The sequence below is a fragment of the Pseudomonas sp. MAFF 730105 genome (assembly GCF_055380705.1).
The window spans coordinates 5,642,276-5,757,221 of sequence record NZ_AP018438.1; the positions used below are offsets into that span (position 1 = coordinate 5,642,276).

Below are 114,946 nucleotides of genomic sequence, written 5' to 3' on the forward strand. Positions count from 1 at the left end.
CGCTACCTGCATGTGCCGTTGATCACCCAACCGGACGGACACAAGCTGGGCAAGTCCTACCGTTCGCCACCGCTGGCGGCCGACCAGGCCACGCCGTTGCTGCGCAGGGCCTTGCGCGCACTGGGTCAGGAATCCGGCGTCGAACTGGCCGACGCCAGCCCTCGGGAGCTGCTGGCCTGGGGCGTTCGCCACTGGGATGCGGCACGGATCCCGCGCACAATGACCCTGCCCGAGGCGCAAATACGTTGACGGCCCTTGCAGCTTGGCGCCCATCCGTTACCATCGCCGCACGTTTTCGGGCACGCGCTTAAAAAGAGAGGCCGGGATGTACATCTATCGCTTGGTCCTGCTCCTGGTAGTGGGGATTTATCTGTTCTCCCCGGCCATCATGGATTGGTGGATCGATGCCACGGGTGCCTGGTATCGGCCATATCTGCTCTGGCTGATCCTGATCGTCGTGACCTTCATCCTGCAGAGCCAAAAAGATGCCGATGAGCTTTAGCCTGACCCAGATGATCCTGATCAGTGCGGCCTACCTGGCGGTACTGTTCGGCGTGGCCTGGATCAGTGAACGGGGCATGATCCCCCGGGCGATCATCCGCCATCCGCTGACCTACACCCTGTCGCTGGGGGTCTACGCCAGTGCGTGGGCGTTCTACGGTACGGTCGGGCTGGCCTACCAGTATGGCTATGGCTTCCTGTCCAGTTACCTGGGTGTGTCGGGAGCCTTCCTGCTGGCGCCAGTGTTGCTGTACCCGATCCTGAAAATCACCCGCACCTACCAGTTGTCGTCCCTGGCTGACCTGTTCGCCTTTCGTTTCCGCAGCACCTGGGCCGGTGCGCTGACCACGATCTTCATGCTCGTGGGCGTGTTGCCGTTGCTGGCCCTGCAGATGCAGGCCGTGGCCGACTCCATCAGCATCCTGACCCACGAGCCGGTGCAGCACCGGGTGGCGCTGAGCTTCTGCGTCCTGATCATCCTGTTCACCATTTTCTTCGGTTCCCGGCACATCGCCACCCGGGAAAAACACGAAGGCCTGGTGTTCGCCATCGCCTTCGAGTCGGTGATCAAGCTGATCGCCATCGGTGGCGTCGGCCTCTACGCGCTGTACGGTGTGTTCAACGGCCCGCAACAGCTTGAACTGTGGCTGCTGCAGAACCAGACCGCCCTCGCCGCCCTGCACACACCGTTGCAGGAAGGCCCGTGGCGTACGCTGTTGCTGGTGTTCTTCGCGTCAGCGATCGTGATGCCGCACATGTACCACATGACCTTCACCGAAAACCTCAACCCACGCTCGCTGGTGAGCGCGAGCTGGGGTCTGCCGCTGTTCCTGCTGCTGATGAGCCTGGCGGTGCCGCTGATCCTGTGGGCCGGGTTGAAGCTGGGGGCCAGTACCAATCCGGAATACTTCACCCTCGGCATCGGCATCGCCGCCAACAATCACGCCTTGGCCCTGCTGGCCTATATCGGCGGCCTGTCGGCGGCCAGCGGCCTGATCATCGTGACCACCCTGGCGCTGTCGGGCATGGCCCTCAACCACCTGGTGCTGCCGCTCTACCAACCACCGGCCGAGGGCAATATCTACCGCTGGCTGAAATGGACCCGGCGGGCACTGATCGTCGCGATCATCATGGCCGGCTACGGCTTCTACCTGATGCTGGGAGATGGCCAGGACCTGGCCAACCTGGGCATTGTCGCCTTCGTTGCCACCTTGCAGTTCCTGCCGGGCGTGTTGTCGGTGCTGTACTGGCCGACTGCCAACCGCCGCGGCTTTATCGCCGGCTTGCTGGCGGGCATCCTGGTCTGGCTGGTTGCCATGCTGTTGCCGCTGCTGGGCAACCTGCAAGGCTTCTATATCCCGTTGCTGAACATGATCTATGTGCTCGACGACACCAGTTGGCACATGGCGGCCATCGCCTCGCTGGCGGCGAACGTGCTGATGTTCACCCTGATCTCGCTGTTCACCAACGCCAGCAGCGAAGAAGCCAGCGCCGCCGAAGCCTGCGCCGTGGACAACGTTCGCCGCCCGCAACGCCGTGAACTGCACGCGGCCTCGCCCCAGGAGTTCGCCACGCAATTGGCCAAACCCCTGGGTGCAAAGGCCGCGCAAAAGGAAGTCGAACAGGCCCTGCGGGACCTTTACCTGCCTTTCGACGAGCGTCGCCCCTATGCCTTGCGTCGCCTGCGGGACCGGATCGAAGCCAACCTGTCCGGCCTGATGGGTCCCAGCGTGGCCCAGGACATGGTCGAGACGTTCCTGCCCTACAAGGCCGGCGGCGAAAACTACGTCACCGAGGACATCCATTTCATCGAAAGCCGCCTCGAGGACTACCACTCGCGCCTCACCGGCCTTGCCGCCGAGCTGGATGCCCTGCGCCGTTATCACCGCCAGACCTTGCAGGAACTGCCGATGGGCGTGTGCTCCCTGGCCAAGGACCAGGAAATCCTGATGTGGAACAAGGCCATGGAAGAACTGACCGGAATCGCCGCCCAGCGTGTGGTGGGTTCACGCCTGAGCACCCTGGGCGAGCCATGGAAAGGTTTGTTGCAAGGCTTCATCGACTTGCCGGACGAGCACTTGCACAAACAGCACCTGGCCCTCGACGGCCAGACCCGCTGGCTGAACCTGCACAAGGCGGCCATCGACGAGCCGCTGGCGCCGGGCAACAGTGGCCTGGTGTTGCTGGTGGAAGACCTGACCGACACCCAGATGCTCGAAGACAAGCTGGTCCACTCCGAACGCCTGGCGAGCATCGGCCGGCTGGCAGCCGGGGTGGCCCACGAAATTGGCAACCCGATCACCGGCATCGCCTGCCTGGCGCAAAACCTGCGTGAAGAGCGCGAGGAGGATGGCGAACTGACGGAAATCAGCAGCCAGATACTTGAGCAGACCCGACGCGTGTCGCGTATCGTGCAGTCGCTGATGAGTTTCGCCCACGCCGGCGGGCACCAGCACAACGACGAGCCTGTCTGCCTGGCCGAAGTGGCCCAGGATGCCATTGGCCTGCTGGCCCTCAACCGGCGCAATTTCGAAGTGCAATTCTTCAACCTGTGCGACCCGGATCATTGGGTCGACGGCGATCCCCAGCGGCTCGCCCAGGTCCTGATCAACCTGCTGTCCAACGCCCGCGACGCCTCACCGGCCGGCAGCGCCGTGCGGGTCAAGAGCGAAGCCAGCGAACACACGATCGATCTGATCGTCGAAGACGAAGGCAGCGGTATTCCACAGAACATCATGGATCGATTGTTCGAACCCTTCTTCACCACCAAGGATCCTGGCGAAGGCACCGGACTGGGCCTTGCACTGGTCTATTCCATCGTTGAAGAGCATTATGGACAAATCACCATCGACAGCCCGGCCGATGTACAAGGCCAACGCGGCACCCGTATACGGGTGACCTTGCCGCGTCATGTCGAAGCGACGTCCGCTGTGAACTGAGACCGTCGAGAGAATCGAATCAATGCCGCACATTTTGATCGTCGAAGACGAAACAATTATCCGCTCCGCCTTGCGTCGCCTGCTGGAACGCAACCAATACCAGGTCAGCGAAGCCGGTTCCGTGCAGGAAGCACAAGAGCGATTCAGCATCCCAACGTTTGACCTCATCGTCAGCGACCTGCGCCTGCCCGGAGCCCCCGGTACCGAGCTGATCAAGCTCGGCCAGGGCACGCCGGTGCTGATCATGACCAGCTACGCCAGCCTGCGCTCGGCCGTCGACTCCATGAAAATGGGCGCGGTGGACTACATCGCCAAGCCGTTCGATCACGACGAGATGCTCCAGGCCGTGGCCCGTATCCTGCGTGACCGACAGACGGCGACCGGCAACCCACCGGAGCCGACGAACGGTAAGGCTGCCACCACCAAAGGTGTCGTTGGCAACAGTAATGGCGAAATCGGCATCATCGGCTCCTGTCCGCCCATGCAGGATCTGTACGTCAAAATCCGCAAGGTCGCGCCAACCGACTCCAACGTGCTGATCCAGGGCGAGTCCGGGACCGGCAAGGAACTGGTGGCCCGTGCCCTGCATAACCTGTCGCGCCGAGCCAAGGCGCCGATGATCTCGGTGAACTGCGCGGCGATTCCGGAAAGTCTGATCGAGTCCGAGCTGTTCGGTCATGAAAAAGGCGCCTTCACCGGGGCCAGCGCCGGGCGCGCCGGGCTGGTAGAAGCGGCGGACGGTGGCACGCTGTTCCTCGACGAAATCGGTGAATTGCCGCTGGAGGCCCAGGCACGGCTGCTGCGGGTCCTTCAAGAAGGCGAAATCCGTCGGGTCGGGTCGGTGCAGTCGCAAAAAGTCGATGTGCGCCTGATCGCCGCAACCCACCGTGACCTCAAGAGCCTGGCGAAAATCGGCCAGTTCCGTGAAGACCTGTATTACCGCCTGCACGTCATTGCGCTGAAACTGCCTGCCCTGCGCGAACGGGGCGCGGACGTCAACGAAATCGCCAATGCCTTCCTCGCCCGCCAGAGCGCGCGGGTCAACCGCACCGACCTGAAGTTTGCCCCCGACGCAGAACAGGCCATTCGTCATTACGCCTGGCCGGGTAACGTCCGGGAGCTGGAAAACGCAGTGGAGCGGGCAGTGATCCTGTGCGAAAGCCCGGAAATCTCCGCCGACCTGCTGGGTATCGACGTCGAGCTCAGCGATCTCGACGATGAAGAGTTCATCGGCCTGGCTCCACAACAGGGGGGCGCTGCCAACAACACCAGCCACGAGCCTACCGAGGACCTGTCCCTGGAAGACTACTTCCAGCATTTCGTCCTGGAACATCAGGACCACATGACCGAGACCGAACTGGCACGCAAGCTGGGGGTGAGTCGCAAGTGCCTGTGGGAACGTCGCCAGCGCCTGGGGATTCCGCGTCGCAAGACCGGAGTGGCCAGCGAAAGCTGAGATCAAGGGTGGGAGCGAGCCTGCTCGCGATAGCGGTGTATCAGCCTGCACTCAGGGCGACTGGCACAGCGCTATCGCGAGCAGGCTCGCTCCCACAGAGGTAGACGGTTACAACGCCGTGAATGTGAAAAAACTGTTACCTCAGCTTTTTCACGTAACAGAAGCCGGGGTTTACGGTAACGAAACCCCGGCTTTTTTTCGCCCCAAAAAAAGCGGCATAACCTTAGAACCCCCGGTTTCGCTGGGTCTCGCAAAAGTTGGCACGCACCCTGCTATAGCTTTGGTACAAGAACAATAACAAGCAATGCACAAGACAATAAAAATAAGACGAATCGACTCACGCACAATAAAAACAAGACGGCGAGAGGCGCAGCTAACTGATTCTTTTGGAGAGGCGTTGTATTTGGGGCTTGCCCCACAACCAGGCCGAGAACAATAAAAACTGTCTCAAGACAGGTGCCTGAACTGGTTGGATCGATGGATCACTGCAACACAGCGACCAAAGCAATCCGTTTGCTCTTGGCTCCCGATTGGGAGGGTCACGCAGGGAAAACCTCGTGACGCGGGCACTCAACAAAAACAAGAAGCCCGAAACCAATAATAAAAACAGAGCACGCAACTAATTCTGGGGGAGCTTCGGCTCCCCTTGTGGTTTCCGACGTTCCGCCACCGCGAAGCCTACAAGGCTTGCCGCTTAAAGCTTGCAGCTCAAATCTGCTGCGTCCTACACGATCCCCAGACTAAATGCTAGAATCCCCGCCCATCATGCGGTCATTCTTCGTTTTGGCCGAACATTCCTTCAAACAGTGCATCCCATGCTGAAGAAGCTGTTCCAGTCACTCCGTTCTCCCTTGCGTCGTACGCAACACATCCGCAGCACGCCTGAAGTGCTCAACAGCGGCCAGCACTCATTGCAGAAGGCCCAGTTCAGCCGTTATGCGGTGAACATCGTCGAACGCCTGCAGAACGCCGGCTACCAGGCTTACCTGGTCGGTGGATGCGTGCGCGACATGCTGCTCAACATCACCCCCAAGGATTTCGACGTAGCCACCAGCGCCACGCCGGAACAGGTCCGGGCCGAGTTCCGCAACGCACGTATCATTGGCCGGCGCTTCAAGCTCGTCCACATCCACTTCGGCCGCGAAATCATCGAAGTGGCGACGTTCCGTGCCAACCACCCGCAAAATGACGAAGAAGAAGACAGCAACCAGTCTTCTCGCAACGAGAGCGGGCGCATCCTGCGGGATAACGTCTACGGCACGCTGGAAGAAGACGCGCAACGCCGCGACTTCACCATCAACGCCCTGTATTACGATCCGGTCAGCGAACGCATCCTCGATTACGCCAACGGCGTACACGACATCCGCAATCATCTGATCCGTCTGATCGGCGATCCCAAGCAGCGCTACCAGGAAGACCCGGTACGGATGCTGCGGGCCGTGCGTTTCGCCGCCAAGCTGAACTTCGGCATCGAAAAACACAGCGCCGCGCCGATTCGCGACCTGGCACCGATGCTGCGGGAAATCCCTTCGGCCCGGCTGTTCGAGGAAGTGCTGAAGCTGTTCCTGTCGGGCAACGCGGCGGACACCTTCGAAATGCTGGTGGACCTGCAACTGTTCGACCCGCTGTTCCCGGCCAGTGCCGAGGCGCTGGAACACAACCCGACCTACACCCACACCCTGATCAGCGAAGCGCTGATCAACACCGACCTGCGTATCAAGCAGAACAAGCCGGTGACCCCGGCCTTCCTGTTTGCCGCCCTGCTCTGGCCGGCGCTACCGGCCCGGGTATTGCGCCTGCAGGACCGTGGCATGCCGCCGATACCGGCCATGCAGGAAGCCGCCCACGAGCTGATCGCCGAACAGTGCCAGCGCATCGCGATTCCGAAGCGCTTCACGATGCCGATCCGCGAAATCTGGGATATGCAGGAACGCCTGCCCCGTCGCAGCGGCAAGCGTGCCGACCTGCTGCTGGACAACCCGCGCTTCCGCGCCGGCTACGACTTCCTGCTGCTGCGTGAAAGCGCCGGCGAACAGACCGATGGCCTGGGCGAATGGTGGACCGATTACCAGGATGCCAATGACAGCGAGCGCCGCGAGATGATTCGCGAACTCAGCGGCAAGGAAGACGGCGCCAGCGGCCCACGCAAACGTCGTCGCAGCAGCGGCGCCAAGCGTAAGCGTGCCGGTGTGCCGAGCGCGTCGGGCGAGTAATCGATGGAACGCATCTACATCGGCATGGGTAGCAACCTGGCGGAACCCGAGGCACAACTGCGCAGCGCCCTCCAGGCACTGGCAAGCCTGCCTGATAGCCGATTCGTTGACGTCTCGGCGTTCTATCAAAGCGATTCACTGTTGCCAGGCCAGCCACGCTACACCAATGCCGTGGCCGCGCTGGACAGCCAACTGGCGCCACTGGACCTGCTCGACGCACTGCAAGCCATCGAAACCGGTCAGGGCCGCGAACGCCTGGAGCGCTGGGGCCCGCGCACCCTGGACCTGGACATTCTGTTGTTCGGTGATCGGCTGATCGACGAGCCTCGGCTCAAGGTTCCCCACTACCACATGCACGCCCGGGCGTTTGTGCTGTACCCGCTTGCGGAACTGGCCCCCGTCGACCTGCGCCTGGCCGACGGGCGCCTGCTCCAGGACCTGCTGGCCGCGTGTCCATTCGTCGGCCTGGAGCGCATGCCGCCTATCTGACAAAGACCATCCCCTACTCGCGATAGCGGTGTATCAGTCGACATTCATATTGACTGGCCTACCGCTATCGCGAGCAGGCTCGCTCCCACAGGGTCCAGTACCGGACGGTCATGTTTCAGACGCCCCCCACGGCTGAAACGCATCAGTAACCTCGGTAACACCCGCCGGTAACACATCCAATTGACTTCCCCCGTGCTCCTCACGACTATAGGCGTCCCGTTGCCGCCAACGCGGCATTGAAGGGCGCAATCCAGGCCTTACAAGCACCACGCATAGAGGGTGCGCCTGTATAAATGACGAATCATGCGCGTTACTCGCAGTAGTTCACGAGCGCCTAATGAGGACTTTTTCATGCCAGCTATTACCCTGACCACGCTGCAAGGTCTCAAGCAGAAAGGCGAAAAGATCGCCATGCTGACCTGCTATGACGCAACCTTCGCCCACGCCTGCAACGAGGCCGGTGTCGAAGTGCTGCTGGTGGGCGATTCCCTCGGCATGGTGTTGCAGGGCCACGACAGCACGCTGCCGGCGACCACTGCTGAGATGGCCTACCACGTGGCCTGCGTCAAACGCGGTAACACCGACGCACTGATCCTCGCCGATCTGCCATTCATGGCCTACGCCACCCTCGAACAGACCATGACCAACAGCGCCCTGCTAATGCAGGCCGGCGCCAACATGGTCAAAGTCGAAGGAGCATTGTGGCTGGCCGAGTCGATCCGATTGCTGGCCGAACGCGGTATCCCGGTGTGCGCGCACATGGGCCTGACACCGCAGGCGGTCAACGTGCTCGGTGGCTACAAGGTCCAGGGCCGCAATGAAAACCAGGCGCGACAGATGCGCGCCGATGCCATCGCGCTGGAGCAGGCCGGGGCGGCAATGCTGTTGCTCGAATGCGTGCCCAGCGAGCTGGCCGAAGAAATCACCCAGGCGGTGAAGATTCCGGTCATCGGGATTGGCGCTGGCAATGGCACCGATGGGCAGGTACTGGTGCTGCACGACATGCTGGGGCTGTCGCTCACGGGTCGCGCGCCGAAGTTCGTGAAGAACTTCATGACCGGGCAACCCGACATCCAGTCCGCCCTGAGCGCTTACGTGGCGGAGGTCAAAGCGGCCACCTTCCCTGGCGCCGAACACGGATTCTCTGCATGAACACCGTCAAGACCGTACGTGAACTGCGGGCCGCCGTGGCCCGTGCCCGCAGCGAAGGCAAACGCATCGCCTTCGTGCCGACCATGGGCAACCTGCACAGCGGCCACGTGGCGCTGGTCACCAAAGCGGCGCAGCGAGCCGACTTCGTGGTGACAAGCATTTTCGTCAACCCGCTGCAGTTTGGCGCTGGCGAAGACCTCGACAAATACCCGCGCACCCTCGCCGCCGACCAGGAAAAACTGCTCCAGGCCGGCTGCCATCTGCTGTTCGCCCCGTCCGTCGAAGAGATGTACCCCGACGGCATGACCGGGCAAACCCGGGTCAGCGTGCCACAATTGTCCGAAGGCCTCTGCGGTGCCAGCCGCCCCGGGCACTTCGAGGGCGTGGCGACGGTGGTCAGCAAGCTGTTCAACATGGTCCAGCCCGACCTGGCGGTGTTCGGCCAGAAGGACTTCCAGCAGCTGGCTGTGATCCGTGCACTGGTCCACGACCTGAACATGCCGATCCAGATCATTGGCGAACCGACCGTCCGCGCCGAGGACGGCCTGGCGTTGTCGTCGCGCAATGGTTTCCTCAGCCCTGAACAACGCGCCGTGGCGCCTGAGGTCTACCGCAGCCTCAGCCGCATTGCCGAAGCGATCCGACAAGGGCGACGGGACTTCCCGGCCCTGATTGCCGAGCAGCTCAAGCAACTCGAAGCCGCGGGCATGCGTCCCGATTACCTGGAGATCCGCGAGGCCCGGACCTTGCGCCCGGCCACGCCTGAAGATCGCGACTTGGTGATTCTGGTCGCCGCGTTCCTCGGCACAACGCGGCTGATCGACAACCTGCACCTGGATCTGGACGCCGCCTGACACCATCCCCTCTGTGGAGCAAACTGTGGGAGCAAGGCTCGCCCGCGATGAAGTTAACGCGGTCGGCCCTGGAACCGAGGTGACTGTATCGCGGGCAAGCCTTGCTCCCACGGGCTCATCCACAGGGGATGGTGGAGCCATTGCCGCCCTGGCGGCCTTCGGGCAAACTGCCCGCCGTTCGGACCCGACCAGAGGAGAAAACCATGCACGCCATCATGCTCAAGGCCAAGCTGCACCGCGCCGAAGTCACTCACGCCGTGCTCGACTACGAAGGCTCCTGTGCCATCGATGGTGAGTGGCTGGACCTGTCGGGAATCCGTGAATACGAGCAGATCCAGATCTACAACGTCGACAACGGCGAGCGCTTCACCACCTACGCCATCCGTGGCGAAGAAGGTTCGCGGATGATCTCGGTCAACGGCGCCGCAGCCCATAAGGCCAAGGTGGGTGACCGCGTCATTATCTGCGCCTACGCCCACTACAGCGAAGCCGAGCTGGTCAACTTCAAGCCCCGCATGCTGTACATGGCGCCGGGCAATGAGCTGAGCCACACCAGCAATGCCATTCCGGTGCAGGTCGCCTGATCGCCCCCGCACATCCCCCCTGTGGGAGCGAGCCTGCTCGCGATTGCGGTTTGTCAGTCGCCATCAACGTCAACTGAACTACCGTCATCGCGAGCAGGCTCGCTCCCACAGTGAGTAATTCTTGTCCAGAAGAGTGCTTCGTCCTCCCGTCTGTCGGCCCTTTCCCGCACCCGTTGTATAAAAAAGTACCGGGAACCGGTCTGACAAAGCCAAGACAGATCGCAACGCGAGGTTTACTGTAGTCGCCCTGCGCCCGCAGATCGTGTCGACGCAGGTGTCCGGACGCCCAGCGCGGGCCAGGCCGGAATTTTTAGTGTACAAAAGGTCGTTCAAGTAAAAGGAAACCCGCAGCGATGGCGTACTACCGAAACCCTCATGACGTGACCGCTCTGCCCGCCTGGCAGGCGCTGAATGACCACCGCAAGGCCATGCAGGATTTCAGCATGCGCGAAGCGTTCAATGCCGATCCGCAGCGTTTCAACCAATTCACCCTGTCGAGCTGCGGCCTGTTTCTCGATTATTCAAAAAACCTGATTACCGCCCAGACCCGCGACCTGCTGGTGGGCCTGGCCAATGAAGTCGACCTCAAAGGCGCGATCAAGGCGCTGTTCGAAGGCGAAATCATCAACGCTTCCGAAAACCGCCCGGCCCTGCACACCGCCCTGCGTCGGCCGGTGGGCGACCGGTTGCTGGTGAATGGCGTCAACGTGATGCCGGATGTGCACAAGGTGCTGAACCAGATCACCGACCTGGTGGGCCGAATTCACGATGGCCTGTGGCGCGGCTACACCGAGAAGCCGATCACCGACGTGGTGAACATCGGTATCGGTGGCTCGTTCCTCGGCCCGGAACTGGTGTCCGAAGCCCTGCTGTCCTACGCGCAAAAAGGCGTTCGCTGCCACTATCTGGCGAACATCGACGGCAGCGAGTTCCACGAACTGACCATGAAGCTGCGCGCCGAGACCACGTTGTTCATCGTCTCGTCGAAATCCTTCAACACCCTCGAAACCCTGAAGAACGCCCAGGCCGCCCGCGCCTGGTACCTCGCCCAGGGCGGCTCCGAAGCGGAGCTGTATCGCCACTTCATCGCAGTATCAAGCAACAACGCAGCGGCCGTGGCCTTCGGCATCCGCGAAGAAAACATCTTCCCGATGTGGGACTGGGTCGGCGGGCGTTACTCGCTGTGGTCGGCCATCGGCCTGCCGATCGCCCTCGCAATCGGCATGTCGAACTTCAAGGAACTGCTGTCCGGCGCCTATTCCATGGACCAGCATTTCCAGAGTGCGCCATTCGAACAGAACATGCCGGTGCTGCTGGCCTTGCTGGGCGTGTGGTACGGCAACTTCTGGGGCGCGCAAAGCCACGCGATCCTGCCGTACGACCACTACCTGCGCAACATCACCAAGCACTTGCAGCAACTGGACATGGAGTCCAATGGCAAGAGTGTGCGCCAGGACGGCACACCGGTGTCCACCGACACCGGCCCGGTGATCTGGGGTGGCGTCGGCTGCAACGGCCAGCATGCCTACCACCAGTTGCTGCACCAGGGCACCCAATTGATCCCGGCCGACTTCATCGTGCCGGTCGTCAGCTTCAACCCGGTTTCCGATCATCACCAATGGCTGTACGCCAACTGCCTGTCACAAAGCCAGGCCCTGATGCTCGGCAAGACCCGCGCCGAGGCCGAAGCCGAGCTGCGGGACAAAGGCGCCAGTGAAGAAGACGTGCAGAAACTGGCCGCCCACAAGGTCATCCCGGGCAACCGCCCAAGCAACACCCTGGTGGTCGAACGCATCAGCCCACGGCGTCTTGGCGCACTGGTGGCGCTGTATGAGCATAAAGTGTTCGTACAAAGCGTGGTCTGGGGTATCAACGCCTTCGACCAGTGGGGCGTGGAGCTGGGCAAGGAACTGGGCAAGGGTGTCTACAACCGCCTGGTGGGCAGCGAAGAAAGCGCGGCCGAAGACGCTTCGACCCAAGGTCTGATCAGCTACTTCCGTGGACGCCATCGCGGCTGATCCAAACGGCGCACTCCCCCTGTGGGAGCGAGCCTGCTCGCGATAGCGGTGGATAAGTTGACATCAATGTCGACTGACACGCCGCCATCGCGAGCAGGCTCGCTCCCACAGTCGTTTGTGCAGGCTTGAACCCTCCGGCTACTCGGCGCATCTTTATGACTTGTCGCAAAAACAAGAATAAGGAACCGTCATGTTCGATATCAGCCAGTACCCCCAAGCCGATGCCGTCCGCCGGGCTGCGCAACTGAGTCAGGACGAATACCAGCGGCTCTACAAAGAATCCATAGAACACCCCAGTACTTTCTGGGCTGAACAGGCCACCCGGTTTCTCGACTGGATGACGCCCTGGCAAACGGTCCAGCGCTATGACCTCAAGAACGGCGACGCCACCTGGTTTGCGGGCGGCAAGCTGAACGTCAGCGCCAACTGCATCGACCGTCATCTGGAAAAACGCGGCGACCAGACGGCAATCATCTGGGAAGGCGACGACCCCGCCGAATCGGCGGAAATCACCTATCGAAAACTCCACAAGCATGTGTGCCGCCTGGCCAACGTGCTGAAAAGCCGTGGCGTGAAGAAAGGTGACCGGGTCTGCATCTACATGCCGATGATCCCGGAAGCGGCCTACGCCATGCTCGCCTGCACCCGCATCGGCGCGGTGCATTCGGTGGTGTTCGGTGGGTTTTCGCCGGACTCGCTGCGTGACCGGATTCTCGACGCCGATTGCCGCACCGTGATCACCGCCGACGAAGGCGTGCGCGGCGGGCGCTTCGTCCCGCTCAAACGCAACGTCGACAAAGCCCTGGAAAGCTGCCCGAACGTCAGCACGGTTCTGGTGGTCGAGCGCACCCAGGCCGAAGTGAGCTGGGCCGAAGGTCGCGACCTCTGGTATCACCAGGCCATGCATGACGCCAGCGACGACTGCCCGCCCGAACCGATGGACGCCGAAGATCCCCTGTTCATCCTTTACACCTCCGGCAGCACAGGCAAACCCAAGGGCGTGCTGCACACCACTGGCGGCTATCTGCTGCAGGCGGCCATGACATTCAAGTACGTGCTGGACTATCGCGACAACGAAGTGTTCTGGTGCACCGCCGATGTCGGCTGGGTCACCGGCCACAGCTACATCGTCTACGGCCCGCTGGCCAACGGCGCCACCACGTTGATCTTCGAAGGCGTTCCCAGCCATCCCGACAGCTCACGTTTCTGGCGGGTGATCGACAAGCACCAGGTCAACATCTTCTACACCGCTCCCACCGCCCTGCGCGCGCTGATGCGTGAAGGTGCCGGGCCCTTGCAGGCCACCTCGCGCAAAAGCCTGCGATTGCTCGGCAGCGTCGGAGAGCCGATCAATCCGGAAGCCTGGGAATGGTATTTCAACGCCGTGGGCGAGCAGCGCTGCCCGATTGTCGATACCTGGTGGCAGACCGAAACCGGCGGCATCATGCTCAGCCCACTGGTGAGCGTCCAGCGACTCAAGCCAGGCTGCGCCACCCGCCCCATGTTCGGCGTGCAGCCGGTCCTGCTGGATGAGACGGGCAAGGAAATCACCGGACCCGGCAGCGGCGTACTGGCGATCAAGTCCAGCTGGCCGGGACAGATCCGCAGTGTCTATGGCGATCATCAACGCATGGTCGACACCTACTTCAAGCCCTACCCCGGCTATTACTTCACCGGCGACGGCGCCCGCCGTGACGAGGACGGCGATTACTGGATTACCGGGCGCATCGATGACGTGATCAATGTCTCCGGCCACCGCATCGGCACCGCCGAGGTGGAAAGCGCCCTGGTGTTGCACGACAGCATCGCCGAAGCGGCGGTCGTCGGTTATCCCCATGACCTCAAGGGACAGGGCATCTATGCGTTTGTCACGCCGATGAACGGGGTCGAGGCCAATGATGAATTGAAGAAAGAATTGCTGGCCCACGTCAGCAAGGAAATCGGCAGCTTCGCCAAGCCGGAACTGATCCAGTGGGCGCCGGCGCTGCCCAAGACCCGCTCGGGCAAGATCATGCGGCGCATCCTGCGCAAGATCGCCTGCAACGAACTCGACAGCCTCGGCGATACCTCGACCCTGGCCGACCCGAGCGTGGTGGAGGGGTTGATCGACAAGCGCCTGAATCGCTAGCGGACATGACGTTCCGCTGACTGATCGTTCCCACGCTCTGTGGGAGCGATCCCTCACGAAGCTGTTAAACTCCCGCGCCTCATTTCCTTAAGGCGCGCTTGGCATGTCTTCCTTGAATCAGGCGCTGCGCGCCGCCCTCGACCAACGTCAGGACCTGCTCAGCCAGTTGCATCAACAAGGCACCGATTGCTATCGCCTGTTCCATGGCAGCCAGGAAGGCGCACCCGGCCTGACCGTCGACCGCTACGGCCCGCAATTGCTGGTGCAGAGTTTCCATCAGTCGCTGGAACGCGAGGCCTTGTTGCAGTTGCATGGCATCGTCAACGAAGCCTTGGGCCTCGACACCCTGCTGGTCTACAACGACCGCGCCCGCGGCAACTCGCGAATCGATCGCCAGGACACGGTCTACCAAGCCGAAGAGGCCGCCCTGCAAGACCTGGTCGGCCACGAATGGGGCCTGAATTATCGCGTTCGTGGACGCCATGCCGGGCAGGATCCGCTGCTGTTTCTCGATCTGCGCAATGCTCGCGGCTGGGTCAAGGCGCACAGTCGCGACAAAAGCGTGCTGAACCTGTTTGCCTACACCTGTGGCGTTGGCCTGAGCGCCGCGGCCGGTGGCGCGCGGGAGGTGTGTAACCTGGACTTTGCCGAAGGCAACCTGGCGGTGGGTCGCGAAAACGGCCTGCTCAACCCCACGTTACCGTCCATGGAGTTCGTGCAGTCGGACTACTTCCCGGCGATCCGCCAACTGGCAGGCCTGCCCATCAGCCAACGGCGCGGACAGAAGCTGCCTAGTTATGTGCGCCTGGAACAACGCCAATACGACCTGGTGCTGCTCGACCCGCCGGCCTGGGCCAAGAGCGCCTTCGGCACCGTCGACCTGCTGCGGGACTACCAGAGCCTGCTCAAGCCGGCGCTGCTCGCCACCGCCGACAATGGCGTGCTGATCTGCTGCAACAATCTGGCAAAGGTGTCCATGGACGACTGGCGCGAACAGGTGTTGCGTTGTGCGGAAAAAGCCGGCCGACCAGTGCGCGAATGGAGCGTGCTGACGCCCGGCGAGGACTTCCCTTCCATGGACCGTAATCCTCCGCTCAAGACACTGATCCTGCAGTTCTGAGCCAACCTCAGGACTCCTACGGAAAAAACGGACAATTCTCATAAATCCCAGTGGCTTCGGAACCGTAAACGCGTGCCATACTCCAAGGCACTCCGATTCCACCAGATGAAGCCACACATGCTCAAAGGATTGCTGCGCGCCCTCGGCGCCCTGTTCACCGCACTGGCCCTCTATAGCCTGCTGGGTTTTCTGATACTGCCAGGCATCGCCTTGCGAATCGCCAATCAGCAACTGGCCAACCATGCCACGGTACCTGCTCAGATCCAGCGCATCGAACTCAATCCTTTCAGTCTTGAAGTCACCGTCTGGGGCCTGAATATCGGCGAACCGGGCAAGGAACAGGTGGGCTTCGAACGGCTGTACGCCAACCTGCAGATCGACAGCCTGTGGTCCGGTGCCCTGCACCTGGCCGACATCGAACTGGACAAGCCCCGGACCGAGGTGCTGTTCGCCAAGGACGGCCAGTTGAACCTCCTGGGCTTGTTCAAGCTGCCACCCAGCGAGCCGACCCCAGCCAACCCCGAGGCCAAGCCGTTTCCCCTGCGGGTCGACCGGATCAAGTTGGCCACCGGTTATGTCCATTTCCAGGACCTGCGCCCCAGCGAGCCCATCGAATTTCTCTACGACGCCCTTGATTTCGAGCTGAAGAACCTCAGCACCCTGCCCGACGACAGCGCCGACATGACCCTGGTAGCCGCCGGTCCCGAAGGCGGGAAGATCGACTGGACCGGTAACGTCAGCCTTTCGCCAATCGCATCCGAGGGCAAGCTCAAGGTCACCGATGGCCAGATGAAGTTCTGGTGGCCTTACGTACGCGACGCGGTACCGCTGGTGCTGGAGAACGGCATCCTCAACCTGAGCACCGACTACAAGCTCAACCTGGCCAAGGGCACCGAGTTGCAGCTCAACAACGTGGCCGTCAGTGTCGCGCCTTTCGCCATCAAGGCCCCCGATGGCCGTCCACTGGTGAAACTCGAACGCCTGGATGTCAGCGAGACTACGGTGGACCTGACTAAACAACAGGTCGTCGTGGGCAAGGTCCGCAGCCAGAAGCTCGAAACCTGGGCGGCACGCGAGGCCGATGGCCAGTTGGACTGGCAGAAACTCTTCGCCAGCCAGCCGGCCAAGCCGCAGGTCAAGGTAGAACCTGCATCGGCCCCGGCAGCCGCCGACTCCCCCAAACCCGAGCCCAAGGCACCCGGCAAGCCGTGGCAGGTACTGTTGAAGGATGTGCAACTGCGCGATTACCGGGTACATCTGGCCGACCGCCAGGCGCAACCCGCCGTGGCACTGGACGTCGGCCCGCTTAACCTCGACCTGCAGAACTACGACACCCTCAACGGCTCGCCTTTTACCCTCAAGCTTGATACCGGTGTGGGTAAACAGGGCAAGCTCCTGGCCGACGGCGAAGTCAACCTGAACCCGATTACCGCCAGGCTCAAGGTCAAGACCCAGGACATCGATCTGCGGGTCGCCCAGGCCTATATCACCCCGTTCATTCGCCTGGAGCTGCGCTCAGGGATGCTCGGCAGCGACCTGATGGTCGATCTCAAGAACACTGCACCGCTGGCCTTCGCCGTCACCGGCCGCGCCCAGGTCGACCAACTGCACACCCTCGACACCCTCAAGACCCGCGATTTCGTCAAATGGCAGAGCCTGGTGCTTGAAGGCCTCAATTATCAGCACGGTGACAGCCTGTCCATCGACAAGGTCAACCTGTTCCAGCCTTATGCCCGCTTCATGATCAACGACGACCGCACCACCAACGTCGACGACTTGCTGATCCCACAGCCGCCGGACAGCGGCACGAAGAACGCTGCAGCAAAACCGGCGTCCCAGGAAAAACCACTGGGTATCCACATCGGCGCGATTGCCATCAACGACGGCTCGGCCAACTTTGCCGACTTCAGCCTGACGCCGAATTTCGCCACGGCCATCCAGCAGCTCAACGGTCAGATCGGCACCATCGACAGCCGCCAGGCCAAACCGGCCAGCGTGGACGTCAATGGCAAGGTCGACCGCTACGCCCCGGTAACGATCAAGGGCGCTCTCAACCCGTTCGACCCGATGGCCAGCCTCGATATCGCCACCAGTTTCAAACGGGTCGAGCTGACGACGCTGACGCCCTACTCCGGCAAATTCGCCGGCTATCGCATTCGCAAGGGCCGACTCAATCTCGACCTGCATTACCGGATCACCAAGGGTCAGCTCCAGGCCGAAAACAAGGTGGTGGTCGAGCAACTGCAACTGGGGGAAAAGGTCGACAGCCCGGACGCCGTGAGCCTGCCGCTGAAACTGGCCGTCGCACTGTTGAAGGATTCGCAGGGCAGGATCTCCATCGAGCTGCCGGTGTCCGGCAACCTCAACGACCCGCAATTCAGTGTGATGCCGATTGTCTGGCAAACCCTGCGCAACCTGGTGGTGCGAGCGGCCCAGGCGCCGTTCAAACTCATCGGCGGACTGGTGGCCGGCGGTGGCTCGGAAGACCTGGGCAATGTCGCCTTCGCACCTGGCTCCAGCGACCTGAGCCAGGAAAGCGAAGGTGTGCTGCTCAAGCTCTCCGAGGCACTGGCCAAGCGTCCGGAACTGCGCCTGGAAATCGAAGGCACTGCCGCCGAAAGCAGCGACGGGCCGCTACTCGCCGGCCAGCGCCTGGAACGCGAATACCAGTACAACTACTACAAGATGCTGCAACGCCGGGGCGACAAGGTTCCGGCCAAGGCGGCGCTGCTGCAGGTGCCGGAGGACGAAAAGGCACCGCTGCTGGAAGGCATCTATCGAACCCGTCTCAAGGCCCAGCCGCCGGCCGAATGGACACAACTGGATAAAAAGGCCCGCATCGAGAAACTGCGTGAAGGCGTTATCAAATTCTGGAGCGGCAGTGACGTATTGCTGCGCGAGTTGGGCCAGGAGCGGGCCAGCAGCATCAAGGACTTCCTGGTGGACAAGGGCCAACTGGCCGATGACCGGGTCTATTTCATCGACGCCAGCCTCGGCCAGGCCGAAAGCGACGGGCGTGTGATCACCCCCCTGCATCTGGATGCCGAATAGGATGAAGCGTCTCTACTGGCTCGGCCTGGGCTTGATGCTCACCACTGCTCACGCATCGGCTGCCGACACATTGCGTTGCGGCAGCCAGTTGATCAGCGTTGGCGACCGATCGAGCGAAGTGTTGCAAAAGTGCGGACAACCGGTGGCGCGGGACGATCTGGGCTACAAACGCAGCGTCAATCGCCGGGAGGAATACCCGGTGGAAGAATGGACCTATGGCCCCAACAGCGGCATGTACCAGTTCCTGCGCTTCGAGGGTAATCGACTGGTGCAGATCACCAGTCGGCGTGGGCACTGAGGTTGGCAATGACACCGCTATCGCGAGCAGGCTCGCTCCCACAGGGGATCGGTGCCGGTCCCTGGATTTTGAGAACACCCCAGCCCCATGTGGGAGCGAGCCTGCTCGCGATGGCGGTGGATCAGCCAATACAATCGTCGACTGACTTCCATCCAAAATAAAACAGGCCCCCGGCAAACGCCGAGGGCCTGTGGCGGCCACGTCCCTGTGGCCTTTCGCATGAACTCCAAAGCAACGGCAAACGTATGACACAGCCCGTTTGCCGCGCCCTCTCCCAGTCCAGGCGAGAAGTCTTGGCCTTATTCGGCCTTCAGGCCATCAGCCGATACGGCTTTGACGCCTTTGATTTTCTTGGCGATCGCCACGGCGGTGGTTTTCTGAGCTTCGGTGACAGCAACAGTCGAAGACAGGGATACGACGCCTTTGTTGGTTTCAACCTTGATGTCGGAGCCTGGGATACCCTTTTCGGTGACCAGGTCAGCTTTGACTTTGGTGGTGATCCAGGTGTCCTTGGTTTCTTCCTTGGCTTTAGTCACTTCACCAGCAGCCAACATCATCGGAGCCTGGGTCGCTTGAGCAGTCTCGGCAAATGCGTTAGCCATGGTCAAGGTCAGTGCGGCAGCAGTAGCGGCAGTGATAGCGAACTTCTTCATACGAGTAACTCCTGTTTTTCTCAGAAACTGCCGGAGGTGATTCCCGGCAGGGTTATCAGGAGTAGTGCGAAGGGTGTGCCAGCTTTGACGAATAAAATAATTACTTATAAATCAGACACTTAAGCGAAGCGCCGATTTACTTGATCATGCAAAATGCATGAGCGACTGATTCTGTACATGCAAGTTGCGGTTTTTTTCCGCTTCTTAAACAGCTGAATTAACGAGCTTTTTTGTTTCACTGGCAAGAGGACGTAAAAAACCCCGCAATTAAAGCGGGGTTCTTCGCAAGGCCATGCCCTCAACTACCGGCAGCGGCACCGGTGCATCCAGCCGGCAGGTATTCCTGGGCTGCCGTCGAAGCACAGGTCCAGACACCTGCTGCCGAGCGCGACAGTGTAATGGTCTTGCCGAGTACCGGAGCGGGCGCATTCAACAAGGCGCACGCTATAGTGCCCGTACCATCTGAGGCAGTACCTGAGGCGGTCAACGTACAATTACTGGTGGGCGAGGTTCCACCAATGTTGGCCAACGTGGGGTTGGTCCCCTGGTTCATGATGTCCTCAAAGGGCACTTTCAATGCAGACACTTCCGCCAACCCGGCCGTTGCCTTCGCCCGCGCCTGATACTTGGAATATTGCGGCAACGCAAACGTCGCCAGAATGCCGATAATCGCCACGACGATCAGCAGCTCGATCAACGTGAAACCATTCTGCTTGCTCATAGACATCTCCATTAACATGAGGCGAAATCTCATGCTTGGAGGGTGTACTGCACGGCACATGCCAATCCCCGCGACCCTGCCAGCAAGAGCTTCCAGCCCAAGGAAGCCCAACGTCCTACCCCAACATCCGCACTATCTGACGTTTTTTGTCACCCGCCCCGGCTGGTTTGGCGTCGAGGCTTGACTAGGCTATAAGTCATGAACTGTCAGCAGTCGGGATCCCCATGAATGACATCGCCCTCAGCGGCCTGACCAAGCAACTGGTGCTGGCCGAGCTGATCACCGAGCAAAGCGCGCAGCAGGCGCAGCAGCAAGCCCAACGCAACCGCATGCCCCTGGTCAGCTATCTGGTGCAGAACAAACTGGTCCAGAGTCGCCAGGTTGCGGAAATCGCCTCGGAGCATTTCGGCGTCGCCCTGCTGGACCTCAACAGCCTGGACAAGGAAAGCCAGCCCACCGGCCTTGTCAGTGAAAAACTGGTTCGGCAACACCATGCCCTGCCGCTGTGGCGGCGCGGCAACAAGCTGTTCGTGGGGATCTCCGATCCCACCAACCACCAGGCCATCAACGACATCCAGTTCAGTACCGGCCTGACCACCGAAGCCATCCTGGTGGAAGACGACAAACTCAGCGATGCCATCGAGAGGTTTTTCGAATCCGGCACCACGGGCCTGGAAGGCATGGGTGATGTCGACCTCGATGGCCTGGACATCGAGTCGGACGACGATCGCAAGCAGGACGCCATCGCCGGTCAGGACGCCGATGACGCGCCAGTGGTGCGGTTCGTCAACAAGATGCTGCTGGACGCGATCAAGGGCGGCTCTTCCGACCTGCACTTCGAACCTTATGAGAAATCCTACCGGGTGCGGGTGCGCACCGATGGCATGCTGCGAGAAGTGGCCAGGCCGCCGACCCAACTGGCCAGCCGCATCGCCGCGCGCCTGAAGGTCATGGCCAGCCTGGATATTTCCGAGCGGCGCAAACCCCAGGACGGTCGGTTGAAAATGCGCCTGTCGAAAACCAAATCCATCGACTTCCGGGTCAATACCCTGCCCACGCTCTGGGGCGAAAAAGTGGTGATCCGGATTCTCGACCCTTCCAGCGCGCAGATGGGCATCGATGCCCTGGGCTACGAACCGGATCAGAAAGAGCTCTACCTCGCGGCCCTCAAACAACCCCAAGGGCTGATCCTGGTCACCGGGCCGACCGGCTCGGGCAAGACTGTCTCGCTCTACACCGGCCTGAATATCCTCAATACCGTGGATATCAATATTTCCACCGCCGAAGACCCGGTGGAAATCAATATGGAAGGCATCAACCAGGTCAACGTGAACCCACGCCAAGGGCTGGACTTTGCCCAGGCCCTGCGCTCCTTCCTGCGTCAGGACCCGGACGTGATCATGGTGGGTGAGATCCGCGACCTGGAAACGGCCGAAATCGCCATCAAGGCCGCCCAGACCGGGCACATGGTGCTCTCCACCCTGCACACCAACAGCGCCGCCGAAACCCTGATCCGCTTGCAGAACATGGGCATCCCCGGCTTCAACATCGCCACGGCGGTCCATCTGATCATCGCCCAGCGCCTGGCGCGGAAACTATGCAGCCACTGCAAGAAAGCCACGGAGATTCCCGAGGAAACCCTGCTCAAGGAGGGCTTCCCCAAGGAACGCATCGGCTCATTCACGATCTATGAGCCGGTCGGTTGCGAACAGTGCAACAACGGCTACAAAGGACGCGTGGGGGTTTACGAAGTGGTAAAAAATACGCCTGAACTGCAACGGCTGATCATGGCCGAAGGCAATTCCCTGGAAATCGACCTGCAAATGCGCAAGGACGGGTTCAACGATCTGCGTACTTCGGGGCTGCTCAAGGTGATGCAAGGGGTGACCAGCCTCGAAGAAATCAACCGGGTCACCAAGGACTGAACATGGCGGTCAAGGCAGTAAAAACCGACACCTACACCTGGGAAGGCAAAGACCGCAAAGGCACGAAGATGTCCGGTGAGCTGACCGGCCAGAGCCCGGCCCTGGTCAAGGCGCAACTGCGCAAACAAGGCATCAACCCGGAAAAGGTACGCAAGAAATCCAAGTCGATATTCGGCAAGGGCAAACGCATCAAACCGCTGGACATCGCCCTCTTCACCCGCCAGATGGCGACGATGCTCAAGGCCGGTGTGCCCCTGCTGCAAGCCTTCGACATCATTGGCGAAGGCTTCGACAATGCCAACATGCGCAAGCTGGTGGAGGAGGTGAAACAGGAAGTCGCCGCCGGTAACAGTTTTGCCGCGTCGTTGCGCAAATGCCCGCAGTACTTCGACGAGTTGTATTGCAACCTGGTGGACGCCGGTGAGCAGGCCGGCGCCCTGGACACCTTGCTGGACCGTGTGGCGACCTACAAGGAAAAGAGCGAGGCCCTCAAGGCCAAGATCAAGAAAGCCATGACCTATCCGGCGGCCGTTGTGCTTGTCGCAGCAGTGGTCACCGGCATTCTGTTGGTCAAGGTGGTGCCGCAGTTCGAATCGGTGTTCTCCGGGTTCGGCGCGAAACTACCTGCCTTTACCCTGATGGTCATCGGCCTGTCGGAGTTCATGCAAGAGTCATGGTGGCTGCTGCTGGGCGGGGCGGTGGGCGCGTTTTTTGGCGTGAAGTATGCCCTCAAGCGCTCCCAGGGCTTTCGTGACTGGCGCGACAAATGGTTGCTCAAGCTGCCACTGGTAGGCGCCCTGATGTACAAGTCGGCGGTAGCCCGCTACGCCCGGACGCTCTCCACCACCTTCGCCGCCGGCGTGCCACTGGTGGAGGCCCTGGACTCGGTCTCCGGCGCCACCGGCAACGTGGTGTTCAAACGTGCGGTACAGCGTATCCGCCAAGACGTCTCGACCGGCATGCAGTTGAATTTTTCCATGCGCGCCTCAGGCATATTCCCAAACCTGGCGATCCAGATGACCGCCATCGGCGAGGAATCCGGGGCACTGGACGATATGCTCGACAAGGTGGCGGGTTTCTATGAGGCCGAGGTCGACAATCTGGTGGACAACCTCACCAGCCTGATGGAACCCTTCATCATGGTGGTCCTGGGGGTGGTCGTCGGCGGTCTGGTGGTCGCCATGTACCTGCCCATCTTTCAACTCGGCTCTGCGATCTGACATGCCCCTGAGCGAATTCTTCGTGCTTTATCCCATGGCCTTTGTGCTGGCGGCGCTATTGCTCGGGCTGATTGTCGGCAGCTTTCTCAATGTGCTGGTGTGGCGCCTGCCCAAGATGCTCACCCGCGAATGGCGGCTGCAAGCCCACGACCTGCTGGGCCTGCCTGCCGAAACGCCCGGCCCGGCCTACAACCTGATGCTGCCTCACTCCCAATGCCCTCACTGCGGCCACCGCATCCGGGCCTGGGAAAATATCCCGTTGCTCAGCTACCTCGCACTGCGTGGCCGCTGTTCCAGTTGCGCCACCCCCATTGGGCGCCGCTATCCCCTGACCGAGCTGGCCTGCGGCGCGCTGTCGGCGTTCGTCGCCTGGCATTTCGGCTTCGGCTGGCAGGCCGCGCTGGTGATGGTCTTGAGCTGGGGCCTGCTGGGCATGAGCCTGATCGATGCCGAGCATCAGCTGCTGCCCGACACGCTGGTGCTGCCCTTGTTGTGGCTGGGGCTGATCGTCAACAGCTTCGGATTGTTCGTTTCGCTGAACCAGGCAGTGTGGGGAGCGGTGGCCGGTTATCTGGCGCTGTGGTCGGTGTTCTGGGTTTTCAAGCTGCTCACCGGCAAGGAAGGCATGGGCTACGGCGACTTCAAGCTGCTGGCGATGCTCGGGGCCTGGGGCGGCTGGCAGATCCTGCCGCTGACGCTGCTGCTGTCGTCGCTGGTGGGTGCCGTGGTCGGGGTCGTCATGTTGCGCATGCGCAATGCTCCGGCGTCGACACAGATCCCCTTTGGGCCTTATTTAGCCATTGCCGGCTGGATTGCCTTGCTCTGGGGTGGTCAAATAACCGACTTCTATTGGCACTCTGTCGGTTTCTAACGATTTCCTTATGAACAATCCCGTGGAAAAACCCTGGATTCTCGGCCTGACCGGCGGTATCGGCAGCGGCAAAAGTGCTGCGGCCCAGCACTTCATCGACTTGGGCGTGCATGTGGTCGACGCCGATCATGCGGCGCGCTGGGTGGTCGAACCGGGGCGTCCGGCACTGGCGAAAATCGCCGAACACTTCGGCCCGGACGTGCTCCAGGCCGACGGTACGCTGGATCGCGCGGCCTTGCGCAAATTGATTTTCGAGAATGCCGACGAGCGTCGCTGGCTTGAGGCACTGCTGCATCCGTTGATCGCCGACGAAATTGCCCATCACCTGGCCCAAGCCCGATCGCCCTATGCAATCCTCGTATCACCGCTGCTGATCGAGTCAGGGCAGTACGCCATGACCCAACGGATCCTGGTGATCGACGCACCTGAACAACTCCAGATCGAACGGACCTTGCAACGCGACCAGATCAGCGAGCAACAGGCCCAGGCGATCCTCAAGGCACAATCCAGCCGCCAGGATCGCCTGAGCCATGCCGACGATGTGGTGGTCAACGACCGCGACCTCGCCTGGCTGCACAGCGAGGTCGAACGCCTGCATCATTCCTACCTTACATTGCGTGGAGGCCAATCATGAGCCAGACCCCGACCGTTGATTGCCCGACCTGTGGCGCCCCTGTCGAATGGAGCCCGGAGAGCAAGTTCCGGCCATTCTGTTCCGATCGCTGCAAACTCATCGACCTGGGCGCCTGGGCGTCGGAAGAACACAAGATCCCCGTCAGCCCCGATGCCGAGGACGAACTGTTCAGCGAAGACTTCAACCCCCGCTCACACCACTAGTGGCCTGTGTGGCTAAGGCCGCATGAAACCGTAGTCCTGTTTGTCGTCGAGATTTTCCGCCAGGAAGCTCAACTCATCGGCCAGGTCCTCGGCGCTGCGCACTGTCTTGCTCTGTTGCACGATCGCACTGAGCAAGGCACGCAGGCTCAGGCCCGGATCGAAACCGATTTCCATCGCGGCATCGTGACTACGCCTGATCTCTTGTCTCGCCCACTCGTAAACACTCATCGTTGTGCTCCTGGAAGTTTTCCAGAGCATGAGCTGCACCTGCCTGCAAGGCCTTGATATGCATCAAGACTTGTCGTCATCCTTCCAGGGTGCCGACAGATAGCGCGTGCGGTTGAAGGTTTCCAGCCATTCAGGACTGAATACCACCAGTGCACTGATCACCATGCCGTTGATGAACGCTTCGGGAAAAATGATCAACCAGAGGTAGCCAACGAAATCGCTTAGCCAGTAAGGCATGGCGAACACCCCGTCGTACCACAACAGCCCCAGCCCCAGCAGCAGGCACAGCAACGCCGACAGGGCGGCGGCGAGGAACCCCGAGCAGAAGATATACACGAATAGATTGCGTGGCTGGGCTCGCTCCACCAGGATCGCGCAGCTTTCGGTGACCAGCACCGGCAGCAGGACCAACAGCACTCCGTTGACGCCCAGCGCCACCATGTCCTGGCGCCCCAACAGCACCAGCGCAAGCTGGGCAATGAGACCGCCGAGGATCGCCAGCGGCCAATCCAGCAACAGCGTCACGGCGGTCATGCCGATGAAGTGATAGGACACACCGGTGTCGAAATCCCGTCGCACCAGCCACAACATGAACAGCGCCAGCACCGTGCCGAACAGCAGGTGCTGGCGACGGCTGTCGGTAAACAGTTCCACCCATGGCGCTCGCCACACCGCCCAGGCCAGCACCGGGACATAGATCAACCAGCCAACCGCAAGTGTCTGGGGTGAGAGCAGTTCGGCTCCGATCATGGGGACTACACCTTTCGCTTGTTTTTCCAGCAGCCGGCACAGTGCATTCCCGTCGGACTGCGTAGGAGCTGTCGAGCGAAGCGAGGCTGCGATCTTTTCCCAGACACTTGAGTTCCAAGTGAAAGATTAAAAGATCGCAGGCTTCGCCAACTCCTACAACCTCAGACTCTTTTGGGCGCGCTACGCACGCCCGCGGGGATAAATCCCCTCGCCACAAAAATTGTGCACAGCTTTATGTCTCTATCGACACGCAGAGTCTACACCCCACTCATAAGAGTCATTCATCAACGCAACGCTTCCAGCTTGTCGCAATTGAACGCTAAGCTTGAGTTCATGGATGATTCCGATTATTTACGCCTGCTGACCATCGCGGCCGAGCAAGCCAACGCCTTTCTCTCCAATGCCCGCAAATGGGAGCGTGAGCGTTGGGTCTGCCAGCGACTGCTGCAAGGGCTGAACGTGCCCTACCGCGCCGACGAGTTCGCTCCCGCCGGAGATCCACCGGACGTGTTGTTCCGTGATGCCAACTTCGAGGTGTTCTTCGTCCTCGACGAGGGCCGTCGGCTCAATGACGAATGGCGTGACGAGCTGCAACGCCGCCGCAGTGCATTCTCCCTGAGCCAACTGGTGCGCCGCGAAGCCAAGCCCAGGCGGATCCCGGCCAACGAATTCCTGCTGAGGCTGGCACCGACCCTGCGCAAGAAAGCCCACAACTACACCGAACGCGGCATGGACCTGGGAGAGCTGGATATCATCGCCTTCGCCAGTCTTAAACGGGAAGTACTGGACCTCAACAGCCATTTCCCTCCGCCCACCGAATACCTGCGCCAGGGCTGGCGTTCGCTGTCGCTGGTGGGGCCGAGCTTCGCCCGGGTCTTGTTCGCCCACCCCGATGCGCCGGATTTCCTGCGGGGCAACCTGGGGCGAAGCATCGTGTTCGATGTGGGGATCAGCCTGTGAATCATCACCGCGTCCACTGAACGACTATGCTGTTCGCAGCCGCAAGCAATCCCCTGTAACGTACGCACACTTCGCAACGTCTACCTGACGAGGCCTTTATGACCAGCCGCCTGAACCCTGACGACCAGAAGCATGTCGAAGAGTACCTGCAACTGTCCCAACACCGAGTCGAGCGCCGGCCTTTCCGGCCGTGGATGCTCCTGGTGGTGGTACTGGCCGTGACGATCGGCCTGGGCCTGTTGAGCCGACTGATCAGTTACCTGACGCTATGAGCTGCCTGTTATCGAGGGATACGATACTGGCGCTCGCGAGGGTAACGGCACCGATTTCCTTTAGCCTTGCGAGATATCCCCATGACTCATCGTATTGTCATCGTTGGCGGCGGCGCCGGCGGCCTGGAGTTGGCTACCCGTCTGGGTAAGACCCTGGGCAAACGTGGCACGGCCAGCGTGATGCTGGTCGACGCGAACCTGACCCACATCTGGAAACCCCTGCTGCACGAAGTGGCGGCCGGCTCCCTGAACTCGTCCGAAGACGAACTCAACTACGTCGCCCAGGCGAAATGGAACCACTTCGAGTTCCAGCTCGGGCGCATGAGCGGCCTGGACCGCGAACGCAAGAGTATCCAACTGGCCGCCACCTATGACGAAGCCGGCGTGGAATTGCTACCCGCCCGGGTGCTGGGCTACGACACCCTGGTGATTGCCGTCGGCAGCACCACCAACGACTTCGGCACCGAGGGTGCGGCGCAACATTGCCTGTTTCTCGATACCCGCAAACAGGCCGAGCGCTTCCATCAGCAATTGCTCAACCATTACCTGCGCGCCCATGCCGGCCAGACCGATGCCGAGGAGCGGATCAGCGTCGCCATCGTCGGGGCCGGTGCCACCGGCGTCGAACTGGCGGCCGAGCTGCATAACGCCGCCCATGAGCTGGCGGCCTATGGCCTGGACCGGATCAAGCCGGAAAACATGCACATCACCCTGATCGAAGCCGGGCCACGGGTGCTGCCGGCATTACCGGAGCGTATCGGTGGGCCCGTGCACAAGACCCTGGAAAAGCTCGGGGTCAATGTCATGACCAACGCCGCGGTCGGCCAGGTGACAGCCGACAGCCTGATCACCGTCGACGGCAAGGTGATCGACGCCAGCCTGAAAGTCTGGGCCGCCGGGATTCGCGCACCGGAATTCCTCAAGGACATCGACGGGCTGGAAACCAACCGGATCAACCAGTTGCACGTACTGCCGACACTGCAGACCACTCGCGACGAGAATATCTTCGCCTTCGGCGACTGCGCCGCCTGCCCGCAACCGGACAGCGACCGCAACGTACCGCCCCGCGCCCAGGCGGCGCACCAGCAGGCATCGCTGCTGGCCAAGTCCTTGAAGCTGCGGATCGAAGGCAAGGCGTTGCCGCATTACAAGTACACCGACTACGGCTCGCTGATCTCGCTGTCGAGGTTCTCGGCGGTGGGCAACCTGATGGGTAATCTCACCGGCAGCGTGATGCTCGAAGGCTGGCTGGCGCGGATGTTCTATGTGTCGCTGTACCGCATGCACCAGATGGCGTTGTATGGAATGTTCCGTACGGCCATGTTGATGCTGGGCAGCAAGATTGGACGTGGGACCGAGCCGCGGCTCAAGTTGCACTGAAAATAGCAGTGGCCTGACACAGCGCTTTCGCGAGCAGGCTCGCTCCCACAGGGTCTGGTGGCGTATGCGGATACCGCATACACCCAGACCCAATGCGGGAGCGGGCAAGCGCTAGTGCAGTCAGTTAAGCCACAAACCTGTGGGAGCAAAGCTTGCTCGCGATTGCGCTAAGTCAGTCAGTAACAATATTGACTGGCCCATCGCTATCGCGAGCAAGCTTCGCTCCCACAGGGTTTGATGATGTATACAAATGCTGCATCCACCCCGAATCCCATGTGGGAGCGTGGCTTGCCCGCGAAGACGGCGGTGCAGTCGACGCAAGTCTCCTCCTGCACTCAAACCTGAAACCGCTGCACCATCGTGCGCAACGAGTTCGCCAGTTGCGACAGTTCATGGCTGGACGCGCTGGTCTGGTCTGCGCCAGTGGCCGAGCGCACCGACAGATCACGGATATTCACCAGGTTGCGATCAACCTCGCGGGCCACCTGTGCCTGCTCTTCGGCCGCGCTGGCGATCACCAGGTTGCGCTCGTGGATTTCGCTGACCGACGCGGTGATGGTCTGCAATGCCTCCCCCGCCCGTTCCGCCATCGCCAAAGTGCTGGCAGCGCGGGTCGAGCTGGCCTGCATGGAATCCAGGGCCTGGGTGGCGCCGCTGCGCATGCCCTGGACCATCTGTTCGATTTCCTGGGTCGATTGCTGAGTGCGATAAGCCAGCGCTCGCACTTCATCAGCCACCACCGCAAACCCTCGACCGCTTTCGCCGGCCCGGGCCGCTTCAATGGCCGCGTTGAGGGCCAGCAAATTGGTCTGCTCGGCAATGGCCCGGATCACGTCCAGGACCTTGCCGATATCCTGCGACTGGTTGGCCAAGGATTGCACCAACCCACCCGTCACCTGCACGTCACTGGCGAGGGCGCCAATCGCGTCAACCGTGTCGCTGACCCGCTGCTGTCCGAGGGATGCCGACTCACTGGAGTGACGCGTGGCATCGGAGGTGGAAACGGCGTTGCGCGCCACTTCCTCTACGGCAGTGGTCATTTCGGTGACAGCCGTGGCGGCCTGTTCAATTTCGTTGTTCTGCTGTTGCAGGCTCTGTGTGCTGTCGAGAGTGACGGCGTTCAGCTCATCGGCTGCCGTTGCCAACTGCGCCGCCGAACCACTGATGCTCTGCAGCGTATCGCGCAGGTTTTTCTGCATGGTCGCCAAGGCCTTGAGCAAGCGGCTCACTTCGTCGTTGCCATGGGTCTCGATCGGCCGGGTCAGGTCACCTTCAGCCACGCTTTCCGCGGCGCTTAGCGCTTCACCCAGGGGCTTGACGATGCTGCGCGTCAACAACATCGCCAGGGCGACGGTAGCCAGGGCGGCCAAGACGATGAAAAGGATGACGATCATGCGTGAATTGGCGTAGTGCTCCTGGGACTTCTGACTCTCGATGGACACCTGTTTGGAAAACAGCTCCGCCAGGTCGTTGAGTTGCCTGCCGGAGCCGTCCACGACGGTTTTCATGTCCACCAGCAGCAGTTTAATCAGCTCGTCGCGGCGCCCCTGCTCTGCGAGGATGAAGGATTGCGCGATACCCGCACGGTAGGCAGCAAAAGTCTGCTTGAACTGGTCGTAGAGCGCTCTGCCTTCAGGGGTCACGACGAGCTTTTCGTAGCTGGCGATTTTTTCGCTCAGTTCCTTGTCACGGACGTCCATTTGCCCACGGTAGACCGAGGTGTTCTTAGGGTCCTGGTCCAGGGCCATGCGCAGGGAGATGGTGCGAATGCGCAGCATCCATTCGCGAATCTCGTCACCGCCGCGAATGCTCGGTAGCCACTGGGTTTCCACCGCCACCTCACTGTCACGGATACTCGACATCTGCCCCAGCGCAAACATCCCGAGCAGTGCCACCAGCACGGCGATCAAGGCAAAACCCAGCGCCGCGCGAGGGGCGATATTCAGTTGACGAAGAAACATAACGGGCGCCCTTTTTTGTTATTGGCCGGGAATGGGGACGTGCCCCTGTCGGTGATCTATCGGCAAGTTGTACGATAACTTAAGACTTCCCGGTTTTTTTTTCGCAGGCAAAAAAAATCCCCGTATCTTTCGATACGAGGATTTTCAATATGGTCGGGGTAAGGGGATTCGAACTCCTGACATCCTGCTCCCAAAGCAGGCGCGCTACCGGACTGCGCTATACCCCGGTAATAAAAAGGCGACCCTTTCAAGTCGCCTTCCTCGATCAGCGCTTTTGGCCTCTGATCTTAAGATTCGATTCCAGCGAACTGGTCTCAAAAATGGTGGGTCGTGTGGGATTCGAACCTACGACCAATTGGTTAAAAGCCAACTGCTCTACCAACTGAGCTAACGACCCAAATATGGTCGGGGTAAGGGGATTCGAACTCCTGACATCCTGCTCCCAAAGCAGGCGCGCTACCGGACTGCGCTATACCCCGATTGAAATGGCTCCGTGACCAGGACTCGAACCTGGGACCCAATGATTAACAGTCATTTGCTCTACCGACTGAGCTATCACGGAACTGATATTTCAAGTTGCAACCTTGAAGCTTGATTGAAGCCAGCTTCAACCTCTTCTACCCGTCTGCATCGCTGCGTTCGTGTGTCTGAGGCGCGCTATTCTACAATCTTAAAAACCTCTGTCAACCCCTTAAATTGCTTTCAAGACAATGATTTGCAACTTATTTCGGATTCCTTCTCAGGGAGAAGTAACCCTTGGGGGTGACTGACTGCGGGGCGCACTTTACAAGCCTTTTCCTTTGAGTTCAACGGCCTGATGAAAAAAATGGCCTCGCAATGCGAGGCCATTCGGTCAACAGCGGTGCAGCCGGTCAGTTGAAGACGATTTCGTCGTTTTCCACCGTTCCGGTTACGGTTTCGCCCGGCATGAAGCGACCCGACAGGATCAACTGTGCCAACGGGTTTTCGATCCAGCGCTGGATGGCCCGTTTCAATGGTCGTGCCCCATAGACCGGGTCGTAACCCACGGCAATCAACTTATCCAGGGCCTCGTCACTCAGTTGCAGCTTCAGCTCGCGCTCGGTGAGGCGGCTGCGCAGGCGGCCCAGCTGGATTTCGGTGATGCCGGCAATCTGATCACGGGCCAGTGGTTCGAAAATCACTACCTCGTCGACCCGGTTGATGAACTCCGGCCGGAAGTGGGTAGAAATCGCGTCCATCACCGCCGCCCGTTGCGCCTCGCGATCCCCCACCAGTTCCTGGATCTGCGCCGACCCCAGGTTGGAGGTCATCACGATCACCGTGTTGCGGAAATCCACCGTGCGCCCGTGGCTGTCGGTCAGACGACCGTCCTCCAGCACTTGCAGCAGAATGTTGAACACATCCGGATGGGCTTTCTCGACCTCATCGAGCAGGATCACCGAGTACGGCTTGCGTCGCACGGCTTCGGTCAGGTAACCGCCCTCTTCATAGCCGACATAACCCGGCGGTGCGCCGATCAGCCGGGCCACGGAGTGTTTCTCCATGAATTCGGACATGTCGATGCGCACCATCGCCTCCTCGGTATCGAAGAGGAACTCGGCCAACGCCTTGCACAGCTCGGTTTTACCGACACCGGTCGGGCCGAGGAACATGAACGAACCACTTGGCCGGTTCGGGTCCGACAACCCGGCACGGGACCGCCGCACGGCATTGGCGACCGCGACGACCGCTTCGTCCTGGCCGATCACGCGCTGGTGCAGCAGGCTTTCCATCTTCAGCAGCTTGTCGCGCTCGCCTTCGAGCATCTTCGACACTGGAATACCGGTCCACTTGGAGACCACCTCGGCGATTTCTTCCTCGGTGACCTTGCTGCGCAGCAACTGGTTTTCACTTTTGCCGTGCTGGTCGACCATCTGCAGGCTGCGCTCCAGATCCGGGATGACCCCGTATTGCAGCTCGGCCATGCGGTTGAGGTCGCCCTTGCGACGGGCCGCTTCCAGTTCCTGGCGGGACTGTTCGATTTTCTGTTGGATCTGCGCCGAACCCTGGACTTCGGCCTTTTCCGAATTCCAGATTTCCTCGAGATCGGAATACTCGCGCTCGTGGCGAACGATTTCTTCCTGCAATCTCTCCAGGCGTTTCTTCGCCGCTTCGTCGCTTTCTTTCTTCAGGGCCTGGGATTCGACCTTGAGCTGGATCAGGCGCCGCTCCAGGCGATCCAGCACTTCCGGCTTGGAGTCGATCTCCATGCGGATACGGCTGGCAGCCTCGTCGATCAAGTCGATGGCCTTGTCCGGCAACTGGCGGTCAGTGATGTAGCGGTGGCTGAGCTTGGCCGCCGCGATGATCGCGCCATCGGTGATCGCCACTTTGTGGTGAACTTCATAGCGCTCCTTGAGACCACGCAGGATAGCGATGGTGTCCTCTTCGCTCGGCTCGTCCACCAGCACTTTCTGGAAGCGCCGTTCAAGGGCCGCGTCCTTCTCTATGTACTGGCGGTACTCGTTGAGCGTGGTCGCGCCGACACAATGCAACTCGCCACGGGCCAGCGCGGGCTTGAGCATGTTGCCGGCGTCCATCGAGCCTTCGCCCTTGCCGGCGCCGACCATGGTGTGCAACTCGTCGATGAACAGAATGATCTGCCCTTCCTGCTTCGACAGCTCATTGAGCAGGGCCTTGAGCCGCTCTTCGAACTCGCCACGGTACTTGGCACCGGCGATCAGCGCCCCCATGTCCAGGGACAGCAGGCGCTTGCCCTTGAGGCCGTCCGGTACTTCACCATTGATGATCCGTTGGGCCAGGCCCTCGGCAATGGCGGTCTTGCCCACGCCTGGCTCACCGATCAGCACCGGGTTGTTCTTGGTGCGGCGTTGCAGCACCTGGATCGTGCGCCGGATCTCGTCATCGCGGCCTATCACCGGGTCAAGCTTGCCTTCCTCGGCACGTTTGGTCAGGTCAACGGTGTATTTGTCCAGTGCCTGACGGGACTCCTCGTGGTTGGCGTCGTTGACGGCTTCGCCCCCACGCAGGTTATTGATGGCATTTTCCAGGGCCTTCTTGCTCACGCCCTGGCCGAGCAGCAATTTACCCAGCTTGCTGTTCTCGTCCATGGCGGCGAGTAGCACCAGCTCGCTGGAAATGAACTGGTCGCCCTTCTGCTGGGCCAGGCGATCGGCCTGGTTGAGCAGCCGCGCCAGGTCCTGGGACATGTTCACGTCACCGGTCGGATTCTGGATCTTGGGCAACTGGTCGAGTTCTTTCGCCAGCTCTTTTCGCAGGCTGTTGACGTCAAAGCCTACCTGCATCAGCAGGGGCTTGATCGAGCCACCCTGCTGCTCGAGCATGGCCTGCATCAGATGCGCCGGTTCGATGGCAGGATGGTCCAGGCCGACGGCCAGGGACTGGGCATCGGACAGCGCCAATTGCAATTTGCTGGTTAAACGGTCAATACGCATAAGGTCACCTTCCTTTTGAGCAGGCCGGACCGAAAAACATCCTGAATGAAGAAACCTGCCAGATACCGTTATAGATGTGGACGATTCTGGAAGATTCAAGCAGTGCGCTATTGATGCAGATCAGACAAGTCTAGCGTTCGATCCAGACGAGGGAGGCGAAGCGACCGGTGCGCGGGCTGCGACGGTAGGAAAAGAAGCGTGGATCGGTCACGGTGCACAGCCCGCCGCCGTAGACCGCCGAGACACCCCGCGCGGCCAGCCGCAGGCGCGCCAGCGCATAGATGTCGGCCAGGAACTTGCCGGCGTTGTGGCTCGGCACAAAGGCTTGTACCGCCTGGGGCAGTTGCGCGATGAACGCCTCACGCACTTCCGGTCCGACTTCAAAGGCTTGCGGGCCAATGGCCGGGCCGAGCCAGGCGAGAATCTCATCCGCTGGCGTTGCCAGGCTGTCCAGGGTGGCTTCCAGTACGCCGTTCGCCAACCCGCGCCAACCGGCATGGGCGGCCGCGACGCGCGTACCGGCGCGGTTACAGAACAGCACGGGCAGGCAGTCCGCGGTCATCGCCGTGCAGGCGATACCCGGCGTGGCGGTCCAGCTGGCATCGGCGGTCGCGACCTGGGTCGGATCGGCCTCGACCACGGCAATCCCATGGACCTGCTGCAACCAGGCCGGACGGATGGCGAATTGGTCGGTGAGCCGTCGACGGTTCTCAGTGACGGCCGTTGGGTCATCATCGACATGGTCGCCGAGGTTGAGGCTGTCGAACGGCGCCACGCTGACGCCGCCCGCACGGGTGGTGACACAGGCCTTGACCCAGGCTGGCGCGGGCCAGTCGGGTATCAGCCAGTCATTCATCCGACGAATGCCTCGCGGTCCTGCTTGAGCAACGTCAGCAGCCAGACGAAGTCATCCGGCAACGGCGATTCCCAGCTCATGCGCTTACCGGTGGTCGGATGATCCAGTTCCAGGAAACGCGCATGCAGCGCCTGACGCGGGAAGTGCTTCAGGGACTCGACCATGGTCACGCTGGCGGCCGGCGGGATGCGGAAGCGGCCGCCATAAGCCGGATCGCCCACCAACGGGAAGTTGATGTGGGCCATGTGCACGCGGATCTGGTGGGTACGACCGGTTTCCAGCTTGACCCGCACGTGGGTGTGGGAGCGGAAGCGTTCAAGCACGCGGTAGTGACTGACCGCCGGCTTGCCGCCCTCCATCACCGCCATGCGCTGGCGCTGCTGACCGTGACGACCGATGGGAGCGTTGATCTTGCCGCCAGCGGTCACTACGCCGATCACGATGCATTCATAGATGCGGCTGACACTGCGGCTTTGCAGTTGTGCGACCAACTGGGTCTGCGCCTGGATGGTCTTGGCCACCACCATCAGACCGGTGGTGTCCTTGTCGAGACGATGCACGATACCGGCCCGGGGCACATTGACGATATCCGGCACGTGGTGCAGCAAGGCATTGAGCAGGGTGCCGTCGGCGTGACCGGCGGCCGGATGCACCACCAGGCCCGCAGGCTTGTTGATCACCAGGATGTCGTCATCTTCATAGACGATGTCCAGGGCAATGTCCTGGGCTACCCATTCGCCCTGGGCTTCCTGCTCTGCCGTCAGCTCGAGGATGGCACCGCCATGGACGATGTCGCGCGGGCGGATGACCGCCCCATCCACCGTCAGGCGGCCGTCCTTGATCCAGGCGGAAAGGCGCGAGCGCGAATGCTCGGTGAAGAGTTGGGCGGCGACTTGATCGAGGCGTTGGCCGCCCAATTCGGACGGCACCTCTGCGCGAAGTTCTATTTTATCGGACATGCTCGGACTGGGCGTCGGCACAGCCTTTGGTTTCGGCTGCGCGCTTGTGGTTAAATACGGCGTCTTTTGCCCCGAGGCTTTCAACGGGGCGCTCATCATAACAGGACGGCCCCGCCCAAGACAGCGGCCGTCATAGGGACGCAAGCCGCCATGCAAGTGAAACACCTGCTGCTGATCGCCATCCTCGCATTGACTGCTGCTTGCTCGTCGAAGGAAGTCGTAGACGAAAACCTGAGCGAAGTCGAACTGTACCAACAGGCGCAGAAGGACTTGGACAACAACAGCTACACCAGCGCCACCGCCAAGCTCAAGGCCCTGGAGTCGCGGTATCCGTTCGGTCGTTACGCCGATCAGGCCCAGTTGGAGCTGATCTACGCCAACTACAAGAACGCCGAGCCCGAAGCTGCCAAATCTGCCGCCGAACGCTTCATTCGCCTGCATCCACAGCACCCGAACGTCGATTACGCCTATTACCTCAAGGGCCTGACGTCTTTCGACCAGGACGTCGGCCTGCTGGCGCGCTTCCTGCCGCTGGACATGACCAAGCGTGACCCGGGCGCCGCACGCGACTCGTACAACGAGTTCGCCCAACTGACCAGCCGCTTCCCCAACAGCCGCTACTCGCCGGATGCCAAGCAGCGCATGATCTACCTGCGCAACCTGCTGGCTTCCTACGAAATCCACGTGGCCGACTACTACCTGACCCGTCAGGCCTACGTCGCCGCCGCCAACCGTGGTCGCTACGTGGTGGAAAACTTCCAGGAAACCCCTTCGGTCGGCGACGGCCTGGCGGTGATGACCGAGGCGTACCAACGCCTGCACCTGGACGAACTGGCAGCCAGCAGCCTGGAAACCCTGAAACTGAATTACCCGGACCACCCTTCCCTGGTCGATGGCCAGTTCACCCCCCGCGTTGCAGAAGCCGACAACCGTTCATGGCTGAGCAAGGCGACCCTGGGCCTGATCGAATCCCGTCCGCCACTGCCACCGGGCGAAACCCGCGCCAACCAGGACGTACAGCGTCAGTTCCAGGATGCCAAGGAAGCCATTCCGAACGAGCTCAAGCCAAAGGATGAAAATGGCGATGTGATTGAAGAACCGGAGGCTGAGAACAACTCCAGCGACCGCTCCTGGTTCAGCTACATGACCTTCGGCCTGTTCGACTGAGCACAGGGCATTCACAAAAGGGAGACCCGACGGTCTCCCTTTTTTATGCCTGGATCCTATTGAACTGTGCGCCGCCCCAGTCCTTGGCTAAACTGCCTCATCTCTCGCCAGAAAGCCGCCCATCATGCTTCGTCTAATCATCTTGTTCGCCGTCGTTGCCTCCGCCATATGGATCTTTCGCAACGTGAAGCCCAAGGCGTCCGCGACGCGATCATCCCGGGAACAGGATGCCCCGCCCATGGTTCGCTGCGCCCACTGTGGCGTGCACCTGCCGCGTGACCGGGCACTCCCTCTCCAACAACAGTGGTACTGCAGCCAGGCTCACCTCGAGCAAGGCCCGGGCCCTCGTGATCGCTGAGGCTTCCCCTCGCGTCAGACAGACGCAGCGCCTGCTGCGTCTCTATCACCTGTACCGCTTGAGCATCGGCATCACCCTGGTGCTGCTGATCTCCAGCAACATGGACAACCGCCTGCTGGAGTTCGCCAACGACGACCTGCTGCGCAGTGGCAGCTGGTTGTACCTGGTGCTGAACATCCTGCTGGTGGTGTTCCTTGAAAACACCCGAAGCCCCGCCCGGCTGTTTGGCCTGGCCCTGACCGATGTGTTGCTGCTGTCATGGCTGTTCTTCGCGGCAGGCGGTGCTCCCAGCGCCATAGGCAATCTGCTCATTGTTTCGGTGGCCATTGGCAACACGCTGCTGCGCGGCCGAGTCGGCCTGTTGATCGCTGCCGTCGCCACGATCGGCATAGTGGGGTCGAGTTTCTTCCTTGGCCTGCACGACTCGAATTCTCCCGGCAGTTATTTGCAGGCCGGTACCCTGGGAGCGCTATGCTTCGCCGCTGCGCTGCTGGTACAAGGCCTGACCCGGCGACTGGAAGCCAGCGAAACCCTGGCCGAGCAGCGGGCCAGCGAGGTGACCAGCCTCGAAACCCTCAATGCCTTGATCCTGCAGCGCATGCGCACCGGCATCCTGGTGCTCGATCGTCAACGCCGGGTGCAACTGGCCAACGAAAGCGCCTTGAACCTGTTGGGCATGCACGACCTGGTCGGCCAGCCAATCGATGACTACTCCGCCGCCCTCGTCGACAGCTTGAAAGTGTGGCTGAACAATCCCAGCCTGCGCCCACCAACCCTGGCCATCACCGGCACGGGCCTGACCCTGCAACCGAGCTTCATCGCCCTGGGGCACAACGAACAGCATCAGATCCTGGTGTTTCTCGAAGACCTGGCCCAGGTGGCCCAGCACGCCCAGCAACTGAAACTCGCCTCACTCGGGCGCCTCACCGCCGGCATCGCCCATGAAATCCGCAATCCCCTGGGGGCCATCAGCCATGCGGCGCAATTACTGCGCGAGTCCGAGGAACTGAACGACTCGGATCGACGTCTGACACAGATTATTCAAGATCACTCCCAACGAATGAACCGCGTCATCGAAAACGTCCTGCAGTTGTCCCGTCGCCAGCAAACCACGCCCCAGCGCCTGGACCTGCGCACCTGGCTCGACCAGTTCGTCCAACAGGCCCGCGAAAGCATGGCCGCGCACCAGCAATTGCATCTGAGCATCGCCCCGGGCGACTACACCACGCTCATGGACCCCGATCAATTGACCCAGGTGCTCGACAACCTACTGCGCAACGCCTGGCGCCACAGTGCCCAGGCCCATGAACGGGCCGAGGCCTGGCTGGAACTGTTCGTCGATCCCCATAGCCATCTTCCCACGCTGGACATCATCGACAACGGCCCCGGCGTGACACCGGACCAGCAGGCGCACCTGTTCGAACCCTTTTTCACCACCAGCAGCCAGGGCACCGGCCTTGGGCTCTATCTGTCCCGTGAGCTGTGCGAAAGCAATCAGGCCCGCCTAGACTTCAAACCACGCCAAGGCGGCGGCTGCTTTCGCATCACTTTTGCTCACGGACGGAAACAGATTTGAATACACGCTCACGGCAACGGATCCTGATCGTCGACGACGAACCGGACATCCGCGAACTCCTGGACATCACCCTGGGCAGGATGAAACTCGACACCCGCAGCGCCAGGAATCTTGCCGAGGCCCAATCCCTGCTGGCGGACGAAGCCTTCGACCTGTGCCTGACCGACATGCGCCTGCCCGACGGTACCGGCCTGGAACTGGTGCAGCACATCCAACAGCGCTTCCCGCAACTGCCGGTGGCGATGATCACCGCCTACGGCAGCCTGGAAACCGCCATCGACGCCCTCAAGGCCGGGGCTTTTGACTTTCTGACCAAACCGGTCGACCTGGGTCGGCTACGAGAACTGGTCACCAGCGCCCTGCGCCTGCCACCGGCCACCGCCCCGACCACCATCGAACGCTGCCTGCTGGGCGACTCCCCGCCAATGCGCAGCGTGCGCAAACAGATCGAAAAGCTGGCCCGCAGCCAGGCGCCGGTGTACATCAGCGGGGAGTCGGGCTGTGGCAAGGAACTGGTGGCACGGCTGATCCACGAACAAGGCCCCCGTTCCAGTCGGGGTTTTGTGCCGGTCAACTGCGGGGCCATCCCGACAGAGCTGATGGAAAGTGAGTTTTTCGGCCATCGAAAAGGCAGCTTCAGCGGTGCCATCGAGGACAAGCCCGGTCTGTTCCAGGCCGCCCACGGTGGCACCCTGTTCCTCGATGAAGTGGCTGACCTGCCCCTGGCGATGCAGGTCAAGCTGCTGCGAGCGATCCAGGAAAAGGCCGTGCGCGCCGTTGGTGGTCAGCAGGAGGAAGTGGTGGATGTCCGCATCCTCTGCGCCACCCATAAGGACCTGGACGCCGAAGTGGCCGCCGGGCGCTTTCGCCAGGACCTGTACTACCGCCTGAACGTCATCGAACTCCGCGTCCCGCCCCTTCGCGAGCGCCGCGAAGACATCGAGCCGCTGGCCATCCACATGCTCCAGCGCCTGGCGGCCAGCACCGGCAACCCCGCCGCCAGACTCCATCCCCAAGCCCTCGAGGCCCTTCGAAACTACCGCTTCCCCGGCAACGTACGAGAGCTGGAAAACATGCTGGAACGGGCCTACACCCTCTGCGAACACCAACAGATCGAAGCCGACGACCTGCGCCTGGCCGAAGGCAATGGCATCACCGACACCGCCAACCCCGATTTGATGCGAGTCGACAACCTGGAAGACTATCTGGAAGACGTCGAACGCAAGGTCATCCTCCAGGCCTTGGAAGAAACCCGCTGGAACCGCACCGCCGCAGCGCAGCGATTGAAGCTGTCGTTTCGGTCAATGCGGTATCGGTTGAAGAAATTGGGGTTGGATTGAGGGAGCCACCACCAATGGCTCGGCTCAGACCGTCCCTGTGGCGAGGGGATTCATCCCCGCTGGGCTGCGTAGCGGCCCTAAGACAGTCGATACAATCTGCCTGATACACCGAGGTGTAAGGATTCAGGGCTGCTACGCAGCCCAGCGGGGATAAATCCCCTCGCCACAACCGCTAGTTCTATTGATCAGTTCCTAATCCGCCGTCACCGGCACCCGCTCATCCAACACCCGATTGGCCAGCAATTCGCTCAGCTCGATCAGCTGCTGCACACCCAAAGCGACATGCCGACGCGAACCATCAAGCTCGAAGGCCAGGTCGCTGAGCGTTGCGTTGGCTGATGCCAGGGTTTCGCTCAGGTTGGCGAGGAGACATTCGGCGTCTATGCCTTCCATGACGGTGAATAACTGGCTTGAGGCTGGTTTCTTTTTGACTTCAGGTGGAGGGGCTAGGTAATAGTCGAGGGCGCGCTTGGCGGCTTCATCGAGCTTTTGAGGATCGAGCCCGCCATGGGCTGATGAGGAATCTGTTTCAGGGGGATTGGGTGTGACTTTGATCATCGTGCATCTCCAAGTTGTTGGAGCTGCCACCGATCGCCGCGACGCGATTGGAGGTGGCAGCTGTACGCAGGTTCGCGGACCGAGAACTTAGAAACCCGGCATACCCTAGGGTATCCCGCGCACAGCCAGCCATGACAAAACGACAAGTACCAAAGCACAGTCGAGGGCTGGAATTATGCACTAAGTTAACGGGCCGCGACGCCCGGACGCTGAATTGGCAGCGACCGGGAAAGGTTAGCGATAAGCCTTCCCACCCGACAACCGCCAAAGCTCGTCGGAAAAATCAGCTTCAGCTTGGATGTTGTCCGACCATTCCCACAAATCTCGAACGGCTGTCAGCTCGCTCACAACAACTCTGCGGCAACTTGTTCCTTCTCACCCAACACCAATCCCCGTGGGAGCGAGCCTGCTCGCGATGGCGGTGGGTCAGTTTGAAAAGTGCTGCATGAACCGACGCCATCGCGAGCAGGCTCGCTCCCACAGGGGGCACCGGAGCCAGCCTCAAGACCAGACCCGCTCGCTTTTTTGCTTTTGCTTTTGCTTTTGATCTTCGGGCCCCATTAACCACGCTGGCCGAACGCAGGCATTGCGTAGTGGGCAACCCGGCATGGATGCCGGGTTAGCCGCGCCGGGCCATGGATGGCCCTTCGCGGCGGGCCCACGGAGCAATGCCGGAGTGAGGGCACACCGAGCCTAGGCGAGGTGCCGAGTGGTGGGGCCAAGCCTTTTTTGCTTACTTTTTTTGGCGTCTGAAAAAAAGTAAGCCGCCGTAAGGGCGGAACCCTAAGTGGCCGTTACCGCAGCAATGGATATGTACTCGACCAAAAACACTGACCAACCGCTAGACCGCCATCGCGAGCAGGCTCGCTCCCACATAGGACAAGAGTACAGCCGCAAGCCCCTACATCCGCCCCGCCGGCGAATACGGCGCAGGATCAATCACCGGCTCACGTCCCAACATCACATCCGTAAACAACCGACACGACGCCGGCGCCAACACCAACCCATTGCGATAATGCCCACAGTTCAACCAAAGCCCCGCAAACCCCGGCACCTCGCCGATATAAGGCACCCCCGCCGGCGATCCAGGCCGCAATCCGGCCCAATGCCCGACCACCTCAGCCTCGGCCAGCGCCGGAATCAACTGCTGCGCCGAAGCCTTCAGAGTCTCCAGCGCCGCTTCCGTCGGGGTCTTGTCGAAGCCTTCGCGCTCCAGGGTACTGCCCACCAGGATATGCCCGTCACGCCGCGGAATCGCATAACGGCCCTTGGCCAGGACCATGCTCGACAGGAAGTCGGACGCGCACTTGTACAAGATCATCTGGCCCTTGACCGGCTCCACCGGCAAGTTCAGACCCAGGGTCTTGAGCAATTCCCCACTCCAGGCCCCAGCAGCCAGCACCACCTGATCGCCACGAATCGCCCCGGCCGAACTGTTCACCCCCACAACCCGTCCGCCGTCGCGGATGAAGCCACTGACCTCGCATTGCTCATGCAGCGTGACCTCGGGCAGCGCCAGCAGCGCTGCCCTGAGGGATTTCACCAACCGGGGATTGCGCACGTTCGCCACGTCAGCCATGTGGATCGCCCGGGAGAACCCGGTACCCAGTACCGGCACCGCATCGTGGACAGCCGAGATATCCACGGACCGCAACGGTCGCCCTTCCCGCGCGGCCCAGGCGAGCGCTTCGTCCTGATCGTCCAGGTCCAGCCAATAGAGCCCGGTGACATGCACTTGCGGATCAATGCCGGTGGCCGCAAACAAACGCTGGCCCAACTGTGGGTAAAAATCCTGTGACCAGTGCGCCAGCGCCGTGACCGCCGGGCTGTAGCGCCACGGGTACAACGGCGAAACGATGCCGCCACCGGCCCAGGACGACTCCTGGCCGACACTGGAACGCTCCAGCAGCACGACACGTTGCCCTTCGGACGCCAGATTGAACGCTGTCAGCAGGCCAATGACTCCGCCGCCGACAATCACCACTTGCTGTTGCCTGGTCATGTTCTGATTCGACTCGTAAGACTGTAGGGCGCGACGCCGCGTCCTAAAAAAATAAAGCTCAGCGACCCCAGCAATCCTTGGTGGTCAGCCCGGACGCGGCGTTGAGCATGCTGCGCACGCCGGTGTTGTTGATGGTGAAGTCACCGCACTTGTCCGTCGCCATGGATGAGCCACTTCTGCGTACTGCGGTCAGGGTAAAGCTCTGCTCCGCCAGCGTCCGGTTAATGGTATAGAAATCATTCCCGCTGCTCAGCCCGGTTGCGTCCTTATAGGAGCTGTTCTTCGAATAGTAGCGTTCGAGGATCTGCGCCTGTTCCGACAACAGCCCGGCAATTTCAGTACGCCGGCCTTTTTTCATGTATTCGGTCAGGCTCGGGTAGCCGACGGTGATCACGATACCGATGATCGCGATCACGATCATGATTTCGATCAAGGTGAAACCCCGGTTGGTTTTGTGCATTCCCTTACCCCTCACTGTATTTGTCGCCACATGACGCGACGGCTGCCGCCAACGGATTTGCTCAGCAGATCGGTGATACCGCCGCCGGAATCGTTCACGACCATGTTGGTGGCTCCATTGGCACTGACGACGGCACTCAAGGTCGGGATACCACCGGTGAACACCACCCCGGCGGAGATCGTATCGAGGCTGCTGAGCTTGCCGTCGCCATTGGTGTCGAGCACCGCATAGTTGAGCATCTTACCGCTGAACGCATCCACTTCGATCAGCTTGCCGGTGCCGAAGCTGGCGCAGGGGTCGGTGGTGTCCACGGCGGCCGTGGTAAAGACCACGCGCCCAAGCACCAGATTGGCCGGGTTGATCACCCGCTCCCCGGTCAGCGCGTTGTTATACACCAGGGGCAGGTACCAGCCTTTTTTCGCCGGGTAAGTCACGTCGGTCTGGCTGGTGGTCACGAACTGCCCCGTGCTGCCCGAGAATACGCCGGTAATCGATTGAGCCTGCAGGCTCGACACCGTAATCTGCCCAGCACCACCGACGGCGTCCCAGATCGAATAGAACCCCTGCAGATCCTTGTTGAGCTTGTCAGTCGCCTCGTTGAACTTACCGGTACCGAAAAAGACCTGGACCCCACCCTGGGGGTTGTCCGCCAGCAACGGTTGAACGGTGATGGGCTGGGTCGCTCCACCGGACGCCGTGAACAAGGGCTGGCCGGCAAACGCCAGGCCCCAGGTGGTCGGGGACGTGCCACTGAGGTCGAATTTCCACATCCGTCCTTTCAAGTCACCACCGTAGGCAGCCTGCACCACATTCTGGGAGTTGACCCGAAGCTTGACCGAGGACAAGCCGTTATCGGTCTCGCTGCTGTTGATGACGATCTTGCGGATCAGCGAACCGTCGCGGATATCCACCACATACAACGCCGCCACGCCGCTGTTGCTGCCGTAGCCGTTGGAAATGAACGCCGCCCAGCGACCGTCCGCCAGCCGGGCGACTTCCGGGCGGGCATAGGCGTAGCCCAGGTCGTTGAAGGTATTGGCGGTGTTGGCCACGGCCGGCGCGCTGATTTCCCACAGCGCCCGAAGCGTATTGCCGGCTGCCGCATCGAACAGTTGCACCGCAAAGAAAGTCCTGCCACCGGCCCCGGTCCCGCCCACGGCTACCGTTTTCCAGGCACTGCCCGATTGCGTATCGAATACACCAATCTGACCATCCACCAGGAATTTGTGGCTCACCCCGTTGATGTAATTGGTACTCGCGATGTCATCCAGCCCTGGCAATACGCTCGAAGGCATGTAGGCGTAACGTCGCGTGCCGTTGGCAGCGTTGATGACGCTGAAGAAGCCGTCATTGGCGTTCACCACGAGGCTGGTGTTCATGGCCCCCGCCTTGGTCGCCAGGTACGTACTGTAGCTGGTGTCGTTCAGCAGGTCCGCAGCGGTCTGGTCATTGGGCGAGGCCAGCACCAGCGGTGAGTTGATGATGTCCCCCAGCAACGCACTGCGCACCTTCAAGCCGGTTTTGTTGGTGCCCTTGCTCCATTCCACCAGGTCGTTGCCAGTGATCCCTGTGGGCAGGTTCTGGCTGAGGGTGGTTTGCTGGGCCGCTGAAAAGTTGCTGTAGGCCAGGGTCACCGGCGCATTGGTCGTGGTGTTCCACGATTGATAAAGCGGTGCCGTGGCGCCGGGGACAATGGCGGTGTCAGTGGTCCATTGCACCGCGGCCCTGTTGACCGTGCCTGCCGAGGTGAAACCGAACGCCCGGATCGTGCCACGCCAATCCTTGGGGTCATAGGTGGTCTGGTAGAAGCTGGACGTGGTGGATAACGTCGCACCGTTGGTGGTGCCGCCGCCCCCCGACCCGGCCTTGGAGGTGATATCACTCAGGGCCGATGTCAGCGCCGAGTTCAGGCCTTCGCTGTCGGTCGCCTGGTAATACCTGCCTGCACCGTAGCGAGCGGCGTCGGACAGCATCTGGTTGGTTGCGGTGAAACCGACCGTATAGGTGTTGAGGTACTGCCGGGGGAAATCCGCAGTGTCCCAGCTCTTGCCGGTGGCATCGGTACCGGTGGAGCGCATGTCGATGTCGAAGGCGAACTTGGCGATGTCGTCCAGGTACAGCGTGTCACCTTCGCCGTCGCCATTGGGATCGGCGCCGTCATTGCTGATACCGTCCCAATTTGGCAGGCGGGGGCCTCCCGTCGCGACGGCCTGCGGGTCGTTGGTCGGAAACGTCCGGTCATAGGTGGGCAAGCCGTCGGTAATCACCACGCCGAAGTTTTTCTGGCAACGGTACTGGATCGGGCTGGTATAGGTGCTGGGCGTGCCGTTGTAGTACGGCGCCATTCCCCGGAAATAGCGGGTGACCTCGTAATAGCTCTCGGCCAGCGGTGTATTGGCGACCGCGCCCAGGCCGTTGATGGCATTTATCAAGGAGGTGTAGTTGGCATTGGCCTGGGTCTGGGTAACGCTGCCGGTCACGGGCGACAGGTCGCTGACAGAACGGGCGATAAAGCCTCCCGGGCCGGAGTTGCTGCTGTTGGGTGGGTTGAAGGTGGCAAGGCCGATGCGCAAGGCACGGTTGCTGGTGACCAGGTCATTGGAGACATCCCGGGCCACGTTGATTCGGTAATCATTGGGGATCGTGCCGGTGGTGAAGTCGCGACTCGAACTGTTGGCCAATGTCAGCAGATAGGACAGGTAGTTGGCTGTGTAGCGGGTATTACCATTGCCCACCGGATCTGGCAGCTTCAGACAGACCCTACCTATGCTACTTCGATAAAAACCGTACCAACCGCTCGAGCACCCGCCACGAAACAGGCTCGCCAGCAAAACGTTGCCGTCGTCCGGGTCCAGGCCGGCAATGCTGTTACAGCTCGTACTGGACTGACAGGTGTAGACAGTCGGCCGGGAGATCGTCGGATCAAACCCCGCCGCCCAGATGATGTTGTTCATACTCCCCGAATCATCGATCAACAGCATCACGTTCGGCGTCACCGCAGCCGCACTCAACAACGGCGAATCCGAAGGCGTGAACCCATAGACCGGGGCATTCAGATAAAGGCTGAGCAGTACACCCCACAGCATCTGCCGCCAGCCATGGCGAGCCTCAATACTTCGCATAGATGCTCTCCACCACGCTGCGCTGGTTATTCCCCACCACCGCCACCGCCGTGATCCGATACAGCGTCGCCGACGTCCCGTTGGGTACATTGACCGCCGCAAGCGTGGTGCCGATGTTCTGCACCCCATAAAACCCTCCGGCGGCGGCGACCCAGGTGACCCCCGACGCTGAGGAGTACCCTGCCCCCGTAAGCGTGGCGGACTCCGCCGGTGGCGCACATTGGGTCGTCGTGTTGCAGACCGCCAGCGAGTAGGTTTCGACCTGCACGGCGTTCTCGCCCATCCTCAGCGCCGCCTCGGCCATCTGGAACGACTGGTTGCGCAGCATGACGCTGCTGGTCATCTTTTCCTGGAGGGTGGCGCTTTGCATCGACGACAGGCCGATCAGCGTGAGGAGCAGCAGGAAAACCAGGCTGACCAACAATGCCATGCCGTGCTGACGCTGCCCGAAGGATCTCGATCTCATCAATCGCCCCCTCACAAGAGCCGGTTGCGCAAGGCGGCAACCACGTTGAAGGTCTGGTCGCGCACGTTATTCTTCGGATCGAAGAGCGTCAGGGTCAGGCGCACGCTGCGGATCAATGCCGGATCCGGCGGGTTGCTGCTGTAGCTCGAGGCCGCGATGTCCGTCGAGCTGCCGGCCACGCCGAAGGTCACGTTGAACGTGCGGACGTTGTCCACCAGCACCGCCAGGGTCGGATTGCCGGCGCCGGTGCCCATCGACAACTGATTGTTGCTGAAGCTGTAGACCAACCGTCGTACCGGAAACGCCAACTGTCCGGCTGCGGGAGCCCGCGCGCCAGTGTAGGCCGTGGCCGTGGTGCGGCAGTCGGACAGGACGGTCCAGGTCGGTACACCTCCGCTGTTGCCCACATCCGTCGTCACCAAGGTCATTTTCAGGTTGGCATTGTCCCAGCGGATCGGCGTGATCTGGCTGGCATTGAAGTCCCCTGCCGAGGACGCATCGGTGATGGTGCCCAGGCAACCGAACATCCCCACCATGCGAATTTCCTGGACCATCTTGCTCAGGGCAAAGCGAGCATCCTCCTGCATCACCGCCGCCGCACTCTGGCTGATGTAGGTGTTCTTCGCGGCGATGAAGATCTGCACCACCCCCAGGACCACGATAAGACTGATGACCAGCGCGATCATCAACTCGATCAGGCCAAAGCCCCGGCAGCGCTTGTTCATGGCGTCCCCACCGGATCGACGGCAGCGCGGCTGGTCAGCACGAAACTGCGCCGTGCATCGGCCGCATTGGAGGTGTTGGCGGCCCGGGCATCGTCCCAGGAAATGGTGATGGTGTAGACCCGCTGGTTCAGCGTGATGGTCCCGGTAGCCGTGGCGCCGCCGAAGCTGGTGATGTTGGTCTTGAAATCGTAGAGGTCCTGGTCCCGGGTCACATTGAGGTTGGGTGAGCTGGGTGGCGTCACGGTGTAGTCGGCGCCGGAGTTGGCACGAATGCGGTCCAGCATGTCGTAGGCGATGAAGCTGGCCTGGCTGGTCATGCGCGAGCTGTCGGTGTACTTCAGGGCATTGAGCTGGATCATCGCCGCCCCCAGCAGACCTACGCCAAGAATCAGCACGGCCACCAGCACTTCGATCAGTGTCATGCCCTCCTGTGGGCTTTTACTGCAACCCTTCATCCGCAACTTCCACCCAATACGATTCGTCCATTGAGGCAAACGCTCAGCGTCCTGCTCTGCGTGCCCCGCACATAATTGAAGCTCACCGGTGTGGCCGGTGCCGACAACCCACCCAGGTTGTTGAAATCAATGTTGGTCACATCTGAGGTTAGCGTCAGAGTCGCACCACTGCTCATCGCGGGAACAACCCGCAATACATTGGCCGGATTGCCAGTACTGTCGTACACCGTCAGCTCGCCGCTCCAGACGCTGCCCTGGGCGGAGGGACGAATGCGCGTGGTGATACCCCGGTCGATCGCTTCCATGCGGGCAAAGTTCAAGGCCCGACGCAGGTCGCCAATCTCGGTATCCGCCTTGGTACTCTGCATCGAACCGGTGAACGCCGGCACTGCCATGGTGATGAGGATCAGCAGTACGCCAAGGGCCACCAACACCTCGATCAGCGTGAAACCTTTTGTACGAAGATCCATCGATGCCCTCCGTTGCCGTCGGCTATACCTGCTTGTGTAACGCTAGAACAAACCATTGGCGCGTGCTTGATGCAGTTCATTCAGGGCAGTGCCCCCTGTGGCGAGGGGATTTAGCGAAACGTCGCACCGCCCCGCTGGGGTGCGCAGCAGCCCTAAATCCTGATACCTCGGTGTGTCGGACAGATTGTGTTGACTGTTTTTGGGGCTGCTTCGCAGCCCAGCGGGGATAAATCCCCTCGCCACAATGAGGCCGCCAAGTCCTCAAGGACCGCTCCACACTCTCCAGGGAGGAGACACCATGCCCCAACAAGGTTTCAGCCTGATCGAACTGCTCATGGGACTGGCGATTGCCGCAATTGTTCTGCCGTGGGCCAGTTCAAGTTTCAAAGCGCTTGTGGAATCCACTGAACGCAACGACACCGCACAACGGTTGGCCAGCGGCTTGCGCAGTGCCCGCAGCGAAGCCATCACCCGCAACCGGGCAGTGACCATTCAAGGGATAGACAACGATTGGAGCCAGGGGTGGCAAATCAGATTGGACGACGATGACCGGACACTGCTGGAGCAGCGCAGCAATCGCGCCCGGGTGGTGGGTAACTGGCCGGTGAAGCATCGGGTCACGTTCGCCGGCCATGGTGCAGCCCTGTTGCCCAGTGGTGCCTTTCAGGCGGGCACTTTGCACGTGTGCGCCCGGCACCAGCCGGTCAGTCATCATCAAGTGGTGCTGTCACCCACCGGCCGCGTCAGCCTGCGCAGCGAGGAAAGCGTGCAGGCCCTGTGCGAAAAGAACTTAAAGCAGAGAACGAACGCGTAGTTCCTTGGGCATGGAGAACGTGATGTTTTCTTCCCGGCCGGCCAGTTCATCGGCCCCGATGGCACCCCAGGCCTGCAATTGCTGGATCACACCGCGCACCAGGACTTCCGGCGCAGAAGCACCCGCGGTAATGCCGATGTGCTCGATGCCGTCGAACCAGCTGCGCTGCATGTCCTCGGCACCGTCGATCAGGTAGGCCGGCGTTCCCATGCGTTCGGCCAACTCGCGCAGGCGATTGGAGTTGGAGCTGTTCGGACTGCCGACCACCAGCACGACGTCGCACTCGTCAGCCAGTTGCTTGACTGCGTCCTGGCGATTCTGGGTGGCATAGCAGATGTCGTCCTTGCGCGGTCCGCCAATGGCCGGGAAGCGCGAGCGCAACGCATCGATCACCCGGCTGGTATCGTCCATGGACAAGGTGGTCTGGGTGACGAAGGCGAGTTTTTCCGGATTACGCACCTGCAGGGCAGCCACGTCTTCCTCGTCCTCCACCAGGTAGATCGCGCCGCCATTGCTGGCGTCGTACTGACCCATGGTGCCTTCGACTTCCGGATGCCCTTCGTGGCCGATCAGGATGCACTCACGACCGTCACGGCTGTAGCGCGCCACTTCGATGTGCACCTTGGTCACCAAAGGGCAGGTCGCGTCGAACACCTTCAAGCCACGACCCGCCGCTTCGGTACGCACCGCCTGGGAAACCCCATGGGCACTAAAAATCACGATGACGTCGTCCGGCACCTGGTCCAGTTCCTCGACGAAAATGGCCCCACGGCTACGCAGGTCTTCGACGACGAATTTGTTGTGGACCACTTCGTGGCGCACATAGATCGGCGGCCCGAACACTTCCAGGGCGCGGTTGACGATTTCGATCGCCCGGTCCACGCCGGCGCAGAAGCCACGGGGGTTGGCGAGTTTGATTTGCATACTGTGCCTCGTGTCTGTGGGAGCGAGCCTGCTCGCGATGCGGTGGATCAGTCACCTCGGTAGCGATAGTGACTCAGCTATCGCGAGCAGGCTCGCTCCCACAGGTAGTGTGAGAGCAGTGATTGCCCGTTAAACCTTAAACCGCCTTGACCTCGAGGATTTCCACTTCGAAATTCAAGGTCTTGCCCGCCAAGGGGTGGTTGAAGTCCACGGTCACCTGGACGTCGTCAAAAGCCTTCACCACACCCGGCAACTCGGTATTGGCCGCATCGTTGAAGATCACCAGCAAGCCCTCGGACAGTTCCATGTCCTGGAACTGCGAGCGTGGCATGGTCTGCACGTTTTGCGGGTTGGGCTGACCAAAGGCGTTTTCCGGTGTCACGACCACGGTGCGCTTGTCGCCTGCCTTGAAACCGAAGATCGCCGCCTCGAAGCCTGGCAACAGGTTACCGTCGCCCACCTTGAACACGGCCGGGGCCTTGTCGAAGGTGCTGTCGACGGTGTCGCCGTTTTCCAGGTGCAAGGCGAAGTGAAGCTTCACTTCGGTGTTTTGAGCGATACGCTGCTCAGTCATGGACGGCTTCTCCGGTTTTCTTGCTCTTGAACATGTCCAGGGCGAGCATGATGGCGCCCACGGTGATGGCGCTGTCAGCGAAGTTGAACGCCGGGAAATACCAGCGGTTCTGCCAATGCACCAGGATGAAATCGATCACGTGGCCCAGGGCAATGCGGTCATAGAGATTGCCCAGCGCGCCGCCGAGCACCAGCGCCAGCGCCACGGCCAGCCAGGTTTCGCCGCGGCCCAGGCGCTTGAGCCAGACCACCAGCACCGCGCTGACCACAACGGCGATCAGGGCGAACAGCCAGCGCTGCCAGCCCGAACCGTCGGCCAGGAAACTGAATGCCGCGCCGGTGTTGTAGGCCAGGGTCCAGCTGAAGTAGTCGGGGATGACTACGATCTGCTGGTACATGGTCAACGAGCCTTCGAAGTAGAACTTGCTGGCCTGGTCGATGACCAGGACCAGCACGCTCAACCAGAGCCAGCCCAGCCGTCCGAAACGACCCGCTGCGTTAGGCATAGTGACGAACCTCACCGGCGCCGCTGATGTTGTCGACACAACGCCCGCAGATTTCCGGATGTTCCGGGTTCACGCCGACGTCTTCGCGGCAGTGCCAGCAACGGGCGCACTTGACGAAGCCCGACTTGACCACCTTGAGCTTCAGCCCGGCCACTTCGGTCACTACGGCATCAGCCGGAGCCTGCACCAACGGCGCGACACTGGCGGTGGAGGTGATCAGCACGAAGCGCAGTTCGTTGCCCAGCTTGGCCAGGTCGCCGCTCAGGGCTTCTTCGGCGTAGAGGGTCACTTCGGCTTGCAGGTTGCCACCGACGGCCTTGGCCGCGCGCTGGATTTCCATTTCCTTGTTGACCGCGGCCTTGACCGCCATGATCCGGTCCCAGTAGGCACGGTCCAGCTCGAAGCCTTGCGGCAATTCGCTCAGGCCTTCGTACCAGGTGTTGAGCATCACCGATTCGTTGCGCTCGCCTGGCAGGTATTCCCACAGCTCGTCGGCGGTGAACGCCAGGATCGGCGCGATCCAGCGCACCAGCGCCTCGCTGATGTGGAACAGCGCGGTCTGGCACGAGCGGCGTGCCTTGCTGTTGGCGCCGGTGGTGTACTGGCGGTCCTTGATGATATCGAGGTAGAAACCACCCAGCTCCTGCACGCAGAAGTTGTGGATCTTCGAGTAGACGTTCCAGAAACGGTATTCACCGTAGTGTTCCTGCAACTCGCGTTGCAGCAGCAGGGTACGGTCCACGGCCCAGCGGTCCAGGGCCAGCATGTCTTCGGCCGGCAGCAGGTCGGTGGCAGGGTCGAAACCGGTCAGGTTCGACAGCAGAAAGCGCGCGGTATTACGGATGCGCCGGTAGGCGTCCGCGCTGCGCTGCAGGATCTGCTCGGAAACCGCCATCTCGCCGGAGTAGTCGGTGGAGGCGACCCACAGGCGCATAATGTCGGCGCCCAGGGTGTCGTTGACCTTCTGCGGCGCGATCACGTTGCCCAGGGACTTGGACATCTTGCGGCCGGCCTCGTCGACGGTGAAACCGTGGGTCAGCAGCTCGCGGTACGGCGCGTGGTTGTCGATGGCGCAACCAGTCAGCAGCGACGAGTGGAACCAGCCGCGGTGCTGGTCCGAACCTTCCAGGTACAGGTCGGCACGCGGGCCGCTCTCATGGCCCATCGGGTGCGAACCGCGCAGCACGTGCCAGTGGGTGGTGCCGGAGTCGAACCAGACGTCCAGGGTGTCGCTGATCTTGTCGTACAGCGGCGCTTCGTCGCCCAACAGCTCGGCGGCATCCATCTTGAACCAGGCTTCGATGCCTTCGACTTCGACGCGCTTGGCAACGGCCTCCATCAGCTCGACGGTGCGTGGGTGCAGCTCGCCGCTTTCCTTGTTCAGGAAGAACGGGATCGGCACGCCCCAGTTGCGCTGGCGGGAGATGCACCAGTCCGGACGGTTGGCGATCATCGAGTGCAGGCGCGCCTGGCCCCAGGCCGGGACGAACTGGGTGTCCTCGATGGCCTTGAGCGAGCGCTGGCGCAGGGTGTCGCCGCTGGTTGGCTGCTTGTCCATGCCGATGAACCACTGCGCGGTGGCGCGGTAGATCAGCGGGGTCTTGTGGCGCCAGCAGTGCATGTAGCTGTGTTCGATGACAGTGGTGTGCAGCAGCGCGCCGACTTCGGTCAGCTTGTCGACGATGGCCGGGTTGGCTTTCCAGATGAACTGGCCGCCAAAGAACTCCAGGGACGGCACGTATACGCCATTGCTCTGGACCGGGTTGAGGATGTCATCGTTGACCATGCCGTATTTCTTGCAGGTCACGAAGTCGTCGACGCCATAGGCTGGCGCGGAGTGAACCACACCCGTGCCTGCGCCCAGCTCCACGTAGTCGGCCAGGTACACCGGCGACAGGCGGTCATAGAACGGGTGACGGAAGTTGATCAGTTCCAGCGCCGAGCCCGGCGCAGTCGCCAGCACCGAGCCTTCGAGGCCGTAACGGGACAGGCAGGATTCGACCAGCTCTTCGGCCAGCACCAGCAGCTTGTCGCCAACATCGACCAGGGCGTAGTTGAACTCCGGGTGGACGTTCAGCGCCTGGTTGGCCGGGATGGTCCACGGGGTGGTGGTCCAGATCACGATGGCGGCCGGCTTGGCCAGCTTGCCCAGGCCGAAAGCGGCGGCGAGCTTGTCTTCATCGGCAATCGGGAACGCCACGTCGATGGTCGACGACTTCTTGTTCTCGTACTCGACTTCCGCCTCGGCCAGGGCCGAACCGCAATCGAAGCACCAGTTCACCGGCTTGAGGCCCTTGAACACGAAGCCACCCTCGACGATTTTCGCCAGGGCCCGGATTTCGCCGGCTTCGTTCTTGAAATCCATGGTCTTGTAGGGGTTGGCGAAGTCACCCAGCACGCCGAGGCGGATGAATTCGGACTTCTGCCCTTCGATCTGCTCGGTGGCGTAGGCACGGCACAGCTCGCGGGTCTTGTCCGCGCCCAGGTTCTTGCCGTGGGTCACTTCCACCTTGTGCTCGATCGGCAGGCCATGGCAGTCCCAGCCCGGTACATACGGCGCGTCAAAACCTGACAGGGTCTTGGAGCGGATGATCATGTCCTTGAGAATCTTGTTCAGCGCGTGACCGATGTGAATGGTGCCGTTGGCGTAGGGAGGACCGTCGTGCAGGACGAACTTCGGACGATCCTTGCCAATTTCGCGCAACTTTCCGTACAGGCCAATGCTGTCCCAACGCTGCAGAATCTGTGGTTCGCGCTGAGGCAGGCCGGCCTTCATAGGGAAGGCGGTGTCCGGAAGGTTTAGCGTGGCTTTATAGTCGGTCATTTAAGGCTCTTCATTAGCGATTGGCGCTGGTTGCGACAAGGGCACGGGCGGCGGCGATATCTGCATGGATCGCCGTCTTGAGCGCCTCCAGGGAGGCAAAACGCTGCTCTTCACGCAGCTTCTGGTGGAAAACCACCGTCAAACGCCGGTCATACAGATCGCCGGCAAAATCCAGAACATGTACTTCGAGATGGGCCTTGCCATCTCCCTGGACCGTGGGGCGTACGCCGATATTGGCGACGCCGGGCCAGGCCTTGCCGTCGATCTCGACACTCACCAGGAACACCCCGGTCAGCGGCACACGACGACGCTTGAGTTGCACGTTGGCGGTCGGCGTACCCAATTGGCGCGCCAGCTTCTGTCCGTGCAGGATCCGCCCGGCAATCCGGTACGGGCGGCCGAGCAAGCGCTCGGCCAATTCGAAGTCGGCAGCGGCCAGGGCATTGCGGACCTGGGTGCTGCTGACACGCAAGCCATCCATCTCGACGGTCTGCGCCGCCTCAACGGTAAAGCCACGGGCGAGGCCGGCCTGCTGCAGGTAGGCGAAATCCCCTGCCCTGTCGCAACCGAAACGGAAATCGTCGCCGACCTCCAGATGCTTCACGTCGAGACCGTCCACCAGGATGGTCTCGACGAATTCAGCGGCGCTGAGCTTGCTCAGGCGCTCGTTGAAAGCCAGGCACAGGACCCGATCGACGCCTTCGGCGGCCAGCAGTTGCAGTTTGTCCCGCAAGCGGGCCAGACGGGCCGGCGCGGTGTCCGGGGCAAAAAACTCCCGGGGTTGCGGCTCGAAGATGACCACGCAACTGGGCAGGCCCAACTCCAGCGCACGCTCGCGCAGCCGCGCCAGGATAGCCTGGTGGCCACGGTGAACACCGTCGAAGTTGCCAATGGTGGCGACACAGCCCCGATGCCGGGGACGCAGGTTGTGGAGGCCTCGAACCAGCTGCATAACGCGCTTCTTGCTCATAAAGTGGCCGATTATAACCACACCCGGCGGCCAACGACAGGCAACACCGTAACCCAAAGTGATCGAACCGACAAAACCACTGCCCGCCCCGCCCTCATCGAGGGCAATCCCTCAGCGCAAGGCCTTGCGATTGAAGTCACGCAGACGGAACCCCATCAGCAGCAACATACCGAAATAGGCCACCACGCCCGCGACGACCAGCACGCCGAGGCGCAGGAAACGCTCGAGCATCTGCCCTTCGCCCCAGGCCGGCATGAAATGCATCGCCCCCAGCAACACCGCCGCCATCACTACCACGGCCACCAGCAGCTTGAGGCCGAACACGCCCCATCCCGGCTGCGCTTGATACATCTTCTGCTTGCGCAGTTGGTAGAACAGCAGCCCGGCGTTGAGGCAGGCGCCAATACTGATCGCCAGGGCCAGGCCGGCGTGAGCCAAGGGGCCGATCAGCAAGAGGTTGAACAATTGCGTCATCACCAGGGTGAAAATGGCGATCTTCACCGGCGTGCGGATGTTCTGCTGGGCATAGAACCCTGGCGCCAGCACCTTGATCAGGATAATCCCCAGCAATCCCACCGAGTAAGCAATCAGGGCCCGCTGGGTCATCAGGGCATCGAACGCCTTGAACTGGCCGTACTGGAACAACGAGACAGTCAGGGGTTCCGCCAGGATCCCCAGGGCCACCGCACATGGCAGCACCAGTACGAAGCACAGGCGCAGGCCCCAGTCGAGAATACGCGAGTACTCCTGGCGGTCCCGGCTGGCATAGGTCTTGGCCAGGGTCGGCAACAGGATCGTGCCCAACGCCACGCCCAGCACGCCGGACGGCAACTCCATCAGACGGTCGGCGTAGTACATCCACGATACCGAGCCGGCCACCAGGAACGAGGCGAAAATGGTGTTGATGATCAGGGAAATCTGGCTCACCGACACCCCGAGGATCGCTGGCAGCATCTGCTTCAGCACCCGCCAGACGCCGCTGTCGCGCAGGTTCAGGCGCGGCAGTACCAGCATGCCGATCTTCTTCAGGTAGGGCAGTTGATACAGCAGTTGCGCCAGGCCGCCCACCAGTACTGCCCAGCCGAGGGCCATCACCGGAGGGTTGAAATACGGCGTCAGGAACACCGCGAACACGATCATGCTGACATTGAGCAGCGTCGGCACGAAGGCCGGCACCGAAAACCGGTTCCAGGTATTGAGGATCGCTCCGGCCAGGGACGACAGGGAAATCAGCAATATATAAGGAAACGTCACCCGCAAAAGATCGGTGGTGAGCTGGTATTTTTCCGGGGTATCGGTAAAGCCTGGCGCCGTGGCCCAGATCACCCAGGGCGCGGCGAGCATGCCAGCCGTCGTGACGAGCGCCAGCACCAGCGTCAGCAAACCGGTGACATAGGCAATGAAGGTGCGGGTCGCCTCATCGCCCTTCTGGCTTTTATATTCCGCCAGGATCGGTACGAAGGCCTGGGAAAACGCCCCTTCGGCGAAGATCCGGCGCAGCAGATTGGGCAGTTTGAAGGCGATGAAGAAGGCGTCGGTGGCCATTCCGGCGCCGAATATCCGTGCGATGAGCGTGTCGCGAACAAATCCCAGGACGCGGGAAAGCATCGTGATAGAGCTGACGGCAGCCAACGATTTGAGCAGATTCATGAAAAGAGTTTCAGCCTGTCGATAAACAGCAGGCGAACAACGCGCCCACTTGTGCGATACTCCGCGCCGCTAAACAGCACAGCGCCAAAGCCCGCGAGTTTACAGGTCACACGCCGGAAAGAAATCACCCGGTGCGTTGTACCTGCCATTCAGCGGAACGCGTCACCCGCCCTTGACAAGACCTCAACTCATCGGCATGATTCGCGGCCTATTTTGTTTGCTATTTCCCAAAAAGTCTTTCGAGGAGCTCGACGGTGGCCAACTCACCTTCCGCCAAAAAACGTGCAAAACAGGCTGAGAAGCGTCGCAGCCACAACGCCAGCCTGCGTTCCATGGTTCGTACCTACATCAAAAACGTAGTTAAGGCCATCGACGCAAAAGACGCTGAAAAAGCTCAAGCTGCTTACGTTCTGGCTGTGCCTGTTATCGACCGTATGGCCGATAAAGGCATCATCCACAAGAACAAGGCTGCTCGTCATAAGAGCCGCCTGAATGGCCACGTAAAGGCCCTGAACGTTGCCGCTGCTGCCTAAGCGACGCGCTCGTTAAAAAACCGACCTCCGGGTCGGTTTTTTATTGCCTGCGATTTTATACACCACAAAAATTTATGTGGGAGTAAGGCTTCTGTGGGGAGCAGAAGCCTCTCCCCCCACAGGGGCTGTGTATCGATTATTGCGCGTGCGCCCACGGCAGGATCGGAATCGCCGTCACCGCATTCTGCGGACTGCCCTCGATCACGCGATCGCTGTAGACCAGGTACACCAGCGTATTGCGCTTCTTGTCGAGGAACCGCACCACCTGCATGGTCTTGAATACCAGCGAGGTGCGCTCACGAAATACTTCCTCGCCATCCTTGAGCTCACCCTTGAAGCTGATCGGCCCCACCTGCCGACAGGCGATGGACGCCTCGGCGCGATCCTCAGCCAGACCCAGACCACCTTTTACGCCACCGGTCTTGGCCCGGGACAGGTAACAAGTCACACCATCCACCTTGGGATCGTCGAACGCCTCGACCACGATCCGGTCGTTCGGCCCGACAAACTTGAATACCGTCGACACCTGGCCAATTTCCTCGGCCGAGACCAGCAGCGGCATCGCCAACAGCAGGCCGATCAATCCTTTTACCAAACCCATGTGATTTCCTTAGACAAGAATCAGGTTGTCGCGGTGAACCAACTCAGGCTCAGCCATGTAACCCAACAGGCCGACGATCGCATCAGACGACTGGCCGATGATTTTCTGTGCTTCCAGCGCGCTGTAGTTAGCCAGGCCACGGGCGATCTCGCGACCGTCAGCCGCCACGCACACCACCATCTCGCCACGCCGAAAGCTGCCCTGGACCAGCTTCACACCCACCGGCAGCAGACTTTTGTTGCCCTGGGACAGCGCCGTCACGGCCCCCGCATCCAGCACCAACGTGCCGCGGGTTTGCAGATGGCCGGCCAGCCATTGCTTGCGCGCCGCCAACATGCCGCGCTCAGGCGAGAGCAACGTACCGATGTGCTCGCCCGCTTTCAGGCGATCCAACACCCGCTCCAGCCGACCACCGATGATGATGGTGTGAGCACCGGAGCGCGCCGCCAGGCGTGCGGCACGCAGCTTGGTTTGCATGCCGCCACGCCCCAGCGCGCCGCCGGTGCCGCCCGCGACCGCGTCCAGGGCCGGATCATCGGCACGGGCTTCGTAGATCAGCTTGGCGTCGGGATTGGTGCGCGGATCGGCGTCGAACATGCCGTCGCGGTCCGTGAGAATCACCAGCAGATCGGCCTCCACCAGGTTCGCCACCAGCGCGGCCAAGGTGTCGTTGTCGCCGAAACGGATCTCATCGGTGACTACGGTATCGTTCTCGTTGATCACCGGGATGACTTTCAGCTCTACCAGCGCGCGCAAGGTACTGCGAGCATTGAGGTAACGCTTGCGGTCGGAAAGGTCATCGTGAGTCAGCAGAATCTGCGCTGTATGACGACCATGCTCGGCGAAGCTGGATTCCCAGGCCTGTACAAGGCCCATCTGGCCAATGGCGGCGGCCGCCTGCAATTCGTGCATCGCGCTGGGTCGCGACGTCCAGCCCAGACGGCTCATGCCGGCCGCCACCGCCCCCGAAGAGACCAGCACCAGCTCGACGCCAGCCTCATGCAAGGCCACCATCTGCTCGACCCACACCGCCATCGCCTTGCGATCCAGGCCCTTGCCATCCGCCGTCAGCAGTGCACTGCCGATCTTCACGACCCAGCGCCGCGCACCCGTCACCTTGCTCCGCATCATCTTCAACCTTTGCCAGCGGACGGCGCGACCCAGCGCCGTCCATGGGATTATTCGTATTTGCGTTTTGCAGACACCAAAACGCCGCTCGAATGAGCGGCGCCCTGGAAACCGGCTGGCAGCGATGATAACACCGCGTCCCGGCAGATGAAGCATCACTGGCGGCACCGACACCGGTCAGCTGGAGACAAATCCATGTGGGAGCGGGCTTGCTCGCGAAAGCAGTGTGCCAGCCAGCATCAATATTGCTGACCGACCGCATTCGCGAGCAAGCCCGCTCCCACAAGAGCCAAGCTCGCCGCGTGATCAGTCGCGAACGTAGATGATCTCCGGACCATCTTCGTCATCCACATCTTCTTCATCCCAGTCATCTTCACCGATGTCATGGACCGACTTCACACCACTGCGACGCAGGGCACGCTGGTCATCCAACGCCTGCAGCTGCGCACGGGCTTCATCTTCGATGCGCTGATCGAGCTCGGCCAGCTCTTCCTTGTAGACCGGGTCATTGGCCAGGCGATCGGCGCGATCTTCCAGGTAGCGCATGATGTCGTGACACAGGCGCTCGGTGCCTTCTTTGGCAATGGCGGAGATCACGTAGACCGGACCTTCCCACTCCAGGCGGTCGACGATTTCCTTGACCCGCTCCTCGTGCTCTTCTTCGAGGATCTGATCGCACTTGTTCAGCACCAGCCAGCGATCACGCTCGGCCAGAGCCGGACTGAACTTGGTCAGCTCGCTGACAATGACTTCGGCAGCATCGGCAGCATTGCTCTCATCCAGCGGCGCCATGTCCACGAGATGCAGCAGCAGACGGGTACGAGACAAGTGCTTGAGGAAGCGAATCCCCAGGCCAGCGCCATCGGAAGCCCCCTCGATCAGCCCCGGAATGTCCGCAACCACGAAACTCTTCCAGCGATCGACACTGACCACGCCCAGGTTCGGCACCAGGGTGGTGAATGGGTAGTCCGCCACTTTCGGCTTGGCGGCCGACACCGAGCGAATGAATGTACTTTTACCGGCGTTCGGCAAGCCCAGCAGGCCCACGTCGGCCAGCACCTTCATCTCCAGCTTCAGGTCACGCTGCTCGCCCGGCTTGCCCGGGGTGGTCTGGCGCGGCGCGCGGTTGGTACTGGACTTGAAGCGGGTGTTGCCCAGGCCGTGCCAACCACCATGAGCCACCAGCAGACGCTGGCCCGGCTTGGTCAGGTCGCCAATGACTTCCTGGGTCGCGGAGTCGATCACCGTGGTACCGACCGGAACGCGCAGGACCAGGTCCTCGCCCTTCTTGCCGGTGCAGTCGGTGCTGCCGCCGTTGGAGCCACGCTCGGCATCGAAGTGCCGGGTGTAACGGTAGTCCACCAGAGTGTTGAGGTTTTCGTCGGCGAGCATGAAGATCGAGCCGCCGTCGCCGCCGTCACCACCGTTCGGACCGCCGTTTTCAATGAACTTTTCCCGACGGAAACTCATGCAACCATTGCCGCCGTCGCCGGCCTTTACTCGAATCGATACTTCATCAACAAACTTCATGACACACGCCTCTCGCCATACGGACGAGTCGAAAAAAACAAGACATAAGACTCTTGCAAAAATGAACGCAGCGACCAGATCAAGCGCCCGATAACAGCGCCGGCAGCCCATACAAACAGCTTTGCAAGAGACTCACCCCACAAACGAAAAAGCCCCGTCGCAAGACAGGGCTTCTCCAGCATTCTCGCGATTAAGCCGCGACAACGCTCACGTAACGGCGGTTGAACGCGCCCTTTACTTCGAACTTGATCACGCCTTCGATTTTAGCGAAGAGGGTGTGATCCTTACCCATGCCTACACCGTAACCGGCGTGGAATTGGGTGCCGCGCTGACGCACGATGATGTTGCCCGGAATGATTTTCTGGCCGCCATACATCTTCACGCCAAGGCGTTTGGCTTCTGAGTCGCGACCGTTACGGGTACTACCACCAGCTTTTTTGTGTGCCATGAGTTCAATTCTCCTAGTGAGGAATTAGGCTGAAATTAAGCCTGAATACCGGTGATTTTGATCTCGGTGTACCACTGGCGGTGGCCCATACGCTTCATGTGGTGCTTACGACGACGGAACTTGATGATGCGGACTTTATCGTGACGACCTTGGGAGATCACTTCAGCCACAACGGTCGCGCCAGCAACAACTGGAGCACCGATATTCACGTCATCGCCATTGGCGACCAACAGAACGCGATCAAAAGTCACGGATTCGCCGGTAGCGACTTCCAGTTTTTCGATCTTCAGGTATTCACCTGGGGCGACCTTGTATTGCTTGCCACCAGTAACGATTACTGCATAAGACATGGTATTTCTCCGATAATCCTGCTCACCCAGCGCTTTAGAAGAAGAGGTATTGGCTGGCATGGCTGCATGGGCTGGAAGGCCCGGATGCAATTGCGTAAGGCAGGTGCTGCCCAGGAAGTTCAGGGTGCGCGATTGTACGCAAGCTGTCCTGGCGATGCAAGTAGCCGTCCATCGTGCCTTGACAGCCCCGGACGTGGGTCCTAGCATGCCGCGCAACCCTTCTGGAGCGCCTGTCGCTGATGCAACCCCAAGCTTTCTACCGCGCAGTGGCGGACGATTTTAGTGCCGTCGACGGCATCATCAAGAAGCAGCTGACTTCCCGAGTGCCGCTGGTGTCGAAAATCGGCGACTACATCACCTCGGCTGGCGGCAAGCGCCTACGACCTTTATTGGTGCTCCTGTGTGGCAAGGCCCTGGGCCGCGAAGGCGACGACCTGCGTCTGCTGGCTGCCACCATCGAATTCCTGCATACCGCCACTTTGCTGCATGACGACGTGGTCGACATGTCCGGCATGCGCCGTGGCCGCTCGACCGCCAATGCCATGTGGGGCAACGCCCCGAGCGTACTGGTGGGCGACTTCCTGTATTCGCGCTCGTTCGAAATGATGGTCGAACTGGGCTCGATGCCGGTGATGAAGATCCTGTCCCAGGCCACTCGCATCATCGCTGAAGGCGAAGTACTGCAGTTGTCCAAGGTGCGTGACGCCAGCACCACCGAGGAAACCTACATGGAGGTCATCCGCGGCAAGACTGCGATGCTCTTCGAAGCCTCGACCCACAGCGCCGCCGCGCTGGCCGGCGCGACCGCCGAGCAGAGCGAAGCGCTGCGCACCTTCGGCGATCACCTGGGCGTGGCCTTCCAGTTGGTGGACGACCTGCTGGACTACAAGGGCGACGCCGAAACCCTGGGCAAGAACGTCGGTGACGACCTCGCCGAGGGCAAGCCGACCTTGCCGCTGATCTACACCATGCGCGAAGGTACGCCAGAACAGGCGGCCCTGGTACGCCAGGCCATCCAGAAAGGCGGGATCGAAGACCTGGAAAGCATTCGCGCAGCGGTCGAAGCCTCCGGCTCGCTGGACTACACCGCGAAACTGGCCCGGGACTATGTCGCCCGCGCAATCAAATGCCTCGATGCCCTGCCGGCCAGCGAATACCGCGATGCCCTGGTGGAATTGAGCGAGTTTGCGGTCGCCCGTACCCATTGATCCAAGGCTTTTGTGGCGAGGGGATTTATCCCCGCTGGGGCGCGAAGCGGCCCCAAGGATGCTTGAGCCGATGGACCAATGACGGTGGGGCATAATTTTTGGGGCTGCTTCGCAGCCCAACGGGGATAAATCCCCTCGCCACAATGCCTTCGCAGCACCACCCGCCTCGCCAAAAACCCTATATAATGTGCGCCCTTTTGCCCTCCTGATACCCAAGGAACCTTAGTGAGCACGTTGCCACCCTGCCCGAAATGCAATTCCGAATACACTTACGAAGACGGTACCCAACTGGTCTGCCCGGAGTGTGCCCACGAATGGTCTGCCAGCGGCGAAGTCGAAGCGGCGTCCGATGACACCGTGAAGAAAGACTCGGTCGGCAACGTCCTGCAGGACGGCGACACCATTACCGTGATCAAGGACCTCAAGGTCAAGGGCACGTCGCTGGTGGTCAAGGTGGGCACCAAGGTCAAGAACATCCGCCTGTGCGACGGCGATCATGACATCGACTGCAAGATCGATGGCATCGGCCCGATGAAACTCAAATCCGAGTTTGTCAGAAAAGTCTGAGCCTTCTGTATACCATCCCACGCCTCGCGTGGGATGGTGCCTCGCCCTCCCCGCCTCAGCCCCGCTCTGCACATGCCAGCCAAACGCCAGTCGCCGTGAGCTGCGACAACCCATCGTCAGAAAACAAACCGGAATACAAATAGAGCCTTGCTATTTCGATAATAAGAATTATTCTCATCAAACCCATCAAGGAGATGAGAACCATGACTTATTTGATCGATGCCTGGCTGGACCGCCCACATCCCTACCTCAGGATCCTGCATCGGGAAACCGGGGAAGTCTGTGCGGTGCTTGAAGAAGAAGCCTTGAGCGAACTACAGGATCAGGGAGATCTGGACATCAACAGCCTGAACTCCAGCGAACCGCTGGTGCTCAAGGAGCTGGTGCGAAACCTGTTCCTGTTCTGCTATGCCCGGGCATTGCGCCCGACGAGTGATTTCAATGGCAAGTTTCACGGATGAGCACACAAGCCCTGTGGGAGCGAGCCCGCTCGCGATGACGGCGTGTCAGTCAACATTAACTCGACTGACTGACCGCCATCGCGAGCAAACCCGCTCCCACAAAGGCCTGCTATTGCCTTACAGAACGTCCAGCAGTTCGACGTCGAACACCAGAACGCTGTGCGGCGGAATGCTGCCAACGCCCTGGGCGCCGTAAGCCAGTTCGCTCGGCACGTACAGGCGCCATTTGCTGCCGGCATTCATCAGTTGCAGCGCCTCGGTCCAGCCTGGGATCACGCCGCCCACCGGGAATTCGGCTGGCTGGCCACGATCGTAGGAGCTGTCGAACACAGTGCCATCGATCAGGGTGCCGTGGTAGTGGGTACGCACCTGGTCTTCACGGGTCGGCTTGGCGCCTTCACCCTGGGTCAGCACTTCGAATTGCAGGCCCGAAGCCAGGGTGGTGATGCCGTCGCGCTTGGCATTTTCAGCCAGGAACGCACGACCTTCGCCCGCAGCGGCTTCGGCTTTGGCGGCCGCTTCGGCCTGCATGATTTCGCGGATGACCTTGAAGCTGGCGGACATTTCTTCCTGGCCCACACGGCTTGGCTTGCCGGCGAAGGCGTCGGTCAGGCCGGCCAGGATCGCATCCAGGCTGACGCCCGGTGGCGGGTTGTCGCGCAACTGGTCGCCCAGTTGACGGCCAATGCCGTAGCTGACGCGGGTTTCGTCGGTGGACAGGTTAACTTCGGACATGCTGCTGCTCCGCTGTGCGGACGGCTCGGGAATGGCCGTGCGTGACACAGCGCCTCCCGGAGCGCCCGGAACCAAAAGGGCGAGCAGACTAGCACAGATGCCATGACGGATGACGAGCGCCCACGTCAAAGTGACTCGCCGGAAACGACAACGCCCGTCTGCCTCTCGACAGACGGGCGCTGTGCCAATGGGGGTCTAGTGGCCTGTGTGGCTAATTCGTTTACTCAACTTCGGCGCCAGGACTTGCCAGGCTGCGTTGCCATTCCTTGCCGTAGCGGGGCTACGACTCGTCATGGCGCCTTGCCTGGCAAGCCCTGGCACTCGAATTTGAGTACTCGAATTAGCCGTACAGGCCACTAGTGCTTGGTCAGCTTGTCCAGGTAACCCATGGCGAACGCCGACACCACGAAGGTCATGTGGATGATCACGTACCACTTCAGGTGTTCGGGATCGACGTTCTTGGCGTCCATGAAAATGCGCAGCAGGTGGATGGAGGAAATGGCCACGATGGAGGCGGCGACTTTCATCTTCAGGGATGAAGAGTCCATGGTGCCCAGCCAGTTGAGCTTTTCCTTGTCGGAATCGATGTCCAGTTGCGAGACGAAGTTCTCGTAGCCGGAAATCATCACCATCACCAACAGGCCGCCCACCAGCGCCATGTCGATCAGCGACAGCAGCACCAGGATCAGGTCGGACTCGGCCATGGAAAACACGTTGGGGATGACGTGAAAGACTTCCTGGAAGAATTTCAACGCCAGGGCCAACAGTCCCAGGGACAGCCCGAAGTAGATCGGCGCCAGCAGCCAACGGGAGGCGTACATTGCATTTTCGATAAAGCGTTCCATTGAATCTCACACCAGGGACAGAAAATGGCGGCGAGTATATCAGCCACGACGGGCCCCACAAACGCCAGGGCCGTCCCTGGCCGCTGTCTCTGGTGTCAGGTTCCGAGTGCCGGAATCCGCTCCTCAATGGGGCGGACGGAATTCGAAGCCGCCGGCACTGCGGCAACGACCGCCATTGATCTCGCGTAGCTGGGCTTGCATGTGCAGGCACCAGATCTGTGGGTCGTTGGCCAGCTCATAACCATGCAAGGTCAGCGCCTGGACGATGGTGTCGAGGATGGATTCGGCGGCATTCGGGCCGGGAAACGGGCCTTGGGCCTTGAGGGCGGAAGGTTGTTCACCGGCCATTCCGGCGGCGAACAACAGGGTCCACATGCCGGTATCTCCCGCCAGCGGACGAATGGCGCATTCGATACGCGTGACAAGACCCAGGCATTGACGGGTGAGGCAAAGGTTGCGCGACATGGCGGCGCCCCTCAGTGATACGGTATTCAGCCCCGGGGGAGGCTGTTTCGATCCGATGATGACTCTCGTTATCCTTGAACTGAGGATAGAAGAAAAGTTCCGCTTGCAAGCCAAGCGAGACCAGAAGGCGCCGAATGGTCATAGTGTGAATATTGACGCCAAGAGCGTGGCATTTTCCACAAGAAATGACCGCAAAACCTATTGTGGGAGCGGGTTTGCTCGCGAAGACGGAATACCAGTCGACATGACCGTGACTGACATACCGCCTTCGCGAGCAAGCCCGCTCCCACATGGATCGCCTATTCGATGAGCATCAAGCCGGCTTGGTCTCCGCCAAGGCTTCTTGCGCCAGTTCCTTTTCCGCCTCCTTGATGTCGTCTTCGCTGATCATCTCGGCGATCACCCTCAGCCGCTCCACCACGCGGGCGTTGACGCTGCCCTCCGGGAACTCGCCGTTCTCATCCGGCTCACCCGCGGGCTCACCCACCAGCAGGCTCAGGGCCTCGTCGGCCTGGCGCACGGCATACACATGGAACTGCCCCGCCCGGACGGCGGCCAGCACCTTCTCATCGAGCATCAGGGTAGCGACGTTGGCCTGGGGAATGATTGCCCCCTGCTCGCCGGTCAGCCCACGGGCTTCACAGAGACGGAAGAAGCCTTCGATCTTCTCGTTGACCCCACCCACCGCCTGCACTTCCCCGAACTGGTTGATCGAGCCGGTGATAGCGAAGCACTGCTTCAACGGTGTCTTCGACAACGCGGAAATCAGCGTGCAAGCCTCGCCCAGGGAGGCGCTGTCGCCGTCGACATACCCGTAGGACTGCTCCAGGGCGATACTGGCCGAAATCGCCAACGGGAATTCCTGGGCGTAGCGGCTGCCCAGGTAACCGGTCAGGATCATCACGCCCTTGGAGTGAATCGGCTGGCCGAGGTTGACCTCACGCTCGATGTCGACGATACCGCTGCCGCCCGGGTACACCGTGGCGGAGATCCGCGCCGGCACACCGAACGCCGAGTCGCCCACCTCCAGCACCGTCAACCCGTTGCATTTGCCGACGGCCGCACCGTCGGTGTCGATCAGGATGATCCCCGCCAGCATGTCGTCGAGGATCCGCGCCGAAACCCGCCCGGTGCGGGTGGCCTTGGCCTTGAGGGCGCGCTCGATGTGGCCGGCGTCGGTCATCTCGTCACCGGCCAGTTGACGGATGAAATCCGCCTCGCTGACCAGTTGGAACAGATCGCCGATACGGGCCGACAAGCGTCCCTGGTGTTCGGCCAGGCGGGCACTGTAGGTGGCCAGGCGCGCCACCGCATCGGCGGTCAGCGGCGCCATGCCTTCTTCCGAGGTGCGGGTCTTGAGCAACTGGGCGAACTGCTCCAGGCTTTCGTCGCCCATCGGGATGTCTTCGTCGAAGTCCACCAGCACGCGAAACATTTCCTGGAAGTCCGAATCCAGGTCCTGCAAGGCGTAGTAGAGCTGGCGAGCGCCGATGATCACGACCTTGACCTGCAACGGGATGTGCTGCGGCGTGAGGGTCACCGTGGCCAACCGGCCCAGCTCGCCCAGGGGTGACTCCATTTTCAGCTTGCGCGATTGCAGGGCACGCTTGAGCGCGTCCCACACGAACGGCTCGCCGAGCATTTTTTCCGCTTCGAGGATCAGGAAGCCACCGTTGGCCCGATGCAAGGCACCGGGACGCAGCTGCCGATACGTGGTGTAGAGCGCGCCTTGGTCGGTGCTGTACTCGATGCGCCCGAACAGGTTGTCGTAGGTCGGGTGCGGTTCGAACACCACCGGTGCGCCGCCGCTCGCCGGATGCCCCACTACCAGGCTCGGCGCATATTGCTCCTCCAGCATTTTGCGAGCGATGGCGTCGGTCTTGCTGTCGTCCACCAGTTGCTCGACCACCGTGCGGAGCAGGTTGACCTGCATCGCCTGCAGGTAACCACAGACTGCCGCGTTCTCCGCGTATTTTTCCGACAGCGGCGCCAACAGGGGTTGCAGCGCCAGGGTGATGGTTTCTTCGTTGAGCTGGCGCAACTGGTTGCTGGATTCACGCTTCCATTGCGGCAGGCTGGCGAGTTCTTCGTTCAGACGCTCTTCCAGGCCGGAGATGTCTTCATGGAAACGCTCGCGCTCGGACTCAGGCAACTGGGCGAATTCCGCTTCATCCAGGGCCTTGCCGTCGCTCATCGGGGTGAAAGCGATATTGCTGCTGTCACGGTACAGCGCGACATCCTTCTCCAGGGCCAGGCGCTCGATGACATCCAGGGCGCGGTCGTAGCGCTGGTTGAATGCCCGGTCGATGGCGCTTTTTTTCTGTTGGTAGGACGGGTGCTCGAAGACCGCCGGAAAGGTCGACAGCAGGTTGTCGATCAGGCCGTTGATGTCGCTGATGAACGCACCGGCGGTGCCCGAAGGCAGCTCCAGGGCCCGGGGTTCGCGAGGCTCATCGAAGTTGTTGACGTAGACCCAGTCCGCCGGCGTCTGCAGGCGCTTGCCTTCGGCCTTGAGATAGCGTTTTACGAATGAAAACCGGCCGGTGCCGGGTTCGCCCATGACAAATACGTTGTAACCGGGGCGTGGCATGGCCACGCCGAACTGCAATGCTTCGACCGCACGCTCCTGGCCAAGCACACCGCGAAAGGGCTCCAGATCATTGGTGGTAGAGAAGCTGAACTGTTCAGCGGAAAACGGACGGGTCAGCGCTTCGGGCGCTAGACGCAAGCTGGCAGCAACAGGATCAGGCATCGGGCTTCCTTACATCAGGCGGGGCAGATAACGGCATTCTGGCGCCGCCCGTACCTGACTGGCAAGGAGCGCCTCAGGTCAAAGCATAGTCAACCGGCCAGGCCCTCACCGAAGTCGAGCCCCGTAACCTCATGACTTGCAGGATAGTTTTTGCAAAATGTCACGGAACCCTCGGATCGTGCCTAAACTCCAAACTGCGCGGCTGGAACAATAACCGGCCCACTGGCACGAGTGGTTGAGGCCACGAAGGCGCCAGACCCTGTCCATTGGTATGCACATAAAGAGAACATAGCTATGAAACGGATTCTTCTCGGTACTCTCTTCACCGCTGTATCCCTCAACGCCATGGCTCAGGCGCCGGGCGGGCCGGATTGCGGCTGGGGCAACATGCTGTTCGAAGGTCAGCGTGGCACCCCGGCTCACTTCCTCGCTTCCACCACCAACGGCACCTCCGGCAACGCCACCTTTGGTATGACCTCCGGCACCAACGGCTGCTCGACCAACGCGGCACTGACCTACGGCGGCAAGTCCTGGCTGTCCATGAATGGAATGATGAACGAGCTGTCCGAAGACATGGCCAAGGGTCAGGGCGAAGCGCTGACCACCTATGCCGTGGTACTGGGTGTGGCGCCAGAAGATCGCGCCCACTTCTCCGCTGTCACCCACGAGCACTTCCAGCAGATCTTCAGCAAGGCTGACGTGACCGCAGAAGACGTGCATACCAATACCCTGGCCGTGCTGAAAAACGATCCTCGCCTGGCCAAGTACGCCACTCAAGCTTAAGCTCGACTCCACTCGCTCCCTTCGGGGAGCGGGTTTTCTTTTTTTGGGGCCCCATCCGGTCTTTATTTTTCGACTTCCAAGTAGCCGACTATGCTCAAACGCCTTGCCTGGCTGGCGCTCTGTGTGTGCGCCCCATTGTCCGCCGCACCTCATGTCGACCCTCAACGTTTGCAGCAATTGGCCAATGACCGCTTCTGGATTTCCCTGGGCCACTACGAAACCGCCAAGCTCGGTGGCTGGCGCAGCTATGTCAGCGACAAGAAATTCTTCCTCGCACCCGACGGCAACGAACATCCCGATCATGAACTGACCGCCACGCTGCAGGCCCTTTACGGCCCGGCCAGCGCCGGCCAGCAACATGCCCAGTGCGTGTACCCGGCGCGCACGCGCTGGCTCAAGGCACAGCTCAACCTGACCGATCTGCCGGTGGTCGACTGCAGCGAGTTCAGCCAATGGTTCAAGGACGTCTCCCCCCACAGCGCGGTGATGATTTTCCCGGCCGCCTACCTGAACAGCCCGTCGTCGATGTTCGGCCATACCCTGTTGCGCATCGACCAGGCCGACGTGGAACGGGACAAGACCGCCCTGCTGAGCTACGCGATCAATTTCGGCGCCTACATCGAAGGGTCGGACAACAGCATCATCTACGCCTGGAAAGGTTTGATGGGTGGCTATCCCGGCCTGTTCGCCCTGGTGCCCTACCAGGAGAAACTGTCCGAGTACCGTAGCCTGGAGAACCGCGACCTGTGGGAGTACCGCCTCAACCTGAGCCCGGAGGAAACCGAGCGCATGGTCGAGCACGTCTGGGAACTCAAGCAGATCCAGTTCGACTATTTTTTCTTCGATGAAAACTGCTCATACCGCCTGCTCGAACTGCTGCAAGTGGCCCGTCCAAGCCTGCGCCTGACCGAACAGTTCCCGCTGACGGCGATCCCCACCGACACCGTCAAGGCCGTGAAGGAAGCCGGGTTGGTGGAGAGTGTCGAATATCGGCCGTCCCGCGAGCGAGAGCTGCTCAGCCGCGCCGAGCCGCTCACCGATGATGAACAACAATGGGTGCTGAAGGTCAGCGCCGACCAAAAGCAATTGCAAGCCCCCGAATTCAAGGCGCTGCCCCGCGAACGCCAGGCATTGATCGTTGATGCGGCCTATCGCCTGGAGCGTTACCGCGCCAACGGCCAGGAGCGCGACCCGCAACGCGCCCAGCGCAGTTTCGAACTGTTGCGGGCGATCAACCAGAACCCTGCCCCGGAGCTCGATATTCCTCAACCGGGCCTGCCCGAGAACGGTCATGAATCGCGCACCTGGCAGGCCGGCCTCGGCACCCGAGGTGACCGGGCGTTCGGCGAATATGGCTTGCGCATGGCTTACCACGACCTCAATGACAATGGCGACAGCTTCCCCCTGGGGGCGCAGATTGAAATCCTGCAATTGAAGCTGCGCCAGTACGAAGGCAACGACTGGCAGGTGCAGCGCCTGGACCTGGCGACCATCCGCTCCCTGACGCCACGCAATGAGTTGCTGCAACCGCTGTCCTGGCAGGTCACCGGGGGCCTGGAACGGGTGCCGGGCAAGCACGACGATGAAACCCTGGTCAGCCACGTCAATGGTGGTGCCGGCGGCACCTGGGCCCTAGGCGAGGATGTGCTGGGGTTTGCCCTGGGCACGGTGCGGGTGGAACACAACAACGACTTCGCCCAATTCATCGCCCCGGCCACCGGGTTCAACAGCGGCGTGTTGTGGAAAAACCCGCTGGGCAATCTGAGCCTGGAGGCCAAGGGGGACTATTTCTTCAACGGCGAGGTGCGCCGCAGCCTGAGCCTGAATCAACAGTGGGAACTGTCCCGCAACCTCGGCCTGCGCCTGAGCGCCCAGCGGGAATTCAGCCACCTGGCCTCGCCGGAGAACGAGGTGATGCTGGAGGTGAAGTGGTATCACTATTGATCAGGCAAGGCCCAATGCCAGTCAATTAATCACAATACTTGTGGGAGCCGAGCTTGCTCGCGATGAGGGCGCGTCAATCGCCAACGATGCTGACGGGTCCACCGCTATCGCGAGAAAACTCGGCTCCCACAGGTGGTACGGCGCCTGGTCTTTATGGATTGGCATCCGATTAAACCCACCGGCAACATAACGAACAGATTAATCACAGCGGTTTCACATCGACCTGACGAATCCGCTTCTAGACTTCCTGTATATGGGCATGCGGCAGGAAGGCAGGAAATGAGGCGCGCGGTAGCGGTACTGGCAGTATTGATGTTGCTTGGCGGCTGTGAGACCACCCATGAGGACCTGATCGCCCGAGGTTATCCGCCGGCGTTCGCCGACGGCTTCGATGACGGCTGCAGCAGTGGCCGGCAAGCCGCCGGCGCGATCACCGGCCAGTTCCGCAAAGACGTCCCGCGCTACCTCAAGGATCCTCGCTACGCCGAAGGCTGGAGCGACGGCTTCCGACAATGCCAGGCCATGCGGGAAAGTGAAGACCGTGACACCTACCGCGACCGTCACTGGGATGAACGCGAGCGCGCCTGGCAACAGGAAAAGGACCGCGACGCCGCCCGGGCCTATCGTTCGCAGTGAGTCGCGCATAGATATCCGTCGAAACCAAAAGCCTGCGACCATGGCCCAAACTCCAAGAGAGGAGAACAGCATGAGTCGTGCCTTCGTCAACGAAGACAGCGCCGCGGCCCAGGCCGATCAACCGGTCGAACGCCAGGTCAGCGCGCAACCCAACTACGTCACGCCCGCCGGGTTCGCCCAACTGCAGGCCCGGGTTGCCGAGCTACAGACGCTGCACAGCCAACAGGCAGCCCGCAAAGACCTGGCGGACAAACAGCGCCTCGCGGACCTGGAACGGGATCTGCGCTATTTCAATCAACGCCTGCAAAGCGCACAAGTCATTACGACAACCTCAACGGATCAGGTGCGGATCGGACACTGGGTGACCTTTGTCGACGAGCATGACCATGAGCAGCGCGTGCAACTGGTGGGCGAAGACCAGGCCGATGCGGCCACAGGGCTGATCAATTGGGGCTCGCCGCTGGGGCGGGCGTTGCTGGGGAGCAAGGTTGGGGATGAAGTGGTCTGGAAGCGGCCGATGGGGGATATGGCGATTGAGGTGGTGGCGATAGAGCCGGGGTGATTCTGCTGGCCTTATCGCCAGCCAGCACACAATGGGTGCCCTGCCAAGAAACCACTGTGGGAGCGAGCCCTGCTCGCGATCGCGGTGGGTCAGGCAACATGAATGTTGATTGAACCGACGCTATCGCGAGCAGGGCTCGCTCCCACAGGTTTTGTGGCTTACCGGCTGATGGAATCAGGCCAGCTTCTTGTGCCGTACCCGATGTGGCTGGGCAGCGGCTTCGCCGAGGCGCTTCTTGCGATCGGCTTCGTACTCGGTGTAGTTGCCCTCGAAGAACACCGCTTGGGAGTCGTCTTCATACGCCAGGATGTGGGTTGCCACGCGGTCGAGGAACCACCGATCGTGGGAGATCACAATGGCGGCGCCCGGGAAGTCCAGCAAGGCTTCTTCCAGGGAACGCAGGGTTTCGACGTCGAGGTCGTTGGACGGTTCGTCGAGCAGCAGGACGTTGCCACCCTCCTTCAAGGTCAACGCCAGGTGCAGACGACCGCGCTCACCACCGGACAGGTCCTTGACGAACTTCTGTTGGTCGCCGCCCTTGAAGTTGAAGCGGCCCACGTAGGTGCGCGACGGGATTTCGTAGTTGCCGATGCGGATCTGGTCGGAACCGTCGGAGATCTGCTGGAACACCGTCTTGCTGCCGTCCAGGTCTTCGCGGCTCTGGTCGACGCAAGCGAGCTGCACGGTTTCGCCGACTTCGATGGTGCCCGAGTCCGGTGTTTCCTTGCCCATCAGCATGCGGAACAACGTGGATTTACCCGCGCCGTTACCACCGATCACACCGACGATGGCGCCTTTGGGCATGGAGAACGACAGGTTGTCGATCAACACGCGATCGCCGTAGCCCTTGGTGACGTTCTTGAATTCGATGACCTTGTCACCCAGGCGCGGACCGGCCGGGATGTAGATCTCGTTGGTTTCGCTGCGCTTCTGGAATTCCTGGGACTGCATTTCCTCGAAGCGTTGCAGACGAGCCTTGGATTTGGACTGGCGGGCTTTGGCGCCTTTGCGCACCCACTCCAGTTCTTCCTTCATGGCCTTTTCATGGGCCGACTGCTGCTTGGATTCCTGGGCCAGACGATCGGACTTGGCTTCCAGCCAGCCCGAATAGTTGCCCTCGTACGGAATGCCCGCGCCGCGGTCGAGTTCCAGGATCCAGCCGGCGACGTTGTCCAGGAAGTAACGGTCGTGGGTAATCGCCACCACGGTGCCCGGGAAGTCGTGCAGGAAGTGTTCGAGCCAGGCGACGGAGTCGGCGTCCAGGTGGTTGGTCGGTTCGTCGAGCAGCAGCATGTCCGGGGCGGACAGCAACAGGCGGCACAGGGCCACACGGCGCTTTTCACCGCCGGACAGGTGTTCGACCTTCGCTTCCCAGGCCGGCAGGCGCAGGGCATCGGCGGCGACTTCCAGCTGGCGCTCCAGGTTATGGCCATCGCTGGCCTGCAGAATCGCTTCGAGCTTGGCCTGTTCGGCGGCCAGCTTGTCGAAGTCGGCATCCGGGTCAGCGTAGGCGGCATAGACCTCGTCCAGGCGCGCCTGAGCGTCCTTGATCACGCTGACCGCTTCCTCGACCACTTCACGCACGGTCTTGGTCGGGTCCAGCTGAGGTTCCTGAGGCAGGTAGCCGATGTTCAGGTCCGGCATCGGACGGGCTTCGCCGTCGAATTCGGTATCGACGCCAGCCATGATCTTCAGCAGCGTGGACTTACCCGAACCGTTGAGGCCCAGCACGCCGATCTTGGCGCCGGGGAAGAATGAGAGCGAAATATTTTTCAGGATTTCCCGCTTCGGCGGAACAACTTTGCTCAGCCGATGCATGGTGAAGACGTATTGAGCCATGGTGAACCTAGCGTCTGTGACAGGTGAAAAGAACGAACCAGGCCATGCACGGCGCTGGCAGTTGACGGTCATCAATGCCAGCGGGGCAGATAAAGCCTGGGGATCTGGAGCTGGAACGCTCTTGTTTGACCGGCAAAGCTACCTCAACCGTCCGTCAAGGTCCAGCCACCAGGGACTGGCACTTTGCCACAACTCAAGGCATGCTAGCCGCCCTTCGGGCGTCCGGCTTATAGTGCGTGTCGCGCCAGTCCAGCAAACCGCAGGATTACAGCTTGTCCAACGTCACGCCGACCCTGTCCCCACGCGCACCGGATACCGTGCCCGGCTCGCCCCTGCGCGGGACATTGAAGGGCGCGCTGGCCACCCTGGTGCTGCTGTTGCTCGGATTGCTCTTCTGGCAGTTGCTCGATCAACTGCGCGTCACCCAGCAGCAACAGCGCCAATACACCATCGACTACACCGCCGACCTGGCCGCGCAAGTCAGCCTGAATATGGCCCTGAACGCGCAAATCGCCCTCAACCTGCTACCGATCGTCGAACAACCGCAGACAGCCGACGAACAGCAGGTGCTGTTGCACAAGCTCCAGCAGTCACTGCCCCAACTGCGCAGCCTGGCATTGCTGAGCCCTTCCGGCATGGTACTCAGCGACACCGACCCCGACAGCCACGATGCCGGCTACCTCAGCGAGCTGGTGCACCGCAGTCGTGACCAGGCGCACTACTTCAGTAACACCGACGACGGCTCCGTGGTGCATCTCCTGTTGCACCAGTCCACAGGCAACACCCGCGGTTACTGGGCCCTGCGCCTGACCCCGAGTTTTTTCTCCACGCTCATCAAACAGGTCGATACGGGTTTGCGCCCGCTATGGCTGGTGGAAAACCGCCTCAACCAGCAAATCGTCAGCCGTGACGAAAGCCTGCCGTCGATCAGCCCCTCGCACCTGTCGCCGGACGATCTGACCAATACCGTGCTCACCGTGCCCCTGAGCAGCAGCGACTGGCAATTACGGGGGTTGTTCGACCGTCGCCAGGTGCTTGAACAACTGCTGCCAGCCTTCATCGGCAAGTGTCTGCTGGGCCTGGCGTTTTCGATGCTGCCGTTGATCGCGCTGCTGAGCATGCGTCGGCGCCAGCGGCAACTGCACGAAGGTCGCCGGCGTTACCAGGACATTTTCGAAGGCACCGGCGTGGCCCTGTGTGTACTCGACCTCTCCAGTCTCAAGTCATTCTTTACCCGCGCAGGCCTGCACAATGGCGATCAATTGCGGGCGTGGATGACCGTCCCGCACCAGCTCGAGCAACTGCAACAGGAAGTGCGCATTACCGAAGTCAACCAGATGGCGTTGCAGTTGCTCAACGTCGACTCCTGTGAACAGGCCTGGCAGTTGCTGGTGGGCAAGGGGCCGCAGGACAACAACCCCGTTGGCCCGCAACTGCTCGAAACGCTGCTTGACCAGCACAAGCAGCTGGAACTGGAGATCAAGCTCCAGGATGCCCACGGCCGTGACCAGCATCTCTGGCTGGTACTGCGCCTGCCGGAAAAACAGGACGACTACAACGCCGTTATCCTGAGCATCAACGACATCACCAGCCGCAAGCTGATCGAACTCTCGCTGCTCGAGCGCGAAGGCTTCTGGTCCGACGTGGTGCGCACCGTGCCGGATCATCTCTACGTGCAGGACGTCATCAGCCAGCGGATGATCTTCAGCAACCACCACCTGGGCCAGACCCTGGGGTACGACCGCAACGAACTGCACCAGATGGGCGAATACTTCTGGGAAATCCTGCTGCACAGCGACGACGCCGATCACTACCACACGCTGCGTCAGGAACAACGGCGAGGCGGTTATGCGCACCTGTTGCAATGCCAGCTGCGCTTCCGCCATCGCGATGGCAAATGGCGACGCTTCGACATCCGTGAACAGGCCCTGGCCCGGGACCGGCACGATCAGGTGACGCGGATCATCGGTGTGGCGAAGGATATCACCGAGCAGATCGAGGCCAGCGAGTCTCTGCGTGACAGCGAACAGCGCTACCGAATGCTCGCCGAGAGCATCAGCGACGTGATCTTTTCCACCGACAGCAAGCTTTCGCTCAACTACGTCAGCCCGTCGGTGCAAGCGGTACTGGGTTACAACGCCGACTGGATCTTCCAGAACGGCTGGCAGTCGACCATCGCCAATCCGCAGCAACTGACCGGGATCTATACCCTGATGGACCGGGTCAGCAAGGCCCTCGACAAACCCGGGCAACTGGCCGAACTGCGCAACCAGATGCAAACCCAATTGTTCCTGTTCGACTGCCTGCGTGCCGACGGACGCAAGATCCCCATCGAACTGCGGCTGGTACTGGTCTGGGATGATTCCGGCGGGTTCGAAGGCGTGCTCGGCGTCGGCCGCGACATCAGCCAGCAACGGCGCGCCGAAAAAGACCTGCGCATGGCCGCCACGGTATTCGAGCATTCGACCTCGGCGATTCTGATCACCGACCCGGCCGGTTACATTGTCCAGGCCAACGAAGCCTTCAGCCGGGTCAGTGGCTACGCGGTGTCCCAGGTGCTGGACCAGTTGCCGAACATGCTGACGGTGGACGAGCAGCAGGAAGCCCACCTGCGTTACGTGCTCAAGCAACTGCAACAGCACAGCACCTGGGAAGGCGAGGTCTGGCTCAAGCGCCGCAACGGCGAACACTACCCGGCCTGGGTCGGCATCACGGCGGTGCTGGATGATGAAGGCGACCTGGCCAGCTACGTGTGCTTTTTCAGCGACATCAGCGAGCGCAAGGCCAGCGAGCAGCGCATCCATCGCCTGGCCTATTACGACGCCCTCACCCACCTGCCCAACCGCACGCTGTTCCAGGATCGCCTGCACACCGCGCTGCAATCGGCCGAGCGGCAGAAGAACTGGGTCGTGCTGATGTTCCTCGACCTTGACCGGTTCAAACCGATCAACGACTCCCTGGGCCATGCCGCCGGCGACCGGATGCTCAAGGACATGGCCACACGGCTGCTCGGCTGCGTCACCGACGACGACACCGTGGCGCGCATGGGCGGCGACGAGTTCACCCTGCTGCTGGAGCCGCGCTCCAGCCGGGAACTGGCGCTGAACCGGGCCATTACCGTGGCCGAGCAGATCCTCGCCAGTCTGGTCCGGCCATTCGTGCTCGAAGGCCGGGAGTTCTTCGTCACCGCCAGTATCGGCATCGCCTTGAGTCCCCAGGACGGCAACGAACTGAGCCAACTGATGAAAAACGCCGACACGGCGATGTATCACGCCAAGGAGCGCGGCAAGAACAACTTCCAGTTCTATCAGGCCGACATGAACGCCAGCGCCCTGGAGCGACTGGAACTGGAAAGCGACCTGCGTCACGCCCTCGAGCAGAACGAGTTCGTGCTGTATTACCAACCGCAGTTCAGCGGCGATGGCAAACGTTTGACCGGTGCCGAGGCCTTGCTGCGCTGGCGTCATCCGCGGCGTGGGCTGGTGCCGCCGGGGGACTTCATCCCGGTGCTCGAAGAACTGGGCCTGGTGGTGGACGTCGGCGACTGGGTCATCGACGAAGCCTGCCGGCAGCTCAAGACCTGGCACCAGGCCAAGGTCCGGGTGCCGAAAGTCTCGGTCAATATCTCGGCCCGGCAGTTCTCCGATGGCCAGTTGGGTACGCGAATCGCCAATATCCTGCGCAGCACCGGCCTGTCACCGGCCTGCCTGGAGCTGGAGTTGACGGAAAGTATCCTGATGCGCGAAGTCAGCGAAGCGATGCAGATCCTGGCCGGGTTGAAAAACCTGGGCCTGAGCATCGCCGTGGATGACTTCGGCACCGGCTATTCGTCGCTCAACTACCTCAAGCAATTCCCCATCGACGTGCTGAAGATCGATCGCACCTTCGTCGACGGCCTGCCGTCCGGCGAACAGGACGCGCAGATCGCCCGGGCGATCATCGCCATGGCCCACAGCCTCAACCTGGCCGTGATTGCCGAAGGCGTCGAGACCCACGAACAACTCGACTTCCTGCGCGAACACGGCTGCGACGAAGTCCAGGGCTACCTGTTCGGTCGCCCGATGCCCGCCCACCGGTTCGAAGCGCAGTTCAGCAATGATGCGCTGTTCATGCTCGATTGAGGCCCTATGGCGCCTGGGCGGGCCTCATCGCGAGCAGGCTCGCTCCCACGGGGAAACGCTTTGCAATGTGGGAGCGAGCCTGCTCGCGATGAGGCCGCCGGTTCTGGGTGAATCCCATTCGTCCGCGACATGATGTCCTTTCATATGCCTTCCAAAACCGGTTGGGGTAGAATGCCTCCCTTTTCTGCCCCCGATCCTTGAGGACCGCCATGTTCAGCCGTGATTTGACTATTGCCAAGTACGACGCCGATCTCTTTGCCGCCATGGAGCAAGAAGCTCAGCGCCAGGAAGAGCACATTGAGCTGATCGCTTCGGAAAACTACACCAGCCCTGCGGTGATGGAAGCTCAAGGCTCGGTACTGACCAACAAGTACGCCGAAGGCTACCCGGGCAAGCGCTACTACGGTGGTTGCGAATACGTCGACGTGGTCGAGCAACTGGCCATCGACCGCGCCAAGGAGCTGTTCGGCGCCGATTACGCCAACGTCCAGCCCCACGCCGGTTCCCAGGCCAACGCCGCCGTCTACCTGGCGCTGCTGTCGGCTGGCGATACCATCCTGGGCATGAGCCTGGCCCACGGCGGTCACTTGACCCACGGTGCCAGCGTTTCGTCCTCCGGCAAGCTGTACAACGCCATCCAGTACGGCATCGACGGCAATGGCCTGATCGACTACGACGAAGTCGAGCGCCTGGCCCTCGAGCACAAGCCGAAAATGATCGTGGCCGGTTTCTCCGCCTACTCCCAGGTCCTCGATTTCCCACGTTTCCGCGCCATCGCCGACAAGGTCGGTGCCTACCTGTTCGTGGACATGGCCCACGTCGCCGGTCTGGTCGCCGCTGGCGTCTACCCGAACCCAGTGCCATTCGCCGATGTGGTCACCACCACTACCCACAAGACCCTGCGCGGTCCACGTGGCGGTCTGATCCTGGCCCGCGCCAACGCCGACATCGAGAAGAAGCTGAACTCCGCCGTATTCCCGGGCGCCCAAGGTGGCCCGCTGGAGCACGTCATCGCCGCCAAGGCGATCTGCTTCAAGGAAGCCCTGCAACCTGAGTTCAAGGCTTACCAGCAGCAGGTCGTGAAAAACGCCAAGGCCATGGCCGGCGTATTCATCGAGCGCGGCTTCGACGTGGTGTCCGGCGGTACCGAGAACCACCTGTTCCTGCTGTCGCTGATCAAGCAGGACATCTCCGGCAAAGACGCCGACGCCGCACTGGGCAAGGCGTTCATCACCGTGAACAAGAACTCGGTGCCAAACGACCCACGTTCCCCGTTCGTCACCTCCGGTCTGCGCTTCGGCACCCCGGCCGTGACCACTCGTGGTTTCAAGGAAGCCGAGTGCAAGGAACTGGCCGGCTGGATCTGCGACATCCTGGCTGACCTGAACAACGAAGCGGTCATCGACGCCGTTCGTGAGAAGGTCAAGGCGATCTGCAAGAAGCTGCCGGTGTACGGCGCTTGATATAACGCCAGGCGTTACAAAAAAGCCCACATCGAAGGATGTGGGCTTTTTATTTATATCCCCCAAAATAAACCCGCCTGACAAATCAATAACTCCAGTCCACCTCCTTTTCTTCACATCTCAACCCTTGAAACACACCCCTCCACACAAACAGCCGAGAAACCCATAACATCGAATCTCATCATTCACGACCACTTAGGTCGTCCATATAGGATGTGATCATTACATGGACAGTAAACTATCTTTCTCCGCAACACTCAGCCTGCCCGACATGAATGTCCACTTGCTTGAAACGCTGCATGGGAAACCGGCACTGGCGACTCTTACTTCATTCAGCGGTGGTTTTTTCAGCGGCAGACCACAAACCGTCGACCACTCAAACCTGCTGGGCATGCACGCCAAAGCCGAGGGAGGCGTTATCCAGCCGCTGATGTTGCACTTTCGTCATACGGCCGGCGGCTATACCCTGTCCATCAAAAACACAGGGGAGCACCACAACAAATTCATTGGCAAAAGTTGGTTCGACGCAATAGGCGTAAAAGACTCGGGCAAACCAACCAGTTTTAAACTTGTCGACCAGAAAAACCGAGTCATCACACTGGAAAGCATAAAAGCCAAACACTCTCCCCTGTCGCTCATGACGGAAAACAAAAAATATATAGGCGGATTAAGAATGCGCGGGTCGCCTTATCGTTATCTGGCGGAAACCGAGGCACATTCAAAGTTGACATTCGTCCTCAGCATCATTTGAGTCGGGATCACCACGCCACTTCAATGAGACCCACACTGTGGGAGCAGAGCATGCTCCCGATAGCGGCGGCCCCGCCCAATCGGCTTTGAACTGACTTGCCTCCATCACGAGCATGCTTTGCTCCCATGGGCCTGGTTTGACTGACGAAAATCTGTGCCTCAGTTTTTTTGCGGAACAAAAAGGCTCAGGCACAAGGGTTTTCGCCCAACTGGTAAGACCGGCAAGGCCTAAATGCGAAAATTCACCTTGCCTCAACCCCAAACCCGCGCCTAGACTGCGCCTGCACTGGACAAACCGGTAAGACCACAATAATGAAGTCCGACGCCTGCCCTCCGTGCCGGCGAATAAGGACACCGAACCAGGAATCCCTCCCATGCTCAAATGGTGCTCGCGTTCGATCTTCCTTCAAGTTGTCCTCGGATTGGTGCTCGGCATCGTCTGCGGGCTTACCCTTCCCGAATATTCCGCACAGCTCAAACCCCTCGGCGACGGCTTTATCAAGCTGATCAAAATGCTCATCGGCCTGATCGTGTTCTGCGTGGTGGTCAGTGGTATTTCCGGCGCAGGCGATCTCAAGAAGGTCGGGCGCATCGGCCTCAAGTCAGTCATCTATTTTGAAGTGCTGACCACCATCGCCCTGGTGATTGGCCTGGTAATGGCCTTCAGCACCGGCATTGGCAGTGGCGCGAACATCCACCTGGAGCAGTTTTCCAGCGCGGACGTGGGTGACATCGCCCAACGTGGCCAGCACCTGGTGACCATCACCCAGTTCCTGATGAACCTGATCCCGACCTCGGTGCTCGGTGCCTTCGCGGATAACAACATCCTGCAAGTGCTGTTGTTCTCGGTACTGTTCGGCAGTGCGCTGAACCTGGTGGGCGACGCCGCCTCCGGCATCTCCCGGTTGATCAACGAACTCAGCCACGTGATCTTCCGCATCATGGGCATGATCGTGCGCCTGGCCCCCATCGGCGTCTTCGGCGCCATTGCCTTCACTACCAGCAAGTATGGGCTGGACTCGCTGCAACACCTGGGCAGCCTCGTCGGCCTGTTCTACCTGACCTGCGTCGCCTTCGTCGCTCTGGTCCTGGGCCTGGTGATGCGGTCGTCGGGCCTGCCAATGCTGCCATTCCTCAAATACCTGCGCGAAGAACTGCTCATCGTGCTCGGCACTGCTTCTTCCGACGCCGTGCTGCCACAAGTCATGCGCAAGCTCGAACACCTCGGGATCGGCAGTTCCACCGTGGGGCTGGTCATCCCGACCGGTTACTCGTTCAACCTGGACGGCTTCTCGATCTACCTGACCCTGGCCATCGTCTTCATCGCCAACGCCACCGGTACGCCCCTGGCCCTGACCGACCTGCTGACCATCCTGCTGGTGTCGCTGATCACGTCCAAGGGTGCCCATGGGATTCCCGGCTCGGCATTGGTGATCCTCGCCGCCACGCTGACAGCGATCCCGGCTATTCCCGTGGTCGGCCTGGTGCTGGTGCTGGCGGTCGATTGGTTCATGGGCATCGGTCGCGCCCTGACCAACCTGATCGGCAACTGCGTGGCCACCGTGGCAATCGCCCGTTGGGAAAAAGACATCGATGTCCCGCGTGCGCGCAAGGTACTGTCCGGCCAGCAGGGCTATGCCTTCCAACCGAGAAAGCCGGTGGGCAGTGCCCATCAGCAGCAATTTTGAAAGCGCGCGATGCCCGCCTGCGGGCCGGCATCGCCTGATTGATCTTTGAGGAGCCCCATGTGATCAGTTCATCAACCGTCGTCAATTCCGTGGTGGAAAAACTACGCGCGGCCCTGGCCCGGGGCCAATGGCGCTCGGGCGACATGCTGCCGGGCCAGCGGGAGTTGGCCGAACAGTTGGGCATCAGCCGACCAAGCCTGCGCGAGGCGGTCATCGTGCTGGAAACCCTCGGGCTTGTGCGCTCGATGCCCGGCAAAGGCGTGGTGGTGCTGGAGGCCAACGCCAGCGATCCCCATGAAGGCAGCGCGGTAGCCGGTGCGAGCCTGGAAGACGTGCTGCAACTGCGCTACACCCTGGAGCCCTTCATCGTTGGCCTGGTAGCCCAGTCCATCAGCAGTAAGGAAGTCGGACAATTGCGCCTGACCCTCATGGACATGCGCGAAGCCCTGGAAGCCAATGACAACGATGCCTGCGCCAGCGCCTACATCGCGTTCCATGAGGAACTGTTTGCCCTGACATCCAACCCGATCTTTCACAGTGTGGTGCAGCAGACCAGCAACGCCCTCAAGCAAAGTGCCGATGTGTTGCGCAACTCGCCCGAGCATCTGGCCGAACGGCTGGAAGAGAACGAAGCCGTGGTACGCGCCATTCGTGGCAAGAACAGCGCCCAGGCCAGTGCAGAAATGCGCCGGCATATCCTCCGGGAAGGCCAGCGCATGGGCATTGAACTGAATATCCCGGACGACAACCTCGCTACCTGAGCCACGCCTTGCGGAGACCGTCATGAACAACGTCATGTCCCATCAGCATCAACGCAATGTGCTTGCCACCCTGCCGCTGCCCGGCGCTGTCGGCAAGCCGTCGGTGGACGATATCTATCCACGGATCTTCGACGCCATCCTCGAACAACGCATTGCTCCCGCCAGCCGCTTCACCGAGGAAGGCCTCGGGGATGTGTTCGGCGTCAGCCGCAGCATCATTCGTCGTGTACTGGCGCGCCTGTCTCACCAACAAGTGGTAATCCTGCGGCCCAATCATCGGCCGCAAGTCGCGGCACCGGACCTGGAGCAAACCCGACAAATCCTGCACGCCCGCCGGCTCACCGAACAGACATTGGTGCACCTGGCCTGCAAGGCTCCGCAACCCAGGGACTTGCAGCGTCTGCGTGATCTGGTGGCGCAGGAGCAACAGTGCCTGGAACGCGGCGAGCGCGGCCCGGCGATACGCCTTTCCGGCGAGTTTCACCTGCACCTCGCCTCCATGGCCGGCAACGCACCGCTGGCGCAGTTTCTCGGCAGCCTGGTGCCCTTGACCTCGCTGGCCCTGGCCCGGCACGAGATCAAGGCCCGCCGGCATTGTGCCTGGCAGGAACATCTGGCGATCGTGGATGCCGTGGAAAACGGCAGCAGGGATGAAGCCGTACGCCTGATGGATGAGCACCTGGACCATCTTGAGCAAAAGCTGCTGATGGCCACAGGCACGGCGACGTCAAATTAAAGCGGCCTCGAATCCCGCGCGGATCTTCTCCTCGGGCAGCTCGTCGGCGATGAATACGATCACGCTTTCCCGAGCCTCATTGGGGGCCCATTCGGTGTCCCAATCGAAGCCGTACAACTTGAGGACACCTTGGAACACCAATCGACGGGGTTCGCCGGCGATGCTCAGCACGCCCTTGTAGCGCAGCAACTGTTTGCCGTGGTCTTCCAGCAACTGGTTCATGAACTCGCTGAGCTTGTCGATATCCAGCGGCTTGTCGGTACGCAGCACCAGGCTGCTGATGCGGTCGCCCGTGGTGGCCTTGGCAACCGGGCGCAAGCTGAACCCCGCGCCCAGGTCCGCATTGAGGTTGAAGCCGCGGATGTCGAGCAATTCAGCCAGATCGATCTGGCCATGTTCCACGATCCGGATGGGCGCCCGCCGGTTGATGCGGGTCAAGCGCTCGCCAAGGGCTTCGACCTGGGCAGCGTCCACCAGGTCGGTCTTGCTCACCAGAAGGCGATCGGCAAATCCGACCTGGGCCTGGGCGATGGCTTGGGCCAGGTGGACATCGGCGTGGGCGGCGTCCACCAAGGTCAGGATACCGTCGAGAATGTAACGCTCGCGCAGCTCCTCATCGATGAAAAAGGTCTGCGCCACCGGGGCGGGATCGGCCAGGCCGGTGCACTCGATCACCAGGCGATCGAAGGTGATATCACCGCTGTCCAGCCGTTCGAGCAACAGATACAGGGCCTTGGTCAGGTCAGTGTGAATGGTGCAGCACACGCAGCCGTTGGCCAGGGTCATGACCTGCACCGGCTCGTCGCCCAGCAGTTGCGTGTCGATGCCTGCGTCACTGAATTCGTTCTCGATCACGGCTATTTTCAAGCCGTGCTCGGCCTTGAGCAGATGGCGCAGCAACGTGGTCTTGCCGGCACCGAGGAAGCCGCTGAGGATCGTCACGGGAATGGGAGAGGACAAACAGAATCTCCTTGATGCAATTTTTTTGTGGGAGCGAGCAGGCTCGCGATGGCGCTGGGTCAGTCAATATCGAAGTCGATGGATAGTACGCCATCGCGAGCAGGCTCGCTCCCACAGGGAATCGGTGACAGGCACAAAACCTGAGCCCGCCCAAAAACAACTGTGGGAGCAAGGCTTGCCCGCGATAGCGGTGGATCAGTCGACATCTTCATCACTGACACGACGCCTTCGCGGGCAAGCCCGCTCCCACAGGGAATCGGTGACAGACACAAAAACCTGAGCCCGCCCAAAAACAACTGTGGGAGCAAGGCTTGCCCGCGATAGCGGTGGATCAGTCGACATCTTCATCACTGACCCGACGCCATCGCGAGCAGGCTCGCTCCCACAGGGACTCGGTGACAGGCACAAAACCTGAGCCCGCCCAAAAACAACTGTGGGAGCAAGGCTTGCCCGCGATGCAGGCGCCTCGGTCTACAGTGATACCGAGGCGATGCTATCGCGGGCAAGCCTTGCTCCCACAGGCTCGCTTCCACAGGGGGGTTACCTCAGGGCCGTCGGGTCAACAGCACTTCGGCCCACCCTTGCCACCGTAACGGGCCTCCTGGCGTTCGCGGAAGAACGCCTCGTAGTCCATCACCGGTTTGTCCGGGTGCTTGGTTTGCATGTGCTCGACGTAGTTGTCGTAGTCGGGCATGCCGACCATCAGGCGGGCGGCCTGACCGAGGTATTTACCGAGGCGACTCAAGTCATTGAACATCGTTGCAACCCTCGTGTCAGGCGTCCGGCAGGGCCTGGAATGGCGCTTCTTTATCCGTGCGCTCTTTCGTGCCCCAGGCGGCAACACCGACCTTGAGCGCGTAGAACAGGATGCTGAGCACCACGAACAGGAACAGCACCGTCAGCGTGGCGTTGGTGTAGGCATTGAAGACCACGTGCTGCATCTGCTCGACGCTCTTGGCCGGGGCCAGGATCTGGCCGGCCGCCAGGGCGTCGTTGTATTTGCGCGCCAGGGCCAGGAAGCCGATCGCCGGGTTGGCGTCGAACAGCTTGATCAGGCCCGCCGTGGTGGTGCAGATCAGCAGCCAGGCCGCCGGTAGCAGCGTGACCCAGATGTAGCGCTGGCGCTTCATCTTGATCAGCACCACGGTGCCGAGCATCAGCGCGATACCGGCCAGCATCTGGTTGGAGATACCGAACAGTGGCCACAAGGTGTTGATGCCACCCAGCGGATCGATCACGCCCTGGTACAGCAGGTAGCCCCACAGGGCCACGCAACCGGCGGTGGCGATCAGGTTGGCGGTCCAGGATTCGGTGCGCTTGAGCGAGGGCACGAACGAGCCCAGCAGGTCCTGCAGCATGAACCGCCCGGCACGGGTGCCGGCGTCTACCGCGGTGAGGATGAACAACGCTTCGAACAGGATCGCGAAGTGGTACCAGAACGCCATGGTGTTCTCACCCGGCAGCACCGAGTGCAGGATCTGCGCGATACCGACCGCCAGGGTCGGCGCACCGCCGGCACGGGCCAGGACGGTGGTTTCGCCAATGTCCCGGGCCACCGCCTGCAGCGCGTCCGGGGTGATGGCAAAGCCCCAGCCACTGATGGTCTGGGCCACGGCCACGACGTCACCGCCGACCACCGCCGCCGGGCTGTTCATGGCGAAGTACACGCCCGGCTCGATCACCGACGCGGCGACCATCGCCATGATCGCCACGAAGGACTCCATCAGCATGCCGCCGTAGCCGATGTAGCGGGCGTTGGTTTCGTTGTCCAGCAGCTTGGGCGTGGTGCCCGAGGAGATCAGCGCATGGAAGCCCGAGACCGCGCCGCAGGCGATGGTGATGAACAGGAACGGGAACAGCCCGCCCTTCCACACCGGGCCCAGGCCGTTGGTGAACTGGGTCAGCGCCGGCATTTTCAGCTCGGGCATGGTGATCAGGATGCCGATCGCCAGGGCGACGATGGTGCCGATCTTGAGGAAGGTCGACAGGTAGTCCCGCGGGGCCAGGATCAGCCACACCGGCAGCACCGCCGCGACGAAACCGTAGCCGATCAGCATCCAGGTGATCTGGATCCCGGTGAAGCTGAAGGCCTTGGCCCAGACCGGGTCGGCGGCGATCTGCCCGCCCAGCCAGATCGAGCCCAGCAGCAACAGCACGCCGATCAGCGAGATTTCACCGATGCGGCCCGGGCGGATGTAACGCATGTAGACGCCCATGAACATCGCGATCGGGATGGTCGCCATCACCGTGAAAATCCCCCACGGGCTCTCGGCCAGGGCCTTGACCACGATCAGCGCCAGCACCGCGAGGATGATGATCATGATCAGGAAGCAGCCGAACAGCGCGATGGTGCCGGGGATGCGGCCCATTTCCTCGCGGACCATGTCGCCCAGGGAACGACCGTTACGACGGGTGGACAGGAACAGGATCATGAAGTCCTGCACGGCCCCCGCCAGCACCACGCCGGCGATCAGCCAGAGCGTGCCGGGCAGGTAGCCCATCTGCGCCGCCAGAACCGGCCCGACCAGCGGCCCCGCGCCGGCAATGGCGGCGAAGTGGTGACCGAAGAGGATGTGCTTGTTGGTCGGGACGAAGTCCAGGCCATCGTTGTTGAGCACGGCAGGGGTGGCCCGGCGCGCATCGAGTTGCATCACGTTGTTGGCGATGAAGAGGCTGTAGTAGCGGTAGGCGACCAGGTAGATGGCCACGGCTGCGACGACGATCCAGAGGGCGTTGATCGCCTCTCCTCGGCGCAATGCCACTACGCCCAGGGCGCACGCCCCTAAAATGGCCAGCAGAAGCCAGGGGATATGGCGCAGCAGGCTATTATTGTTTTTCATTTTTTTATTCCAGCCAGGGGTGGACAAGAAAGACAGCTATCAAAGTTTAGCTCTAACGACAGCAAAGGCCATACCCGACATTCGTCTGTCATCGGCGCAACGGTGACGATGACGCTTCAGTTGGGTCTATAGTCAGTGAATCTTCAGAGGGATTGGGCAATGAGCGAACGTCGCCGCTTCGTACGAATCGAGTTTCATGCCAGGACCGAACTGAGCCAGGGCCAATACATCTGGCCGGTCAAACTGCTGGATCTGTCCCTGAAAGGCTTGCTGATCGAGAAGCCCGAGCCATGGCTCGGCGACCCCGAGGAGCCCTTTGAAGCCGATATCCACCTGGGCAAGGACGTCGAGGTAAAAATGGAGGTTCGGCTCGCCCACAATGACAACGGTCACCTGGGGTTTGTCTGCGAACATATCGACCTGGACTCCATCGCACACCTGCGCCGGTTGGTGGAGTTGAACCTGGCCGATCACGACGAGCTGGAGCGGGAATTGGCGGCGTTGATCCAGATCTGACAGGTTCGCAGCCAACCGGTTACTCGAACAACGCATCCAACGCCTGTTCCAAGCGCGTCACGGCAATGATCTGCAAACCTGCCGGCGCTTCCTTCGGCGCGTTGCCCTTGGGCACGATGGCGCGCTTGAAGCCATGCTTGGCCGCCTCCTTGAGTCGTTCCTGCCCGCTGGGCACCGGTCGGACTTCGCCCGACAGGCCGACTTCACCGAACACCAGCAGATCGTGGGGCAACGGTCGATTGCGCAGGCTGGACATGACCGCCGCCATCAACGCCAGGTCGGACGCGGTTTCCAACACCTTTACCCCGCCCACCACGTTGAGGAAAACGTCCTGGTCGTGGGTAGGAATCCCCCCGTGTCGATGCAGCACGGCCAGCAACATGGCGAGCCGGTTCTGATCCAGCCCCAGGGTGACCCGACGCGGATTCGCCAGGTGGCTGTCATCCACCAGCGCCTGCACCTCCACCAACATCGGTCGAGTGCCTTCCCAGGTTGCCATGACCACGCTGCCCGGTACTTCTTCCTGGGCACGCGTCAGAAAGATCGCAGAAGGATTGGAGACCTCTTTCAAGCCCCTGTCGGTCATGCCGAACACACCCAGCTCGTTCACGGCGCCGAAGCGGTTCTTCACCGCCCGCAACAAACGCAGGCGACCATCGGACTCGCCCTCGAAATACAGCACGGTATCGACCATGTGCTCCAGCACCCGCGGCCCCGCCAGCGCGCCTTCCTTGGTGACGTGGCCCACCAGGAAGATCGCCGTACCGCTCTGCTTGGCGTAACGCACCAGCAACGCCGCGCTTTCGCGCACCTGGGACACTCCGCCGGGCGCCGATTGCAATTGCTCGGTGAAAATCGTCTGGATCGAGTCGATCACCATCACCTTGGGCTTTTCCAGGCGCGCCGTGGCGATGATGGTTTCGATACAGGTCTCGGTCATGACACGCAACTGATCCTGGGGCAGCCCCAGGCGGCGGGCGCGCATGGCGACTTGCTGCTGGGACTCTTCGCCAGTGACGTACAGTGCCGGCATGCGTGTGGCGATGTTGCACAAGGTTTGCAGCAGGATGGTGGATTTGCCGATACCGGGGTCACCGCCGATCAGGACCACCGAGCCGTCCACCAACCCGCCACCCAATACGCGGTCCAGTTCACCGGACGCGGTGGAAAATCGCGGAATCTCCTCGACGCTGACTTCGGCCAGGGTCTTGATCTGCGCCTGCTGGCCGGCCCACCCGGTGCGTCCGGTGGGCGCCGCGGCACCGCCGCTTTCCACCATGGTTTCGGTCAAGGTGTTCCAGGCGCCGCACTCACCGCACTGGCCGGCCCATTTGGGAAAGGTCGAGCCGCACTCGGTGCAGCCGTACATGCGCTTTGCCTTGGCCATCTGAACTCCGGGAGAAAAACCGCGATGATAGCCCAGCTGGTGGCCGGTACGGTTAATTCGAGTGCACGAATCAGGCGCGGGCCACGAGGGTTCAGCGCGGGGCCGGCATTCTGATTTCACCCCGGGCCAGGTCCGTCGCGGTATTGCCCAACGGGTCCTGGGCCTGGAGGTCGGCGCCCTTGGCCTTCAAGGCATCGAGCAGTTCCGTACGCTTGAACAAACCGGCGTACATCGCGGCGGTCTGTCCGGCGCCATTGCGTTGGTCAGGGCTGCAATCAGTGGAGAGCAAGCGCCGGGCAATCTGCACCTCGCCCTTGAAAATGGCGCCCATCAACGCCGTGTTGCCGCGCTTGTCCTGGACACAGGCATCCGCCCCCGCGTCCAGCAGTCGTTCCACCGCCGGGCCATGGCCGTGATAAGCGGCCAGGATCAGGGCCGTGTAGCCCTTCTCATCCTGGGTATTGAGCGAATAATGAGCGCCGATAAAGGCATCGAGCATGGACACGTCACCCCGACGGGCGGCGTCGAAATAATAGCTTTGCAGCTCCTCTTTTACGGCTGCCGGGTCGGTCGGCAAGGCCTGATCGGCTGCCGCCGACAGTGACCCGGTGGCGAGCAGCAAACCCAGGAAATAGCGCTTCATGGTGCCTCCTTTTGACACAGAACTGTGGGAGCAAGCCTTGCTCCCACAGGGCATGTACCTGCCAGATCAGTCGGTCAGTTTTTCCGCCAGCGCCTTGACGCGAGCCAGGTCACCCTTGGCGACACGGGCCACGCCGGTGCCATATTCCGGATCGGCCTTGTAGAGGAACGACAGGATGATGTGCTTGCTCTCGTCATCGGTAGTCGCCAGCGACCCACCGAAGCTTTCGATCAGGTCATTGCGTTCCTTCTGGTTGAACGAGCGGTACAGGTCGCCGGCCTGCTTGAAGTTCTGCTCACGCTGGATCTTCGCCTGCTGGGTGTTGCCGCTCAGCGCGGTCTGGCTGTAGCGGGCCGACTGCAGTTCTTCGCGGGGCATCAGGCGGCTCGGCTGGTAATTCACACCGGTGCTGGTGCTCCCCGGGTTCATCGCGCCGTCCTGGTTACCGGTGTTCACTGCCACCTTGGGGGCGTTGATCGGCAATTGCAGGGCGTTGGCCCCTATCCGGTACATTTGCGTATCGGCATAGGAGAACACCCGCCCCTGCAACAGACGATCCTCCGAAGGCTCGATGCCTGGAACAAGATTGGCCGGAGCCATCGCCACCTGTTCGGTTTCCTGGAAAACATTCGCCGGATTACGGTTCAAGACCATTTGTCCGACTTTACGCTCAGGCACGCCCGGCCAGATCTTGGTGGCATCCAGCGGGTCGAAATCGAACTTGGACAAGTCCTGCGGATTCAGGACCTGGACATACAAGTCCCACTTCGGAAAGTCGCCCTTGTTGATATGACTGACCAAGTCGTTGGTCATGTGGCTGTAATCCTGCCCCTGAACCTTCACAACTTCTTTCGGATCGAGATTTTTCAGACCCTGCAAACTTTTCCAATGAAACTTGACGTAATGGACTTCACCCTTGGCATTCACCAACTTGTAGGCGTGCACGCCATTACCGTCCATTTCACGATAACTGGCCGGGGTACCAGAGTTGGAATACAGCTCCGTCAGAGTTCGCGTTGCCTCGGGTACATGAGAGAAGAAGTCGAAACGACGTGAATCGTCGTCCAGGTTGGTCCGTGGATCGGGTTTGAACGCATGGACCATGTCCGGAAACTTGATGGCATCGCGAATGAAAAAGGTCGGAAAGTTATTCCCCACCAGATCCCAGTTACCGTCGGCCGTATAGAACTTGGTGGCAAAGCCACGGGGGTCACGCAGGGTTTCCGGCGAATGATTGCCGTGCACCACGGCAGAAAAACGCACGAACACGGGAGTGACCTGCCCTGCAGCAAAGACTTTTGCCTTGGTCAAGTCACTGAGGTCATTGGACACCGTGAAGGTGCCATGGGCGCCGGTGCCCCGGGCGTGTACCACACGCTCAGGGATGCGCTCACGGTCGAAACGCTGGAGTTTCTGGATCAGTTGCACGTCCTGCAACAAGGTCGGCCCATTGGGGCCTGCCGTCTGCGAGTTCTGGTTGTCGCCAACGGCCGCCCCGTTGTCGCGGGTCAGGGTGGCAGCGTTGACGGAAAAGGACAGTAGACCAGCGGTCAGCACAAAAAGGGCGCGACGTTGGGGGAAAGTCCCGCCGCCAAGGGAGGTGTTCATAGCATTTCCTCTGATGTTATAGAGCGCATCCATGTGCGCTTGTCAGAGGCTAGTGCTCGAAAAAGCAAAACCTAAATAGAAATGCCATACCGCGTTGATAGAAAAAACCTTGTAGGGAGTCCGATTGAAAACGCGTATCGCGCGCGATTGATGGCACTTTGTAAACTTTTAGCGGGACGCCAGGTCGATAGCTGGAAGCTTTGTAAGTAGACGTGTCGAGCGGGATGCATCTGGCTGAATTACACTGCCAATCAAACTCATCTGTCACAAGGAACAACTCATGGGCATGCTAAGCGAGTTCAAGGCCTTCGCGGTCAAAGGCAATGTCGTCGACATGGCCGTCGGGATCATCATCGGGGCCGCTTTCGGCAAAATCGTTTCGTCATTTGTGGGTGACGTGGTCATGCCTCCCATCGGCCTGCTGATTGGCGGGGTAGACTTCAGCGACCTGGCCATCACCCTCAAGGCTGCCCAAGGTGACGCACCGGCGGTGGTACTGGCCTACGGCAAATTCATCCAGAGCACCATTGACTTCATCATCGTCGCGTTCGCCATCTTCATGGGCGTCAAGGCAATCAACCGGCTCAAGCGTGAAGAGGCCGTAGCCCCAAGTGCGCCGCCGGTGCCGAGCAAGGAAGAACTGCTGCTGAGCGAGATTCGCGATCTGCTCAAGGCCCAGAACGAAAGGCCCTGAGCGGTCTTTGCTGGAGTAGTTCGTCACTGAGCGCTGGCTATCAGCAGCCCTGACTTGGGGCTGCTATGCAGCCCAGCGGGAGCAAGCTCCCTCGCCACGGAATTGGGCTCTATACCATGAGCCAGTGGCCTGTACGGTTAATTCGAGTACACGAATTAGCCACACAGACCCCTACCAATAGTTTTCCACCGCCACCTGGCCCGGCCGCCGGGAAAGGCTCAGCTGCAGGCCCCTGGCCTTGAGCAGCTTGCGCGTGTCATCGATCATCTGCGGATTACCGCACAACATGACCCGCGAATGCTCCGGCGTCAGCGCGACCCCGGCCGCTCGCTCCAACTCGCCATTTTCAAGCAGCGCAGTGATGCGTCCGTTCAGTGCCCCGGGATGCGGCTCCCGGGTCACGGTCGCGATAAAACGAAACTTATGGGCATGCTCGGCCAGGTAATCGCGTCGGCCCAGCCCTTCGATCAGGTCCTGGTACGCCAGCTCCTTGGCCTCGCGAACGCTGTACACGAGGATGATCCGCTCGAACCTTTCCCAGACCTCGAAATCCTGGAGAATCGAAAGAAACGGCGCCACCCCCGTCCCGGTGGACAACAACCATAAATCCCGTCCATCAACGAAGCGGTCCAGCGTCAGGTAACCAAATGCCTGGCGATCCACCAACAGGCTGTCGTCCGGCTTCAAGCGGCTGAGTTCACTGGTGAACTCGCCATTCGGAACGACGATGGAAAAAAATTCGAGAAATTCGTCGAACGGTGAGGACACCATGGAATAGGCCCGCCAGACGGTATCACCGTCCGCCTTGACCACCCCCAGCCGGGCGAACTGACCCGCCCGGAAACGAAAGCCACGGTCCCGGGAGGTACGCAAGGTAAACAGATGGGTGGTCAATGGCTGTGCGTCCAGCAGGGTTTGACGGGTGAATTTCTCTGCGCTGTCGGTCATGAGCCACTCCAAAGGGATGAGGATCACAGTCTCCCGCAAAGTGAGCGCCTTAACCACTGACAATGAGTAGTGGCACTTTAATTACAAGTACCCACTCCCTGTTTGGAACATATACCAAAGCTATACAAATATAAAAGACTTGTAACAGGAACAACGCCTCGGGGCTTTTTCGTAAATACCGCCTGAATTCAGTGAAATTAAAAATTCTAACTACTGCGTAGGAAAAGTCCTACACTGTGCTTTCGCACCAGATTGGATCCACGTAGTTGAACGTCAATCCAGGAGAAGACGATGGACAAGTGGAAGGACTTACAGTTAAGGAAGTTATCTTGCGAAAAAGATCTGCAGACAGCCTATCGTCTGGTCCTTAATTTCTTTAATAATCAAGGGTTTGAATTTTGCGCATTCGTGTCTTATCTCGGTAGCCCGGATAAACACGCCAGCAAAGTGAATCTGAATAATTATCCTTATGGATGGGACAGACTATATGAACAGAATGGTTACGCCTCCTGCGATCCAGTAATAGCACACTGCAATCAATCGCCTCTTCCCATCCTTTGGGACGAAAGCCTTTTTGCCCAGGCACCGAAGTTATGGCTCGAGCTGAATCGACAAGGTCTCAGGTATGGTTGGACACAAGCCGTTCATGACGAACATGGGGGTTATTGCAGTCTGTTCAGCCTCGCTCGGACTCACAGTCCTATCGATATCGAGGAGCATTATGGGAATCTTGGCTACGCCATTTTCGCCAGTCAGAGACTGCATGCGCTGGCGAGCAGGAAAATGACAGACACCACGGCGCCCCTGCAGAAATGCCATCTGTCACCGAGGGAAATAGAAGTACTGAGATGGTCCGCCGAAGGGAAGACCGCATCGGAGGTCGGCAGGATACTGTGCCTTTCCGAACGTACGGTGAATTTCCACGTCTGCAGTTGCATGCGAAAGCTGAACGTCAGCAATAAGATTTCAGCCGTGGCCAAGGCGGCTCACATTCATGTGATCTGATACGGCCCCCCTCGTCGACGTCGAAAACCCTCGGGTAATGCGCAGCAAAAAAAAGTACCATCACGGCCCCACTTGAATGATGTCGCCCTCAGCCCCCCGACGCAGTTCATTCAGGCGGCCCCGCTGAAACACCTGCCTCAGGGCAGCGGGACATTCGTCGATTGCCAGAGTCCCAACCATGCCTTTGCTTGCCAGTCCCTTCGCTCAACTCGATCTGATCCGCCAACCCGAACAGCCGAACGAACCGCTGCAAGCTTTCGATGCGGCCGATGAGTACCTGCTCGCCCACCTGGCCGAGCAACAACCGACTGCAAACACCCGGGCCCTGGTGCTCAATGACAGTTTCGGCGCCCTCGCCGCCAGCCTGGCCGGCCAAGTACAGGTGATCAGCAGCAGCGACTCGTTCCTGGCCCTGCAAGCGCTGCAGAAGAACCTGGTCCGCAACGGGCGTCCCTTCGATGCGGTGCCGACGTTGCCGGCCAGCGCGCCGTTGACCGGGCCCTTTGACCACGTCCTGATCAAAGTGCCGAAGACCCTGGCCCTGCTGGAAGAACAACTGATTCGCCTGCAAGGCCAATTGGCTCCCGACGCCCAGGTGGTCGCTGGCGCGATGGTCAAGCATCTGCCCCGGGCTGCCGGCGACCTGTTGGAGCGTTACATCGGCTCGGTGCAGGCGTCACTGGCGGTGAAAAAGGCTCGCCTGTTGATCGCCACGCCGCAAGCCGTCTCGTCAGCCCCCCAGGTATCCCCCTACCCCACCCGCTACACGCTGGACGAGCCGAAGATTGAATTGCTCAACCACGCCAACGTGTTCTGCCGTGAAGGACTCGATATCGGCACCCGAGCGTTCCTGCCGCATCTGCCAGCCAACCTGGGGACAGCCCAGGTCGCGGACCTGGGATGCGGCAACGGCGTGCTGGCCATTGCCAGCGCCCTGCGCAACCCCGACGCCCGCTACACGTTGGTGGATGAGTCCTTCATGGCCGTGCAATCGGCCACCGAGAATTGGCGAGCCGCCCTGGGCGAGCGCGAGGTCACCGTACGGGCCGGCGATGGTCTGGCCGGGCAACAGGCGCAGTCGCTGGACGTGGTGCTGTGCAACCCACCATTCCATCAACAACAAGTGGTGGGCGATTTCCTGGCCTGGCGGATGTTCCAGCAGGCCCGTGAAGCGCTGGTGGTCGGCGGCGCGCTGTACATCGTCGGCAACCGGCACCTGGGCTATCACAGCAAACTGGCGCGGCTGTTCCGCAGCGTCGAGCAAGTGGCCGCGACCCCGAAGTTCGTGATTCTCAAGGCTCGGAAATAACTGGCGCGGTGGGGGCAACGTTGCTCCCAGCGGCCTATCAATGGGTGGTCAGCCCCGCGGCATTCATGAACATCCGCATCAGGCTGGCGACGATGAACAGCGCCAGCACACTGCCCACCCAGATTCCCGCCAGCCAACCGAGACGCTGCCAGAGCGGCTTGCGTTCGGCGGCTTCGATGTCTTTCAAATCCGGCTTGGCCATTTCACCCCCCCGCTGCTCGATCAATGGTAACCGTCGTCATGGGTCACCTTGCCCCGGAACACGTAGTAGCTCCAGAAGGTGTACACCAGGATCAATGGAATGATGAACAGCGTGCCCACCAGCATGAACCCCTGGCTCTGGGGCGGTGAGGCGGCGTCCCAGATCGAGATGGACGGCGGCACGATGTTCGGCCACAGGCTGATGCCCAGGCCGCTGTAGCCGAGGAATATCAGCACCAGCGTCAAGATGAACGGCGTGTAGTGCGCATTGCGGGCGACCGCGCGGAATAACCCGTACATGGTCACCAATACCAGGATCGGCACCGGCAGGAACCAGAACAGATTCGGCAGGGTGAACCAGCGCGCGGCGATATCGGCATGGGCCAGCGGTGTCCAGAGGCTGACGATGCCGATCACCGCGAGCACCACGAACGCCAGCGGGCGGGCGAGGTCATGCATCTGCTGCTGCAATTTGCCCTCGGTCTTCATGATCAGCCAGGTACACCCGAGCAAGGCGTAGGCTGCGATCAAGGCCAGGCCACAGAACATCGTGAACGGCGTGAACCAGTCCAGGGAACCGCCGGCGAACTGGCGATTGACCACCTGGAACCCGTCGATGAACGCGCCCAGCGCCACGCCCTGGAAGAAAGTGGCCGTCAGCGACCCACCAATGAACGCCTTGTCCCAGAGATGCCGTTTCTCGGCCTTGGCCTTGAAGCGGAACTCGAAGGCGACACCGCGAAAGATCAGGCCGATGAGCATCAGGATCAATGGCAGGTACAGCGCCGACAGCACCACCGAGTAGGCCAGCGGAAACGCCCCGAACAGACCGGCACCGCCCAGCACCAGCCAGGTTTCATTACCGTCCCAGACCGGCGCCACGGTATTCATCATCACGTCGCGGTCCCGCTCGCCCTTGATGAAGGGGAAGAGAATGCCGATCCCCAGGTCGAAACCGTCCATGATCACGTACATCATGATGCCGAAGATGATGACCACGGCCCAGATCAGCGGAAGATCAATACCCATGACTCAATTCCCCTTGTTCGAGCGGTCGTTGTGGTCCATCTCTTCGTCGCCCTCGTTGGCGGCCGACAATGGCCGCGCCGGGGTACGTTTCTGGCCCGGGCCGCCATCGGTCGGCTCGGCCTCGTGGGCCACCGGCCCCTTGCGCACCAGGCGCATCATGTAACTCAGACCGGCACCGAACAGTGCGAAATAGACCACGACGAACAGCACCAGGGTGATGCTCATCTGAGCGAAGCTATGCCCGGACGACGCATCGGCCGTGCGCATCAGGCCGTAGACCACCCACGGCTGGCGACCGATCTCGGTGGTGAACCAGCCAGCCAGGATCGCGACCAGGCCGGACGGGCCCATCCACAGCACCAGATGGAGGAACGGTCGTGATTGATAGAGCCGGCCGTTGCGGCGCAACCAGAGGCTGCACAGGCCGGTGAAAATCATCAACAGCCCCAGGCCCACCATGACCCGGAACGACCAGAACACGATGGTCGAATTCGGACGGTCTTCAGGCGGGAACTCCTTGAGGGCCGGTACCTGTTTGTCCAGGCTGTGGGTCAGGATCAGGCTGCCCAGGTAAGGAATCTCCACGGCGAAGCGGGTTTTCTCCGCCTTCATGTCCGGCAGGCCGAACAGGATCAGCGGCGTAGGCTCGTTGCCGACGTTTTCCCAGTGACCTTCAATGGCCGCGATCTTCGCCGGCTGATGCTTGAGGGTGTTAAGCCCGTGGAAGTCGCCAATGACTGCCTGTATCGGCGCCACCACCAAGGCCATCCACATCGCCATCGACAGCATGCGGCGGATGGCCGGGTTGTCGCGCCCACGCAGCAGATGCCAGGCCGCCGATGAGCCGACAAAGAACGCCGTGGCGACAAACGCCGCGGTGGACATGTGCAGCAGGCGATAGGGAAACGAAGGGTTGAAGACCACCGCCAGCCAGTCCACCGGGATGACCCGGCCGTCGACGATTTCATAGCCCTGGGGCGTCTGCATCCAGCTGTTGGAAGACAGGATCCAGAACGTCGAGATCAGCGTGCCGATCGCCACCATGACCGTGGAAAAGAAGTGCAGGCCTCGGCCGACACGACTCCAGCCAAACAACATCACACCGAGGAAGCCCGCTTCGAGGAAGAACGCCGTGAGCACCTCGTAGGTCAGCAGAGGCCCGGTGACGGCGCCGGCGAAGTCCGAGAAGCGGCTCCAGTTGGTGCCGAACTGATAGGCCATCACCAACCCGGACACCACCCCCATGCCGAAGTTGACGGCAAATATCTTCGACCAGAAGTGGTACAGATCGCGGTACGTATCGTCGCGGGTCTTGAGCCACAAGCCTTCGAGCACCGCCAGGTAACTCGCCAGGCCAATGGTGATAGCCGGGAACAGGATGTGGAACGAGATCGTGAATGCGAACTGGATCCGGGCGAGATCGAGCGCCTCCAAACCGAACATAAGTCTTCCTCTATCAGGTAAAACCGGCTGCGGGTGGGGCCTGCATCACGTCCCCTCGGATATGGAGTGCGATGCCTTTCAAATCGTTCTTTTTAAAACCGTCACGACGCAGGTATCTGGCCAAGTGGCCGCCAGGCCAACGCCCGGACGGGTGTTGATCTGGATCAAGCAATGTTCAAAGAGTAGTCGCATTCCTGCCGATGAACGGCGTGGTCTTTTGTCGCGTGACAGGTTGACTCAGTGGCTGGCAACGCTGTTTCAGCTTGGCTGAGCTACAAATCTGTGGGAGCAAGGCTTGCCCGCGATGCAGGCACCTCGGTCTCGGGGGTACTTCGAACAGCATCGCGAGCAAGCTTTGCTCCCACAAGAAATTCGCTGCTCCACCATAGATCGATGTTTGGCTAACTATTTTTCCGCTGGTCGCAACTTCCGGTTACAGCTCGGTGATAATCTCAATGCCTTCATCACTGGACCCGTCATCGATGCCCAGCCAAGCGCCAATGCTGCTCCGCCACCACCGCCCCTTCATCGCCTTCTGGCTGGCCCGGATATTCACCGCCAGCGGTTTTCAGATGCTCACCGTCGCCATCGGCTGGAACCTCTATCAACTGACCGGCAACGTCCTGGACCTGGGGCTCGTCGGGCTGGTGGAGTTCGCGCCGCGGGTGCTGTTCATGTTGCACACCGGGCATGTGGCGGACCGCTATGACCGGCGCAAAGTCGCGGCCCTCTGCCAGTCGTTGCAGGCGATGATCGCCCTGGCCCTGGCGATCGGCAGCGCTACCGACAACGTCACGCGGGAGATGATCTTCATCCTCGCCTTCCTGCTGGGCGCGGCCCGCTCCTTTGAAATGCCGACCACCCAGGCGCTGCTGCCGAGCATCGTGCCGGCCACGCTGTTTCCCCGTGCCGTGGCCGCCGCACAATCGGCCCAACAATCGGCGACCATCGTTGCCCCGGCCCTCGGCGGCCTGCTGTATGCCTTCGGCAGTGTCTGGGTCTATGGACCGACCGTGGTGCTCTACCTCATCGCCTGCAGCCTGATGCTCAACCTGCCCGCTCGCCAGACGCCGCTGAACAAAGGCAAGGCGACCCTGGATTCATTGCTGGCCGGGATTCGTTTCATCCGCAGCCGCCCGGACATTCTTGGCGCCATTTCCCTGGATCTGTTCGCGGTCCTGCTGGGCGGCGCGACGGCGCTGCTGCCGGTGTTCGCCAAGGACATCCTGCTCACCGGCCCCTGGGGCCTGGGCCTGTTGCGCTCGGCCCCGGCGGTCGGTGCCCTGCTGATGTCACTGTGGCTGGCGCGGTTCGCCGTGGAACGCAAGGTGGGCCGGGTGATGTTCACCGCCGTGGGCGTGTTCGGCGTTGCCACCATTGCGTTCGGTCTCTCCACGTCGTTCTGGTTTTCCCTGGCGGTGCTGGTGGTCCTGGGCGCGGCGGACATGATCAGCATGGTGATCCGCGCGTCCTTCGTGCAATTGGAAACACCGGATGAGATGCGGGGCCGGGTCAGCGCGGTGAACGGGCTGTTCATCGGCGCATCGAACCAGTTGGGCGAATTCGAATCCGGCCTGACCGCCCACTGGTTCGGCACCGTGCCGGCGGTGGTCATGGGCGGTGTCGGTACGCTGTTGGTGACCGGGGCCTGGATCAAACTGTTCCCGACCCTGGCCAACCGCGACCGGATGCATGAGCCGGTGGGCGACGCTAAAGCAGCTTATCCAGGGTGATGGGAAAGTCCCGGACCCGCTTGCCGGTGGCGTGATAAATCGCGTTGGCCACGGCCGCTGCCACGCCAACGACACCGATTTCACCGACGCCCTTGGAGCCCAGTGCATTCACGATGTCGTCCGGTTCCTCGACGAAAACCACATCGATGTCACCGATGTCGGCGTTCACTGGCACATGGTACTCGGCCAGGTTGTGGTTCATGTGGCGCCCCAGGACATGGTCGGTCAGGGTCTCTTCATGCAACGCCATACCGACGCCCCAGACCACGCCACCGAGGATCTGGCTACGGGCGGTTTTCGGGTTGATCACCCTTCCTGCCGCAATGGCACTGACCACCCGATTGACCTTCACCGTCCCCAAGTCCTCGTCCACCCAGACCTCGACGAACACTGCCGAATGCGTGGCGGTGGCATAGGCCTGGCGCTTCTTGTCCGGCTCGGAAGTCACCTGGACCTGTAACGGCGTTTCACCACTGTTCTGCGCCAGCTCCGCCAACGACACGCAGGCATCGCCCAGGCGCAACTGACCATCGGCAAACGCCACTTGCTCAAGTGTCGCGCCGCTGAAGGCCGGACAGGTCTGCCGGGCCACAGCCAGCAGTTTTTCCTTCAGGGCTTCACACGCCTGCTGCACTGCGGTTCCCACCGACGAGACGGTGAACGAGCCGCCTTGCAGCGGCGCGGTAGGCAGGGACGAATCGCCCAGGATGAAACTGACATTTTCCAGGGCAACCCCTGACGCCTCGGCGGCGATCTGAGTCATGACCGTGTAGGTGCCAGTGCCAATGTCCGTGGTGGCGCTGCTGACGGTCAGCTTGCCATCCGCCGCCAGCGACGCCTGGGCGCTGGCCTTCTGCTGCATCGCTTCCCAGACACCGCCCGCCATGCCCCAGCCCACCAGTTGCCGGCCTGTGCGCATGCTGCGCGGCTCCGGATTGCGCTTGTCCCAGCCGAAACGCCGGGCGCCCTCGGCGTAGCATTCGCGCAGCGCCTTGCTTGAGTACGGCTTGCCTTCGTTCTCGTTACGCTCGGCATAGTTGATCAACCGCAACTGGAGCGGATCGATCGCCAGGGCACAGGCCAGCTCGTCCATGGCGCACTCCAGGCCGATCAGCCCGAGGGCTGCACCGGGCGCGCGCATGTCCAGCGGTGTGTAGACATCCAGCGGTACTAGTTTGTAGGTCAACGCCACGTTGTCGCAGTGATAGAGCATGCCGCTCCACTCCACCACGTGCTCGGTGAAGTCTTCAAAGCGCGACGTCTGGCCGATGGCAGTGTGCGCCACGGCCAGCAACCGTCCATTAGCGGCAGCGCCCAATTGCAGGCGCTGGAAGGTTCGCGGCCGATAACCAAAGGTAAACATTTGCTGGCGCGTCAGGCTGACCCGTATCGAGCGCTTGAGTGCCAGCGCGGCCATCACCGCCAGGGGCAGCTGGTATTGCGGCCTCAGACCGGAGCCGAAGGCACCGCCGACAAACGCGGCGAATACGCGCACCTGCTCTTTCGCGAGCCCGAACACCTTTTGCACGTAGGACTGGCAGTTTTGCGTGCCCTGGGTCTTGTCATGGATGTGCAGGCTGCCGTCAGGTTGATACAACACGGTGCTGGCGTGGGGCTCCATCGGGTTGTGATGCTCCACCGGCGTGCTGTAGGACACATCCACATTGATCGCGGAGCTGGCGTACTCACCCTGAAAATTCCCACGAGGCTTGGGCAGTTCAGCCGGTGCCGTATGGGCTTCGTTTTGCAGGACGGTCAGATCGGTCTGATGGTCCTGGGCTTCATATTCGATTTCAATGAGTGAACCGGCGTATCGGGCCAGTTCGAGATTTTCCGCAACCACCAGGGCCAGCGGCTGGCCACTGTAGAGTACCTGGTCGTTGTACAAGGGCCGGAACGGCGAGCCGTCCGCGGCGTCGGCATCCTGGTAGGGCTCGTCATAGCTGGCGATTTTGGGCCGGTTGGTATGGTCGATCACCGCGACCACACCAGGCAATGCCAGGGCTTGGGAGGCATTGATTCGCACCACTCGGCCACGGGCGACGGTGCCGGACACGACGCTGCCGTGCAACAGTCCGTCCTCGGGATATTCCCCCGCATAGCGGGCCTGGCCTATCACCTTGAGCAGGCCATCGACCCGGTCCAGCGGCTGCCCTATGGGTTTGTTCGGTGCATTCATCTGGCTTCTCCTCCCAGTGCGGCATCGCTCAAGGCGCGAATGATCGCCCGGCGCGCCAGCCTGACCTTGAAGCCGTTGTGTGCCAACGGCTCAGCATGCTGCAACAGCGCATCGGCGGCGGCCGTGAAGGTTTCGCGGCTGACGGTCTTGCCAGCCAGCCAACTCTCCACGGCCCGGTCGCGCCAGGGTTTGTGGGCCACGCCACCCAAGGCCAGGCGCGCCTGGCGGATGACCGGCCCATCCAGCTCCAGCGCTGCCGCCACGGAAACCAGCGCAAACGCGTAGGAAGCCCGGTCACGAACCTTCAGGTAATGGCTGTGTTCGGCAAAACCGGCGTCAGGCAACTCGATGGCGGTGATCAGCTCATCATCGGCCAATTGATTGTCCCGCTCCGGTGCATCGCCGGGCAGGCGGTGGAAGTCTGCGAACTCGATAGTCCGTGCCCCGCCTCGACCGAGGACATGGACCACCGCCTCGAGGGCGGCCAGCGCGACACACATGTCGGAAGGGTGGGTCGCCACGCAATGGTCGCTGGCGCCAAAAATCGCGTGGTTCCGGTTCAAGCCGTCCCGCGCCGGACATCCACTGCCGGGTCGGCGCTTGTTGCAGGGCACGTTGGCGTCATAGAAGTAATAACAGCGAGTGCGTTGCAGCAGGTTGCCACCGGTGCTGGCCATGTTGCGCAGCTGCGGCGAGGCGCCCGCCAGGATCGCCTGGGACAACAGCGGATAGCGACGTTCGATCCACGGATGCCAGGCCAGATCGGCATTGCTCACCAAAGCACCGATCATCACGCCGCCGGAAGGCGTTTCACTGAGGTCCGCCAGGGGCAGGCCGGTAATGTCGATCAGGTGTGCGGGACGGGTGAGGTTTTCTTTCATCAGGTCCAGCAGGTTGGTACCGCCGGCGATGAAGCGTGACGTGGGGCTCGACAAGTCGATGGCCGCCTGCACAGTGTCGGGCTTGCTGTAATGGAAGGGGTTCATTGGTCATCCCCCTGCTGCTGGCATTGCGGCAGTGCTTCTTCGATGGCGTCACGAATGTTGTTGTAGGCGCCGCATCGACACAGGTTGCCACTCATCAGCTCGCTGATTTCTGCGCTGCTCTGCGCCCTCCCCTCGTTGATCAGCCCCACCGCCGAACAGATCTGCCCAGGTGTGCAGTATCCGCACTGGAAGGCATCGTGCTTGATGAACGCCTGCTGCAGGGGATGCAATCGATCGCCATCGGCCAAGCCTTCAATGGTGGTCAGCTCGACGCCGTCGCACATCACCGCCAAGGTCAGGCACGCGTTGATGCGCTTGCCATCGCGCAGCACGGTACATGCACCGCATTGGCCGTGGTCACAGCCCTTCTTGCTGCCCACCAGGTCCAACTGCTCGCGCAACAGGTCCAGCAGCGTAGTCCAGGGCAACACCTGCAACTCACGCACTTGCCCATTGAGAGTCAGACGGATCGGATGACGGACGAAGGACGCCTGCGTCGCTTCGGACAGGGTCGCGCTCATGGAACACCTCACGGTTGGTCGTACACGCGGCGTTTTGGAAAACCGCCGTCATAAGGGGTACGACTTCGGGGTGAGGTGAGTGTTCAAGGTAATTGCACAGACCAAGGACAAGCACCAACATTGCGCGACGCATAAATTTGTCGGCCATGTGCGGTATATAGATACCGCACCGAGTGTAATGTATCGCCTTACACTCTTTTCCATGATTAAATCCTTCCAGCACAAAGGTCTTCGCATTTTCTATGAAACGGGTTCGACTCGTGGCATCCGGGCCGACCATGGAAAGCGCCTGGCTCGCATGCTTCAGTTCATGGACAGGGCGACCGCACCGAACGACCTAGTGTCCTGTTTCGCAAATACGTTCTTTTTTGACGAGTGGCTGTTGTCGTCAGGCAAGGCGCCGCGACGAGTCATAGCCCCGCTATGGCGAGGAACGGCAACGCAGCATGACGGCAACAGACACCGTCAAAAAAAGCAGTATTTGTGATACAGGACACTCGATATCCCGGGATGGCGCCTGCACCCACTCAGGGGAGAACTGGCTGAATACTGGTCCCTGAGCGTTTCGGGAAATTGGCGAATCATTTTTCGTTTTATCGGATCGGATATCGAACTGGTCGATTATCTGGATTACCACTGACAGGAGGCTGGAAAATGCCCATGCACAACCCGCCACACCCTGGCGAAACGCTGTTGATGGACGTACTGCCCGAATTGGGTATCACCGTCACCGAGCTGGCACGGCACCTTGGCTTCGCCCGGCCTCATCTCTCTCGGGTGTTGCATGGCCATGCACCTGTCAGCCCGGATTTGGCTGTTCGCCTGGAACGGGCAGGGATCGGGAAGGCCAGGGTCTGGTTGGGGGTTCAGACCGACTACGACTTGTGGCAAGCCGAACAGCGCGAACAACCTGTTATCGAACCTTTCCCACAGCACGCCTGACGTCTGTCAGGCCAGCAACTCCGCCGCCACCACCGCCCGCACGCCTTTGCCACTGAGCTGTTCCACCAGCGTCAAGGCAAACGCCAGGGCGGCCGCCGAGCCCTGGGCGGTGATGCAGTTGCCATCCACCACCACCGGTTGATCGACAAAGCTGCAACCGGACAGTTGCTGGCTGACTGCGGGCAGGCAGGTCATGCGCCGCTGACGCAGAACGCCGAAAGCCTGTAGCGCCAGTGCCGGCGCTTCGGCAATGGCAGCGAAGAAACGTCCGGTGGCGGCCTGGCCCTTGACCAGCTGTTGCAGGGGCTGATGGGCCGCCAGGTGCTGAGCGCCGATGATGCCACCGGGCAGGACGATCAGGTCAAAGTCCTGCACCAGCATATCCACCAACATGCCATCGGCCGTCAGGCGCGTACCGCGGGCACAGGTCAGCATCCGTCGCCCTTCGATACTCGCCACGACGACTTCGACCTGGGCTCGGCGCAGCACATCGATCAGGGTGACGGCCTGCAAGTCGTCGACACCTTCGGCGACGGCAATCAAGGCCCTGGGGATCTTGGTTCCAGGAATCATGGCGACTCTCCGCTGGGTGATTACTGCAAGCCTAGCGTAGGAGCTGCCGAAGGCTGCGATCTTTGATCTTGATCTTTGATTTTGATCTTCCGCTCGGGACTCAACCGGCCCGGGGAAAGATCGCAGCCTCGCTTCGCTCGACAGCTCCTACGGAGCCAGGCGGGCTATTTGATGTACAGCTGGGTCGACATGCGATTGCCCGGGGCATTGATCGAGGTATTGCTGAAACTGAAGGTGCCTTCCTGCTTGCCCTTCAGGTCGAAGATATACAGGTAGCCGACCACTTTGGTCCGGGCGGAACAATCATTGAGATTGCCATTGCTGAACGCGCACACCGGCGAACGGGTGCCGTCGACCTCGAAACCGTCGAGCGTGACCTGAGGCTGGTGGCCATAGCCAACCTCCAGCACGTAGACCTTGATATTCGGACCGCGGTGATCACATCGGGTCTGGGCCTGCCCTTCGGTGATGTCTTCAAAGCCACAGGCCGGCGACTCGACCTTGAGCACCTTGACCTGGCTCAAGGGCGGAGCCGAGGCGGCGTTGACGACCTGACCGGGCAACCACAGGCTCACTGCGCATGCCACTGCCAGCAGATTTCTTTTCATTCGACACCTATCGAGCTCCGGGAACCGCGCGCAGTATGGCCCTCTTTTTGCTTCGGTAAAACATCGACGACGATCGCAGTCACATCGCCGCGCTGCTGGTATCATGCGCGGCTTTTTCCGACCCGCAGAAAACTCCCGGACGCTACTGGCCGTCTGTGCTTTGCTGTTGAGGTCGATACATTCACGGCGCCCGGCGCGCCACGGGGAGCAGACATGCTGGAAAGGCTGTTTCAACTCAAGGCACACAACACCAACGTGCGGACCGAGATCCTGGCGGGTGTCACGACATTCCTGGCCATGGCCTACATTCTGTTCGTCAACCCGAGCATCCTCGGCGAAACCGGCATGGACAAGGGCGCGGTGTTCGTCGCCACCTGCCTGGCGGCGGCCATCGGCTCCACGGTCATGGGCCTGATCGCCAACTACCCGATCGCCCTCGCACCGGGCATGGGCCTGAACGCCTTCTTCACCTACACCGTGGTCCTGCACATGGGCCACACCTGGCAAGTGGCGCTGGGTGCGGTATTCATCTCCGCCGTGTTGTTCTTCCTGCTGTCGATCTTTCGCATCCGCGAATGGATCATCAACAGCATCCCCTTGCCGCTGCGCTCGGCCATTGCCGCCGGCATCGGTCTGTTCCTGGCACTGATTGCCCTGGGCAATGCCGGCATCGTGGTGAAGAACCCAGCCACCATGGTCGGCCTTGGCGACTTGAAGCAACCGGCACCGATTCTCGCCACGCTCGGCTTCGTGCTGATCGTCGCTCTCGAAGCACTGAAAGTGCGCGGGGCGGTGCTGATCGGCATCCTCGCGGTCACCCTCGTCTCGATCCTGATGGGCTTCACCCCGTTCGGCGGCGTGATGTCGATGCCGCCATCCCTGGCCCCGACCTTCCTGCAACTGGACATCAAGGGCGCCCTGGACATCGGTCTGGTCAGCGTGATCTTCGCCTTCCTCTTCGTCGACCTGTTCGACAACTCCGGCACCCTGATCGGCGTCGCCAAGCGCGCCGGGCTGATGGGCAAGGACGGCCACATGCCGAAGATGGGCCGTGCGCTGATCGCCGACAGCACCGCGGCCATGGCCGGTTCGCTGCTGGGCACCTCCACCACCACCAGCTACATCGAATCGGCGGCGGGCGTCAGCGCCGGTGGCCGCACCGGGCTGACCGCCATCGTCGTGGCGATCCTGTTCCTGCTGGCGCTGTTCTTCTCCCCGCTGGCCGCCAGCGTGCCAGCCTTTGCCACCGCACCGGCCTTGCTGTTCGTGGCAGTGCTGATGACGTCGGGCCTGGCGGAAATCGACTGGGACGACATCACCGTCGCCGCCCCGGTCGTGATTACCGCACTGGCGATGCCGTTCACCTACTCCATCGCCAACGGCATTGCCTTCGGTTTCATCGCCTGGACCGCCATCAAGCTGGTGTCCGGTCGCGGCCGTGAGCTGAACCCGGCGCTGGTCATCCTGTCGATTCTGTTCGTGATCAAGTTGGGTTGGTTCAACGCATGACTTTTGATACCCAGGCCTACACCGCCCAGCTCCAGGACAAGGTCGCCCGCCTGCGCGACCTGCTGGCCCCGTTCGATGCACCGGAACCGGCCGTGTTCGACTCGCCGCTGCAGCACTTCCGTTTGCGCGCCGAATTCCGTCTCTGGCGCGAGGCCGGCGAACGGCATTACGCGATGTTCTCCCAGGACGACAAGCGCACGCCGATCCTCATCGAAACGTTTCCCATCGCCAGCCTGCGCATCAACCAGTTGATGCCACAGCTCAAGGCCGCCTGGCAGGCCAGTGCGCCCCTGAGCCACAAGTTGTTCCAGGTGGAGTTCCTGACCACCCTGGCGGGCGATGCGATGATCACCCTGTGTTATCACCGCCCTCTGGATGAGCACTGGCACGCCGCGGCCTCGAAGCTGGCGAGCGACCTGGGCGTCAGCATCATTGGTCGCTCCAAGGGCAAGCGGGAAGTGATCGGCCACGACTACGTGGTGGAGAAACTGGACGTGGGCGGTCGCACCTTCAGCTATCGCCAGCCCGAAGGCGCCTTCACCCAGCCCAACGGCACCGTGAACCAGAAGATGCTCAACTGGGCTTATGAAGCCCTGGGCGATCGCAGCGACGACCTGCTGGAGTTGTACTGCGGCAACGGCAACTTCACCCTGCCCCTGGCGACCCGTGTGCGCAAGGTGCTGGCCACCGAAATCAGCAAGACTTCGGTGAACGCGGCGCTGAGCAACCTCAGTGAAAACGCAGTGGATAACGTAACGCTGGTGCGCCTGTCGGCCGAAGAACTGACCGAAGCCTTGAACGAAGTCCGTCCGTTCCGCCGCCTGCACGGCATCGACCTGAAAAGCTATGCATTCGGCAGCGTCTTCGTCGACCCGCCGCGCGCCGGCATGGACCCGGACACCTGCGAGCTGACCCGGCGTTTCGACAACATCCTGTACATCTCCTGCAACCCGGAAACCCTCGCCGCGAACATCGCGCAACTGCACGATACCCACCGCATCACGCGCTGCGCGTTATTCGACCAGTTTCCATGGACCCATCACATGGAATCCGGGGTGTTGCTGACCCGGCGTTGAGCCCATCCCTGTGGCGAGGGATCTATCTGTGGCGAGGGGATTTATCCCCGCTGGGCTGCGAAGCAGCCCCTAAAACCACGCACCGCGGTGTAACAGACAAACCGTGTTGGCTGGTTTGCGACTGCTGCGCAGTCGAGCGGGGATAAATCCCCTCGCCACAGATAAATCCCCTCGCCACAGTCATCACTCGCCACAATCTCCCCTGCTTGATTGAAATCCAGTGTCCGATCATCGAACACTTATTAATCCACGGCAGCGGCTTTGTTTGACCAAATTAACCATCTAGTACAATTTATCTCCACCGGTTTAAATCCGACCGAAACCAACAATAACAATGTGGAGAAATTGCAATGCCTCCGATCGTTCTGGTGCTGAACGGCCCGAACCTGAACCTGCTCGGCACCCGCGAGCCTGCGACCTACGGCCATGAAACCCTGGCGGATATCTCGGCGCTATGCGGCCGCGCCGCTGAAGAGTTCGGCCTGGCGGTGGAGTTTCGCCAGACCAACCAGGAAAGCGAATTGCTGGATTGGATTCACGGCGCCCGTCGCCGGTGTGCCGGTATCGTGATCAACCCGGCGGCCTGGACCCACACGTCGGTGGCGATCCGCGATGCGCTGGTCGCCAGCGAAGTACCGGTGATCGAGGTCCACCTGTCCAACGTCCACGCCCGGGAAACGTTCCGTCACCACTCCTTCGTTTCATCCGTCGCCATCGGTGTGATGTGCGGCTTTGGCAGCCATGGCTATCGCCTGGCCCTGGAACATTTCAGTCAGCGGTTGAAAGGTTGAAGCGCATGTCGAATAGCACCGTACTGGCCGGCCTGATCGGCGCAGGCATCCAGGCGTCTCGCACGCCCGCGCTCCACGAGCATGAAGGCGATGCACAAGGCATGCGCTATCTCTATCGACTGATCGACCTCGACGCGTTGAAACTCGACAGCAGTGCCCTGCCCGATCTGCTGACGGCTGCCGAGCGCATGAACTTCACCGGCCTGAACATCACCTTCCCCTGCAAACAGGCGATCATCCCGCTGCTCGATGAGCTCTCGGCCGAGGCCCGCGGCATTGGCGCGGTGAACACCGTGGTGTTCAAGGACGGCAAGCGCATCGGCCACAACACCGACTGCCTCGGGTTTGCCGAGGGTTTTCGCCGCGGCCTCGGGGACGTCTTGCGTCGATACGTGGTGCAGATGGGCGCCGGAGGTGCCGGCGCGGCCGTTGCCCACGCGTTGTTGGCGGAAGGTGTCCAGACGCTGAGTATCTTTGACGTCGAATTCAGCCGTGCCGAAGCCCTGGCAAACAACCTGAACCAGCATTTCGGCGCTGGCCGCGCCCGTGCCGGGCACGACTTGCCCATGGCCATGGCCGAGGCGAACGGCCTGGTCAACACCACCCCGATGGGCATGGCGAAACTACCTGGCATGCCGGTGCCGGTCGAGTTGCTGCGGGGCGAATTGTGGGTCGCCGAGATCGTCTACTTCCCACTGGAAACCGAACTGCTGCGCAGCGCCCGGGCCCTGGGGTGCCGCACCCTGGACGGCGGCAACATGGCGGTGTTCCAGGCTGTGAAAGCGTTTGAATTGTTCAGTGGCATGGCGCCGGATGCGCAGCGGATGCTGGAGCATTTCCAAAGCATGAATCACTGAAGACCCTGTGGGAGCGAGCCTGCTCGCGATAGCGATGTGTCTGTCACTTATATTTCGACTGACACACCGCTATCGCGAGCAGGCTCGCTCCCACAAGGGTTTGCACTCAGGCTTGCAGATACCGCAACACCGACTCGCAAATCATCTGGCGATGACGCTGCTTGATCGCCTCGTCCGCCAGATCGATCTGGAAAATCTCGCCGAAGGTGTGACGGTTGGACACGCGGTGAAAACAGAACGAACTGATCAGCAAATGCACATCCTGGGGTTCGAGGCCAGCGCGGAACACGCCTTCTTCGGCGCCGCGACGCAGGATCAGGTCCAGAGCGTCGAGGATGCTGCTGTTCATCGCCTTGATCACGCCTGATTGCTTGACGTATTCGGCGTTGTGGATGTTCTCGATAGAGACGATGCGCACGAAATCCACATTGCGGTCGTGGTGGTCGAAGGTGAACTCCACCAGGCGTCGGATTGCGTCGACCGGAGCCAACTCCGCCAGGTGCAGGCGGCTCTCGGTGCTGCGGATATCACCGTAGAGTTTTTCCAGCACCTCGATGTACAACTGCTCCTTGCTGTTGAAGTAGTAGTAGATCATCCGCTTGGACGTGTGGATACGTTCAGCGATGGCATCGACCCGGGCGCCGGCCAAGCCCTGCTGGACAAACTCGACGATGGCTTCCTGAAGAATGTTTTCCCGGGTCTTCTCCGGGTTGTTCTTGCGACTCTTGCGCGGCGCGACGAGAGGCTCGTCGAGGGCGTCGGACAGTTCTGGATTCATAGTCATTGCGGGCTCACGGCCATCACTGCACAAGCTGGCGATTATGGGCTGGCCCGTGCAGTGAAGGAAGGCACAGGATTACCGTTTTACTGCCGCGTTACGATTTCCCTACAACTTGGCGTGCCGCAAGCCACCGCTGCGGGACTTGGCCATGGCCGCCAGTCGCACCGCGACGTTGGCCGCGCCATACCCGGCATAGCCGCCCTTGCGCTGGATGATTTCAAAGAAAAATCGCCCCTCGAACGGTTCAGTGTAGACATGAAACAGCTCACCGCCCTGTGCGTCGCGGTCGTACAACACATTGAAATACGCCAGTTCGCTGAGAAACTCATCGTCGAAATCGAAGCGTGCCGCCAGGTCGTCGTAATAGTTGAGCGGAATATCCAGCAACGGCACGCCGGCCTCCTTGGCGCGGCTGACCTGGGCGAAGATGTCATCGCAGTCGAAGGCGATGTGATGCACGCCGGAACCGCGATAGCTCGATAGCGCGTGAGAGATCGCGGTGTTGCGGTTTTCGGAAATGTTCAGGGGCAAGCGGATCGAACTGCAGCGACTGCGCAGGGCCCGGCTCTTCACCAGCCCATAAGGGTCGGGCAACACCACTTCATCATCGGCTTCGAAATCCAGCAGGCTCTTGTAGAACAGCACCCAACTGTCGAGGCTGTCGGCCGGCAGCGCCATTGCCATATGGTCGATACGCTTGAGCCCGGCCCCGATGACCGCACCCGGTTGCAGGTTGAAATCCGTTCCGTAGACGTCCGCCTCCTGGTCCACCAGGTAGATCAGGCTGCCGTCCGGTGCGCGCACCGCCGCCAATTCCAATTCGTTGGGCCCCACCAGGCCGCGATAAGGCTGCCCCTTGTAATCCACGGCCCGCTTCAGGGCGCTGGCACTGTCTTTTACCCGCACGGCGGTGGCGCACAGCGACGGTCCATGGGCTTCGAAGAAACTGTGGGCAAAGGAGTACGGCTCGCAGTTGAGGATCAGGTTGATATCGCCCTGGCGCAGCAGGCTGACATTCTTGGAACGATGCTGGCCGGCCTTGACGAATCCCAACCGTTCCAGCCAGTGGGACAGCTTGGCGCCGAGGTTATCGTCCACAGCGAATTCAAGAAACTCGATGCCGTCGTATTCGCTGGCCGATGGCGGGGCAAACAATGTATCGAGATTGGCCACCGGCGCGGCTTCCGCGGCCAGGCGCTGGCGGGTCTTCTCCTCCAGGTACAGCAACGAACGCAGACCATCGGCGGCATTGGCCCGTGGCGGCGCGGCGCGGAAACCGTCGTTGAAGATTTCCAGCGACAGCGGCCCGGTATAGCCACTCTTGATGATCGGTGCCAGGAAGCCCGGCAGGTCGAATTCCCCCTGTCCCGGGAAACAACGGAAATGCCGGCTCCACTCCAGCACGTCCATCGCCAGGATCGGCGCATCGGCCATCTGCACGAAGAAAATCTTCTCGCCAGGGATCTCGGCAATGGCACTCGGATCGCCCTTGAGGGACAAGGTATGGAAGCTGTCGAGCAAGACGCCCAGGCTAGGGTGGTCGGCCTGGCGCACAATGTTCCAGACCTGTTGATAAGTGTTCACGTGCCGCCCCCAGGCCAGCGCCTCGTAACCGATGCGCAAGCCCCGCGCGCCGGCCCGCTCGGCCAGCTGTCGCAGGTCCTCCACCAGAATCCGCTCGTCCCCCAGGCTGTCGGCCGAGGCGTTGCTGCACACCAGCACCAGGTCGGTGCCGAGTTCCTGCATCAGGTCGAATTTGCGCTCGGCGCGCTCCAGGTTGCGGGCCAGGCGATCACGGCGACAACCTTCGAAGTCACGAAACGGCTGGAACAGCGTGATCGCGATGCCCAGGTCAGCGCACATCTGCCGGATTTCCCGAGGGCTGCCGTCGTAATAGAGCAGGTCGTTCTCGAAGATTTCCACCCCGTCGAAACCGGCGGCGGCAATGGCTTCGAGTTTTTCCGGCAGAGTACCGCTCAAGGATACGGTGGCAATGGAACGCTGCATGGGTTCGGCTCCCGGGACAGGCATCGGCTACAGAAGGTTCGCCGCTTTTTGAAAGAGTGGACAGATTATTGAGGCGCCAACGCCTTTCAGCAATTTAATATGTACCATCCGGTTAGTTTTTTGGGCGATTATCGAACAAAATGCCCTGGTACGAATTGACGACTTTTCGTCCACTGCGCACCATCAGCTCCACATTGATGCAGGGCCAAAACCCCGGCATCAATGGATGAAACCCCGACCACCCCATAAGAATTTCAAAAACGGGTACACCCTATGAATCCTTCCCAAAGTTCCTCCCTGAGCCCAGCCATGGGTGTCACGACCGGCGGCGTCGGTGACAAGATCCGCGGCGCCCTGGCTGTGGGCAAGACCCGTTGGGGCATGCTCGCACTGGTGTTTTTCGCCACCACGCTGAACTACATCGACCGCGCTGCCCTGGGCGTGATGCAACCCATTCTGGCCAAGGAAATGAGCTGGACGGCGATGGATTACGCCAACATCAACTTCTGGTTCCAGGTTGGTTATGCGGTCGGCTTCATACTGCAGGGCCGGTTGATCGACCGGATCGGCGTCAAGCGCGTGTTCTTTTTCGCCGTGCTGCTCTGGAGCCTGGCGACCGGCGCCCATGGCCTGGCCACTTCCGCGGCGGGCTTCATGGTCTGCCGCTTCATCCTGGGCCTCACCGAAGCCGCCAACTACCCCGCCTGTGTGAAGACCACCCGGCTGTGGTTCCCGGCGGGCGAACGAGCCGTGGCCACCGGTATCTTCAACGCCGGGACCAACGTCGGCGCCATGTTCACGCCCATGCTGCTGCCACTGATCCTGCAAGTGTGGGGCTGGCAGGCTGCATTCCTGTGCATGGCGGCATTGGGCGGGATCTGGTTACTGTTCTGGGGCCTGAAGTACTTCAACCCGGAAGACCACCCCAGCGTCAAACAGTCGGAACTGGACTACATCCAACGTGAGAGCGAACCGGAACAAGCCCGTGTGCCCTTCTCCCGCATCCTGCGCATGCGCGGCACCTGGGCGTTCGCCCTGGCCTACTCGATCACGGCGCCGGTGTTCTGGTTCTACCTCTACTGGCTGCCACCGTTCCTGAACCAGCAATACAGCCTGGGCATCAACGTGACCCAGATGGGTATCCCGCTGATCATCATCTACCTCACCGCCGACTTTGGCAGCGTGGGTGGCGGCATCCTCTCTTCGTTCCTGATCGGTCGCGGGCTGAATCCGATCAAGGCACGACTGGTCTCCATGCTGCTGTTCGCCTGCTGCATCGTCGGCGTGATCATGGCCGCCGGCGCCAGCAACCTGTGGATGGCGGTGTTCGCCATTTCCCTGGCCATCGGCGCGCACCAGGCCTGGACGGCCAATATCTGGAGCCTGGTGATGGACTACACACCCAAGCACATGATGAGCACGGTGTTCGGCTTCGGCGGCATGTGCGCGGCCATCGGCGGGATGTTCATGACCCAATTGGTAGGGCACATCCTGACAGTGACCAATAACAACTACACCGTGTTGTTCACCTTGATTCCGGCGATGTACTTCACGGCCCTGATCTGGCTGTACTTCATGGCACCGCGCAAGATTCCGACGCTGGAAAACTGATTCATGCAGTGAAGAGAGATCCCAGAGAAATCAGTGGGAGCAAAGCCTGTGGGAGAAAGCTTGCTCGCGACGAAGGCACCTCGATTTACAGATCGTGTTTCCGCTCATCGCGAGCAAGCTTTGCTCCCACAAGACTCCTTCGTCACAGGTCCGTGTCATCTGCGCCGCTGCTGCCACGCCGCGGCCAATCCACTGAGACAGATCAGCACAATACCCAGCACCGTGGTCAGCGTCGGCGTGTGGCTGAACAACAGCCAACCCAGCAAGCCGGCAAAGACGATCTGGCAGTAGCTGAAGGGCGCCAGCAGTGCCGGGGCGGCAACGCGGAAGGCCTGGGTCAGCATCAGGTGCGCCGTCATCCCACAGGCCCCAGCGCCAGCATCATCGCCCCATGCAACAGACTCGGCACCTGCCAGAAGAACGGCACCAGTGCGCTCATCACCAATGTGTTGCACAGGCCGGCGAAGAAGTTGCTGGTGGTAGGGCTGTC

At 61.1% G+C, this 114,946-nt stretch carries 101 protein-coding genes, 4 tRNA genes and 4 pseudogenes (2 of these 109 cut by a window edge); 54 read left to right on the forward strand and 55 right to left on the reverse strand.

From position 1 onward, the window contains the following. The 14 genes from gluQRS to PCOSP_RS24755 all read left to right on the forward strand — a co-directional run. A protein-coding gene (gluQRS, locus tag PCOSP_RS24690; RefSeq protein WP_139649754.1) for a tRNA glutamyl-Q(34) synthetase GluQRS crosses the window boundary here: on the forward strand, positions 1–249 show its 3' end. The gene continues 642 nt to the left of window position 1, outside the view; 249 of the gene's 891 nt are visible here — the last part of the coding sequence; its start codon lies beyond the left edge, outside the window; its stop codon occupies positions 247–249. 76 nt (positions 250–325) lie between these two features. Continuing rightward, positions 326–502, forward strand: a complete 177-nt coding sequence (locus PCOSP_RS24695; RefSeq protein ID WP_003176118.1) for a hypothetical protein — start codon at positions 326–328, stop codon at positions 500–502. Further along, the gene (locus PCOSP_RS24700) at positions 486–3,440 is read left to right on the forward strand and encodes a sensor histidine kinase (RefSeq protein WP_175363812.1); all 2,955 of its coding nucleotides are present in this window, start codon (positions 486–488) and stop codon (positions 3,438–3,440) included. The genes PCOSP_RS24695 and PCOSP_RS24700 overlap by 17 nt, the downstream gene beginning before the upstream one ends. A 22-nt stretch (positions 3,441–3,462) precedes the next feature. Next, positions 3,463–4,896: a sigma-54-dependent transcriptional regulator gene (locus tag PCOSP_RS24705; protein WP_139649758.1), complete on the forward strand. Its 1,434-nt coding sequence runs from the start codon at positions 3,463–3,465 to the stop codon at positions 4,894–4,896. 815 nt (positions 4,897–5,711) lie between these two features. Next, positions 5,712–7,109, forward strand: coding sequence for a polynucleotide adenylyltransferase PcnB (locus PCOSP_RS24710; protein WP_139649759.1), 1,398 nt, complete (start codon positions 5,712–5,714; stop codon positions 7,107–7,109). Between the two features lie 3 nt (positions 7,110–7,112). Further along, the gene (gene folK, locus PCOSP_RS24715; protein ID WP_464709707.1) at positions 7,113–7,598 is read left to right on the forward strand and encodes a 2-amino-4-hydroxy-6-hydroxymethyldihydropteridine diphosphokinase; all 486 of its coding nucleotides are present in this window, start codon (positions 7,113–7,115) and stop codon (positions 7,596–7,598) included. A 351-nt stretch (positions 7,599–7,949) separates the two neighbouring features. Then, positions 7,950–8,750 (forward strand): 3-methyl-2-oxobutanoate hydroxymethyltransferase, encoded by an 801-nt coding sequence (panB, locus tag PCOSP_RS24720; RefSeq protein ID WP_464709708.1) that lies wholly within the window; start codon positions 7,950–7,952, stop codon positions 8,748–8,750. Then, on the forward strand, positions 8,747–9,604 hold the full coding sequence (gene panC, locus PCOSP_RS24725; protein ID WP_139649765.1) for a pantoate--beta-alanine ligase: 858 nt from the start codon (positions 8,747–8,749) through the stop codon (positions 9,602–9,604). Before panB ends, panC begins: the two co-directional genes overlap by 4 nt. 203 nt (positions 9,605–9,807) lie before the next feature. Next, positions 9,808–10,188, forward strand: a complete 381-nt coding sequence (gene panD, locus PCOSP_RS24730) for an aspartate 1-decarboxylase (RefSeq protein WP_007963888.1) — start codon at positions 9,808–9,810, stop codon at positions 10,186–10,188. A 353-nt stretch (positions 10,189–10,541) separates the two neighbouring features. Beyond that, positions 10,542–12,206, forward strand: a complete 1,665-nt coding sequence (pgi, locus tag PCOSP_RS24735) for a glucose-6-phosphate isomerase (RefSeq protein ID WP_139649770.1) — start codon at positions 10,542–10,544, stop codon at positions 12,204–12,206. Positions 12,207–12,396: 190 nt separating this feature from the next. Continuing rightward, the gene (gene acs, locus PCOSP_RS24740) at positions 12,397–14,334 is read left to right on the forward strand and encodes an acetate--CoA ligase (protein ID WP_175386697.1); all 1,938 of its coding nucleotides are present in this window, start codon (positions 12,397–12,399) and stop codon (positions 14,332–14,334) included. 103 nt (positions 14,335–14,437) lie between these two features. Then, complete coding sequence (locus PCOSP_RS24745; RefSeq protein WP_139649774.1) at positions 14,438–15,454, forward strand: class I SAM-dependent rRNA methyltransferase; 1,017 nt, start codon at positions 14,438–14,440, stop codon at positions 15,452–15,454. 117 nt (positions 15,455–15,571) lie between these two features. Next, complete coding sequence (locus PCOSP_RS24750) at positions 15,572–18,505, forward strand: DUF748 domain-containing protein (protein WP_464709709.1); 2,934 nt, start codon at positions 15,572–15,574, stop codon at positions 18,503–18,505. A gap of 1 nt (position 18,506) precedes the next feature. Then, positions 18,507–18,803, forward strand: coding sequence for a DUF2845 domain-containing protein (locus PCOSP_RS24755; RefSeq protein ID WP_464709710.1), 297 nt, complete (start codon positions 18,507–18,509; stop codon positions 18,801–18,803). 299 nt (positions 18,804–19,102) lie between these two features. Here the strand turns inward: PCOSP_RS24755 and PCOSP_RS24760 are convergent, their stop codons facing one another. Together PCOSP_RS24760 and PCOSP_RS24765 are read right to left on the reverse strand one after the other, a co-directional pair. Then, complete coding sequence (locus PCOSP_RS24760; RefSeq protein ID WP_139649779.1) at positions 19,103–19,456, reverse strand: BON domain-containing protein; 354 nt, start codon at positions 19,454–19,456, stop codon at positions 19,103–19,105. Between the two features lie 298 nt (positions 19,457–19,754). Further along, positions 19,755–20,177: a pilin gene (locus tag PCOSP_RS24765; RefSeq protein WP_139649782.1), complete on the reverse strand. Its 423-nt coding sequence runs from the start codon at positions 20,175–20,177 to the stop codon at positions 19,755–19,757. 224 nt (positions 20,178–20,401) lie between these two features. On the opposite strand from PCOSP_RS24765, the gene pilB reads away from it, so the two are divergent. From pilB to yacG, 5 genes are read left to right on the forward strand one after another with little or no spacing between them, the layout of a single operon-like run. After that, on the forward strand, positions 20,402–22,102 hold the full coding sequence (pilB, locus tag PCOSP_RS24770) for a type IV-A pilus assembly ATPase PilB (protein ID WP_139649784.1): 1,701 nt from the start codon (positions 20,402–20,404) through the stop codon (positions 22,100–22,102). Between the two features lie 2 nt (positions 22,103–22,104). Then, positions 22,105–23,322 (forward strand): type II secretion system F family protein, encoded by a 1,218-nt coding sequence (locus tag PCOSP_RS24775; protein WP_464709711.1) that lies wholly within the window; start codon positions 22,105–22,107, stop codon positions 23,320–23,322. Between the two features lies 1 nt (position 23,323). Then, positions 23,324–24,193: a prepilin peptidase gene (locus PCOSP_RS24780; RefSeq protein WP_464709712.1), complete on the forward strand. Its 870-nt coding sequence runs from the start codon at positions 23,324–23,326 to the stop codon at positions 24,191–24,193. A 10-nt stretch (positions 24,194–24,203) separates the two neighbouring features. After that, positions 24,204–24,827 (forward strand): dephospho-CoA kinase, encoded by a 624-nt coding sequence (gene coaE, locus PCOSP_RS24785; protein WP_139649790.1) that lies wholly within the window; start codon positions 24,204–24,206, stop codon positions 24,825–24,827. Further along, positions 24,824–25,030 carry a DNA gyrase inhibitor YacG gene (gene yacG / locus PCOSP_RS24790; protein ID WP_024779578.1) on the forward strand — a complete coding sequence of 69 codons (207 nt, stop codon included), beginning with the start codon at positions 24,824–24,826 and terminating at the stop codon, positions 25,028–25,030. The genes coaE and yacG overlap by 4 nt, the downstream gene beginning before the upstream one ends. A gap of 12 nt (positions 25,031–25,042) precedes the next feature. On the opposite strand, the gene PCOSP_RS24795 is transcribed toward yacG, so the two are convergent. Both PCOSP_RS24795 and PCOSP_RS24800 read right to left on the reverse strand, forming a co-directional pair. Further along, positions 25,043–25,258, reverse strand: coding sequence for a hypothetical protein (locus PCOSP_RS24795; protein WP_139649792.1), 216 nt, complete (start codon positions 25,256–25,258; stop codon positions 25,043–25,045). Positions 25,259–25,321: 63 nt separating this feature from the next. Continuing rightward, on the reverse strand, positions 25,322–26,008 hold the full coding sequence (locus tag PCOSP_RS24800; protein ID WP_464709714.1) for an energy-coupling factor ABC transporter permease: 687 nt from the start codon (positions 26,006–26,008) through the stop codon (positions 25,322–25,324). Positions 26,009–26,341: 333 nt separating this feature from the next. Here PCOSP_RS24800 and PCOSP_RS24805 point away from each other — a divergent pair, with 333 nt between their 5' ends. The 3 genes from PCOSP_RS24805 to PCOSP_RS24815 all read left to right on the forward strand — a co-directional run bounded on the left by PCOSP_RS24805 (position 26,342) and on the right by PCOSP_RS24815 (position 28,620). Next, positions 26,342–26,968, forward strand: a complete 627-nt coding sequence (locus PCOSP_RS24805; protein ID WP_175363820.1) for a DUF1780 domain-containing protein — start codon at positions 26,342–26,344, stop codon at positions 26,966–26,968. 98 nt (positions 26,969–27,066) lie between these two features. After that, entirely contained in the window at positions 27,067–27,240 is a 174-nt protein-coding gene (locus PCOSP_RS24810; RefSeq protein ID WP_003185543.1) for a DUF3094 domain-containing protein, read from the forward strand. Positions 27,241–27,321: 81 nt separating this feature from the next. Next, positions 27,322–28,620, forward strand: a complete 1,299-nt coding sequence (locus tag PCOSP_RS24815; RefSeq protein WP_464709715.1) for an NAD(P)/FAD-dependent oxidoreductase — start codon at positions 27,322–27,324, stop codon at positions 28,618–28,620. Between the two features lie 335 nt (positions 28,621–28,955). On the opposite strand, the gene PCOSP_RS24820 is transcribed toward PCOSP_RS24815, so the two are convergent. The 9 genes and pseudogenes from PCOSP_RS24820 to rluD all read right to left on the reverse strand — a co-directional run bounded on the left by PCOSP_RS24820 (position 28,956) and on the right by rluD (position 35,833). Beyond that, a complete protein-coding gene (locus PCOSP_RS24820; RefSeq protein WP_464711999.1) occupies positions 28,956–29,819 on the reverse strand; it encodes a methyl-accepting chemotaxis protein in 864 nt (287 codons plus the stop codon). Next, a pseudogene (locus PCOSP_RS24825) lies at positions 29,811–30,581 on the reverse strand (MCP four helix bundle domain-containing protein); the annotation flags it as partial. The gene PCOSP_RS24820 and the pseudogene PCOSP_RS24825, both read right to left, overlap by 9 nt. 150 nt (positions 30,582–30,731) lie before the next feature. Continuing rightward, positions 30,732–30,808 (reverse strand) — tRNA-Pro (locus tag PCOSP_RS24830). Between the two features lie 94 nt (positions 30,809–30,902). After that, positions 30,903–30,978, reverse strand: a tRNA-Lys gene (locus PCOSP_RS24835). A 5-nt stretch (positions 30,979–30,983) separates the two neighbouring features. Next, a tRNA-Pro gene (locus PCOSP_RS24840) sits at positions 30,984–31,060 on the reverse strand. Between the two features lie 7 nt (positions 31,061–31,067). Beyond that, positions 31,068–31,143 (reverse strand) — tRNA-Asn (locus PCOSP_RS24845). Positions 31,144–31,453: 310 nt separating this feature from the next. Further along, positions 31,454–34,018: an ATP-dependent chaperone ClpB gene (gene clpB / locus PCOSP_RS24850; protein WP_175386705.1), complete on the reverse strand. Its 2,565-nt coding sequence runs from the start codon at positions 34,016–34,018 to the stop codon at positions 31,454–31,456. 130 nt (positions 34,019–34,148) lie between these two features. Beyond that, a complete protein-coding gene (pgeF, locus tag PCOSP_RS24855; RefSeq protein WP_464709716.1) occupies positions 34,149–34,874 on the reverse strand; it encodes a peptidoglycan editing factor PgeF in 726 nt (241 codons plus the stop codon). Continuing rightward, positions 34,871–35,833 carry a 23S rRNA pseudouridine(1911/1915/1917) synthase RluD gene (gene rluD / locus PCOSP_RS24860; RefSeq protein ID WP_139649807.1) on the reverse strand — a complete coding sequence of 321 codons (963 nt, stop codon included), beginning with the start codon at positions 35,831–35,833 and terminating at the stop codon, positions 34,871–34,873. The genes pgeF and rluD overlap by 4 nt, the downstream gene beginning before the upstream one ends. A 150-nt stretch (positions 35,834–35,983) precedes the next feature. Here rluD and PCOSP_RS24865 point away from each other — a divergent pair, with 150 nt between their 5' ends. From PCOSP_RS24865 to PCOSP_RS24880, 4 genes are all read left to right on the forward strand, one after another. Next, entirely contained in the window at positions 35,984–37,000 is a 1,017-nt protein-coding gene (locus PCOSP_RS24865) for an outer membrane protein assembly factor BamD (protein ID WP_139649809.1), read from the forward strand. A gap of 124 nt (positions 37,001–37,124) precedes the next feature. Further along, positions 37,125–37,358, forward strand: coding sequence for a PP0621 family protein (locus tag PCOSP_RS24870; RefSeq protein WP_139649811.1), 234 nt, complete (start codon positions 37,125–37,127; stop codon positions 37,356–37,358). After that, positions 37,348–38,934, forward strand: a complete 1,587-nt coding sequence (locus PCOSP_RS24875; protein ID WP_464709717.1) for a two-component system sensor histidine kinase NtrB — start codon at positions 37,348–37,350, stop codon at positions 38,932–38,934. Before PCOSP_RS24870 ends, PCOSP_RS24875 begins: the two co-directional genes overlap by 11 nt. Next, positions 38,931–40,274, forward strand: a complete 1,344-nt coding sequence (locus PCOSP_RS24880) for a sigma-54-dependent transcriptional regulator (protein ID WP_464709718.1) — start codon at positions 38,931–38,933, stop codon at positions 40,272–40,274. The genes PCOSP_RS24875 and PCOSP_RS24880 overlap by 4 nt, the downstream gene beginning before the upstream one ends. A gap of 192 nt (positions 40,275–40,466) precedes the next feature. Here the strand turns inward: PCOSP_RS24880 and PCOSP_RS24885 are convergent, their stop codons facing one another. The 8 genes from PCOSP_RS24885 to PCOSP_RS24920 all read right to left on the reverse strand — a co-directional run bounded on the left by PCOSP_RS24885 (position 40,467) and on the right by PCOSP_RS24920 (position 48,532). Next, positions 40,467–40,832, reverse strand: a complete 366-nt coding sequence (locus PCOSP_RS24885) for a DUF6124 family protein (protein ID WP_175363824.1) — start codon at positions 40,830–40,832, stop codon at positions 40,467–40,469. A 901-nt stretch (positions 40,833–41,733) separates the two neighbouring features. Next, positions 41,734–42,834, reverse strand: a complete 1,101-nt coding sequence (thiO, locus tag PCOSP_RS24890) for a glycine oxidase ThiO (protein WP_464709719.1) — start codon at positions 42,832–42,834, stop codon at positions 41,734–41,736. 58 nt (positions 42,835–42,892) lie between these two features. Next, on the reverse strand, positions 42,893–43,294 hold the full coding sequence (locus tag PCOSP_RS24895; RefSeq protein WP_464709720.1) for a type IV pilin protein: 402 nt from the start codon (positions 43,292–43,294) through the stop codon (positions 42,893–42,895). Between the two features lie 11 nt (positions 43,295–43,305). After that, entirely contained in the window at positions 43,306–46,416 is a 3,111-nt protein-coding gene (locus PCOSP_RS24900; protein WP_464709721.1) for a pilus assembly protein, read from the reverse strand. After that, positions 46,403–46,882: a pilus assembly PilX family protein gene (locus tag PCOSP_RS24905; protein ID WP_175363996.1), complete on the reverse strand. Its 480-nt coding sequence runs from the start codon at positions 46,880–46,882 to the stop codon at positions 46,403–46,405. The genes PCOSP_RS24900 and PCOSP_RS24905 overlap by 14 nt, the downstream gene beginning before the upstream one ends. Positions 46,883–46,893: 11 nt before the next feature. After that, on the reverse strand, positions 46,894–47,607 hold the full coding sequence (locus PCOSP_RS24910) for a PilW family protein (RefSeq protein ID WP_464709722.1): 714 nt from the start codon (positions 47,605–47,607) through the stop codon (positions 46,894–46,896). After that, a complete protein-coding gene (gene pilV, locus PCOSP_RS24915) occupies positions 47,604–48,062 on the reverse strand; it encodes a type IV pilus modification protein PilV (protein ID WP_464709723.1) in 459 nt (152 codons plus the stop codon). The genes PCOSP_RS24910 and pilV overlap by 4 nt, the downstream gene beginning before the upstream one ends. After that, entirely contained in the window at positions 48,059–48,532 is a 474-nt protein-coding gene (locus tag PCOSP_RS24920) for a GspH/FimT family pseudopilin (RefSeq protein ID WP_464709724.1), read from the reverse strand. The genes pilV and PCOSP_RS24920 overlap by 4 nt, the downstream gene beginning before the upstream one ends. Positions 48,533–48,830: 298 nt before the next feature. Between PCOSP_RS24920 and PCOSP_RS24925 the strand changes: the two genes are divergently transcribed. Further along, entirely contained in the window at positions 48,831–49,346 is a 516-nt protein-coding gene (locus PCOSP_RS24925) for a GspH/FimT family pseudopilin (protein WP_139649834.1), read from the forward strand. On the opposite strand, the gene ispH is transcribed toward PCOSP_RS24925, so the two are convergent. From ispH to murJ, 6 genes are all read right to left on the reverse strand, one after another. Further along, complete coding sequence (gene ispH, locus PCOSP_RS24930) at positions 49,323–50,270, reverse strand: 4-hydroxy-3-methylbut-2-enyl diphosphate reductase (protein WP_024781117.1); 948 nt, start codon at positions 50,268–50,270, stop codon at positions 49,323–49,325. The two genes, PCOSP_RS24925 and ispH, sit on opposite strands and share 24 nt — an antisense overlap. A 136-nt stretch (positions 50,271–50,406) precedes the next feature. After that, positions 50,407–50,844 carry an FKBP-type peptidyl-prolyl cis-trans isomerase gene (fkpB, locus tag PCOSP_RS24935; protein WP_139649836.1) on the reverse strand — a complete coding sequence of 146 codons (438 nt, stop codon included), beginning with the start codon at positions 50,842–50,844 and terminating at the stop codon, positions 50,407–50,409. Then, the gene (gene lspA, locus PCOSP_RS24940) at positions 50,837–51,349 is read right to left on the reverse strand and encodes a signal peptidase II (RefSeq protein ID WP_139649838.1); all 513 of its coding nucleotides are present in this window, start codon (positions 51,347–51,349) and stop codon (positions 50,837–50,839) included. Before lspA ends, fkpB begins: the two co-directional genes overlap by 8 nt. Further along, entirely contained in the window at positions 51,342–54,173 is a 2,832-nt protein-coding gene (gene ileS, locus PCOSP_RS24945) for an isoleucine--tRNA ligase (protein WP_139649840.1), read from the reverse strand. Before ileS ends, lspA begins: the two co-directional genes overlap by 8 nt. A 13-nt stretch (positions 54,174–54,186) precedes the next feature. Beyond that, complete coding sequence (ribF, locus tag PCOSP_RS24950) at positions 54,187–55,125, reverse strand: bifunctional riboflavin kinase/FAD synthetase (protein ID WP_175363999.1); 939 nt, start codon at positions 55,123–55,125, stop codon at positions 54,187–54,189. Positions 55,126–55,254: 129 nt separating this feature from the next. Continuing rightward, a complete protein-coding gene (gene murJ, locus PCOSP_RS24955) occupies positions 55,255–56,793 on the reverse strand; it encodes a murein biosynthesis integral membrane protein MurJ (protein WP_139649844.1) in 1,539 nt (512 codons plus the stop codon). 254 nt (positions 56,794–57,047) lie between these two features. Between murJ and rpsT the strand changes: the two genes are divergently transcribed. Next, complete coding sequence (rpsT, locus tag PCOSP_RS24960) at positions 57,048–57,326, forward strand: 30S ribosomal protein S20 (protein ID WP_020798646.1); 279 nt, start codon at positions 57,048–57,050, stop codon at positions 57,324–57,326. Between the two features lie 136 nt (positions 57,327–57,462). On the opposite strand, the gene PCOSP_RS24965 is transcribed toward rpsT, so the two are convergent. The 5 genes from PCOSP_RS24965 to rplU all read right to left on the reverse strand — a co-directional run bounded on the left by PCOSP_RS24965 (position 57,463) and on the right by rplU (position 61,383). After that, entirely contained in the window at positions 57,463–57,927 is a 465-nt protein-coding gene (locus PCOSP_RS24965; RefSeq protein ID WP_139649846.1) for a CreA family protein, read from the reverse strand. A 9-nt stretch (positions 57,928–57,936) separates the two neighbouring features. Continuing rightward, positions 57,937–59,055, reverse strand: a complete 1,119-nt coding sequence (gene proB / locus PCOSP_RS24970; RefSeq protein WP_139649882.1) for a glutamate 5-kinase — start codon at positions 59,053–59,055, stop codon at positions 57,937–57,939. A gap of 306 nt (positions 59,056–59,361) precedes the next feature. Further along, the gene (gene cgtA, locus PCOSP_RS24975) at positions 59,362–60,585 is read right to left on the reverse strand and encodes an Obg family GTPase CgtA (protein WP_024780771.1); all 1,224 of its coding nucleotides are present in this window, start codon (positions 60,583–60,585) and stop codon (positions 59,362–59,364) included. Between the two features lie 190 nt (positions 60,586–60,775). Next, complete coding sequence (gene rpmA, locus PCOSP_RS24980; RefSeq protein ID WP_003176049.1) at positions 60,776–61,033, reverse strand: 50S ribosomal protein L27; 258 nt, start codon at positions 61,031–61,033, stop codon at positions 60,776–60,778. Positions 61,034–61,068: 35 nt separating this feature from the next. Further along, positions 61,069–61,383, reverse strand: a complete 315-nt coding sequence (gene rplU / locus PCOSP_RS24985; RefSeq protein WP_007950961.1) for a 50S ribosomal protein L21 — start codon at positions 61,381–61,383, stop codon at positions 61,069–61,071. Between the two features lie 239 nt (positions 61,384–61,622). Here rplU and PCOSP_RS24990 point away from each other — a divergent pair, with 239 nt between their 5' ends. The 3 genes from PCOSP_RS24990 (at position 61,623) to PCOSP_RS25000 (ending at position 63,619) form a co-directional block, all read left to right on the forward strand. Then, positions 61,623–62,591, forward strand: coding sequence for a polyprenyl synthetase family protein (locus tag PCOSP_RS24990; RefSeq protein ID WP_139649848.1), 969 nt, complete (start codon positions 61,623–61,625; stop codon positions 62,589–62,591). Positions 62,592–62,816: 225 nt separating this feature from the next. Then, positions 62,817–63,158, forward strand: coding sequence for a zinc ribbon domain-containing protein YjdM (locus PCOSP_RS24995; RefSeq protein WP_139649853.1), 342 nt, complete (start codon positions 62,817–62,819; stop codon positions 63,156–63,158). A gap of 203 nt (positions 63,159–63,361) precedes the next feature. Next, positions 63,362–63,619 (forward strand): PA4570 family protein, encoded by a 258-nt coding sequence (locus tag PCOSP_RS25000; protein ID WP_024780768.1) that lies wholly within the window; start codon positions 63,362–63,364, stop codon positions 63,617–63,619. Between the two features lie 117 nt (positions 63,620–63,736). Here PCOSP_RS25000 and PCOSP_RS25005 read toward each other — a convergent pair whose 3' ends face one another. The 4 genes from PCOSP_RS25005 to PCOSP_RS25020 form a co-directional block, all read right to left on the reverse strand. After that, positions 63,737–64,354 carry an FKBP-type peptidyl-prolyl cis-trans isomerase gene (locus tag PCOSP_RS25005; RefSeq protein WP_024780767.1) on the reverse strand — a complete coding sequence of 206 codons (618 nt, stop codon included), beginning with the start codon at positions 64,352–64,354 and terminating at the stop codon, positions 63,737–63,739. 356 nt (positions 64,355–64,710) lie between these two features. Next, positions 64,711–65,199, reverse strand: a complete 489-nt coding sequence (locus PCOSP_RS25010; protein WP_003185611.1) for a TIGR00645 family protein — start codon at positions 65,197–65,199, stop codon at positions 64,711–64,713. A 123-nt stretch (positions 65,200–65,322) separates the two neighbouring features. Continuing rightward, the gene (locus tag PCOSP_RS25015) at positions 65,323–65,664 is read right to left on the reverse strand and encodes a PA4575 family protein (protein WP_139649855.1); all 342 of its coding nucleotides are present in this window, start codon (positions 65,662–65,664) and stop codon (positions 65,323–65,325) included. 313 nt (positions 65,665–65,977) lie between these two features. After that, a complete protein-coding gene (locus tag PCOSP_RS25020) occupies positions 65,978–68,416 on the reverse strand; it encodes a Lon protease family protein (RefSeq protein WP_041022758.1) in 2,439 nt (812 codons plus the stop codon). A 294-nt stretch (positions 68,417–68,710) separates the two neighbouring features. On the opposite strand from PCOSP_RS25020, the gene PCOSP_RS25025 reads away from it, so the two are divergent. The 4 genes from PCOSP_RS25025 (at position 68,711) to PCOSP_RS25040 (ending at position 72,341) form a co-directional block, all read left to right on the forward strand. Further along, the gene (locus tag PCOSP_RS25025; RefSeq protein WP_041022759.1) at positions 68,711–69,199 is read left to right on the forward strand and encodes a DUF3015 domain-containing protein; all 489 of its coding nucleotides are present in this window, start codon (positions 68,711–68,713) and stop codon (positions 69,197–69,199) included. 90 nt (positions 69,200–69,289) lie between these two features. Then, positions 69,290–71,143 (forward strand): Lnb N-terminal periplasmic domain-containing protein, encoded by a 1,854-nt coding sequence (locus PCOSP_RS25030; protein ID WP_464709727.1) that lies wholly within the window; start codon positions 69,290–69,292, stop codon positions 71,141–71,143. Positions 71,144–71,422: 279 nt separating this feature from the next. Then, on the forward strand, positions 71,423–71,779 hold the full coding sequence (locus tag PCOSP_RS25035) for a hypothetical protein (protein WP_464709728.1): 357 nt from the start codon (positions 71,423–71,425) through the stop codon (positions 71,777–71,779). A gap of 70 nt (positions 71,780–71,849) precedes the next feature. After that, a complete protein-coding gene (locus PCOSP_RS25040) occupies positions 71,850–72,341 on the forward strand; it encodes a GreA/GreB family elongation factor (RefSeq protein WP_464709729.1) in 492 nt (163 codons plus the stop codon). Between the two features lie 174 nt (positions 72,342–72,515). On the opposite strand, the gene ettA is transcribed toward PCOSP_RS25040, so the two are convergent. Then, positions 72,516–74,180, reverse strand: coding sequence for an energy-dependent translational throttle protein EttA (gene ettA, locus PCOSP_RS25045; RefSeq protein ID WP_041022763.1), 1,665 nt, complete (start codon positions 74,178–74,180; stop codon positions 72,516–72,518). A 272-nt stretch (positions 74,181–74,452) separates the two neighbouring features. Between ettA and PCOSP_RS25050 the strand changes: the two genes are divergently transcribed. The 6 genes from PCOSP_RS25050 (at position 74,453) to PCOSP_RS25075 (ending at position 83,699) form a co-directional block, all read left to right on the forward strand. After that, a complete protein-coding gene (locus PCOSP_RS25050) occupies positions 74,453–78,301 on the forward strand; it encodes a sensor domain-containing protein (protein ID WP_464709730.1) in 3,849 nt (1,282 codons plus the stop codon). Positions 78,302–78,510: 209 nt separating this feature from the next. Then, entirely contained in the window at positions 78,511–79,764 is a 1,254-nt protein-coding gene (glyA, locus tag PCOSP_RS25055; protein ID WP_024780756.1) for a serine hydroxymethyltransferase, read from the forward strand. A gap of 226 nt (positions 79,765–79,990) precedes the next feature. Beyond that, positions 79,991–80,515, forward strand: a complete 525-nt coding sequence (locus PCOSP_RS25060) for a hypothetical protein (RefSeq protein WP_464709731.1) — start codon at positions 79,991–79,993, stop codon at positions 80,513–80,515. A gap of 373 nt (positions 80,516–80,888) precedes the next feature. Then, on the forward strand, positions 80,889–82,202 hold the full coding sequence (locus tag PCOSP_RS25065) for a C4-dicarboxylate transporter DctA (RefSeq protein WP_464709732.1): 1,314 nt from the start codon (positions 80,889–80,891) through the stop codon (positions 82,200–82,202). A gap of 59 nt (positions 82,203–82,261) precedes the next feature. After that, the gene (locus PCOSP_RS25070) at positions 82,262–82,963 is read left to right on the forward strand and encodes a FadR/GntR family transcriptional regulator (RefSeq protein WP_139649872.1); all 702 of its coding nucleotides are present in this window, start codon (positions 82,262–82,264) and stop codon (positions 82,961–82,963) included. Between the two features lie 22 nt (positions 82,964–82,985). Further along, positions 82,986–83,699, forward strand: a complete 714-nt coding sequence (locus PCOSP_RS25075) for a GntR family transcriptional regulator (protein ID WP_464709733.1) — start codon at positions 82,986–82,988, stop codon at positions 83,697–83,699. Here the strand turns inward: PCOSP_RS25075 and yjiA are convergent. From yjiA to PCOSP_RS25090, 3 genes are all read right to left on the reverse strand, one after another. Beyond that, positions 83,691–84,659: a GTPase gene (gene yjiA / locus PCOSP_RS25080; protein ID WP_139649876.1), complete on the reverse strand. Its 969-nt coding sequence runs from the start codon at positions 84,657–84,659 to the stop codon at positions 83,691–83,693. The genes PCOSP_RS25075 and yjiA overlap by 9 nt on opposite strands. Positions 84,660–85,218: 559 nt before the next feature. Next, positions 85,219–85,416: a YbdD/YjiX family protein gene (locus PCOSP_RS25085; RefSeq protein ID WP_008371622.1), complete on the reverse strand. Its 198-nt coding sequence runs from the start codon at positions 85,414–85,416 to the stop codon at positions 85,219–85,221. A gap of 16 nt (positions 85,417–85,432) precedes the next feature. Next, positions 85,433–87,499: a carbon starvation CstA family protein gene (locus tag PCOSP_RS25090; RefSeq protein ID WP_464709734.1), complete on the reverse strand. Its 2,067-nt coding sequence runs from the start codon at positions 87,497–87,499 to the stop codon at positions 85,433–85,435. A 159-nt stretch (positions 87,500–87,658) separates the two neighbouring features. On the opposite strand from PCOSP_RS25090, the gene PCOSP_RS25095 reads away from it, so the two are divergent. Then, a complete protein-coding gene (locus PCOSP_RS25095; protein WP_139649323.1) occupies positions 87,659–88,015 on the forward strand; it encodes a PilZ domain-containing protein in 357 nt (118 codons plus the stop codon). 19 nt (positions 88,016–88,034) lie between these two features. Here PCOSP_RS25095 and radA read toward each other — a convergent pair whose 3' ends face one another. The 3 genes from radA to katB all read right to left on the reverse strand — a co-directional run bounded on the left by radA (position 88,035) and on the right by katB (position 91,653). Further along, positions 88,035–89,402, reverse strand: coding sequence for a DNA repair protein RadA (gene radA, locus PCOSP_RS25100; protein ID WP_024780334.1), 1,368 nt, complete (start codon positions 89,400–89,402; stop codon positions 88,035–88,037). Between the two features lie 91 nt (positions 89,403–89,493). Then, a complete protein-coding gene (locus PCOSP_RS25105) occupies positions 89,494–90,045 on the reverse strand; it encodes an ankyrin repeat domain-containing protein (RefSeq protein WP_464709736.1) in 552 nt (183 codons plus the stop codon). Positions 90,046–90,111: 66 nt separating this feature from the next. Further along, a complete protein-coding gene (gene katB / locus PCOSP_RS25110; protein WP_464709737.1) occupies positions 90,112–91,653 on the reverse strand; it encodes a catalase KatB in 1,542 nt (513 codons plus the stop codon). Between the two features lie 280 nt (positions 91,654–91,933). On the opposite strand from katB, the gene mscL reads away from it, so the two are divergent. Then, a complete protein-coding gene (gene mscL / locus PCOSP_RS25115) occupies positions 91,934–92,347 on the forward strand; it encodes a large-conductance mechanosensitive channel protein MscL (protein ID WP_175364205.1) in 414 nt (137 codons plus the stop codon). A 171-nt stretch (positions 92,348–92,518) separates the two neighbouring features. Here mscL and PCOSP_RS25120 read toward each other — a convergent pair whose 3' ends face one another. After that, positions 92,519–93,295, reverse strand: coding sequence for a ferredoxin--NADP reductase (locus tag PCOSP_RS25120; RefSeq protein WP_464709738.1), 777 nt, complete (start codon positions 93,293–93,295; stop codon positions 92,519–92,521). Between the two features lie 291 nt (positions 93,296–93,586). Here PCOSP_RS25120 and PCOSP_RS25125 point away from each other — a divergent pair, with 291 nt between their 5' ends. Together PCOSP_RS25125 and PCOSP_RS25130 are read left to right on the forward strand one after the other, a co-directional pair. Then, the gene (locus PCOSP_RS25125) at positions 93,587–94,300 is read left to right on the forward strand and encodes an autoinducer binding domain-containing protein (protein ID WP_139649311.1); all 714 of its coding nucleotides are present in this window, start codon (positions 93,587–93,589) and stop codon (positions 94,298–94,300) included. A 178-nt stretch (positions 94,301–94,478) separates the two neighbouring features. Continuing rightward, the gene (locus PCOSP_RS25130; protein ID WP_464709739.1) at positions 94,479–95,609 is read left to right on the forward strand and encodes a methyltransferase; all 1,131 of its coding nucleotides are present in this window, start codon (positions 94,479–94,481) and stop codon (positions 95,607–95,609) included. A gap of 37 nt (positions 95,610–95,646) precedes the next feature. On the opposite strand, the gene PCOSP_RS25135 is transcribed toward PCOSP_RS25130, so the two are convergent. Genes PCOSP_RS25135 through PCOSP_RS25145 form a run of 3 tightly spaced genes read right to left on the reverse strand, consistent with a single transcriptional unit; the run spans position 95,647 to position 98,282 of the window. Then, a complete protein-coding gene (locus PCOSP_RS25135; RefSeq protein WP_069018334.1) occupies positions 95,647–95,811 on the reverse strand; it encodes a DUF2474 domain-containing protein in 165 nt (54 codons plus the stop codon). 20 nt (positions 95,812–95,831) lie between these two features. Next, complete coding sequence (cydB, locus tag PCOSP_RS25140; RefSeq protein WP_041023280.1) at positions 95,832–96,839, reverse strand: cytochrome d ubiquinol oxidase subunit II; 1,008 nt, start codon at positions 96,837–96,839, stop codon at positions 95,832–95,834. Positions 96,840–96,842: 3 nt separating this feature from the next. Continuing rightward, a complete protein-coding gene (locus PCOSP_RS25145; protein WP_175386492.1) occupies positions 96,843–98,282 on the reverse strand; it encodes a cytochrome ubiquinol oxidase subunit I in 1,440 nt (479 codons plus the stop codon). A gap of 482 nt (positions 98,283–98,764) precedes the next feature. On the opposite strand from PCOSP_RS25145, the gene PCOSP_RS25150 reads away from it, so the two are divergent. After that, positions 98,765–100,015, forward strand: a complete 1,251-nt coding sequence (locus PCOSP_RS25150) for an MFS transporter (protein WP_139649305.1) — start codon at positions 98,765–98,767, stop codon at positions 100,013–100,015. On the opposite strand, the gene PCOSP_RS25155 is transcribed toward PCOSP_RS25150, so the two are convergent. Genes PCOSP_RS25155 through PCOSP_RS25165 form a run of 3 tightly spaced genes read right to left on the reverse strand, consistent with a single transcriptional unit; the run spans position 99,993 to position 103,701 of the window. Beyond that, a complete protein-coding gene (locus PCOSP_RS25155) occupies positions 99,993–102,194 on the reverse strand; it encodes a xanthine dehydrogenase family protein molybdopterin-binding subunit (protein ID WP_464709740.1) in 2,202 nt (733 codons plus the stop codon). The two genes, PCOSP_RS25150 and PCOSP_RS25155, sit on opposite strands and share 23 nt — an antisense overlap. Further along, on the reverse strand, positions 102,191–103,180 hold the full coding sequence (locus tag PCOSP_RS25160) for an FAD binding domain-containing protein (protein WP_464709741.1): 990 nt from the start codon (positions 103,178–103,180) through the stop codon (positions 102,191–102,193). The genes PCOSP_RS25155 and PCOSP_RS25160 overlap by 4 nt, the downstream gene beginning before the upstream one ends. After that, positions 103,177–103,701, reverse strand: coding sequence for a (2Fe-2S)-binding protein (locus PCOSP_RS25165; RefSeq protein WP_139649298.1), 525 nt, complete (start codon positions 103,699–103,701; stop codon positions 103,177–103,179). The genes PCOSP_RS25160 and PCOSP_RS25165 overlap by 4 nt, the downstream gene beginning before the upstream one ends. A gap of 202 nt (positions 103,702–103,903) precedes the next feature. Between PCOSP_RS25165 and PCOSP_RS25170 the strand changes: the two are divergent. From PCOSP_RS25170 to PCOSP_RS25180, 3 genes and pseudogenes are all read left to right on the forward strand, one after another. Further along, positions 103,904–104,038 (forward strand): annotated as a pseudogene (locus tag PCOSP_RS25170) (type II toxin-antitoxin system RelE/ParE family toxin); the annotation flags it as partial. 159 nt (positions 104,039–104,197) lie between these two features. Beyond that, positions 104,198–104,341, forward strand: a pseudogene (locus PCOSP_RS25175) (type II toxin-antitoxin system RelE/ParE family toxin); the annotation flags it as partial. Between the two features lie 14 nt (positions 104,342–104,355). Continuing rightward, a complete protein-coding gene (locus PCOSP_RS25180) occupies positions 104,356–104,643 on the forward strand; it encodes a HigA family addiction module antitoxin (protein ID WP_024780321.1) in 288 nt (95 codons plus the stop codon). A gap of 6 nt (positions 104,644–104,649) precedes the next feature. On the opposite strand, the gene PCOSP_RS25185 is transcribed toward PCOSP_RS25180, so the two are convergent. Both PCOSP_RS25185 and PCOSP_RS25190 read right to left on the reverse strand, forming a co-directional pair. Further along, on the reverse strand, positions 104,650–105,216 hold the full coding sequence (locus tag PCOSP_RS25185) for a DJ-1 family glyoxalase III (protein WP_464709743.1): 567 nt from the start codon (positions 105,214–105,216) through the stop codon (positions 104,650–104,652). 164 nt (positions 105,217–105,380) lie between these two features. After that, positions 105,381–105,824: a DUF4879 domain-containing protein gene (locus tag PCOSP_RS25190; protein ID WP_139649294.1), complete on the reverse strand. Its 444-nt coding sequence runs from the start codon at positions 105,822–105,824 to the stop codon at positions 105,381–105,383. 213 nt (positions 105,825–106,037) lie between these two features. Here PCOSP_RS25190 and PCOSP_RS25195 point away from each other — a divergent pair, with 213 nt between their 5' ends. The 4 genes from PCOSP_RS25195 to PCOSP_RS25210 all read left to right on the forward strand — a co-directional run bounded on the left by PCOSP_RS25195 (position 106,038) and on the right by PCOSP_RS25210 (position 110,057). Beyond that, complete coding sequence (locus PCOSP_RS25195) at positions 106,038–107,333, forward strand: NCS2 family permease (protein ID WP_139649292.1); 1,296 nt, start codon at positions 106,038–106,040, stop codon at positions 107,331–107,333. Beyond that, the gene (trmA, locus tag PCOSP_RS25200) at positions 107,330–108,409 is read left to right on the forward strand and encodes a tRNA (uridine(54)-C5)-methyltransferase TrmA (protein WP_053191325.1); all 1,080 of its coding nucleotides are present in this window, start codon (positions 107,330–107,332) and stop codon (positions 108,407–108,409) included. Before PCOSP_RS25195 ends, trmA begins: the two co-directional genes overlap by 4 nt. 350 nt (positions 108,410–108,759) lie before the next feature. Next, positions 108,760–109,200: a type II 3-dehydroquinate dehydratase gene (gene aroQ, locus PCOSP_RS25205; RefSeq protein WP_464709744.1), complete on the forward strand. Its 441-nt coding sequence runs from the start codon at positions 108,760–108,762 to the stop codon at positions 109,198–109,200. A 5-nt stretch (positions 109,201–109,205) separates the two neighbouring features. Next, positions 109,206–110,057 (forward strand): shikimate dehydrogenase, encoded by an 852-nt coding sequence (locus PCOSP_RS25210; protein WP_139649288.1) that lies wholly within the window; start codon positions 109,206–109,208, stop codon positions 110,055–110,057. Positions 110,058–110,163: 106 nt separating this feature from the next. On the opposite strand, the gene PCOSP_RS25215 is transcribed toward PCOSP_RS25210, so the two are convergent. Both PCOSP_RS25215 and quiC read right to left on the reverse strand, forming a co-directional pair. Then, positions 110,164–110,841 (reverse strand): TetR/AcrR family transcriptional regulator, encoded by a 678-nt coding sequence (locus tag PCOSP_RS25215; RefSeq protein WP_139649286.1) that lies wholly within the window; start codon positions 110,839–110,841, stop codon positions 110,164–110,166. Positions 110,842–110,943: 102 nt separating this feature from the next. Next, the gene (gene quiC / locus PCOSP_RS25220) at positions 110,944–112,845 is read right to left on the reverse strand and encodes a 3-dehydroshikimate dehydratase QuiC (RefSeq protein WP_139649284.1); all 1,902 of its coding nucleotides are present in this window, start codon (positions 112,843–112,845) and stop codon (positions 110,944–110,946) included. Positions 112,846–113,118: 273 nt separating this feature from the next. Here quiC and PCOSP_RS25225 point away from each other — a divergent pair, with 273 nt between their 5' ends. Then, complete coding sequence (locus PCOSP_RS25225; RefSeq protein ID WP_464709745.1) at positions 113,119–114,456, forward strand: MFS transporter; 1,338 nt, start codon at positions 113,119–113,121, stop codon at positions 114,454–114,456. A gap of 155 nt (positions 114,457–114,611) precedes the next feature. Here the strand turns inward: PCOSP_RS25225 and PCOSP_RS25230 are convergent. Beyond that, a pseudogene (locus PCOSP_RS25230) lies at positions 114,612–114,946 on the reverse strand (DMT family transporter) (it continues 543 nt past the right edge of the window).

Excerpts from the sequence above, each read along its gene's own strand:
- PCOSP_RS24695 (WP_003176118.1), top strand. The coding sequence starts at position 326 with ATGTACATCTATCGCTTGGTCCTGCTCCTGGTAGTGGGGATTTATCTG.
- PCOSP_RS24700 (WP_175363812.1), top strand. The coding sequence starts at position 486 with ATGCCGATGAGCTTTAGCCTGACCCAGATGATCCTGATCAGTGCGGCC.
- PCOSP_RS24705 (WP_139649758.1), top strand. The coding sequence starts at position 3,463 with ATGCCGCACATTTTGATCGTCGAAGACGAAACAATTATCCGCTCCGCC.
- PCOSP_RS24710 (WP_139649759.1), top strand. The coding sequence starts at position 5,712 with ATGCTGAAGAAGCTGTTCCAGTCACTCCGTTCTCCCTTGCGTCGTACG.
- folK (WP_464709707.1), top strand. The coding sequence starts at position 7,113 with ATGGAACGCATCTACATCGGCATGGGTAGCAACCTGGCGGAACCCGAG.
- panB (WP_464709708.1), top strand. The coding sequence starts at position 7,950 with ATGCCAGCTATTACCCTGACCACGCTGCAAGGTCTCAAGCAGAAAGGC.
- panC (WP_139649765.1), top strand. The coding sequence starts at position 8,747 with ATGAACACCGTCAAGACCGTACGTGAACTGCGGGCCGCCGTGGCCCGT.
- panD (WP_007963888.1), top strand. The coding sequence starts at position 9,808 with ATGCACGCCATCATGCTCAAGGCCAAGCTGCACCGCGCCGAAGTCACT.
- pgi (WP_139649770.1), top strand. The coding sequence starts at position 10,542 with ATGGCGTACTACCGAAACCCTCATGACGTGACCGCTCTGCCCGCCTGG.
- acs (WP_175386697.1), top strand. The coding sequence starts at position 12,397 with ATGTTCGATATCAGCCAGTACCCCCAAGCCGATGCCGTCCGCCGGGCT.
- PCOSP_RS24745 (WP_139649774.1), top strand. The coding sequence starts at position 14,438 with ATGTCTTCCTTGAATCAGGCGCTGCGCGCCGCCCTCGACCAACGTCAG.
- PCOSP_RS24750 (WP_464709709.1), top strand. The coding sequence starts at position 15,572 with ATGCTCAAAGGATTGCTGCGCGCCCTCGGCGCCCTGTTCACCGCACTG.
- PCOSP_RS24755 (WP_464709710.1), top strand. The coding sequence starts at position 18,507 with ATGAAGCGTCTCTACTGGCTCGGCCTGGGCTTGATGCTCACCACTGCT.
- PCOSP_RS24760 (WP_139649779.1), bottom strand. The coding sequence starts at position 19,456 with ATGAAGAAGTTCGCTATCACTGCCGCTACTGCTGCCGCACTGACCTTG.
- PCOSP_RS24765 (WP_139649782.1), bottom strand. The coding sequence starts at position 20,177 with ATGAGCAAGCAGAATGGTTTCACGTTGATCGAGCTGCTGATCGTCGTG.
- pilB (WP_139649784.1), top strand. The coding sequence starts at position 20,402 with ATGAATGACATCGCCCTCAGCGGCCTGACCAAGCAACTGGTGCTGGCC.
- PCOSP_RS24775 (WP_464709711.1), top strand. The coding sequence starts at position 22,105 with ATGGCGGTCAAGGCAGTAAAAACCGACACCTACACCTGGGAAGGCAAA.
- PCOSP_RS24780 (WP_464709712.1), top strand. The coding sequence starts at position 23,324 with ATGCCCCTGAGCGAATTCTTCGTGCTTTATCCCATGGCCTTTGTGCTG.
- coaE (WP_139649790.1), top strand. The coding sequence starts at position 24,204 with ATGAACAATCCCGTGGAAAAACCCTGGATTCTCGGCCTGACCGGCGGT.
- yacG (WP_024779578.1), top strand. The coding sequence starts at position 24,824 with ATGAGCCAGACCCCGACCGTTGATTGCCCGACCTGTGGCGCCCCTGTC.
- PCOSP_RS24795 (WP_139649792.1), bottom strand. The coding sequence starts at position 25,258 with ATGAGTGTTTACGAGTGGGCGAGACAAGAGATCAGGCGTAGTCACGAT.
- PCOSP_RS24800 (WP_464709714.1), bottom strand. The coding sequence starts at position 26,008 with ATGATCGGAGCCGAACTGCTCTCACCCCAGACACTTGCGGTTGGCTGG.
- PCOSP_RS24805 (WP_175363820.1), top strand. The coding sequence starts at position 26,342 with ATGGATGATTCCGATTATTTACGCCTGCTGACCATCGCGGCCGAGCAA.
- PCOSP_RS24810 (WP_003185543.1), top strand. The coding sequence starts at position 27,067 with ATGACCAGCCGCCTGAACCCTGACGACCAGAAGCATGTCGAAGAGTAC.
- PCOSP_RS24815 (WP_464709715.1), top strand. The coding sequence starts at position 27,322 with ATGACTCATCGTATTGTCATCGTTGGCGGCGGCGCCGGCGGCCTGGAG.
- PCOSP_RS24820 (WP_464711999.1), bottom strand. The coding sequence starts at position 29,819 with ATGCAGAAAAACCTGCGCGATACGCTGCAGAGCATCAGTGGTTCGGCG.
- clpB (WP_175386705.1), bottom strand. The coding sequence starts at position 34,018 with ATGCGTATTGACCGTTTAACCAGCAAATTGCAATTGGCGCTGTCCGAT.
- pgeF (WP_464709716.1), bottom strand. The coding sequence starts at position 34,874 with ATGAATGACTGGCTGATACCCGACTGGCCCGCGCCAGCCTGGGTCAAG.
- rluD (WP_139649807.1), bottom strand. The coding sequence starts at position 35,833 with ATGTCCGATAAAATAGAACTTCGCGCAGAGGTGCCGTCCGAATTGGGC.
- PCOSP_RS24865 (WP_139649809.1), top strand. The coding sequence starts at position 35,984 with ATGCAAGTGAAACACCTGCTGCTGATCGCCATCCTCGCATTGACTGCT.
- PCOSP_RS24870 (WP_139649811.1), top strand. The coding sequence starts at position 37,125 with ATGCTTCGTCTAATCATCTTGTTCGCCGTCGTTGCCTCCGCCATATGG.
- PCOSP_RS24885 (WP_175363824.1), bottom strand. The coding sequence starts at position 40,832 with ATGATCAAAGTCACACCCAATCCCCCTGAAACAGATTCCTCATCAGCC.
- thiO (WP_464709719.1), bottom strand. The coding sequence starts at position 42,834 with ATGACCAGGCAACAGCAAGTGGTGATTGTCGGCGGCGGAGTCATTGGC.
- PCOSP_RS24895 (WP_464709720.1), bottom strand. The coding sequence starts at position 43,294 with ATGCACAAAACCAACCGGGGTTTCACCTTGATCGAAATCATGATCGTG.
- PCOSP_RS24900 (WP_464709721.1), bottom strand. The coding sequence starts at position 46,416 with ATGCGAAGTATTGAGGCTCGCCATGGCTGGCGGCAGATGCTGTGGGGT.
- PCOSP_RS24905 (WP_175363996.1), bottom strand. The coding sequence starts at position 46,882 with ATGAGATCGAGATCCTTCGGGCAGCGTCAGCACGGCATGGCATTGTTG.
- PCOSP_RS24910 (WP_464709722.1), bottom strand. The coding sequence starts at position 47,607 with ATGAACAAGCGCTGCCGGGGCTTTGGCCTGATCGAGTTGATGATCGCG.
- pilV (WP_464709723.1), bottom strand. The coding sequence starts at position 48,062 with ATGAAGGGTTGCAGTAAAAGCCCACAGGAGGGCATGACACTGATCGAA.
- PCOSP_RS24920 (WP_464709724.1), bottom strand. The coding sequence starts at position 48,532 with ATGGATCTTCGTACAAAAGGTTTCACGCTGATCGAGGTGTTGGTGGCC.
- PCOSP_RS24925 (WP_139649834.1), top strand. The coding sequence starts at position 48,831 with ATGCCCCAACAAGGTTTCAGCCTGATCGAACTGCTCATGGGACTGGCG.
- ispH (WP_024781117.1), bottom strand. The coding sequence starts at position 50,270 with ATGCAAATCAAACTCGCCAACCCCCGTGGCTTCTGCGCCGGCGTGGAC.
- fkpB (WP_139649836.1), bottom strand. The coding sequence starts at position 50,844 with ATGACTGAGCAGCGTATCGCTCAAAACACCGAAGTGAAGCTTCACTTC.
- lspA (WP_139649838.1), bottom strand. The coding sequence starts at position 51,349 with ATGCCTAACGCAGCGGGTCGTTTCGGACGGCTGGGCTGGCTCTGGTTG.
- ileS (WP_139649840.1), bottom strand. The coding sequence starts at position 54,173 with ATGACCGACTATAAAGCCACGCTAAACCTTCCGGACACCGCCTTCCCT.
- ribF (WP_175363999.1), bottom strand. The coding sequence starts at position 55,125 with ATGCAGCTGGTTCGAGGCCTCCACAACCTGCGTCCCCGGCATCGGGGC.
- murJ (WP_139649844.1), bottom strand. The coding sequence starts at position 56,793 with ATGAATCTGCTCAAATCGTTGGCTGCCGTCAGCTCTATCACGATGCTT.
- PCOSP_RS24965 (WP_139649846.1), bottom strand. The coding sequence starts at position 57,927 with ATGGGTTTGGTAAAAGGATTGATCGGCCTGCTGTTGGCGATGCCGCTG.
- proB (WP_139649882.1), bottom strand. The coding sequence starts at position 59,055 with ATGCGGAGCAAGGTGACGGGTGCGCGGCGCTGGGTCGTGAAGATCGGC.
- cgtA (WP_024780771.1), bottom strand. The coding sequence starts at position 60,585 with ATGAAGTTTGTTGATGAAGTATCGATTCGAGTAAAGGCCGGCGACGGC.
- rpmA (WP_003176049.1), bottom strand. The coding sequence starts at position 61,033 with ATGGCACACAAAAAAGCTGGTGGTAGTACCCGTAACGGTCGCGACTCA.
- rplU (WP_007950961.1), bottom strand. The coding sequence starts at position 61,383 with ATGTCTTATGCAGTAATCGTTACTGGTGGCAAGCAATACAAGGTCGCC.
- PCOSP_RS24990 (WP_139649848.1), top strand. The coding sequence starts at position 61,623 with ATGCAACCCCAAGCTTTCTACCGCGCAGTGGCGGACGATTTTAGTGCC.
- PCOSP_RS25000 (WP_024780768.1), top strand. The coding sequence starts at position 63,362 with ATGACTTATTTGATCGATGCCTGGCTGGACCGCCCACATCCCTACCTC.
- PCOSP_RS25005 (WP_024780767.1), bottom strand. The coding sequence starts at position 64,354 with ATGTCCGAAGTTAACCTGTCCACCGACGAAACCCGCGTCAGCTACGGC.
- PCOSP_RS25010 (WP_003185611.1), bottom strand. The coding sequence starts at position 65,199 with ATGGAACGCTTTATCGAAAATGCAATGTACGCCTCCCGTTGGCTGCTG.
- PCOSP_RS25015 (WP_139649855.1), bottom strand. The coding sequence starts at position 65,664 with ATGTCGCGCAACCTTTGCCTCACCCGTCAATGCCTGGGTCTTGTCACG.
- PCOSP_RS25020 (WP_041022758.1), bottom strand. The coding sequence starts at position 68,416 with ATGCCTGATCCTGTTGCTGCCAGCTTGCGTCTAGCGCCCGAAGCGCTG.
- PCOSP_RS25025 (WP_041022759.1), top strand. The coding sequence starts at position 68,711 with ATGAAACGGATTCTTCTCGGTACTCTCTTCACCGCTGTATCCCTCAAC.
- PCOSP_RS25030 (WP_464709727.1), top strand. The coding sequence starts at position 69,290 with ATGCTCAAACGCCTTGCCTGGCTGGCGCTCTGTGTGTGCGCCCCATTG.
- PCOSP_RS25035 (WP_464709728.1), top strand. The coding sequence starts at position 71,423 with ATGAGGCGCGCGGTAGCGGTACTGGCAGTATTGATGTTGCTTGGCGGC.
- PCOSP_RS25040 (WP_464709729.1), top strand. The coding sequence starts at position 71,850 with ATGAGTCGTGCCTTCGTCAACGAAGACAGCGCCGCGGCCCAGGCCGAT.
- ettA (WP_041022763.1), bottom strand. The coding sequence starts at position 74,180 with ATGGCTCAATACGTCTTCACCATGCATCGGCTGAGCAAAGTTGTTCCG.
- glyA (WP_024780756.1), top strand. The coding sequence starts at position 78,511 with ATGTTCAGCCGTGATTTGACTATTGCCAAGTACGACGCCGATCTCTTT.
- PCOSP_RS25060 (WP_464709731.1), top strand. The coding sequence starts at position 79,991 with ATGGACAGTAAACTATCTTTCTCCGCAACACTCAGCCTGCCCGACATG.
- PCOSP_RS25065 (WP_464709732.1), top strand. The coding sequence starts at position 80,889 with ATGCTCAAATGGTGCTCGCGTTCGATCTTCCTTCAAGTTGTCCTCGGA.
- PCOSP_RS25075 (WP_464709733.1), top strand. The coding sequence starts at position 82,986 with ATGAACAACGTCATGTCCCATCAGCATCAACGCAATGTGCTTGCCACC.
- PCOSP_RS25085 (WP_008371622.1), bottom strand. The coding sequence starts at position 85,416 with ATGTTCAATGACTTGAGTCGCCTCGGTAAATACCTCGGTCAGGCCGCC.
- PCOSP_RS25090 (WP_464709734.1), bottom strand. The coding sequence starts at position 87,499 with ATGAAAAACAATAATAGCCTGCTGCGCCATATCCCCTGGCTTCTGCTG.
- PCOSP_RS25095 (WP_139649323.1), top strand. The coding sequence starts at position 87,659 with ATGAGCGAACGTCGCCGCTTCGTACGAATCGAGTTTCATGCCAGGACC.
- radA (WP_024780334.1), bottom strand. The coding sequence starts at position 89,402 with ATGGCCAAGGCAAAGCGCATGTACGGCTGCACCGAGTGCGGCTCGACC.
- PCOSP_RS25105 (WP_464709736.1), bottom strand. The coding sequence starts at position 90,045 with ATGAAGCGCTATTTCCTGGGTTTGCTGCTCGCCACCGGGTCACTGTCG.
- katB (WP_464709737.1), bottom strand. The coding sequence starts at position 91,653 with ATGAACACCTCCCTTGGCGGCGGGACTTTCCCCCAACGTCGCGCCCTT.
- mscL (WP_175364205.1), top strand. The coding sequence starts at position 91,934 with ATGGGCATGCTAAGCGAGTTCAAGGCCTTCGCGGTCAAAGGCAATGTC.
- PCOSP_RS25120 (WP_464709738.1), bottom strand. The coding sequence starts at position 93,295 with ATGACCGACAGCGCAGAGAAATTCACCCGTCAAACCCTGCTGGACGCA.
- PCOSP_RS25125 (WP_139649311.1), top strand. The coding sequence starts at position 93,587 with ATGGACAAGTGGAAGGACTTACAGTTAAGGAAGTTATCTTGCGAAAAA.
- PCOSP_RS25130 (WP_464709739.1), top strand. The coding sequence starts at position 94,479 with ATGCCTTTGCTTGCCAGTCCCTTCGCTCAACTCGATCTGATCCGCCAA.
- PCOSP_RS25135 (WP_069018334.1), bottom strand. The coding sequence starts at position 95,811 with ATGGCCAAGCCGGATTTGAAAGACATCGAAGCCGCCGAACGCAAGCCG.
- cydB (WP_041023280.1), bottom strand. The coding sequence starts at position 96,839 with ATGGGTATTGATCTTCCGCTGATCTGGGCCGTGGTCATCATCTTCGGC.
- PCOSP_RS25145 (WP_175386492.1), bottom strand. The coding sequence starts at position 98,282 with ATGTTCGGTTTGGAGGCGCTCGATCTCGCCCGGATCCAGTTCGCATTC.
- PCOSP_RS25150 (WP_139649305.1), top strand. The coding sequence starts at position 98,765 with ATGCCCAGCCAAGCGCCAATGCTGCTCCGCCACCACCGCCCCTTCATC.
- PCOSP_RS25155 (WP_464709740.1), bottom strand. The coding sequence starts at position 102,194 with ATGAATGCACCGAACAAACCCATAGGGCAGCCGCTGGACCGGGTCGAT.
- PCOSP_RS25160 (WP_464709741.1), bottom strand. The coding sequence starts at position 103,180 with ATGAACCCCTTCCATTACAGCAAGCCCGACACTGTGCAGGCGGCCATC.
- PCOSP_RS25165 (WP_139649298.1), bottom strand. The coding sequence starts at position 103,701 with ATGAGCGCGACCCTGTCCGAAGCGACGCAGGCGTCCTTCGTCCGTCAT.
- PCOSP_RS25180 (WP_024780321.1), top strand. The coding sequence starts at position 104,356 with ATGCCCATGCACAACCCGCCACACCCTGGCGAAACGCTGTTGATGGAC.
- PCOSP_RS25185 (WP_464709743.1), bottom strand. The coding sequence starts at position 105,216 with ATGATTCCTGGAACCAAGATCCCCAGGGCCTTGATTGCCGTCGCCGAA.
- PCOSP_RS25190 (WP_139649294.1), bottom strand. The coding sequence starts at position 105,824 with ATGAAAAGAAATCTGCTGGCAGTGGCATGCGCAGTGAGCCTGTGGTTG.
- PCOSP_RS25195 (WP_139649292.1), top strand. The coding sequence starts at position 106,038 with ATGCTGGAAAGGCTGTTTCAACTCAAGGCACACAACACCAACGTGCGG.
- trmA (WP_053191325.1), top strand. The coding sequence starts at position 107,330 with ATGACTTTTGATACCCAGGCCTACACCGCCCAGCTCCAGGACAAGGTC.
- aroQ (WP_464709744.1), top strand. The coding sequence starts at position 108,760 with ATGCCTCCGATCGTTCTGGTGCTGAACGGCCCGAACCTGAACCTGCTC.
- PCOSP_RS25210 (WP_139649288.1), top strand. The coding sequence starts at position 109,206 with ATGTCGAATAGCACCGTACTGGCCGGCCTGATCGGCGCAGGCATCCAG.
- PCOSP_RS25215 (WP_139649286.1), bottom strand. The coding sequence starts at position 110,841 with ATGACTATGAATCCAGAACTGTCCGACGCCCTCGACGAGCCTCTCGTC.
- quiC (WP_139649284.1), bottom strand. The coding sequence starts at position 112,845 with ATGCAGCGTTCCATTGCCACCGTATCCTTGAGCGGTACTCTGCCGGAA.
- PCOSP_RS25225 (WP_464709745.1), top strand. The coding sequence starts at position 113,119 with ATGAATCCTTCCCAAAGTTCCTCCCTGAGCCCAGCCATGGGTGTCACG.